Below are 112281 nucleotides of genomic sequence, written 5' to 3'. Positions count from 1 at the left end.
GGCCAGCAGCCTGGACGAGGACGAGGCGACCCGGGTGATGACGGCCCTGCGCGACGCGTTCGACCTCGGCACGGTCGCCGAGGCCACCATCGAGTGCAGTCCCGACACCGTGGACGAACGCAAGCTCGAGTTCTTCCGCGGCCTCGGCTTCAACCGGGTCTCCAGCGGCGTGCAGTCCTTCGACGACGACCGCCTCAAGCGCCTCGGCCGGCGCCACAACGCCGCGCAGGCGATCCGGATCGCCCACGCGGCCCGCGCCGCCGGGTTCGACGACGTGTCCATCGACATCATGTCCGGTTTCCCGGACCAGAGCTCCGACGAGTTGCGCCGCACCATCGACCAGGCGCTCGAACTGCCGATCAACCACCTGTCGCTGTACTCGTTCCGGCCCACCCCCGGCACGTTCATGCGCCGCAAGATGGACCGCGACGAGAAGAGCGCGTACGTCCGCGACCAGAAGCACCTGTTCACCGAGGCCCGCCGGCAGATCACCGCGGGCGGGCTCAGCGAGTACGCGTCCGGGTACTTCGGCAAGGTCTCCCCGTTCGCGGCGATGTACTTCCAGCTGCGCGCCGACACCGTCGGGCTGGGCTCCGGGGCGATCTCCCTGGTGAACCAGGAGTTCCTGTCGCACCGCAAGGGCCAGCTGCACGGCTACGTGCAGGACCCGACCGGTTTCGACATCGCCGTGCCGGCCGGCTCGGACCGGGTGCTGATCTCCTTCCTGCAGGCGGGCCTGGCGATGTTCGACGGCATTCTGCGCGACGAGTGGCTGGTGGCGACCGGCACCGAGCTCGACGAGGTGCTGACCCGTCCCGCGATCGCCCCGCTGGTCGACTTCCTGCGTGGACGCGGGCTGATCAGCGACGAGCGGGGCATCCGGCTGCCGGTGCGCAACGTCGGCGTGACCCTCATCGAGCTGGCGTTCGAGATGGCGATGTCGCAGCCGGAGCTGGGATGACCGGATGACCTGGTGGGAGCTGGAGATCGCGGTGCCGGCCGAGCGGTGGTGCGCCACCGTGGCCACCCTCGCGGGCCGGTTGCCGCACCCCGGGACCGGGGCTCTGCTGGTACGTGACGTCACCGCCCGCGGCGAGCCGGCGCTGTACGTCCAGGCCCGGACGCACGACGGTGCGGAGTTGACGCGGTGGTACAGCGCGGCCGTCTCCCCCACCCCACCGGGCGGTCCAGCGGCGACGGCCGGCGTCGCGGTCGTGCGGCCCGCCCGGCTGGTGCCGCTGGCCGGGCCGGTCTTCGGCGGGCCCGCCCTGCCCTCGCTCACCCGGGGCCTGCTGCACCGCGCCGCCCCGGCGGTGGCGCAGCTGGCCGGCCTCGGTGCCGGCCGGCGCTCCACCCTGCTGCACGCGGCGCTGGCCGTGCTGACGGCCCATCTGGCCACGCAGGGCCCGTCGGCCGCGCCGGGTGCGGCGGCGGTGCGGCTGCACGGGGTGCCGCTCGGTTTCCTCAGTCTCCGGTCCCATGCCGAGGCGTACTTCGCCACCTGCCGGGATCCGGGCGCCGCCCGCGCGGACATGGACGCCAGATACCACGCCGCGAAGGCGGGCATCGACGCGACCGTCGCCCGGGTGCTCGACCAGGCCCGGGCCGGCACACTGCCCGACGGACCCGCCCGCCACTGGCACACCGCGGTCACCGTGACGCGCCCGGACTTCCTCGACGCGTTCCGCGGTGGGGAGGTGACGGTGGCGGCACCGCCGGACCCGCGCACGCACGCCGACGATCTGGCGGCCAGCGGATTCCACCGTAAGGCCGGGGCGTCCGGGGCGCTGCAGGACTATCTGCGCGGCGATCCGGCGTTCCTGGCGGTACGCCTGACCACCAGCCTGTTGTACCTGGTGCTGCACACCGCCGGGATGTCGCTGGCGGAGCGGTATTTCGCCTGCCACCTGGTGAGCCGGGCCTGCGAGGCGCTCAGCGGCACGGACGCCATGACCGTCCTGGACACCCTGGCCTGATCATCGGCTGGGACCGGCCGGGCGGAAACTGTCGAAGGAAATGACCGGCGCGCCCTGCGGAATGTATTCCTGCGGTCGGGCGTGCACCGGTGCATCCGGGCCTTGAAATGCCAGTCCCAGCCCGGGAATCAAAGCACCGACCGTGCTGACGCCCTCGACCGTGGCCTCGACGCCGAAATACTGCCGGCTGGTCGGCATGTACCCGATCAGGCGACCCACCTGGGAGGCGGCGGGCGGGCGCCCGTACAACGCCTGCGCGTTGTCCCACAGATACACCGCGCCCCACGTCTCGCCCTCCGGGCCCGTCGACGAGATCCACGTCTTCTGCCGCAGCCCCGGGACCTGCGCATACGCGTCGACGGCGCTGTCGCGCAGGTAGGCCCGCAGCGATGCCACCGTCTGGCCCGAACGGGACAGGTCCCACAGGATGATCGAGCAGTACAGCGCGTCGTCGTTCGCCATTTCGCCATGCTATCCCGGTTCCGGGAATTCATTCTTCAGCATCACTGCAGGACCACTACAGCGCCATTACATCGGCTTGCGACGATGCCGCGCCCGGCCTTACTTTTCCGATATGAGCACCGAAAACGCCGCACCGGCGTACCCGTTCGCCGCCGTCTGCCCTTTCCAGCAGGCACCCGAGCTGGCCCGGCTGCGCCGTGACGCCCCGGTGGCGCGGGTCCGGCTGCCCGGCGGGGCGACCGGCTTCCTGGTCAGCGGCCACGAGCAGGTACGCGCGGTGCTCGGCGACGACCGCTTCAGCCGCCGGCCCGTACGCGAGCGGGCCGCCGATCCCGGCGCCGCTTTCGACTTCGGACTGTTCATCGCGGACCCGCGCGACCACGCCCGCTGGCGGCGGGTCACGCAGCAGGTGTTCACCGCGCGGCAGGCCGAGGCGCTGCGCCCGGCGGTCGGCCGGATCGCCGGTGAGCTGCTCGACGGTTGCCCGGTCGCGCCCGCGCCGGTCGACCTCATCGGCCGCTACTGTTTCCAGCTGCCGTTGCGGGTGCTGTTCCTGCTGTTCGATGTGCCCGCCGACCTGCGCCCGGCGTTCGAGGCGTGGGCCCGCGCGCTGCGTGGCAGTGGAGCGTCGATGACCGCCTTCGCCACGGCGATGTCCGGTCTGCACACCGCGGCGCTGACACTCGTCGAGCGTCGCCGGGCCCGGCCCGGCGACGACGCGGTGTCCCGGCTGATCACCGCCGCGGGGACCGGATTCCGCGACCGTGACCTCGCGTCGACGGTTCTGCTGACCACCGTCGCCGGGTTCGAGACCGTGGCTACCCAGCTCGGCAACGGGCTGCTCGCCCTGTTCCAGCACCCGGCCGAGCTGGCCCGGCTGCGCCGTGGTGAGATCGGCATCGCGGCCACCGTCGAGGAGATCCTGCGCTACGCCCAGGCGGGCACCGGCTTCGCGGGCATGCTGCACGCCACCACCGACGTGGTGCTCGACGGCGTGCCGATCCCGGCCGGTTCACCGGTGTTCGCCTCGACGGAGGCCGCCGGGCGTGACGAGCGGCGGGTGCCCGGCCCGGAGCGGTTCGACCCCGGGCGGGGCGCGGCGGGCGAGCACCTCGCGTTCGGGGCGGGCGCGCATTACTGCCTCGGTGCACCCCTCGCGCGCGTGGAGCTGCAGGAGGGGCTGGGCCGGCTGCTGCATCGCTTCCCGCGGCTGGCCCTGGTGCCCGCGGTTGCCGACGTCGCGATCACCGGCAACCGCTTCAGCCGCCTGCCGGCCGCGCTGCCGGTGACGCTGCGCGGCCCGGCCGCCCTCTGACGCCGGGCAGCGGCACCCCGCGACCCGGTGTCAGGCTGCCCGGATTCAGGCCTGGGGTGCCACGGACCACGGCATCGCGGCTGCCTCCACCGGGATGCGGGCCTGTGGCGCGGTCCGGCGCGCCGGACCGTGGGTGGCCTGCCAGGTCTCGGTCAGATCGGTCGTCGCCTGGTCGGCGTTGAGCATGGACCGGTGCAGCCGGCCCAGCGCCGGTGCCGGTTCCAGGCCCTGCTCCGCGACGAGTGCGGCACGCAGCCGCTGATAGGCGTCCAACGCCTCGCACCGGCGTCCCGAGCGGTACAGCGCCAGCATCAGATGCGCCACCAGGCCCTCGTGCGTGGGGTGCTGCGCGGTCACCGTGGACAGTTCGCCGAGCAGCTCGTGATGCCGGCCGAGCCGCAGGTCGGCCTCGATGCGGCAGTCGAGCACGTTGAGCCGGATCTCGGTGAGCCGCTGGGCGTACACCCGCAGCTTGCGGCCGGCCTGCACGTCCATGAAGGCCGGTCCGCGCCACCAGCTCAGCGCCTCCGCGAAGGCGCGCGCGGCCCCCTGGTGGTCCTGGCGTTCCCGGGCGCGGTGCCCGACGTTGGCCAACCGCTCGAGGTGCCCGGCGTCCACCGAGCTGGGCGGCACCCGCAGCAGATAGCCGACGGGCGTGGTGACCAGCACCTGCTTGGCGTCCGGCACGGCGCCGACCGCCTCGGCGGCGGCATGGATGAGCTTCCGCAGGCCCAGGATGTAGGTCTGGGTGGTGGTCCGGGCGTTACGCGGTGGCGCGTCGGGCCACAGTTCGGCGATCAACGTCTCCACCGGAACCACGTCGTTGGCGTACGCGGCGAGCAACCCCAGCACCGTGCGGGGCTTGGCGGCCGTCGGAGCGACCGGCCGCCCGTGATGCGTAGCGGCGAGTGGCCCGAGAATTGCGATGCGCAAACGTACCTCCCCGTTACAGTGCCCCGTTGCCGGAAGGCGGAGTCACCGGAAACCCCGGCACCGGCCGAACGCTCTGGAAATTGTAACCGACGCATAACATTCCGTTGCCGACCACCGACCCCACAGTCGTCCGCCCCCGAGCTCCCGGCCCGGCACATCGCGTGTTTGCGCAGTTCACAGCGGCGAGTGGAGACTCGCAGGGATCTCAATAGACAGCCCGACATGATCATTGGAATTGATCATCAGGGCTCATCCCACTGTGGCAGGTCCGCCCGTGTCCGACACCACCGGAATTGGGCTCGCTACCCCGATAGGCGGCATATAAATGCACACGGCGTACCACCTGAGTTACGGACCTTCACGCGAGTTATTGACCTGCACCTTCTGGTGTTATAGCCTGTAACTAATGCAAGATGGTTTAACATCAAGGAGATGTCATGTCGATCGTCAAGAGCCGGGCCGTCATCATCTCCGCCTGGTCGGTGCCCGTGCTCGTCATCGGTCAGTTCGCGATGCTGGCCATCGTCCCGGTCACCGTCGTGCTGGTCGCCGTCCTGCGCAACCCCGGACTCCGGGCCCTGCGCGGGTGGGCGTTCGCTCTCGCCGGGTCCTACCTCACCGGACTACTCCTCTGGGCCGCCGGACCGGACCGCGCCCCGAGCCTGTCCAAGGACCTGCACCCCGTCGTCGCCGCCGTCATCGTCACCGCGGGTGCCGCCACCGCGATCGCCTACCACGTCCTGCGCCGCCGCTCCCCCGGCAAGGTCACCGCCTGACAGTCACCGCTTGACAGGAAACCAGACGGAAACATCATGAGGTGACATCCCACCGACCTCAGTGGAGCATCCATGATCCAGTCCCGTGCCCGGCACGGTTCCGTCCTGCGCGTGACGACCGCCGTCACCGCCATGCTCGCGCTGGCCGGCGGCCTGCTCACCGCGACGGCCACCCCGTCGGCGGCCGTCGCGTCCGGCCCGGTCATCGACCAGAACTTCGCCGATCCGGACGTCATGAAGGTCGGCCGCACGTACTACGCCTACGCCACCAACAGCGACGGCCGCAATATCAAGTGGGCCACCTCCACCGACCTGGTCACCTGGCGGGTGCAGGCCACCGACGCGCTGCCCACCCTGGGCGCGTGGGCCGACCCGGACTGGTCGTTCCCGTCCGGCGGGTCCGGCGACCACGGCGTCTGGGCACCCGAGGTGTTCGCGACCGGGCCGCGCAGCTTCGTCATGTGGTACACCGCGCACGACCGCGCCTCCGGCAAGCAGTGCATCGGAGCGGCCACCGCCACCGCACCCGGCGGCCCGTTCGTGCCCCGCGACACCAGCCTGATCTGTACGCCGGAGACCGGCGGGGTGATCGACGCCTCCTCGTTCACCGAGAACGGGCGCCGTTACCTTCTGTGGAAGAACGACGGCAACTGCTGCGCCCAGGACACCTGGCTGCACCTTCAGCAGGTCAGCGCCGACGGGCTGCGCCGCACCGGCACCACGACCGAGCTGATCAAGCAGAACAAGCCGTACGAGGGCACGCTCGTCGAGGCGCCGACACTGTGGAAGCACGGCGGCACGTACGTGCTGTTCTACTCCGCCAACTTCTTCGGCAACGGCAGCTACCTCAGCGGATACGCCACGGCGACGAGCCTGCGCGGTCCGTACACCAAGGCCACGGCACCGCTGATGACCACCGACGCGTTCGCCGGCTCGGTGCGCGGCCCCGGCGGCCAGGACATCGTGACCGGGCCGGACGGCAGGGACCGGATCATCTTCCACGGCTGGAACCCGGACTACACCTACCGCGCGGTGTACTCCCAGCGTCTCGACTGGCAGGGCAGCCGGCCCATCGTGGAGGGTGCCAAGATCCGCTACGAGGCCGAGGACGCCTCCTTCACCCGGGCCAACGCCCGCTACGCGACCGGCGGCGCCAGCAACGGCACCGTGGTCGGCGGCATCGACTTCGAGGACAGCCGGGTCACCTTCACGGTGTACGTCCCCCGGGCCGGCACCTACCGTCTGTCCACCCGATACGCCAACGGATCCGACGCGGGCGCGGCCGGCCACGCCCTGTGGGTCAACAACACCGCCGCCGGCACCGTGGACTACCCGTACACCGGCTGGGACAACTGGCAGTTCAGCGAACGCACCGTGACCCTCAAAGCAGGCGACAACACGATCGCGTACGGCAAGGGCGCCAACTTCGCCGAGATCGACGCCATCGACGTCGCCTGAACCTGGGCTCGAGCAGCGGCGCGGCCAGATCCGGACGGTCGCGCCGCAGCGAGGACTCCCGCCGCCGGATCGCCCGCCGTTCCCCCGGAGGGGCCGTCGGTGGTCGAGGGCACCATGCCGGTCTTCGCCGAGCAGCTCAAGGCGGAACTCGACTTCCCACTGTCCTAGGCCAACAGCCACGGCCCGTTCGGCGCATGGAAGCGGCGGGCCCGGGCCCAGGTGCGGGAACTGTTGTGGCAACCCGAGGACCGGACACCGTACGACGTGGAGCTCGTCGACTAGCAGCCGCGTGACGGCTATCGGCAACGGCGGATCCGTTTCAATGTCACCCGTACCAGCCGGGTCCGGGCCCCGCTGCTGGTGCCGGACGGTATTTCGGGGGTCGTTTCGTGGGCAACGAGCTTGCCGCCCGGGGGTACGTCGTGCTCGCCGTGGACGCTCTCGGCTGGGGTGACCGCGGTGGCCTGGACTACGCGGGGCAGCAGGCGCTGGCGAGCAACATGTTCCATCTGGGCTCGTCGCTGGCCGGGCTGCTGGCGTTCGAGGACACGCGAGCCGCCGGTCTGCTCGCGGCGCTGCCGGTGGTGGACCGGCACCGGATCGCGGCGGTCGGCTTCTCGATGGGTTCCTACCGTGCCTGGCAGGTCGCCGCGCTGTCGGACCACATCGCCGCGACCGTCGCCGTCTGCTGGATGACCGGCCTGAAGGAGATGATGGTCGCGGGCAACAACACGCTGCGGGGCGGGTCGGCGTTCCACATGGTGCATCCCGGTCTCAGCCGGTTCCTGGACATCCCCGACGTGGCCTCGATCGCCGCGCCACGGCCGATGCTGGTCTTCAACGGCGCGCTCGACACGTTGTTCACCGGGGCCGGGGTCGACGTCGCGTACGCGAAGATGCGGGCGGTGTGGGCGTCGCAGCGGGCCGGTGACCGCCTCGTCACCAAGCTCCGGCCGGGGCTGGGCCACGTCTTCGATCCGGCGATGCAGGACGAGGCTTTCGCCTGGCTGGATCGCCGGCTGCTCCCGGGGCGGTGGTAGCTTCCTGGCGTGACAGAGACCGGGTTCGTCCTTGCCGGCTTCAAGGAGCGCTTCCGCGAGGTGGCGGCCGGGCGGCAGATCCCCGGGGCCATGGCCGAGACGTTCCTGGCCACCCTGCGTCCCCGGGTCGCGTTGCACGAGCGGGCCAACGACGGTGGGGTCGTCTTCCGCTACGGCGGCCTGCCCCGCCTGCCGGCGGACGTCGGCTGGCCCGCCGAGCTCACCTTCCTCGGCGCGCTGGACTGTGCGGCGATCCCCCGCGATCAGCTGGACCTGCCCTATCCGGAGTCCGGCGAGCTGCTGTTCTTCTGGGACGGCTCGGAGGCCATCTTCTCCGAGCAGTGCCGGGTGATCCACGTCCCGGACCCGTCGATCGCGTCGGAGCACCAGCCGCCGGCGGAACACATCGACGTCCACGAGCGGGCCGACTACTACGCCACGCCGGAGGTCGAGGCACCGGGCAACAGCGGTTACTACGCCTACGACGCGCTCTGCGACATCGCCATGGCCGTGGGGGACGAGCTGGCGACGGTGCACAGTGTTTTCGCCCTGGGTGGCTACCCCAACGGTGAGGACGCGCCCGAGTGGTGGATGGCCCAGGAACCCGGGCGGGCCGGGACCGACGAGGAGCGGGAACAGCTCTTCGACCGGCTCCGCGACCAGTGCCGGGTGCTGCTGTCCACCGGCAGCGACCCCGCCGAGGACTCCCGGCTGCGTTACCTGGCCCTCACCCCGGACCTCGCCGCCGGCCGGTTCGAGACCGTCACGATGACCGCCCACGTGAACGACTGAGCCATGACGTACCTGCGGATCAACGGTGTCGACCTGTACTCGGAAGTGGCCGGGGCGGGTGAGCCCGTCCTGCTGTTGCACGGCGGTTTCTGTTCCCTGGAGTCGTTGCGGGCCCCCTCCGACGCGCTGGTGCCGGATCATCGGGTGTTCGCGTTCGAGCGTCCCGGGCACGGCCGTTCGGCCGACATCGACGAGGAGTACGGGTACGCGCGCGGGCTCGCCGACACCCTGGCGTACATGGACGCGGCCGGGATCGGGCCGGCGCACGTCGTGGGTTACAGCGACGGGGCGATCATCGGTCTGCTGCTCGCCCTCGAGCACCCGGAGCGGGTGCGCTCACTGACCGCCATCAGCGCGAACCTGGATCCGTCGGTGTTCACGCAGGAGGCCGGTGACGGCCCGGTGCTGGACGCGATCGAGCGGGCGGAGGGCCCGGACGTCGAGCGGATGCACTACGAGCGGCTGTCGCCGGACGGGCCGGGGCACGCGGACGTCGTCCTGGCCAAGTTGTTCCGGCTGTGGACCAGTGAACCGCACATCGATCCGGCACAGCTGTCCCGGATCGGGGCGCCGGTGCTGATCATGTCGGGTGACCGCGACACGATCCGGCCGGGCCACAGCCTGCGCATTGCCGCGTCCATCCCCGGCGCGCGGTTGTGCGTCGTGCCGGGGACCTCGCATCACCTCGTGGCCGAGCGCCCCGCGCTGATCAGTGCGCTCATCAGGGATTTCATCACTGGCGTGAGCGGCGCAGGAGCCAGATGAAGTAGGGGGCCCCGATCAGCGCCATCATGAGCCCGGCGGGGATCTGCGCGGGGGCGATGACGGTGCGCCCGAGGGTGTCGGCGGCGCCGACGAGCAGGCCGCCGATCAGCATGGCGACCGGGATGATCCGGGCGTGCCGGACGCCGATGAGGCTGCGGGCGATGTGCGGGGCGACGAGTCCGACGAAGCCGACGACACCGACCGCGACCACGCTGACCGCCGCGACGACCGCCGCGATGGTGAGCAGCGACAGGCGCGCGCCGTCACGGCGTACCCCGAAGATCCTGGGGGTGTCCTCGTCGATTGCCGGCAGGTCGAGCTGGCGGCGCAGGCCCAGGACCACCGGAGTGGCGACCACCAGCACGAGTGCGACCGGCAGGACGTCGGCGAAGGTGCGCCCGTACGTGGTGCCGGAGAGCCAGGTGAGGATGCGCGGGGTGTCCCACGGGTCGGCGCGCAGCAGCAGGAACGTGCTGATGTCGCTGAGGGCGTAGCCGCACCCGATGCCGATGAGCAGGAACCGGTCCGGCAGCAGTCCCCCGCGCCAGGCCAGCACGGCGATGAGGGCGAACGTGCCCAGGCCCAGGGCGACGGCGGTGACGACGAGCGTGGTGCGCCCGCCGGCCAGGCCGGAGGTCACCACGATCACCGCGCCGAGGCCGGCGCCGGCGGTGATGCCGAGTACGCCCGGTTCGGCCAGCGGGTTGCGCACGGTGCCCTGCACGACGGTGCCGGCCAGCGCGAGGGCCGCGCCGGCGGCGACGGCCGCGGCGACCCGCGGGGCCCGGTCGTCGAGGGCGCGGGCGATCAGGTCGGGTGCGGTGCCCTGCAGCCAGAGCAGGATGTCGCCGGTGCGCAGCCACAGGCTGCCGGCGAGCAGGCCGGTCAGGGCGGTCGCGGCGAGCAGGACGGCGGCGACGGCCACGACGGTGAGGAACCGGCGGCGGGAACGGATGGCGACGTGCGTGCGGGGTGCGTCGCGGGCCGCCCCGGCGTCGCGGAGCCGCAGCGCGAGGATGACGATGACCACGGCGCCGAGCAGCGAGGTCGGGACGCCGGTGGGGATGGACGCGGCGGCCTGCGGGCCGAGGGCCGCCCGCAGGACGCTGTCGGCGAGGAGCACCAGCAGGGCCCCGGCGAGGCCGCAGGCGGGGATGAGGAAGACGTGCCGGCTGAGCGCACCGACGCGGTGGGCGACGAGGCGTACGGCGACCGGTGCGGCGAGCCCGACGAAGGCGATCGGCCCGGCGAGGGTGACCGAGATGCTGGTCAGCAGCACCGCGCAGAGCACGGTGGCGATCCGGGTGGAGCGGATGGGTACGCCGAGGGAGGCGGCCGCGTCGTCGCCGAGGCCGAGCACGTCGAGTCGCCGGGACAGCAGCAGGGCGGCGGCGAGCACGACCACGATGACGGGGGCGGCGCGGGTGGCGGCGTCGAGGTTCAGCTGGGCGAGCGAGCCGCTGCCCCACGCGTACAGGCCGGTGGTGCTCTCCTTGAACAGGATGAGCAGCATGGCGGTGGCCGCGTCGAGGGCCATGGCGACGGCGGATCCGGCCAGGATGAGGCGGGTCGACGCGGTGCCCGAGGCGGTGCCGACGAGGCCGAGGACGAGTCCTGCGGCGATCAGGCCGCCGGCGAAGGCGACGGCGCCGGAGGCCCAGATGGGTACGGCGAGGCCGAACGCGGCGACGGCGCTCAGGGCGAAGTAGGAGCCGGCGGTGACGGCGAGGGTGTCCGGGGCGGCCAGCATGTTGCGGGTGATCGACTGGAGCAGGGCGCCGGCCGAGCCGAGGGCGACGCCGACCGCGATGCCGGCGAGCACGCGCGGCAGGCGGGAGCCGGTGAGCACGTCGGTGACGGGTACGCCGCCGACGTCCTCGCGGGCGCCGAGCAGGTAGCGCAGCAGGTCCCAGGATCCGATGCCGGAGGTGCCCTGGGTGATGTGCCACAGCCCGGCCGCGACGACCGCGAGGAGCAGGGCGGCCAGGACGGCCGCCCCGCTCACCCGGCGGCCGTCGTTGACGCTGGTGCTCACTACTTGGTCAGGATCTCGGTGTACGCGTCGATCGCCTGCTCGTTCGACAGGGGTCCACCGGCTCCCCAGACGCCGGCGGGGAAGGCGTACGCGCGGCCTTCCTTGACGGCCGGCAGGGCGGTCCAGATGCTGCTCTTGCGCAGTTCGGGGACGTAGCTCTCCGGGGTCTGGTCGTCGGAGTAGAACAGGGTGGCGCCGCCGACGGCGGTGAGGCCCTCGATGTCGGTCTGGGCGAGGCCGTACGACGGGTCGACGCCGCCGCTGCCGTAGGCCTTGTTGACGGCGTCGGTCCAGGCCGGGGTCAGGCCGAGCTGTTCGCCGAGCTCGGTGAACAGGGCGCCCTTGCCGTAGGGGCGGATGACGACGTTGCCGCCCTCGATCCAGCCGTCGAAGAACAGGAAGTCCTTGGCGGTCACGTTCGCGGCGGCGACCTTCGTCTTGGCCTGGGCGAGGTGCTCGTCGAATTGGCGCAGGACCGCGTCGGCGCGTTCGGTGCGGCCGGTGGCCGTACCGATCATCGAGAAGACCTTCTTCATGTTCGCGATCTGACCGGTGGCGTCGGCGCCGACGGTGGCGAGGACCGGGACGCCGCGCTTCTCGAGCTTGGTGATGATCTCGTCGTCGGCCTTGAACGCCTCGACGATGATCAGGTCGGGGTTCGTGGCGTAGAGCGCGTCGAGGTCGGGTTCGCCGCGTTCGCCGGTGTCGACGACGTCGGCGGGCAGCGTCTCGGCCTTGACGTAGGTACCGTAGCCCTTGGCGTCGGCGACCGCGACCGGGGTGAGGCACAGGGTGAGGACGTCCTCGGTCTGCTGCCATTCCAGGACGGCGACCCGCTGGGCGGGCTTGGTGAGTTCGACCTTGCGACCGAGGCCGTCGGTCATCGAGACCGGGCCGGTGGCGGTCGTGGTGGTGTCGTCGGCGCAGGTCTGCGACGCGGGGGCGGACGGGGCGCCGGCCTGGGGTTCCTCGACGTCCGTGGTGCCGCAGGCCGTGAGTGTCACGGCGAGGGCCGCGGTGGCCGCCATGCGGGTGAGACTGATCATGCGGATTTCTCTCCTGGGGTGGTGCGAGTGCGGGCGGGGTGCCGCCCGACGGGGTCGATGCGCAGGCGGCCGGTGCGCGGGTCGGTCTCGACCTCGACGCGCAGGTCGTACACCTCGCTGAGGTTCTCGGCGGTGAGCACGTCGTGGGGGTGACCCGCGGCGTGGACGCGGCCGGCGTCGAGCAGCAGGAGCGTGTCCGCGACCCGGGCGGCGTGGTCCAGGTCGTGCAGCACGATGCCGACGGCGACGCCGTGGTCGTCGGCGAGGTCGCGGACCAGGTCGAGGGTCTCGATCTGGTAGCGCAGGTCGAGGTGGTTGGTCGGTTCGTCGAGCAGGACGACGCCGGTCTGCTGGGCCAGGCAGGCGGCGAGCCAGACGCGTTGCATCTCGCCGCCGGAGAGTTCGCCGACCGGCCGGGCGGCCATGTCGTGCACACCGGTGACCCGCATCGCGTCGGTGATCGCGGTGCGGTCGGCGGCGGACGGCCCGGCGAAGCGGCGCCGGTGCGGGTGGCGGCCGAACGCGACGACCTCGGTCACGGTGAGGCCGTGCGGGGCCTGGCGGGACTGGGCGAACAGGGTGACCTCGCGGGCGAACTGGCGCACGTTGAGCAGCGACACCGGGCGTTGTGCGGCGCCGAGCGTGATGTCGCCGCCGTCGGCGCGGTGCAGCCGGGCCAGGGCGCGCAGGAGCGTGGACTTCCCGCTGCCGTTCGGGCCGATCAGTGCGGTGACCTGGCCGGACGTCAGGGTGACGGAGACGCCGTGCACGACGGTGGTCCGGCCGTAACGCAGATCGAGGTGTGTTCCGCGCAACACGGGTGCCGCTGACGGCCCGGTGGCCCCTCGCCGGCCGGCGAGGGGCTCAGAAGTCGTGGGCATGGGTCGGGCTCCGAATCACGGGGGCAGCAGGCCCTCGCTGAGTAAGGGTTGCCTTGCCTTACGGAGGCTAGGTGACCGGCCGCTTGACGGCAATCCCGGACTCAGGACAGGTGATACGGGATTCCGGACAGCCGGCCGGGTGTCACCTGCACCACGCGCCGGAACGCATCGATGAACGTGCTCGGCTGTGAATACCCGAGCCGCTCGGACACCTCGCGGACGTCGACACCCTCGGACAGCAGCGCCAGCGCCTCGTGCACCCGCAGCGCCTGACGCCACTGGGCGAACGACAGCCCGGTCGCCCCGCGGAACGCCCGGGTGATGGTCCGGTCGCTGAGACCCAGCTGCGCCGCCCAATCCTGCAGGCCACGGTCATCGGCGGGATCGGCGAGCAGGGCCTCGGCGATCGGGTCGATCCGGGGATCACCCGGCAGCTCCAGCGCGAACTGCCGCTCGGTGGGATCGAGCACGTCGAACACGACCGCCTCGGTCCGCGCCCTCGCGGCGGCGTCGAGATCCTTGCGCGCCAGGCGCAGCAGCAACGACTCCAGCAGCGGGGTCACCGCGATCGAGGTCGGCCCGGCGAACGCGACCGGGGTCCGTTCCGGGGCGAAGAACGCGTCGTGCAGCTCCGCGCCGGCGGTCAGCCGGCCCCCGTGCGTGACACCGGCGGGCAGCCACAGCCCCCAGCCGGGCGGCACGGTGAAGATCCGGTTCCCGACCCGGGAGGTGAGCGTCCCGCCGCGCACCCACACCAGCTCGTGCATCGGGTGCGCGTGCGGCGGCCACTCCGTCGCCACCCCGGTCACCTCGGACCCGGCGACGATCGTGAGCGACTCCGGGCCCTGCGCAGGCATCGGCACGGCCTGCCGGACGACCGTGCCCGGGTCCCGCCGCCACGTGCCCAGACTGAGGTCAACACGGGCCGGCGCATCCATGCCGACGAGCGTACGCGCAGGTCCGCACCCATCAGTCGACCGTGACGTGGAGATCACGCAGCACCACCGTGACCGCGGGACCGCCGCCGCCGACGGAGGCGCCGAGCGCCACCCGGCCGCTGGTGTGCCGCGCACCGGAGGCCTCGCCCCGGGACAGGTCGCCGGTCAGGATCGTCCTGCCGTCCACGGACACCTGCGCCATGCTCCTGACCACGTCCACGCCGATCCGGTGCGGCCCGGATTCGCACTGTAGGGAGAACGTCGTCTCGATGACCAGGCCGTCGTCGAAGGCGCAGCCCTTGCCCTCCGCGCCGAAGGGCGACCACAACCGTGCCGTGGTCAGCGGGTCGAAGAGCTCCTTCGCCGACTGCCGGACCGCGGTCGACGACGCTGCGGCGGCGACCGTCGTCCCGTCCTGCTTCTCGCCCCGCTTCTCGTCCCGCGCCAGTCGCGTTCCCACCCAGGCCCCGCCGACGGCGAGGAGCACCACGACGGCCGCCGCCGGGTACCACCGGCGCCGGCTCCGGCCGATCCCCCGGGCACCCTCGACCGCCCGGTGCACCTCGACCGGGACCGTCGCGTCGTCGTCGCGCCCGGCGGTCAGCTCGAGGAGCAGCTCCCACCCGGTCGGCCGCTGCCCCGGATCCTTGGCCAGCGCCCGCCCGACGATCCCCACCAGCCCGGCCGGCACCCCGGCCAGCAGCGGCGGCTGGGTCCGGATCCGGCCCGCGGTCGCCACCGGGCTGTCCCCGGCGAACGGATTGCGGCCGGTGGCGGCATAGGCCACCAGCGCACCCCACGCGAAGATGTCAGCGGCCGGCGACAACGCCAGATCCACCTCCGGAGACATGTACGCGAGCGTGCCGACCATCTCCTGGGTCTGCGTGTGATGGCTGGTCGCCTCGACGGCCTTGGCAATCCCGAAGTCGATGACCTTCGGCGCAACCAGCGCGAACAGCACGTTCGCCGGTTTCAGATCCCGGTGCACGATCCCGGCACTGTGGATCGCCACCAGCGCCGACGCGACACCGACCGCGACGCTGTGCAGGTTGCCGCCGCGCAACGGGCCCCGGTCCTGGATGACCTCGGGCAGGCTCGGCCCGTCGACGAACTCCACCACCAGGTACGGCGTCGCGTGCTCGGGATTGGCGTCCAGGACCTCCGCGGTGCAGAACGCGGGCACTTCGCGGGCCCGGTTGACCTCGCTGCGAAACCGCGCCCGGAAGTTCTCGGCCCGCGCGTACTCCGCCCTGATGACCTTCACGGCCACCAGCCGCTCCAGCGGATCCCGCCCCAGGAAGACGGAACCCACCCCGCCCTCACCGAGCCGGCCGATCAGCTCATAACGGCCCAGAACACGCGGATCCTCGGGACGCAGCGGTGAAGTCACGCGGGCACTGTAATACCCCGGATCCGCTATGGACGGAGCGGCGGCGGCCATCCTCCGCGACGGGCGCGGCTGTTACCAAGCGGCCCCGGACACAGAATGGCACGGAACATGACGACTTCTCGGAATCGCCGGATCATGCCGTCCACCTGGTCTTTCCATTTTCTGATCATGACCCGATAAGCACCGATGGGCGGCGCGGAAAATCATCTCCTCGCACAGTAGGATTTCCGACATATCTGGGTGGCGAACAGTCTTCGTAGACTTCACACTGATGTTTCCCACACAACGGAATGCGCATCTTGCTAACGGCACGGTCGAGCCGCCGCCGCGGCCCGCCTTTGCCCCGCGACCGAACCACGTTAGCAGGCATCGTGGTCCGCTCACCCCCGACTCAACACCATGACCGAACGGCCGCCCGAGAACGGGAGTCCCAACGGCGACGGGCCCCGGAATCCCTTCCGCCGACACGGTCTTGCCATCCTGGCCATTGGCGGCGCGGTCTCCAGCGCCATTCAAATCGTCACCACTGGCAGACCAACGACACAGGGTCTGATCATCGCCGGCGTCATCCTTGGCGCAGGCTTCGCCCCTTTGACATATCAGATCGGCAGGAATCGACGACGGAACGACGGAACAGGAGTTCCGATAATCGACTATCTCATGCTCGAACAGGAGCGGGATGCCCTCATGGATCGCGTGGAGAGCTACGAACTGGAACTACAGAACATTCGGAGCGCCCTCGAGGCGGCTTTCGGTTCGACCAGGCCGTACAGCGACGAAATGCAGATCATTTTTGATATAGGCACCCGGCCGAGCAGCGATCACGTCGAAGAAAGCCACATCACCATGGCTCGCGAGGGGGAGGTCGTCCACTGGTACGCACTAGAGGCGTTCAGCAGAGGTAGAGAGCAGGCAATGCACTGGCGTGAGGTAGTCACGCACCTCACACGCGTACGCGCCATCGGCCACGAGCAGGTGACCGCCGTCGAGCTCACCAGCGCCCTGACACCACGCGCCCTGATCACGTTCGCGCCACCGCAGCGGAGCGTGCGCTGGGAGGTCCGCTACCGCTGCCCAGGATACTGGGACAAACTTCGCCAGGGCGGACAGCGCTTCGAGTGGATGCCTCCACCCGCCAGCCCGGGTGAGGATAACGGCCGACGCAGCTCCGCACGCGCGGTCACGTTCATCTTCCGCATCCCGACCACGCTCGGCACCCTCAAGGCTTACGACCTACCGAAAGGGGTGGCCTTTGAACAGGCCGCCGCCGACGCACACGATCGCACCTACCGGATCGGTATAGCAGATCTCTCCGCGCTCCTCGAGCCACCCGGAACTGGCATCGATCCGATCAAATGGTATCTGGAACTGAGCCCAGAGGGTGCGCTATGAAATGGCCGAGCACCGCACTGCGCCGAACGCTCCGACGGCTGTCCAGGGCCGCCTCACCAGGAATGTGGGCCGCCGTCGCCGCCGTCGCCGGACTGAACCTGGCCCTCGCCCTGAGCTCCAGCGCACGATGGATCTCGCCTATTGTCGCCCTCGCCGCCCTCTTGGCCGGAATCACCTTCCTGTTATGCCCAAGAAACAACGCGCCCCCGGCCGAGAATGATCACGCGGCCTCTCCGGTCACGCCCCCCGGCGGATGGGCACCGGAGCGCGCGGCCGACGACACCGACTTCGACGAGGATCTGGAACTGACGGTCTGGGTCGGGAAGGACGCTGACGGCGACCACGTCCTGGAAAGGCGCCTCACCCGGCCCCACCACGCCATTGAGGGACGCACCCTCACCCTCATCTCGCCCTATGTGGAATCCCACGCGAGGGCCACCCCCGTAGCGCCTCACCTGACGGTCGACACCGGGGCCGTGACGGCGCATTGGCAGAGTGGCACGACACCGGGCCGCGGGATTGTCCTCTTCGACACCCCAGCACGGGAGGTGCCGCTGCGCTGGAACATGTCGTACCGCATCCCCGGCGGGCTCTGGAACCCACTGAGGTCGATCGGATTCGACGTGCTGCGCTATGACGTCCGCAATTTCCCGATCGGCAGGTTCTCCGTCAGGTTCGTCGTCGACCGCAGCGCCCACGACATCTTCGTCCGGGAGCGCAGCGGGCGCGGGACCATCAGTGAGTCCGCGAGGGACGCGGAGGGTAATGTCATCCGGGTCTGGACCAGCCATCCCGCCGCCCCGGTCGAATACGAGTGGGACCTGAGTATCGAGTGGAACGACAACCGGCCAGACGGGCCCGCATGGCGCTGAGCCGAGGGTGACGTACCCGAAGTCCGGCGTTTCAGTCGCCGCATAAGATGGCATATGTCAGAATTGCCCCGCAATGCCTGTGAGCAGGCGCAGTCACCTCGGGACAGCGGTCGGTGCAGCTCTGACCGCCCCATCACGCTGCGAGGGTAACGATGACCGATATTCGCACAGCACCACGGAACCACGGCGGAGAAGGCTCCGCAGGCTGATTCACCCGTGGCCGGGAGCAGACAGCAGCCACCGCGGCCACGTCTGCTCCCCCACCGCCTACCGCCGGGTGTTCGGCCTCAGCCGACGGTGATGCGGGCATCGGTGAAGATGACCTTCACCTTGGTGTCGCCGCCGGCGGAGGCGCCGAAAGTGACCCGGCCGTCGGCCCGGCGCGGGCCCGAGGTCCTGCCCCCGGACAGGTCGCTGGTCAGGACTACCTTGCCGTCCACCGACAGCTTGGCGGCGTTCTTGAGCACGTCGATCGCGATCAGGTGCCGGCCCGATTTCTCGATCGGGAGTTCCTTGAGCGTGCCCGACTGCCGGCTACGGAAGTCGGAGTGACCGACCGCGTCGTCCTCCAGGAAGTGGTTGGCGACATAGTCGGCACAGATCTGCGCGTAGTAGCCGTCAACGACGTGGTCCGCCCGACAAGGCCGTCGTCGAAGGCGCAGCCGTCGTCGCCGTCACCGACGACGATCGACCAGAATTCGGCCGCGGTCAGCGGGTCGAAGAGCTCCGTGGCGGACTGCCGGGTCGTATCCGTCGGCGCGGTGGTGGGCGTGGCCGTGGCCGTGCGGGACGACGACGCTCTGGGGACGACGGCGGCCGCGGCGACCCCGGCGAGGCGCCACCGGCGACGGCTCCTGCCGAAGCCGCGTGCCGCCTCGACCGCGCGGTGCACCTCGGCCGGACCGGGGCAACCTGGTCCGGTCCGGCGGTCAGGTCCAGGAGGAGTTCCTGCGCGGTCGGGCGGTGGGCGGGCTCCTTGACCAGTGCCCGGCCGACGATCCCGGCCAGAGCTGGGGAACGCATGTACGCGAGAGTGCCGACCATCTCCTCCGCGCGCGTGTGGTGACTCGTCGCCTCCACGGCTTTCGCGATGCCGAGGTCGATGACTTTCGGCGAGCCCAGCGCGAACAGCACGTTCGCCGGTTTCAGGTCCCGGTGCACGATCCCGGCACTGTGGATCGCGACCAGGGCCGACGCGACACCGACCGCGAGGCTGTGCAGGCTGCCGCCGCGCAACGGGCCCTGATCCCGGATGACCTCGGTCAGGCTCGGCCCGTCGACGTACTCCACCACCAGGACGCAGCGGTGAAGTCACGCGGGCACTCTAGGCGGTCAGCGCACCTGCTCGGCACTGAACTGCATCCGTGGCGTCGCGTAGAACTCCTGGGCCTGCACCAGCTGGAGCTCGCGTTCGCCGGAGCGGTAGGTGGTCTCGATCAGATCGAAGACGCTCGAAGCGGTGCGTTCCAGCGACACCGCCGCGTCCCCGGTTGTCGCGTAGTGGGCGGTGAACAGGGCGGCGGTGACGTCACCGGACCCGTTGGCCTTGAACGGCAGGTGCGGGGTGTTCACGATCCAGGCCCCGGCGGCGTCCACGACGAGCATCTCGATCGTGCCCTCCTCGCGGTCCGGGCGTTCCACGCTGGTGACCAGCACGGTCGAGGGGCCCATGGCGCGGGCGAGGTCGGCCGAGGCGAGGGTCGACGCGATGCTCGCCGGTTCGGTGCCGGTGAGGAAGCCCAGTTCGAACTGGTTCGGGGTGATGATGTCGGCCACCGGCACGACCCGGTCGCGCAGCAGGACCGGGATCTCGGGGGCGACGAAGCAGCCGGACCTGGCGTTGCCCATGACCGGGTCGCAGGCGTAGACCGCCGCGGGGTTCGCGGCCTTGACCCGGCGCACGGCGTCGACGATGACGTCGGCGATGCCGGCCCCGCCCTGGTATCCGGACAGCACCGCGTCGATCCTCGGGAACACGCCGCGTTCCTCGACGCCGAGGAGGACCTCGGCCACGTCCGGCGGCGGGATGAGCGGGCCCCGCCAGGCGCCGTAGCCCGTGTGGTTGGAGAAGTTCACCGTGTGGACCGGGATGACCTCGACGCCGAGGCGCTGCAGCGGGAACACGGCCGCGGAGTTGCCGACATGGCCGTAGGCGACCGCTGACTGGATGGACAGAACCTTCATCCGCCCAGCTTAGAGACCCGTCCCCGGCCGCGGGACGCGACCGTCGGACAGCACCCATCGATCGGCGCGGTTTTGTCGGGGCGGCGGCAGGGTAGGATCTGCGGACATCCACCGGGCCGGCGGGCAGAGCTGCGGCGTGGTTCTTGCGGTGGGTGATGGCGCCGGTGTCGGGGGAGTTCGCGGTGCAGGAATTGGCAGGACGTTACCGGGTCGGCAAGGCCGTCGGCAGCGGCGGCAGTGCGGTGGTCCATCGAGGCTTCGACCGTACGCTGCGGCGCCACGTCGCGATCAAGTTGTTCTTCCCGTACGGATCGTATGCCGCCGGTGCCGCGGACGCCGTGCTGCAGGAGGCGCGCACCGCGGCGGGGCTCAACCACCCGAACATCGCCCAGGTCTACGACTTCGGTGAGGTCACCGACGGCGGCGAGCGCACCCCGTACATGATCATGGAGTTTCTGGCCGGCGAGACGCTGGCCGACCGGATCGCGGGCACCGGCGCCCTGCCGTGGCGCCGGGCCGCCGAGATCTGCGCGGACATCGCCACCGCGCTGGCCGTCGCCCACGAGCAGAACCTGGTGCATCGCGACGTCAAGCCGCGCAATGTGATGCTCACCCCGGACGGGACGAAGGTCCTCGACTTCGGGATCGCGGCCGCGGCGGGCAAGAACGCCGTCGACACCCAGGGCCGGCTGTGGGGCACCCCGGCGACGCTCGCGCCGGAGCAGCTGCGCGGTGAGGCGACGTTCCCGGCCGCCGACGTGTACGCGCTCGGCCTGCTGTTGTTCGAGTGCCTCACCGCTTCGCGGGCGTGGCCGGGCACCAGCATCATGGAGATCATCGCCGCCCGGCACAACCGTCCGGCGCCGCGGTTGCCGCGGATCCCCGAGCTGCCCCGCGAGATCATCCGCCTGTACGAGGCGTGCACGGCGGACGATCCGGCCCGGCGCCCGACCGCGGCGGCGGCCGCCGAGATCCTGCGCCGGTGCTCGGAGCCGCTCACCGCGTTGATCCCGGCGGTCCGGACGACGCGTTCCGGGCGGCGCACCGTCGTGACGGTGACGCTGGGTGCCGTCACCGTGGCGCTGAGCGTGCTGGGTCTGCAGCTCGCCAACGGGGCCGAGACCCCGGGTGGTCATCCGGCCGACGCCGCGGTCGGCGAGACCCCGCCGGCCGCGTCGGCGCCGGCCCTGGTGGTCTCGTCGGCCCCGCCGTCGGCCGCACCCGAGCCCGCGGCCACCACGGTCGTGCCGGTGACCGTGCGCACGAGTGCACCCGTGTGGCGCACCACGTCGCCGAAGCCGTCGGTCAGTGCCTCCTCGCCCAGCCCGTCGCCGTCGACGCCGTCCGCGTCACCGTCGGACTCCCCGTCGCCGGAACCGTCGACGACACCGGAGTCGCCGGACGTCAGCTCGCCGCCGGTCGAGCCGGAGGAGCCGGGCACCGATCCGGAGCCGTCGACGCCGCCGGAGGAGCCGCCGGTGGTGGTGCCGCCCACCGGCGAGGCCCAAGGGCTGGTCTGATCACCAGGCGTACGCCTCCGGGGCGGGCTTGGCGCCGTTGGTCCCCGGCGGCGGGAACAGCTCGTCGAGCCGGGCCAGGGTGGGTTCGTCCAGCTTGATCCGCAGGGCGTGCAGGGCGCCGTCGAGCTGGGCGGCGGTGCGCGGGCCGATGATGGGCCCGGTCACGCCGGGCTGAGCCAGCAACCAGGCCAGCCCCACGTTCGCCGGGTCCTCGCCGAGGTCCGCGCACAGTTTTTCGTACCCGTCGATGGCGTCCCGGTGTTTGGCCAGCGTGGCGGCCGAGCGTTCCGAGGTGCTGCGGGAGGCGCCGCCCTCGCGTTGTTTGCGCAGGACCCCGCCGAGCAGGCCGCTGTGCAACGGTGACCAGGGGATCACGCCGATGCCGTACTCGCGGGCGGCGGGCAGCACCTCGAGCTCGACCCAGCGGGTCAGCAGGTTGTAGATGGACTGTTCGCTGACCAGGCCGAGGAAGTGCCGGGTCCGGGCGGCTTCCTGGGCCTGGGCGAGGTGCCAGCCGGCGAAGTTCGACGAGCCGAAGTAGAGGACCTTGCCCTGCTGGCGCAGGACGCTGAACGCTTCCCAGATCTCGTCCCACGGGGTGGTCCGGTCGATGTGGTGCATCTGATACAGGTCGATGTAGTCGGTCCGCAGCCGTTTGAGTGACGCGTCGCAGGCCCGGCGGATGTTGAGCGCGGAGGACAGGTCGTCGTTGGGCCAGTCCCCCATGCTGCCGTAGTACTTGGTGGCCAGCACGGTCTTCTCGCGGCGGTTGCCACCGCCGGCGAACCAGCGGCCGATGATGTTCTCGGTGACGCCTTCGCCCTGCTTCCAGCCGTACACGTTGGCGGTGTCGAAGAAGTTGATGCCGTGCTCGTGGGCGCGGTCCATGATCGCGTGACTGTCGTCCTCGGACGTCTCCGGGCCGAAGTTCATGGTGCCGAGCACGAGCCGGGACACGGACAGGCCACTACGACCCAGGCGGGTGTATTCCATCCTGCGAACCTACGCCGGATCAGGCGGCGCCGCCGTTGGCGTAGAGGATCTGGCCGTTGACCCAGCGGGCGGGTCCGGCGAGGAACGCGGCCACCTCGGCGATGTCCTCGGGGATGCCGAGGCGTTCCATCGGGTTGAGGCTCGCGATGTGGTTGATGACCTGTTCGCTCTTGCCCTCGAAGAACAGCGGGGTGGCGGTGGGTCCGGGGGCGATGGTGTTGACCGTGACGTCGCGGCCGCGCAGCTCCCGGGCGAGGATGAGCGTCATCGCCTCGACGGCACCCTTGGACGCGGCGTAGGCGCCGTAGGTGGGCATCTGCAGCCGGGTGATCGACGTCGAGAAATTGATGATCGCCCCGCCGGCTCGGACCTGCCGGGCGGCGAGCCGGCTGATGACGAAACTGCCGCGGACGTTCGTACGCTGGATCCGGTCGAAGGTTTCGAGGTCCATCTCGGCGATCGGGGCGAGCGGCATGATGCCGGCGGTGTTCGCGATGACGTCGATGCCGCCGAAGGTGTCGGTGGCGTGCTGGAACAGGCCGGCCATGGCCTCGGGGTCGGCGACGTCGCCGCCGAACGCGGTGGCCTGTCCCCCGGCGGCGGTGACGGCCTTCACGGTGTCCTGGGCCTTGGCCTCGTTGCCGCTGTAGTGCACCACCACCGCGGTGCCGTCCTGGGCGAGGCGTTCGGCGACGGCGCGGCCGATACCGCCGGAACCGCCGGTGACGATGGCGACACAGCACAGCGGCGCGGGCGCGGCCGGCGCCCTGGCCGCCGAGGCCTACTTCGCCCACAGCGAGCACCAGCTGGAATTCCCCGACACCGGCGACATCCGGGCCGACCTCACCGTCCAGCTGTGCGCGTTCGTGCGGCTGCTCACCCACGACGGCACCGGCACGGTCCTCGCCGGGCTGATCGGCCTGGCCCAGACCGACCCGGAACTGTCCGCGGCGTTCTCCGAGCACTACGCCGCGCCCCGCCGCGCGCTGGCCCTGACCGCGTTCGAGAAGGCCCGCGACCGGGGACAACTGCGCGACGACATCGACCTCGGCATCCTCGTCGACCAGCTCTGGGGCGCCTGCTACCACCGCCTGCTCATCCCCGACGCACCCCTGAGCGAGGCCTACGCCACCGCCCTCGTGAACAACGTCCTCGACGGCGCGTCGCCCCCGGTAGTGGTTAGGTGAAGACTCGCTCTCCGACTGAGATGAGGACCTCGTGGAACTGGGTTTGCACATCGCCGACTTCACCTGGGACGGCGGCCCCAAAGCCCTGGCCCCGGCCCTGGCCCGGCACGTACGCGACGGTGAGAGTGCCGGCGTCACCCGGATCACGGTCATGGACCACTTCTGGCAGATCAACGGCGTCGGCCCGGCCGAGACCGACATGCTGGAGGCCTACACGCTGCTCGGCTACCTCGCCGCGCACACCAGCACCGCCCGCCTGCACACGCTGGTGACCGGTGTCATCTATCGCGAACCGGCGCTGCTGGCCAAGGCCATCAGCACCCTCGACGTGCTGTCCGGTGGCCGGGCCGGCCTCGGCATCGGCGCGGCCTGGAACGAGGACGAGTCCGTGGGGCTGGGCTTCCGCTTCCCGCCGACCAAGGAACGCATGGACCGCCTCGAGGAGGCCATCCGCATCTGCCTGCAGATGTGGTCACCCTCCGAGGAGGGCTTCGACGGCGAGTACTACCAGCTCGGACGGACCCTCAACACTCCGCAGCCGCTGCAGGGCGACCGGCCGTACCTGATGATCGGTGGCGGCGGCGAACAGCGCACCCTCAAGCTCGTCGCGCAGTACGCCGACGCGTGCAACATCTTCGCCGGGCCGGAGGCGGCCCACAAACTCGACGTGCTGCGCGCGCACTGCGACAAGCTCGACCGGGACTACGACACCATCGAGAAGACCGCGATCACCCGCATGGACCCGGCCACGACCGCCGACGACATCGTGCGCACCGGCCACGAGCTGGCCGGGCTCGGCTACACGGCGCTCTACGTGTACGCCACCGGGATCACCGATCCCACCGCCATCATCGACGTGATGGGCTCGGCGGTGTCCCAGCTGGCCTGAATCCCGCGCGTACGGCACGTTCCCGTCACCGATCGCACGGCGCGCCCCGGTGCGGGGTGTACCGGGCTTCGACGGTGAACGTGCCGGCCGCCGGGGTGACCAGCTCGGTCCATTCACCACGGCGCGCCAGGCAGGCCCCCTCGACGGTCAGCCACGGTGACCAGGCCACCCGCAGCACGGTCGATCCCGGGCCGGGCATCCGGACGGTGACGGACGCCGGGTCGACGCGGGTGACGGTCGCGGGTGCGCCGGCCAGCCCGGTGGCGGCCTCGACCCGGTAGACCCGCCAGTCCGGGTTCTGCCACACCGGCGACAGCCACGACGGGCCGGCCGCGACGATCCTGGCCTCGGCGATCCCGGCACCGTCCAGTTTCGCGCTCGGCAGCACCACATAACCGACGCCCCATGTCCTCAGCCAGTCCCGGTAGGTGGCCGCGGTCAGGGTGCCGTCGTAGAACAGCGGGTTGCGTCCGGCGTCGGCCTGCCGGTTCCAGCCCCGGGCCAGGTTGACGTGCGGTGCGACGCCGAACGCCTCCCCGTGCGTCCGCAGCGGCACCACCTCGACGCGTCCCCGCTCGGCGCCGAGCTGCCGGAGCTCGGCGAGCAGCGGCCGGGCGTCGGCGACCGCGTCCATCCGGGTGTAGTCGTTGACCGGTTGCACCACGGTCCAGACCACCAGCCCGGCTGTGGCCACGTAGGTCGCCACCATCCACCGGCCGGTGCGTTCCCGCAGGACGGCGGCACCGATGAGGATCGCCGCGGCTCCCAGCAGGGCGAGTCGTTGCACGTTGCTGCCGATCGGGGTGGGCAGCAACCAGCACAACGCGGCACCGGCGCAGTACACCCACGCGCCGGCCCGTACCGTCCGCCATGACCGTGGGGTCAGCACCGCGACGGAGGCCGCGGCGGCGCAGGTCAGCAGCGCGGAACCCAGCGGGAACGGCTGGACGCCGGAGAACGGGAACAGCAGCGTGGTCGCCCCGATCACCAGCGGTGGCCCGGGAGCGAGCCACAGGGCGGGCCGGCGGCGGCCGGTCAGGAACAGTGCCGCGGCCAGCACCGCGACGAAGAGTCCGGCGACCGGGCTGCACAGGGTGGCCACCGTGCCGAACAGCGCCGCGAGCACCGGCCGGGGCGCGCGGCGGCCGGTCCCGGGAAGCACGGTCCCGGGAAGCACGGGACCGGGCAGCACGGCGATGGCGGCGGCCAGGACGAACACCATGCCGAGCAGGTAGGTGACCCGGCCGGTGGCGAGGTTTCCCCAGACGGCGAGCGCCAGCCAGAGCGCCGGCACCAGCGGCCGGCCGATCCCGGAACGGCTCACCAGCAGACCACCGAGCACGGCCGAGGCGATACAGGCCAGCACGCCGGTGGTCCGGACCCCGATCAAGGCCATCAGGTACGGCGAGACGGCGCTGTACGACATCGGATGCATCCCGCCGTACCAGGAGAAGTTGTACGCCGATCCGGGATGGCGCCGGACGAAGTCGGTCCAGGCGTACTGGGCGGTGAGATCGCCCGAGTTACGGGCCAGCCACCCGGCCCACACCACACCGAGCGCGCCGGCGAGCAGGCCGGCGGCAACGGCGGGGTAATCCCAGCGGCGTATCTCGGTTGTGTTCCTCATCGTCCCGGCACGCTAGTCGTGGCGCCGGTACTTGCGCGAGACCTGACGTGAATGCGCGGCTCCTACTCGGGGTACAGCGTCAGCATGAGTTCATCGATCGATGAGGACGCGCCCGCACTGGCGACCGTGGCGGCTGAAGCGGTCGGGTTGCTGAACGACGCAACCGGGCCGGAGGTCGGGTACCCGGGCCTGGCCGGCTCGGACGACGTCGAGGACGTGCTCGCCGCGCTGAACCGGATGGCCGGGGACCTGCGCCAGACCGTGGCCCAGCTCACGCGCTACCTCAACGACGAGGTCACCACGGAGCTCTCGGCATCCGGCACGACCGGCCGGCACGGCAGCACCGTCGCGGCCGCCAGGCGTGCCCTGCAGGAGGTCCAGGAGAACACCCGGACGCTGGCCGAGGCGCTGACCACTGCCGAGACCGCGATATCCGCGCTGCGCCCGTCAGCTGACCGGAGAGGGTGATCGCGCGAGGAAACCATGACTTCGGTAATCCTGGTCATCTCCCTCAACGACGGCCGCACCATCCCCAACTGGGCTTCGGTGTCTTCCAGGTTCCGCCGGAAGAAACCCGTGCGGCGGTCGAGGCGGCCGTCGAGGCCGGCTGCGCGCCGAGACCCAGGTGATCACCCAGATCGCTCGTGAGGCGGTGCGCCAGGAGCTGACCTCCGCCCACCCGGGCCCTGGCCATGGATGACATGGCCAGGGCCCGGGGCCGCCGGAACCCTCAGGCCGCCGCGGTGACGTTCGCCGAGACCGGTTCCAGGGCTGTTTCCAGGATCTCGCGGACGTCGGAGACGGTGTGTACGGTCAGTGCGGTCAGGACGTCGGCCGGGACGTCGTCGAGGTCGGGGGCGTTGCGCTGCGGCAGGTAGACCTCGGTGAGGCCGGCCCGCTGGGCGGCGAGCAGTTTCTGCTTGACCCCGCCGATCGGCAGCACCCGGCCGGTCAATGAGACCTCACCGGTCATGCCGACGTCCGCGCGGACGTTGCGGCCCAGCAGCAGCGAGACCAGCGCGGTCGTCATCGTGACGCCCGCCGAGGGGCCGTCCTTGGGCACCGCTCCCGCCGGCACGTGCAGGTGGATCGGGTGGTCCAGTTGTTCCGGTGAGACGCCGAGTTCGTCGGCGTGGGCCCGGACGTAGGACAGCGCGATCTGCGCCGATTCTTTCATCACGTCGCCGAGCTGGCCGGTGACCGACAGGCCGCCCTTGTCGCCGGGCAGCAGGGATGCCTCGATGTAGAGGACGTCGCCGCCCATCCCGGTCACGGCCAGGCCGGTCGACACCCCGGGCACGGCCGTACGCTCGGACGACTCCGGTGTGAAGCGGGGGCGGCCGATCAGGTCCTTGAGGTCCTCGGCCGCGACCGTGGCCGGCAGCTCGCGCAGGGCGACCTTGCGGAACGCCTTGGCCAGCAGCCGCTCGAACGAGCGGACACCGGCCTCGCGGGTGTAGTTCGCGGCGATCTCGCGCAACGCGTCGTCGGTGACGGTGACCTCGTCGGCGGACAGGGCCGCGCGTTCGAGCTGGCGGGGCAGCAGGAAATCGCGGGCGATGGCGACCTTGTCGTTCTCGGTGTAACCGTCGATGGAGATGAGCTCCATCCGGTCGAACAGCGCCTGCGGGATGGAGTCCAGCACGTTCGCGGTCGCGATGAACAGGACGTCGGACAGGTCCAGGTCGAGGTCGAGGTAGTGGTCGCGGAACGTGTGGTTCTGTGCCGGGTCGAGCACCTCGAGCAGCGCCGCCGCCGGGTCGCCGCGGTAGTCGCTGCCGACCTTGTCGACCTCGTCGAGCAGCACGACCGGGTTCATCGAGCCGGCCTCGCGGATGGCGCGCACGATGCGGCCGGGAAGGGCACCCACGTACGTACGGCGATGTCCGCGGATCTCCGCCTCGTCCCGGACGCCGCCGAGCGCGACCCGGACGAACTTGCGGCCCAGGGTGCGCGCGACCGATTCGCCGAGGGAGGTCTTGCCGACCCCGGGCGGGCCGGCGAGCAGGATCACCGCGCCGGATCCGCGGCCGCCGACGTTGGCCGTGCCCCGCGACTCGCGGCGGGCGCGGACGCCGAGGTATTCGACGATGCGGTCCTTGACCTCGTCGAGGCCGTGGTGGTCGGCGTCGAGCACCGCGCGGGCGGCGGCCAGGTCGGTGTTGTCGGTGGTGCGCTCGCTCCAGGGCAGGGCGAGCACGGTGTCCAGCCAGGTCCGCAGGTAGCCCGCCTCGGGGTTCTGGTCGCCGGCGCGTTCGAGCTTGTCGACCTCGCGCAGCGCGGCCTCGCGTACGGAATCGGGCAGGTCGGCCCCCTCGACGCGGGCGCGGTAGTCGTCGGTGCCGGCGGCGTCGCCTTCGCCGAGTTCCTTGCGGATGGCCTTGAGCTGCTCGCGCAGCAGGTATTCGCGGTTGCGCTTCTCGACCGACTCGCGGACGTCGGTGTCGATCTTGTCGCTGACCTCGGACTCGGCCAGGAAGTCCCGGGTCCAGTCGATGAGCAGCGTCAGCCGGGCCTCGACGTCGGGGGTCTCCAGCAGTTCGCGCTTGCGGTCGTTGGACAGGTATGGCGCCCAGCCCGCGGTGTCGGCCAGGTCACCGGGGTCGTCGATGGCGCTGACCGAGTCGATGACCTGCCAGGCCTCGCGGCGCTGCAGCACGGAGACGACCAGCTGCTTGTATTCGGCGGCGAGTTCGCGGGCGTGCTCACCGGGCCTGCCGGCCTCGACCGGTTCGGCCTCGACCCACAGGGCCGCGCCGGGACCGGTCACACCGCTGCCGATACGGGCGCGGGTGCCGGTGCGCAGCATCGCGGCGGGCGAGCCGCCCCGGGACTTGCCGATCTGCCGCACGGTGGCCACGACGCCGTGCGAGGCGTAGCGGTCCTCGAGGCGCGGGGCGATGAGCAGTTCGGAGCCGGACGAGGTGCGGGCCGCGTCGACGGCGGCCTGCGCCGCCTCGTCCATCTCGACCTGCACGACCATGCCCGGGAGCAGGACGATGTCGTCGAGGAACAGTACGGGGAGTCGTTTGCTGGTCACCGGGTACCTCCGAAAAAGTTGAGTACATGCTGCTCAACTTCGGGCGGCGGCTATGTCTTCCGGCGTTCACTGCCAGCGAAATCCCGGGGGGCCGCGGCGCCGACCGCGACAACCGGATTGGTCAGCGTCCCGAGCGCCGGGGAGGTGATCTCGATCGTGTCGCCGGGCCGCGTGGTGAAGCCGGCGTCCGGGACCATGCCGGTGCCGGTCAGCAGCACCGCACCGGCCGGGAAGCTCAGCGCCCGGAACAACCAGCCGGCCAGTTCCCCGAAGCCGCGGGCCATCGCCGCGGTGGAGGTCGTCGCCGCATAGATCTCGCGGCCCGCCCGATGCACCCGCAACCCGATCGGGAAGGGTCCGGGACCGGCCGTCCAGCTCGGCACGATCGCCGGCCCCAGGGCGCAGGAGCGGTCGTAGATCTTGGCCTGCGGCAGGTAGAGCGGGTTCTCGCCCTCGATCGACCGGCTGCTCATGTCGTTGGCCAGGGTGTACCCGAAGATCTCGCCGGACGCGCCGAGCACCAGGGCGACCTCGGCCTCGGGGACGTCCCAGCCGGAGTCGGCGCGGATGCCGACGGCGTCCCGGTCGCCGACGACCCGCCACGGGCTGGACTTGAAGAAGATCTCGGGCCGGTCGCTGTCGTACACGTGGTCGTAGAGGGCGCCGTGCCCGGACTCCTCCTTGCGGCCGTCGCGACTGCGCAGGTACGTCACCCCGGCCGCCCACACCTCCTGCCGGTCCACGGGTGGCAGCACCGTGTCGCCGGGCATGGTGCCGCCGGCGGCGTCCGCGGCGGCGTCGACCACCGCCCGGGCCTCGTCGAGCGGCAGGGCGAGCAGGTCGCCGAGGGTACGGTCGAGCGCACCCCACCGGCCGTCGCGGCATACCGCCCAGCGCGTCGTGTCACCGGCGCGCAGGTGGTGGATAGTGATCGACATCTGACCGTCCTCGGTGTGTTGATATAGGTCGAGACCGACGAAGGGATTCACCCGACATGCCCCGTGTGGTTCCGGCGGTCACCCGCGCACTCGACATTCTCGAACTGTTCCTGGACCGCCCCCAGTTGTCGGCCCGCGATGTGGCCGAACGGCTGGACCTGCCCCGCACCACCGTCCACGAGTTGCTCGTCACGCTGGTGGCCCGTTCGTACCTGATCGCCGTCCCGGGTCAGCCGGTGCGTTACCGGCTCGGCATGCCGCTGTTCCAGCTGGGCTCGGCGTTCGCCGGCCGGCTCGACCTGGTCCGGGAGGCGCGGGGGGTGACCCACGAGATCGCCGCGGCCTGCGACGAGGCGGTCCACGTGGCCGTGCTCGACGGCGCCGACGTGGTCTACCTGGTCAAGGTCGACAGCACGCATCCCGTACGGATGGTCTCCGGGGTCGGATTGCGGTTGCCGGCGCATTGCACGGCGGTGGGCAAGGTGCTGCTGGCGGATCTCGATCGGGCCGGCCTGGACGCGGTGCTGCCGGCGGGCGACCTGCCGGGCATGACGCCGGACAGCATCACCGACCCGGACCGGCTGCGGGATCATCTCGCCCGGGTGCGGGACGAGGGTGTCGCGTTCGACGACGGTGAGTCCGACAGTGCCATGCGGTGCGTCGCCGCGGCGGTCCGCGACCACACCGGCAGTGCCGTCGCCGCCATGAGCATCTCCGCGCCGATCATCCGCTGGACGCCGGGGACGCACGAGCAGTGGACCGGCCTGGTTCGCGAGGGCGCGGCCACGCTGTCCGCCCGGATGGGGCACCAGACCCCGTCCCGATAGCGAACTCAGCGTTCCCCGCCGGAAACCGCATCGAAACATTGACACCTCTCACGGTGCTCGTTTAGCGTCGCGCCTACATCGTACGGTATATCGAACGCTGTTCGAGATTTCGAACGAAAAGGCGGTCAGTCATGAGTGACAGGTCTTTGTGGTCCCGGCGCACCTTTCTGGCGACCGGCGCGGGCGTGCTGGGTGCGGCCGGTCTGGCCGCGTGCGGCGGCACGTCCGATACACCCTCCACAGTGCAGGCCGAGGTGCCGAAGGAATTGCTCGACGCCGCGGCGTCGATGAAGGGCACCTCGATGGGGGTGCTGTCGCAGAAGCTGTACTCGACCAAAGCCAACGAGATGCTCGACCGGTCGATCGGCGCGTTCGCCGGGGCCACCGGGACGACGATCGAGAACAGCCTGGTCCAGGCCGACGCCGGCGACGTGGTCGCCAAGATCGACGCCGAGGTCAAGGGTGGCGTGGCCCGCGACCTGGCGTTCATGACCGACTCGCGGTTCATCGCCCAGTTCCACGCGCTGGGCGACCTCGAGGACGTGACGGACGTCGTCAGGACGCTGACGGCCGTCTACGGCGAACCCTGCGCCGAGGCCAAGAACTTCTGCGTGTTCGACGGCAAGTGGTTCGCGATCCCCTACCACTTCATCGGGATCGGGTCGTTCCTGCGCAAGGACTGGATGCAGGACAAGGGCATCGCCCCCAAGGACGTCTACAGCTGGGAGGAGCTGCGCGACCTGTGCCTGGCCATCTCCGATCCGGCCAGACGCCGCTTCGGCTGGGGCATGACGGTCAACCGCTCCGGCGACGGCAACGGCATGATCGAGGCGCTGATCAACTCGTACGGCGGGGCGATCGCCTCCAACGACGGCCGCAAGGTCACGTTCAACTCCCCCGAGACGGTGCAGGCGGTCACGTTCCTCGGCGACATCTACACCAACCCGAGATACCAGCCGATGCTGCCGCCGGGCGTCGCCAGCTGGACCGACACCAGCAACAACGAGAACTGGCTGGCCGGGATCCTCGGCTACACCCGCAACAGCTTCAGCGTCTACGCCGATTCCAAGACCAAGAAGAATCCGGTGTACGACAGGACCCACGTCTTCTCCGACTGCATCGGCCCGGCGACCGACAAGTCCCTGCTGCTCGGCCAGTCCCAGGGCTTCGTCGTCTTCAAGGGCGCCAAGAACCCCGGGCTGGCCAAGCTCCTGGCGCAATACCTGGTCAGCGCGCCCGCCCTGGTCGGGGTGGCGAAAGAGGCGCCCGGCCTCGCGATGCCGGCCTGGGCGAAGGTCTGGGACGCCGACCCGTTCTTCGCCGGCGGCGACCCGGCGTTCCCCATCCTGCGGGAGATGTCGCAGCAGCCGCTGCCGCTGTCCACCAAGAACGGCCTGAGCTTCCCGCAGCAGGCCAGCGCCGGCCAGCAGGCCGTCGTCGCGGCCTACGTCCTCACCGACATGATGCAACAGGTCGCCCAGGGCGCGGCACCGGCGCAGGCGGTACGCGACGCCCACACGAAAATGGTGCAGATCTTCGCCCAGCAGGGGCTGCCACAATGAAATCCGGCCCGGTGAGATCGGGCTCGCTCACGACGACCCAGCGGCGGCTGGGCCGGGACTGGCGCCTGGCGGCGCTGTTCCTGACCCCCGCGGCCGTGCTGGTCGGGGTGCTCGTGCTGGTGCCGATCGTCCAGTCGATCGTCACCAGCACCACGGAACGGCACGGAGCCGACACCGTGTTCGTCGGGCTGGGCAACTACCTCGCCCTCACCGACGACGACCAGTTCCGTACGGGCGTGCGGAACTCGTTCGTCTTCACCGCGTACGCCGAGGTCTTCAAGGTCGTCCTGGGCCTGGCCGCGGCCCTGCTGCTGCATCGTCTGCGCCGGGGGCGGGCGCTGGTGACCGGGCTGCTGCTGGTGCCGTGGGTGGTGCCGACGGTGGTGACCGCGTTCAGCTGGCGCGCGCTGCTCGACCCGATCTTCGGCAGCGTCAACACCCTGCTCAGCGGTTCGGGGATCGGGCCGCTGCTGGCCACCGCGCACCTGATCGACAGCTGGCCGGCGGGCTGGCTGTCCGACACGTCGCTGGCCATGCCGTCGGTGATCCTCGTCAACGTGTGGAAGGGGGTGCCGTTCTTCACCATCTGCTTCCTCGCCGGACTGAAGGCCATCCCGGCGGACCAGTACGAGGCGGCGACCATCGACGGAGCCTCGGCGTGGCAGCGGTTCGCGTACGTGACGCTGCCCGGCCTGCGCCACGTGATCACCGTGACGGTGACCCTGTCGTCGATCTGGACGTTCAACAACTTCGACCTCATCTGGCTGCTGACGCAGGGCGGCCCGGGCGACGTGACCGCCCCGTACGTGCTCATCGCCTATTCGAAGGCGATCCTGCAACTGCAGTACGGCGCGGGGGCCGCGGTCACCCTCGTCATGCTCCCGGTCATCGCCGGTCTGGTTTTCTTCCTGGTCAGATTGCTGCGCCAGGACGGTGACAGCGGGACACCGGGGCGGATCCGGGCGGCCCTGCCGTGGGTGGTCACCGCGGCGGTGACCGGTCTGCTGCTGTGGGCCTCGCCGCGGATCTTCTGGAAGGCGGCCGTGCTCCTGGGCGTGATCCTGCTGATCGCGGCGGCGGTCGGCCGGGGGGTCTCGGCGCTGCAGAACCGTGGCGGCCGCCGGGCGCCGGCGCTGGTGTCGGGGGTGGGGACCGGTGTCGCGCTGGCCGGGCTGCTCGCCTTCGTGCTGGGCCCGGTCTACTGGATCGCGGTCACCGCCTTCAAGTCCGACGGTCAGGTCGTCACCCGCGAGCACGACCTGTGGCCGACGCCGTGGACGCTGGAGCAGTTCGGCGCCCTGTTCGCCAACCAGCCGTTCGGCCGCTGGTATCTCAACACCGTGCTGGTGTCCGCGGCCTCCACCACGGTCGCGCTGATCTGCGCCGCCCTGGCCGGCTACGCGCTGGCCCGGCTGCGGTTCCGCGGGGCGCAGGGCTTCACGGTCACCGTGCTGCTCACGTACGTGATGCCGGGCGCGCTGCTGTTCATCCCGCTGTACCAGCTGCTCATCGGGGCCCGGCTCACCGACTCGCTGTGGTCGCTGGTGCTGACGTACCCGACGTTCACCCTGCCGTTCGCCACCTGGCTGCTGACCGGGTACTTCGCGTCGATCCCGGTCGAGCTGGAGGAGGCCGCCCTGGTCGACGGCAGCACCCGGGTCCAGGCGTTCCTGCGGGTGGTGCTCCCGCTGGCCAAACCGGGACTGCTGGCGGTCGCGCTGTTCACCCTGACCAACGCCTGGAACGAGTTCCTGTTCGCGTTCGTGTTCATCACGAAGGACGACTACAAGACGCTCCCGGTCGGCATGCAGTCGATGATCGCCGGGGACGTCGTGCCGCAGGGGCAGCTGGCCGCGGCGTCCCTGCTCGTCAGCATCCCCGTGGTGGTCATGTACGCGTTCGGGCAGCGCTTCCTCGCCGAGGGACTGACGGCGGGCGCGGTCAAGGGCTGACCGTTCGGTACGCGACACGGTGGCGGCAGCACCTAGAATTGCCGATCATGCGGCTGCTGGTGGTGGAGGACGACCCCGAGCTCGGCCCGATCATCATCGCGGGGCTGCGGGCCGCCGGGTTCGCGGTGGACCACGCGACCGCACTGGCCGAGGCCGACGAGAAGGTGTCGGTCAACAGCTACGACTGTGTGATCGCCGACCGGGGCCTGCCCGACGGGGACGCGCTGGTGCTGATCAAAGCGTGGCGCGCGGCCGGCCGTACCGTTCCGGTGCTGGTCCTGACCGCCCTCGGGGCCGTCGGCGACCGGGTGTCGGGTTTCGAGCACGGCGCCGACGACTACCTGGTCAAGCCGTTCGCCATGGCCGAGCTGGTGGTACGGGCGCGGGCGCTGGGCCGGCGGGACCAGCCCCCGCGGCTGCCGGAGCTCACCGTCGCCGACCTGACCCTGGACGTGCCGAGTCACCGGGTCCGGCGGGCCGGTGTCCTGCTCACGTTCACCGCCAAGGAGTTCGCGGTGCTCGAGGTGCTGATGGCTCGGGCGGGGCAGGCGGTCACCCGTGGCGAGTTGCTCGAGCACTGCTGGGACGAGATGGCCGACCCCTCGTCCAACGTCGTCGACGTGGTGATCCGGCAGCTGCGCCGCAAGCTCGGCCCGCCCGACCTCATCGAGTCGCTCCGGGGCGTCGGGTACCGCATCCGCGGCTCGGCGTGACGACCGGCCGTCCCACCACCGGCCGCCCCGCCGTCGCGCGGCTGCGCCGGATGCGGTGGGCGCTGACCCTGCTGTACGCGGCGCTGAGCACGGTGTCACTGGTCACCCTCGTCGTCATCGCCGCCTCCATCGACGCCCGCTCCGGGTCCCAGGACCTGGACGCGCAGCTCAGGGGCCGGGCCGAGGGGTTGTCCCGCGCCGTCTGGATCGACGAGGGCGTCCTGCACCTCGAACCGCTGTCCGAGGACGACCTGGCGACGGTCTCCGACGTGACCGCGGTCCTGCAGCGCACCGGATCGCAGCCCGCGCAGGTCCGCTGGCTGTGGCCGGAGCGCGACGACGCGCTGCCCCCGGCCGGCCGGCTGGACGAGCTGTGGGCGGCGACGGTCGAGGCGCAGGAACCGGTGCTCACCACGATCGTGGCGTCCGACGGCCGCACGCTGCGCTGGGCCACCGCACCGGTCTGGGGCACCGACGAGATCGGCGCCGTCCTGCTCGTCGCGATCGACCCGGCACCACAGGAACGCGGTCACACCGAGCTGGTGCTCGGGCTGGCCGCGGGCTGCGCCGTGCTGGTGCTCGCCTCGGCCGGCGCCGGACATCTGCTGTCCGGCCAGAGCATGCGCCGGTCGATGCGGGTGCTGGACCAGCAGGAACAGTTCCTGGCCGAGGCGGCCCACGAACTGCGGACGCCGCTGGCCACGCTCCGCCTGGCGATGGAGGGCGGCATGAGCGCGGCGGCGCCGGAACCCGCCGTGCTGCGCGACGCGGTGCGGCTGGTCGACCACCTGGACCGGCTGGTCGCCGGGCTGCTCACCCGGGCCCGGATCGACGCCGGGACCCGCCCGCTGGAGCTGACGCCGCTGCGACTGGACCTGCTGGTCGAGCAGGTGGTGGACGACATGGCACCGGCTGGCGCGCCGGTGGCGGTGCGCACCGAGCCGACGGTCGTGCGCGGCGACCCGGACCTGCTGGCGCAGGCGATCCGCAACCTGGTCGAGAACGCGCTGCGCCACGGTGCCCCGGACGGCGGGGCGGCCGTCGTCGAGGTGTCCGTCGCGGCCGGCACGGTCGGCGTCCGCGACCACGGCCCGGGGATCGCCGCCCCGGACCGGGAGCGGATCTTCAGTGACCGCGTCACCGGTGGCCGGGCCGGGATCGGCGTCGGTCTCGCCATCGTCCGGTGGGTCGCCGACCTGCACGGCGGGCGGGCCCGGGTGGTACCCGTCGACGGCTCCGGCGCGCTGGTCGAGCTGGAACTGCCCGTCTTCATCGTCCGCTAATGGTTCGGTTGTCACGATGTGGTCATGAACAACAATCGTGACCGGCGGCCCGCCCGGCGCGCCATGGTCGGACTGGTGCTGGCCGCGGCGGTCGTGGCGGCGCTGACCCAGGTCGACGCGTTCGCCTCGACGACCGCGTCCAAGCCGGCCAGGACCGCGCCCACCGTTGGCCTGGTGCCCGCGCAGGGTGCGCTGCTCGGGCACTACTACGGCAACGGCACGATCGCGCAGACCGACAAGCGGATCGGGCGCAAGCCCGCCGTGCACCTCACGTACTACGACTTCGCGTCCGACGACTGGATCAACTCGCCGGTCAGCACCGCGGACTTCGCCGGCGGACGGATCCCGCTGGTCAACGTCGAACCCAACGACATCGCGTTCGACGACATCATCAACGGCAGGTACGACACGCTGCTGAGGAAGCGGGCCGACGCCGCCGGAGCGCTCGGCAAGCAGTTCTTCCTCGACTTCGCGGCGGAGATGAACGGCGACGAGGGGTGGGGCGGTCACAACCCCGCGAAGTACATCGCCGCCTGGCGCCACATCCACGACATCTTCGTCGCGCGCGGCGCCACCAACGTGGTGTGGGTGTGGTGCCCGAACAACGAGGACGCCCCGGGATCCCCGCCGGCGATGAAGTACTACCCCGGCGATCAGTACGTCGACTGGACCGGGATCGACGGCTACAACTGGGGCACCTCGGACCCGGACTTCGTCTGGCAGAGCTTCCGCGACGACTTCGCCTACCTGTACCCCAAACTGGCCGCGAAGGGTAAGCCGATCATCATCGCCGAGACGGCCTCCGACGAGGCCGGGGGCAGCAAGGCCGCCTGGATCGACGGTGTCGTCCCGACGCTGAGGACCACCTACCCGCTGATCAAGGCGGTCGTCTGGTTCGACGTCGACAAGGAACGGCACTGGCAGATCACCTCCTCCTCGTCAGCGCAGGCGGCGTACCAGCGGATGGCGAAGAACGCGTACATGAACCCGTGACGTGATCCGGTCGTCCTGGCGGCGGTGGCCGGCGCTCAATGTCGGCGGCCCGGTGCCGATAGGTGGGGCATGACGCGTACGCGGGGCCTGCTGTCATGGGTCGTGATCGCGGGATCCCTGGTGCTGGCCCTGCCCTCGTTCGTGCGGCCGGACAGCGGCCTGGCGGACGGTTGCTATCTGGCCGGCGTGGTGCTGCTCGCGGTCGCGGGCGTGGCCGGCGCCCGGTCGCTGCGGCCCGCCGAACGCCCGGTCTGGCTGCCCTGGTGCGCCGGGCTGGGGTGTGCCCTCGCCGGGTCGATGGCGTGGCAGCTGGGTGACCGGCTCGCCCTGCCCTGGCTGACGAGCGCCGTTCCCCTGTTCTGGATGGCTTTCTACGTCCCGATCACGCTCACCACCGTACGCATCATGCGGCGCCGGGTTCCCGCGTCCCGCAGCCGCCGGACGGTGCTGCAGGACGTCGCCGTCGTGACGGCGGCCGCCACGGTGTTCGCGTGGCAGGTCCTCATCCAGCCCGCGCTCGCCGCCGGCCCGGCTTCCGACCGGTGGACCCTGTTCCAGGTGTTCTTCTTCCCGCTCGGCGACGTCGTACTGCTGGCCCTCGGCCTGACGTTGCTGCTCGTGCCCGGCCACCGGTCGGTCGCGGAGCTGTTGATGCTGGCCGCCCTCGGCACCGCTCTCATCGTCGACCTGGTGAACGTGCCGGCGTTCTCCTCATCCTCGATGAGCAGCTGGTACATGGCCGCCTACCTGGTCATCAACGCCACGGTGGCCGCGGCTGCGCTGCACCCCAGCCGCGCCGCGGCGACGGCACCCGACCCGGGGGCCACCGGCACGGCCGGGATCCGTGGGTGGCGGACGCTCATGCTCGGCGGCGCGCTCTGCAGTGTGGGCGTGGGTTCGACCCTCACGTCCCGGCATGGCTGGCAGGGGGCGCCCGCGGCGGCCGCGATGGTGGTCATGGTGGCGTTGATCCTGCTGCGGCTGCACCGGGCCGCCGCCGAGGCGGAGGCCGCTCACCAGCGCATGCGGCACGAGGCCACCCACGACCTCCTGACCGGGGTGGCCAACCGGACGCAGCTCTTCGAGGACATGCGGCACGCCGTCACCCGCTCCCCCACGCTGTTCTTCGTCGACCTCGACGGCTTCAAGGCGGTCAACGACTCGCGCGGTCACCACTGCGGCGACGCCGTGCTCAAGACCGTGGCCCACCGCCTCACCGGCATCGTGCGGCACTCCGACACCGTGGCCCGGCTGGGCGGCGACGAGTTCGTGATCGTCTGCACCGACCTGACCCCGGCGGCCACCACCATGCTGGCGGCCCGGATCGAGCAGGCCATCATCGAGCCCATCGACACCGACACCGGCCCGGTGTCCGTCGGCGCCTCGATCGGCATCACGTCCATGGACCGGGTCACCACCGACGAGACCCTGGCCGACGCACTCGTCACCGAACTCCTGCGCGCCGCCGACGCCGCCATGTACGAGGCCAAACGCGACGGCGGCGGCACCCGCCAGGTCGGCTACGTCCCGGTCGCCTGACCACCTGCGACAGACCTGGGAGTCGATGGAGGTGAGCTCAGGTGTCCTCGGGGGCGGCCGCCGAGCGGAGCAGGGCGTCGACGTGCAGGATGTCGCCCGGATGGACCCGGACGGCGGCGCGGTCGGTGGCCGCGAAAAGAATGGCCGCCGTGCTGGCATCGCATGATTTATCGGGTGCGAAGAGTCCGTCGCGAAACAACAAAACGCATCCTTTACGGCATCGGATAAAGCGCAACAAGAAATGCTAGACCACACCGCCCGAACACTTTGTCATCCCTTGGGGTGAACAATTGTGGATCACTATTCTGAGGCGTTGAATGATGCATGAGCCATCATTGGCCTTGCCAACGCCATACCCGGTATGCATACTCGGTATCCATGAGCATCCGTCACAGCCTCCTCGCCCTGCTGGGCCGCGGTCCCGCCTACGGCTACCAGCTGCGCAGCGCCTTCGAGGACGCCACCCGGGCGACCTGGCCGCTCAACATCGGGCAGGTCTACACCACCCTGGCCCGCCTCGAACGCGACGGGCTCGTGCGCGCCCTGCCGGAGGGCGAGGGCAGCCAGCGGCCGTACGAGATCACCGACGTCGGCCGCGCCGACCTGGCCGAGTGGTTCACCACCCCGGTCGAGCACGCCGGCCGGCCCCGCGACGAGCTCGCCATCAAACTGTCGCTGGCCCTGTCCACACCGGGGGTGGACATCCGGGCCGTGGTGCAGCGCCAGCGCACCGCCACCATGCGCCACCTGCAGGACTGCGTCCGGCTGAAGCGGCAGGACGAGAATCCGCGGGATCTGCCGTGGCTGCTCGTGATCGACGCGCTGATCTTCCAGGCCGAGGCGGAGATCCGCTGGCTGGACCACTGCGAGACCACTCTCGTACGGCATGCCGGCACGCCTCCACCGCTGCCCGCGACCCTGCCCGCCGCCGCCACCCGGGCCGTTTCCGAGCGGACCACGTCATGACCGTGCTGCAGCTGCGCGGGGTGCACCGCGTCCATGGTTCCGGCGAGACCGCCGTGCACGCCCTGCGGGGCATCGACCTCACCGTCGCCCCCGGAGAACTCGTGGCGGTCATGGGCTCCTCCGGGTCCGGCAAGTCCACGCTGCTCACCCTGGCCGGCGGGCTGGACGCACCGACCCGCGGCGAGGTGCTGGTGGAAGGCCGCGCACTGGCCGGGATGAACCGCGCGCAGCTCGCCGAGCTGCGCCGCCGCAGCATCGGCTACGTCTTCCAGAACTTCAACCTGCTGCCCAGCCTGACCGCCGCCGAGAACATCGCGCTGCCCCTGGAACTCGACGGCCTGCCGGTGCGCCGCGCCCGCCGGCTCGCCCTCGACGCGCTGGCCCGGGTGGAGCTGACCGACCTGGCCGCCCGGTTCCCCGACCAGATGTCCGGCGGGCAGCAGCAGCGCGTCGCCATCGCCCGGGCCCTGGTCGGGCAGCGCCGGCTCGTGCTGGCCGACGAGCCCACCGGCGCTCTGGACTCGCAGACCGCCGAGACGGTGCTGCGGTTGTTGCGCCGGCAGATCGACGACGGCGCGGCCGGGGTGCTGGTCACCCACGAGGCCCGGCACGCCGGCTGGGCGGACCGGGTGGTGTTCCTGCGCGACGGTGTCGTGGTGGACTCCACCGGTTCCAGCCGGGCCGAGGACCTGCTGGAGGTCACCCCGTGAGGTCCTGGCGCACCGCACTGCGCATCGCCTGGCGCGAGGCCCGCCGCGCCCGGGGGCGTACCGCCCTGACCGTCGCGCTGATCGCCACGCCGGTGCTGTGGCTGAGCTTCGCCGTCATGACCGTCGACCTGTTCCGGCTCAGCCCGGCGCAGGCGGCGACCCGGGCGATGGGCCAGGCCGACGTCACGCTGTCCGCCACCGCGCCGATGACGGTGGACGCGGTGGCCGAGCTACTGCCGGCCGGATCACACGTCGCCGTCCAGGAGACGACCCGGGTCACCCTGCACAGCGCGGGGCGCACGCGGCTGCTCGACGGGCTGGCGCTGGACCTCACCGACCCGGTCAACAACGGCCTCGCCGAGGTGCTGACCGGCACCGCCGCCACCACCGGCGATCAGATCCTGATCAACGAGAAGGCCCGGGACACGTACGGCCTGACGGTCGGTGACCAGCTGAGCGTCGGTGACGACGCCGACCGGGGCGTACGCACGTACACCGTGGCCGGTGTGGTCGACCGGCCGCAGAACATCTGGGCGGAACTGCTGTTCCGCCCGGCGCAGCTGCCCGGCGCCGGCGGGAAGTTCACCACGTTCGGTGTGGACACCGCGGGGGACCTCGACGATTCGCGACTGGCCGGACTGAACGACGCCGGCATGCAGGTCACCCAGCGCGGCGATCAGTTCGACCGGAGTGCCGGGCTGAACGCCGCCGGGGCCGGCATCGGCGGCCTGATCCTGTTCGAGGTCGTCCTGCTCGCGGTGCCGGCGTTCGCCGTCGGCGCCCGGCGCCGGCAACGCGAACTCGGCCTGATCGCCGCGACCGGCGGCACCCCCGCCCAGCTGCGCCGCGTCGTGCTCGCCGACGGCGTCCTCGCCGGTGCCGCGGCGGCCGTCACCGGCCTGATCGGTGGCATCGTCCTGGCCTTCGCCGCGGCGCCGCTGGCCGAGCAGCACATCTTCCAGTACGCGCCCGGCGGGTTCACCGGTGTCCCCGTCGAGCTGCTCGCCGTGACCGCCACCGCGGTGGCCGCCGGGATGCTCGCCGCCCTGATGCCCGCGCTCGCCGCCGCCCGGCAGAGCGTGGTCGCCGCCCTCGGCGCCCGGCGCGGCGAGACCCGCTCCCCGCGCCGGTGGTGGCTGCTGGGTGCGGGCCTGCTGACCGCCGGGGTGGCCGGCGCCTTCGGCGCCGCCTGGTACGGCAACCGGCCCGCCGTCTTCGCCGGCATCGCCCTGGCCGAGGCCGGGTTCGTGCTGTGCACCCCGGCACTGATCGGCGTCCTCGCCCGCGCCGGTGGCGTCATGCCGCTGAGCCTGCGCATCGCGCTGCGCGATCTCGGGCGCAACCGGGCGTCCGGTGCACCCGCCGTGGCCGCCATCATGGCCACCGTCGCGGGCACCGTGGCGATGGGCGTCTTCACCGTCAACGACGGGCTGCGGCTGCGCGAGGCCTACCTGCCGTCGCTGCCGGCCGGGTACGCCACCGTGACCATGCAGAGCTCCCGCCCCGAGGCCCTCGATGCGGTCCGCGCCGCCGTGACGGACATGCTGCCCACGACCACGGTGGCCACGTACGGCACGATCGTCTGCCCGGACGGCAAGCCGGCGACGCCGGGCTCGGGCACCTGTGGGCTCTCCCTCGCCTGGGACGAGGACGCCGCGTGCCCGATCGGGACCAGTGCGGCGACCCTCACCCGGGCGGCGGTCGACGCGGCGCTGCGGGATCCGCGGTGCAGCACCGAGAGCCATGCGAACGGTTACGCCGTTGAGCCGATGGTCGTCGACGACGGCACGGCGATCGCCGCACTGTTCGGCGCCGACCGCGCCGGGGTGGAACGGGCGACCGCGGTGCTGCGCCGCGGCGGTGTGGTGGTCACCAAGCCCTATCTGGTCCACGACGACACCGTCACCCTGTCGCTGGACACGGTTTCGTCGAGCTGCGGCGCCCTGTGCAGCAACCTCGACTCCGAGCTGGTCACCGTGCCGGCGTACGCGATCACCACCGACACCACGTACTTCGAGTCCTTCGTGTCGCCGGCCGTGGTCAGGAAACTCAAGCTGGGCGTGCGAGACACCGGGCTGATCGCCGCGACCTCGCGAACCCCCACCGAGGCCGAGGCGAACGCCGTGAAGGCCACGGTGAGCGGGCTCGGCGCCGGGTACACACTGGTCGAGCGAGGCAGCAACGAACAGCCCGACCGTTACCTCTACCTGCTGCTCGGCGTCGCCGCGGCACTGACATTGACGGCGACGGCGGTGTCCACGGCCCTGGCCGCGGCCGACAGCCGCCCCACCCTGACGACGCTGGCCACGGTGGGCGCCCCGCCCCACGTACGGAGAATGTTGTCGCTGAGCCAGGCCGGAGCCACCGCGGGCCTCGGCACCCTGCTCGGCATCGGCAGCGGTGTAGCCCTGAGCACCGCGGCGATGCTGGCGCAGAACAACGCCGCCCGCCCCGTTTGGCCGCCGTCGCTGCCGTATCCCGTCGACGTCCCCTGGACGATGGTGGCCCTGGTGCTCGTGGTGCCCCTGGTAGCCATGGCCGGCGCCGGCCTCCTCACCCGCTCCCGCCTGCCGATCGAGCACCGGTGACGCTCGTCAGGCGGCGACGAGGTCCTTGATGCTGACGGCGGCGGCGCCGCGGGCCCATTCCTCGAACGGGAGCGGGCGGATCGTGAGCGGGCAGTTGGCCCGGATGTGTGGTTCGAACAGGTCGTCGGCGGACAGTCCTTCGCCGGAGACGACGATCCGGGACGGCCGACGGCCCGGACGATGCCGTCGGCGCCGGCGATGGCCTCGACGCAGCCGCGGCTGCCGCAGTGGCAGGTTGGCCCGGTGGCGTCGACGCTGATGTGGCCGATCTCGCCGTCGACGCCATGGGAGCCGGAGACCAGCTTGCCGCCGACGACCAGGCCGCAGCCGATGCCGGCGCCGACGGTCACGAGGGCGAACGAGTCGGCGCCGACGCCCTCGCCGAACCATTGTTCGGCGGTGGTGAGCGCCTTGACGTCGTTTCGACGGTGACGGTGAGGACGTGGTCGACGCCGGTGGCGGCCAGCCGCCGGTGGGCCGAGGCCCGGACCTGCGCGCCGAGGTCGCAGACCACGCCGATGAGCTCGTCACTGGTGATCTTCACGCCGATGAGGAACTCGCGGTCCGCGCGGATGGTGAGCGGGCTGTACGAGGCCCGGATCCAGGCCACCAAGGCTGCCCAGGCCCGGGTCCGCTACCGGGACACCGTCACCGAGGCCACCTGGGCGGCGGGTGCGGAGTTCGGACTCCGGTGATCACCAGGGCTCGGTGGTGACGCCGTCGAGCTCGCGGATCGCGTTGCGGTTCTCGGTGGCCAGGATCGTGAGCATGCGCTCGGCCTCGTCGAGGCGGGCGTACTTGCCGACCGAGGCGGACTCGGCCACGAACGGCGACTCCAGCCAGAGCTGTCCGTCCTCCCAGCGCATCTGCACGATGCCGGCCACGTGGATGGCGCACAGCCAGGATTTCGGCCGGCCGGGCAGGCGCCGCACGACGGCGAGGATCTCGGGCAGGCTCATCGGCCGGGCGGCGCTCTGGTGCGGGCCGTTCGGCATGCACTGGTAGGTGACCTCGATCAGCCCCGGCTCGTCGGGAACCTGACCGCCGTCGGCGCGGTCGAGCAGTCGCAGGCCCTCGAAGCGGCCCGCTTCCCGGCCGTCGTCGCTGATCAGGCGGTGCATCTCCCGCCGGATCGTCACCGTCCGCTGCCCGTCGTCGACCGTCACGCTCGTGTCGGCGGGCAGCCAGGGCAGTTCGAGCGCGGCGAGCGCGGCCGCTGACATCGGCGGCAGGACCAGGTGCCGGTCCGGATCGAACCGCATTTCCACGGTACGGCCGGGCTCGGCGCTCACCGGGACGGCGGCCATCCGGCCGTACCGGCGTTTCGCCCAGCGCAGCCGGACATGCAGGCGCTGGCCGGCGTCACCGGTCCAGTCCACCTCCAGGCCCTCGGCACGCAGGGCGGCCGCGATCTCCTCGCCGATCTGGGCGTCGTCAGCCTGGGCGTCGTCAGCCTGGGCGTCGAAGGAGCCGTAGGCCAGCCACAGGGTCCCGCCCTGAGCGGCCCGTTCGGCGTCCTGCATGTGATAGAAGACGTATCCGCGGGCCACTGTCTCCTTGCCGGCCTCGGCGCCGATCTCATTGGTCCCGCACGACTGGCAGCAGGCGAAATCCTCCCGGGCCACGATCCCGGCCAGGTCAAGGGCGTTGAACGCGTCGGTGAGCCGGTCGCTGTCGGTCCGCGCCGGCCACTCCTGCTGGGCGGCGAGGTGCGCGGCGAGTTCACGCGGCACGATCTCCCACGCCAGCGCGTACAGGTCGGTGTGCTCGCCCTGCCCGTGCAGGTACTCCGCCGTGCCGGACACGATCATCGCGCACGTCAGGAGGCCACGGGCGACCTCGGTACGCGCGTACTCGGTCGCGGACTGCCGCAGCTCATCGGGTTGCATCGCGGCAAGATACCAACATCCCCCGGACCGGGCGCCGGTCGTCACTTGCCGGTCTTGTACCTATCGTAGGCCTGCTGGTTGAGCTCGAGGTACCGCTTCATGCCGATGCCGTCGAGACCCTGCACCCAGGAGTCCCAGTCGGTGCCGATGTTCTTCGTGCCGGTGATGACCGACGGGTCTGCCCAGATCGCGGCCTCCGGGAACACCTGCACCTTGTCGACGTGGCTCTCGTACTGCTGGGTGGCCTGGAACAACCGCCGTTCGAGGGCGACGTCGCCGGCGGCCGGTTTTTCCCAGCCGAAGCCTTCCGGGCCGCCGTTGACGATGAGCTATCCCTCGTCGGTGTAGCTGTAGTCGATCATCTTGAGGGCGGCGATCCGGGCCTCTACCTCGACGGCCAGTTCGTGGAGACCGTGAATACCGGCCGTGAGCAGGGCCAGCCCCGCCCGTCCCAGCAGACTGTCTTCACGGTGGCCGACCTGCCCAACGGCAGCCACACCCTGATGGTCGTCAAGAAGTCCGGCCTGTACATGCTGCTCGACCGCATCGACGCCCTGCGGCCCAGCCTGCCGGGCGGGGCGATGGCGTCCAGGATCTCCTCCGCATGCTCGATCGTCGGCGCAGCCGGAACGACGACGGACGGCAGTCCTCCGCCGGCCCACATGACAGCCACCCGGCCATTCGTGGCCTGCACCGACGACATCATGTCCGCGAACGTCCCGGGCCAGCCGTGTTCGTGTTCGAACCAGAGGATGCGCGAGCGAGGCGAAGCACGTTCCCAGTCGATCTCCTGGCTGTTGACGGCCGGAAACCTGCTCAACGTCGCCGACTCCAGCGCCCGGCTCTCCGCTGCCGTGAGTACGGATACCGTGCCGTCGGCCAGCGGCTTCCGGTCCAGCATGAACCGCGGGAGGTCACGGTGACCGCTCCCGTACCCATCCTCTGCCCTCAAACCGTGCTCCCCGGAAATGGGACGTCAGCTCGCCCGTGCGGGACTAGCCTCCGTCGAATGCGCGAAAAGATCAGCAACCTTACGTGGCGGCCGCTCTCCCGCGGGGACGCGAAGGTGTCCGCGGATCTGCTCAACGCGATGGAGAGCGTTGACAAGGTCGGCGAATACTACGACGAGCAGGACACCCTCCAGGAGCTGATCGACCCGTACACGGATCTGGAACGCGGGAGCCTTGCCGCTTTCGACGGTGACGTGATGGTCGGCTTCATGAAGACCAGATACCAGCCGAGGGCGGAGGACGTCCATCGGGTTGCCATGGACGGCGGGGTGGCCCCCGGGTACCGGCGCCAAGGCATCGGCACCAGGCTGCTGGAGGCCGGGGTGGCGGCGGCGAAGGAGTTGCACGCGCTGCATTACCCGGCGCTGAAACTCGCCGTCGACATCCACAAACCCGAGAGCATGGCCGGTCTGGAGCAACTTCTGCGCTCCCACGGTTTCACGCCGGTCACCTACCTGCAGCACATGGAACATTCCCTCGGCGACGCGATCCCCGAGGCGGCGATCCCCGCCGGGCTACGCCTCGAGCCGTGGTCGGAGCACAATGACGAGGAGTTCCGGCTGATCCGCAACGAGGCGTTCAAGGACGACCCGCTGCGGGCACCGATGCCCGTGGACTCCTGGAAGAGCAAGATCACCAACCAGACGTTCCGGCCCACGGTCAGCTTCCTGCTCCGCGACGGGGCCGACGGGACCCCTGTGGGCATGCTGGTGACGATGTCCTGGGACGCCGACTCGGCGGCCACCGGCATCCGCGACGCCCGCTTCATGTTCGTCGCGACCCAGCCGGGTCACCGCAAGCGTGGCGTCGCCGGCGCACTGATCCGGACCGCGCTGCGGACCGCGGCCGACGAGGGTTACGACCGCGCCATCGTGGAGGCCGACTCGCAGTATCCCGTCGGAGCGTTCGGCATCTACGAGAGGGCCGGTTTCACGCCGACGCTGCGCTTCGTGAGCTGGGCACTCGAGGTCTGAGTGGGTGGTGTCAGGGTTTCCGGCGGATCGTGTAGTGCAGGACCATGAACGGCAGCCCGTACAGCGTGAAGGCATGCTCGGCCCGCAGTTCGCCGTTGTCGGTGAAGACGTCGAGGCGTTCGGCGAAGCCGGGCACCGCGAGCGTGGTCAGTTCGCGGGTCTCCGGGTCGATGTAGGTCAGATAGTGGCCGGGGTGCTCGAGTTCGCTGTGGCTGGTCAGCACCAGACCGCCATCGGGGCGGGGCAGCGGCAGCAGCGTCGCGGTGAAGCTTCCATGCGGCACCGGGAAACCGACGCTCACATAGCCGTTCCCCTCATGCCGGTAGGTCGTGTAGATGCCCACATAGATCGGCTCGTCGGTGTCGGCGAAGGAACGGATCCAGCCCCGTACGCCGATCGGGCCGGTGCCGTCCGGGGTGATCGTGTCGATCCGGCTGCGCACGCCGCGCAGGGTCTCCCGCTGGTTCATCGGCACGTTGGCCTGCCCGACCGGGCGGGCTACCAGCGTCCGGTAGAGCAGATAGCCCGGCCGCACCCAGAGCCGCCACTCGGGCACGATGTCGAGCTGGAACCGGGTGGTCCGCTCGTAGAATTCACGCACCAGCGGTTCCACCCCGGCCGGGTCGAACCGCGGACCGGCCAGATCGTCGAGCGAGCCGACGATGCCCACGTCCTGCGCGTCCGCCTGGTAGCTGCCGCCGAGCACCTCGGCCAGCGCCTGTACATAGTCGACGCCGACGTAGCGGTTGCGCGCCTCCAGCGGGACCACGAACGGCAGGCTCTCGGCCGTTACCCGCTCGGCCAGCAGGCTCACCTGCGGATCACGGAACAGCACCGCCGACAGCAACCGGAACCCGACCACCGCGGTGGCCGCCACGGCAGCCGGCGCCGCTTCCCGACCGGCCGCCAGCCGCCACATCACCCCGACGGCAGCACCGACAGCCGGCCCGAGCGCCACTTTCTGCGGCCGCAACCCGAGCGCCCCGGCCACGGCCCCGGCGGTCAGCCCCACGGTCACCGGATCGGCCTTCTTGCCCATCCGGCCACCGAGCCACCCGGCCGGCGCCGCGATCGCACCGCTCATCGCGACCCGCGACCACCACGCCGGGATCTCCCCCGGCCGCTGCCGGCGCCGCGCCACAGCCTCGACCACCGCCAGCCCCGCCGCCCCGGCCACCGCCCCCATCATCGCCGCCCGTGAGCCCCGGCGCCCGGCGATCGCCGCCCCGGCCGCCGCCCCGACGATCCCGGCGAACACCAGCCCACCGGCCCGCTGACCCGCCGACCTCTCCGTCATGGCCGCACGCTAACAGGCCCGCGACGGCTACCGACATCCCCGCCCAGCACCGAACCCATGGGGTGAAACAGCTCCCGTCCGTTCAGCGGACAGGAGCTGGAGTCGCGCGAACGGACCGAGCCATCATGCGACCATGATCAACTCGAGCAACGCTGGTATCGCCGCCAAGCTTCTCCGGCTGACCGGCAGAGTCATCTGGCTCGTCTATGCGAGATGGGTGCCCCGGCCCTGAACGACGCGGCTGGGGGCCGCTTCGACCAGCTGAACGCAGCGGGCGAGAGCGGCGACCATGTAGCGGCGCCACAGGGGTGTGAACGGGCCGGCGAGGATCCAGCGGCGTCCTGGCAGGGGCTTGAACTCGTACGTCCAGCGGATGAGCGTGCCGTCGCCGTCGGGGTTGAAGTTCCATTCTCCGCGGACGCCGGTGGCGAGGCGGGAAAGGATGTTCGTGAAGCCGGTCAGCTGGTAGGCGAAGCTCGAGCCCTCGACGTATTCGGTCAACTGTTCGTCGGCCTGGGAGCCGTCGTCGAACCGGGGGTTCCGGGTGGGACCGACGTGATCCCATTGTTCGGTCTGGTTCGCCACACTCGCGACGCCGGGGAATGGCGCCACCCGGTGGAAGACGGCCGTCAGGTCGATCGGGACGATTGTCCGGAAAGCTTCGCCGGGGGTCGCCGCGCTGCGCTGCTGCACCGTTATCGAGACGGTGTCGTCGGTTGCGGTGATGAGTGCCGGTGTTCTCATGGCGAAATCCTTCTGGTCGGCGGCGAGGCGGACGCGGGTGTGGTCGTCGTGAGTTCGTTGTGGTTGCGCGACGTGTCGACGAAGGTGGGGGCGGTCCACGACGACGCCACCGCGCAGCGTCCAGACGAGGTCCGGGCGGTGCGTGGCGCACGCCTCGACGACCTCACCGTCGGCCAGCACGACGGCTCGGGCGGTGAACGCCCCGGCCGGTGCCGCACTCTGGACGGAGGCGGTCGCCTCCGTGTAGGCCGCGGTGCCGGGCGGGCTGAACACGGTGCCGGTCATGCCGGGACGATGACGACCTTGCCACCGGGCAGCGTGCCGGCGGCGGCCCGGGCGTGGACCGCGCCGAGCTCCGCCAGGGGCACCCGCTGGGCGACGTCGACGTGCAGCTCACCGGCGTCGACGAGCGCCACCAGCCGGGACAGCTGGCCGGCGTCGCTGCGCACGAACAGGTCGATGCCGCGTACGTTGCGCTGCTGGTCGGAAGGGGCGGGCATCCACACCGTCGTGTTCACCAGGACCCCGCCGGTACGGACCAGGCCGAGCAGCGCGGTCAGCTGTGCCGGTTCGACCGGTGCCAGGTTGAGCACCACGTCGACCGGGGGCACCGCTGTCGTCACGGCGGTGCTGGTGTGGTCGACGATCTCGTCGGCGCCCGCTTCCTTGACGCGTACCTCGCTGCCCGGGCTCGCGGTGGCGATCACGTACGCACCGGCGTTCTTGGCCAGCTGTACGGCGTATCCGCCGACCGCGCCGCCCGCGCCGTTGATCAGTACCCGCTGTCCCGCCGTCAGCTCGGCGTGGTCGAACAGTGCCTGCCACGCGGTGAGGCCCACCAGGGGCAGGGCGGCGGCATCGGCCAACGGGATGCCGGTGGGCGCCGCCGTCAGGATCCCGGCCGGAGCCACGACATACTCCGCGGCCGCTCCGTCTCCGGTCATCGGCAGGAACCCGATGACGTGGTCGCCGACCTCGACGCCGGTCACGCCGGCGCCCAGCGCTTCGACCGTGCCGGAGACGTCGATGCCGGGGGTGTGCGGCAGTGTCACCGGGATGGGGCCCTGCATGAAGCCGGCCCGGATGTTGCCGTCGACGCCGTTGAACGACGTCGCGGCGACGCGGATCAGCACCTCGCCGGCACCGGGGACCGGCTGCTCGACCTCTTCGTGACGCAGGACGCCCGGGTCGCCGTACTCATGGAAACGCACTGCCTTCATCGGAACTCCTCGACCTTGCCACCGGAACGTGCTTTGTTCGACCGGCAAAGGATGGCGCCGGCCGGACCCCCGGAGGAAGGGATGCTCTTGTCCACGGACGACGAGTCCCTGGACAAGGGACTACCGGAGCAGGCGCTGGAGCTTCTCGTGGCTCGGCGTGCCGGACGGGGCGGAGAAGATCAGCAGCTCCTGGGCGTGGTCGGGGTCCACCAGCCGCTGGCAGTACAGCTCCAGCTCACCCAGGTCGGCGTGCAGGTACCGCTTGAGGTCCTCGTGATGGGTCACGTCCACCTCGTGCCGCCGCCAGACCTCGGCGAACTCGGGACTGACCGCCAGCAGCGCGGTGACGATCTCGCCGGCCGTACCCGTGGGGTCCGCGGTGTATGCCGCCCGGAGGTCGACGGTGAACACCCGGCCCCGCACGTCGTGGTCCTCGGCGGGATAGAGCGCGCGCTGCGCCGGGTCGGTGAACCAGCGGTAGGCCAGGTAGCGGGACATGCCGCTGAACCGGGTGTAGTCGCCGAGCAGGGCAACCGCCGGGCGGGTCTGCAACAGCGCCTCGTTGAACCGGGACATCACCAGTGCGGGCGTGTCCGACAGACGCTCGACGACGCGCATCATGGTGGGGCTGACCCGGTCGTCCAGCGGTTGCCGGCGCGGCGGCGCGTGCCCGCCGAGGTCGAAGAGATGATCCCGCTCGCTCAGGCTGAGGTTCAGCGCCCGGGCCAGCGCGGACAGCATCTGCTCCGACGGCTGGGGACCGCGTCGCTGCTCGATGCGGGTGTAGTAGTCCGCCGACATCCCGGCCAGCGCGGCGACCTCCTCGCGGCGCAGACCACCGGCGCGGCGCCGGGAGCCGCGGGGAAGCCCGACGTCCTCCGGCTGCAGCGTCTCGCGGCGCGCGCGGAGGAAGTCGGCCAGCAGCACCCGGTTCATCTGTTTCCCAGCCCCCACCCGTCCGTTCGGCGAGATCAACCGTATCGGAGGCGTCATCCCGCCGATCCGGACGTGAAACGCTGGAAGAACTGCCACATGAGGGCGTTGGCGTTGATCTCCGTGGTCACGGTGCCGTTGCCGTTGTCGATCGGGGTGCCCGGCCACGTGTGACCGCCGTCGGCGACGGTGTGGAGCACGACGTCCGCACCGTCACGGCAGGCGGTGTACGTGGTCCGGGTGACGTGTGTGCTGATGGTCGTGGTCCGCGGGCCGCTCGTGCAGCCGTTGAGCCAGGCCCAGCGCCGCTGGGCCGCCGGGGTCGAGTAAACCCAGTACCGCGAGCCACCACCGGCGTACGGATTGGTGGCGTCCTGCCGGCCGTGGAACGTGATCACCGGTACGGGCCGGGCCGGGGCACAGGAGGCGGGGTCGGGGCGGCCGGCGCGCAGCCCCGCCACGGCGGCGATCGCGGCCACCCGGTTCGCTCGCCGGCAGGCGTATGCCGACATCATCCGGCCGCCGCCGGAGTAGCCGGCGCCGTAGATCCGTGCGGGGTCGAGGCACAGCGACGTGGTCGCCGTGGTGATCACCCGATCCAGGAACGCGATGTCGTCGCGGGCCCCGGGCGGTGGTGTCCCGACGCCGGGCACGTTCCAGGCGAATCCGGAGGCGGCGGGGATGGCGGCGCTGGGCGCGAGGACCAGGAAGGAGTTGATGTCGGCGGCTTTCTTCATGTCGCTGTACCGCAGCTGCGCGCTGCCGGTGCTCTGCGAGCCGTGCAGGTTGACGATCGCGGGGAGCGGAAGCGTGGGCTGCGCGCCGGCGGGGATGTAGACCGTCACCGCGTACTGGTCGCCGGCGAAGCTGACCGGGAGGGTGCGCTCCCCGGTGGCCGGCGGTGTGGGCTGGGCTGGCACGAACACCATCAACCCCTATCCTTAAATTAATTACTTTACTATTGACAGCACCGTAACACGGGATTCACCCTCAACGGGATCCCTCATCTCCTATCCCCATCCCCCAGGAGAATCCCCATGCGGAACCCCCGGTCCCGTCGCAGAATCGCGATGGCCACCACCGCCGTCGCGGCGCTCGTCCTCGGCGCCGCGATGCTCAAGCTGCCCGGAACAGCGGACGCATTCGCCGCGACCCCGAAAAGCACCGTGATCAACTATCTGAAGTCGATCACCGGCACGAGCGTCGTCTCCGGCCAGCACAACAAGGAGCCCGCGAGCGCACCCCTGCGGTACTCGCAGATCGCCAACGCCATCACCGGTCAGTGGCCCGGCCTGTGGGGCGGCGACATGATGTTCAACCCCGCCGACGTCGCCAACCGCCAGAACGTGATCAACCAGGCCAAGGCCCAGTGGTCCGCCGGGTCGCTGGTCGCGCTGACCTGGCATGCCTGCTCGCCGACCGTGGGCAGCACCTGCGCCTTCGACGGCGGCGTCAAGACGACGATCACCAACGCCCAGTTCCAGGACATCGTCACCGGCGGCACCGCGCTCAACACCACCTGGCGCAACCGGATGGCCGAGGTCGTCCCCTACCTCAAGCAGCTCAAGGACGCCGGGGTGCCGGTGCTGTGGCGCCCGTTCCACGAGATGAACGAGAGCTGGAACTGGTGGGGCAACCGCCCCGGCACCAACGGCGGCGCCAAGATCTACCAGCAGATGCGCGACTACTTCGACAGCCAGGGCCTGGACAACCTGATCTGGGTGTGGAACGTGCAGGACAACCCGAATGCCAACTGGGCCCAGTACTACCCCGGCAGCTCGTACGCGGACGTGGTGTCGCTCGACGCCTGGTACAAGAACTATCCGTCGGCGGCGGACTACGCGCAGATCCAGACCATCGCCGCGGGCAAGCCGATCGCGATCGCCGAGATGGGCAAGGTGCCGACGGCGGCGTTCCTGAGCAGTCAGCCGAAATGGGCCTACTTCATGATCTGGTCGGAGCAGCTGCAGGGCAGCAACACCAACGCGGAGATCCAGGCCTCGTACTTCCTGCCCCGGGTGCTCAACCAGGGTGAGATCAATGTCAGCGGTACGCCGACCACGACGCCTCCCGCCGCCGGGGCCGGAAAGATCAAGGGCGTGGCCAGCGGCAGGTGTGCCGACGTCGCCGGCGCGAACACCACCAACGGTACGGCCGTGCAGCTCTACACCTGCGACGCCGGCGGCAACGCTCAGCAATGGACCCGGCCGTCCGACGGTACGCTGCGCGCACTGGGCAAATGCCTCGATGTGGCCGGCGGGGTCAACGCCGACGGCACCAAGGCGCAGATCTGGGACTGCACCGCCGGCAGCGCCAACCAGCAGTGGACGTACAACACCACCGCGCAGACCGTGACCAACCCGGCGACCGGCAAGTGCCTGGACGCCAGCGGGCAGGGCACCGCTGACGGCACCCGCCTGCAGATCTGGACCTGCAACGGCCAGAGCAACCAGCGCTGGACCCTCGGCTGACGATGGCCGCCCCGCCGGTCTGCCCCGCCGGTCTGCCCCGCCGGTCCGGCCCGGCGGGGCGGCCATCGGTGCCGCGGAGCCGATGGTTCAATATCTCTGACGATGCGGAGAGATTCAGTGACCAAGGCACCACGGCGGATCGGCCTCGTGCTGGCACGAGCCTCCCAGGTCCTCGGCGAGGAGCCCTACTACCACGAGTTCCTCGAGGGACTCGAGCGTGTGCTGACCCCCGCCGGGATATCGGTGCTGGTCAAGGTGGTCACCGATCGCGCGGCCGAGATCGCCACGTACGAACAGTGGGCCGGCCGGCACCTGGTCGACGGGGTCGTCCTGGTCGATCTGCAGCCGGGCGACGAGCGCGTGGAGCTGGTGGGCGAGCTCGGCATCCCGGCCGCGGTGATCGGCGACCCGTCGACCGCGCCCGGACTGCCCACGGTATGGACCGACGACGCGGGATTCGCCCGGGAGGCGGTGCGGTTCCTCGCCGGCCGGGGACACACCGTGCTCGGACACGTCAGTGGGCCCCCGCTGCTGGCGCACACGCAGATGCGCCGCAGTGGCTTCGAGAATGAAGCCGCCGACCGCGGCCTCACCGTGACCACCGTCGCGGGTGACTACTCGCTGGAGTCCGGCCGGGCGCTCACCGAGCAGCTGCTGGCCACGGCCCCGGCGGCGCCCACCGCGATCGTCTACGACAACGACGTCATGGCCCTCGGTGGGCTGCTCACCCTCAAGGAGCGGGGCCTGGCGGTTCCCGCCGACGTGTCCGTCGTCGCCTGGGACGACTCCGCGCAGTGCCAGCTCGCCGTCCCGGCGCTGTCGGCGATGAGTCACGACGTGGGGCGGATCGGGGAGCTGGCCGCGCACGCCGTCCTGAAGGCGATGGACGGTGCCGCCGCCGGCGACGTCTACGAGGCACCGAAGGCTCATATAGTCGTGCGCGACAGCACCCGCTGACGGCCGGACGGGTACGGTACCGCCATGGCACGTCGTGAAGCACCCGCGGCCGGTCCGGGAAGCCGCGCCCTCGTGGTGGACGTCGTCCGCTCCACCGTCGGCATCAGCCGGGTCGAACTGGCCGAGATGACCGGCCTGACGCAACCGTCGATCTCGAACATCGTGCGTGACCTCATCGCCGACGGCATCGTGCACGAGACCGGCTCGACCGACTCGGCCCGCGGCAAGCCCCGCAAGCTGCTCGCCATCAACCCGGCCAACCGCTTCGGGATCGGCTTCCAGCTCGGCACCGCGTCGCTGACCTGTGTGGCCGTCGACCTCACCGGCGGCGTCATCGGCCGCGAGGTGGTGCCGCTCGGCGGCGACGACCTGACCGGCTCGCTCACGACCCGCTTCGAGGACTTCACGGCCGCCCTCGACCTGCCGCCGTCGCGCATCGAGGGCCTGGCCATCGTGTCGCCGACCGCCAACCCCGCGCTCGAGGGGTCGTTCCCCGAGTGGGACGCGGTGCGGGCCGAGCTCGCCGACCGGCTCCGGGTCCCGGTCCTGGTCGAGAACGACGCGGCGGCCGCGGCGCTGGGCGAGTTCTGGAGCCGCCGGGTCAGCCGCGAGCAGTCGTTCGGCAGCGTCTACCTGTCCGCCGGGATCGGTGCCGGCCTGGTCTTCGGCGGCGCGCTCTTCCGCGGTGCCAGCTTCGACGCGGGCGAGCTGGGCCACCTGTCGATCGCGTTCGACGGCCGGGAGTGCCCGTGCGGCAACCGGGGCTGCGTGGAGCGGTACGCGTCGACGACGGCCACCGTCGACGCGGCCCGGGCACATCCCGGCCTGGCGGCGCGGCTGGAGCTGGGCGGCAACGTCGCCACCGCGTACGACGCCGTGGCCCTCGCCGCGGTCAGCGGTGACCCGGACGCGTACGCGGTGATCGACACCGCGGCCGGGCTGCTCAACGTGGCGGTGACCTCGATGGTGAACCTGCTCGACCTGGAACGGCTCATCCTGACCGGGCCGGGCATGGCCGTGGCCGGTTCCATCTACGCGCGCAGTCTGCGCGAGCACCTGGCCCGGGCGGCTCATGCCCGGCATCGTCACGAGGTCGTCGTGGAACTGTCCGCCCAGCCCCGCGACGCCGCGAGCATCGGCGCCGCGGCGCTGATCGTGCAGGCCTCGATCGCTCCCGGCCACACCGCGAACTTCGCCCGGCCATGAAACCCGGCTAGCCGCGCAGCACCGAGGCCAGGTCGGTGAGCACCCACGGCGCCTTGACCAGGGCGGCGTCCAGTTCGACGGGTGCGCGTACCGCGAAGGTGGTGGATTCTCCGGGCAGCAGGGTGACGAAACCGCGGTCGACGACCGCCGACGGGTGCACCCGGTCGCCCTGCAGCAGGATGTCCCGGGCCAGGCCGGCCGCCCGCACGTGGACGTCGAGCCCGCCGGGGACGGTTTCGACCTCGACGGTGAGCTCCGCGTCGTCGCTCGTGACGTCCTCGAACCACAGTGCGCGCGCGTCATCGAGCCGGGCGACCACGAGGTCGCCGGACCCCGCGGGCACCAGGATCACCGACCGGCCGGGCACCGACACCCGCTCGGTGGCGGTGGAGAGCAGCGCGCCGGCGGTGTCGCGGCGTTCGATGAGCAGATCGCCGGTCCACTCGCCCGGCTGGTCGTTGAGGACGGCCACCACCAGAGCGCCGTCGCGGGGCTGGATCGTCAGCGCGCGCTGCGCGTACAGCTCGCGCAACGCGAAGTACAGCGGCTTGTACCGCCCGGCGCCGTCGATCGCCGCCCACGAGGTGACCGGCCACAGGTCGTTGAGCTGCCAGACGATCGTCCCACCGGTGTGCGGCCAGTACGAGCGCCAGTGCTCGATGCCGGTGGCCACCGCCCGTACCTGATTGAGCTGGGTCAGGTAGTGCCAGGCCTCGGTGCTCGCGGGCTCGCCGAAGTGGGGGGCGAGACCGCGGGCGAGCTTGCCGTTGCCGTCCTCGGCCTTCTGGTGGTGCAGCACGCCCGGCGAGGTGGGTGTCATCGGCTCGTCGGAGACCGCGTCACGCAGCGTGGTCCACGCCGGCGGTGCCTGCCAGCCGAACTCGGCCACGAACCGCGGTGTCGTGTTGCGGTAGTTCAGGTAATCCTCGCGGTTCCACACCTCCCACGAGTGGTGAGTGCGGTGTTCGGTGTCGTTGGGCTCGTGCTCCCATGAACCGGACCACGGGCTGCCCGCCTGGTAGGGCCGTGACGGGTCGAGCTCGGCGACGATCGCCGGCAACGTCTCCAGGTAGAAGCCCTCGCCCCAGCTCTGCTCCCCGTGCCGCGCGTCCGCGAACAGCCACAGGTTCTCGTTGTTGCCGCACCAGGTGATCAGGCTCGGGTGTACGGCCAGCCGGGTCACGTTGTCGCGGGCCTCGGCGACCACCTCGGAGCGAAGTGGCTCCTCCTCGGGATAGCAGGCGCAGGCGAACAGGAAGTCCTGCCAGACCATCAGCCCGAGCTCGTCGCACAGCTCGTAGAAGGCGCGGTCCTCGTAGATGCCGCCGCCCCACACCCGGATCAGGTTCACCCCGATCGCGGCGGCCTCGCGCAGCCGCAACTCGTACCGTGCCCGGGTCATCCGGGACGGGAAGATGTCGTCGGGGATCCAGTTGACGCCCTTGGCCGGCACGGGCTCGCCGTTGACGTGGATGACGAAGCCGTCGCCGGCCAGGTCGATCGCGGCGCCGCGGAAGCCGGTGCGCCGCTGCCACCGGTCCAGCTCCAGACCGTCGGCGGTCAGCAGCACCACGGTCAGGTCGTACAGCGGCTGGTCGCCGTAGCCACGCGGGGACCACCTCTCGATGTCCGGCAGGTCGATCGTCACGCGGGCGTCCGGGTCGGCGACGGTGATCTCCCGGCCGTCCAGCAGGACCCTGGCCCGTAGCTCGCGGCCCTCGCCGGAGGCCGCACGTTCCACCTCGACGGTGAGATCCAGGTGGCCACCCGCGGCGTCCCAGGTCGCCAGTGGACGGACTGCGGCGAGCCGGGCGACGCTCCAGCCCTCCAGCCGCACGGGTCGCCAGATGCCCGCCGTGACCAGCGTGGGCCCCCAGTCCCAGCCGAACGAGCAGGCCATCTTGCGGATGAAGTTGAACGGCTCCGGGTAGGCGTTGGGGCGCTCGCCCAGCTCGGCGCGGAGGCGTTCGGCCTCGGTGTAGGCGGAGGTGAACCGCACGGTCAGTGGCCGGGGTGTGGCGTCGACCCGGCCGGTCACGTCGAAGCGGTAGGTGCGGTGCATGTTGCGGGTCGAGCCGACCGGGGTGCCGTCCAGGTCGATGTCCGCCACCGTGTCGAGGCCCTCGAACACCAGGTCGAGCCGCTCCGGGGGCATCCCGGTCCAGGCGATGTCGCGCTGGTAGGCCCAGTCGGTGCGGCCCACCCAGGCGACGGACTTCTCGTTGTCGTCGAAGAACGGGTCCTCGAGCCGGCCGGCGGCCATCAGGTCGGTGTGCACGCATCCCGGCACGAGCGCGGGCACGGGTGGGTCGGCCTGCAGCGTCCAGGTCCCGCCGAGGTCTTCGGCAAAGGTCATCGGTTTCTCATTTCGTGGCGCCGGCGGTGATGCCGTTGTAGATGAAGCGCTGCAGCAGCAGGAAGATCACGACGGTCGGCAGGATGACGATAATGGTGCAGGCGGCGATCGTCTCCCACTGCGCCCCGTACGGGCCCTTGAAGCGGAACAGCGCGGTGGAGATGACGTTGAGGTCGGGTGAGCGCAGGTACAGGAACGGGATGTAGAACTCGTTGTAGACCGCGATGCCCTTGATGATCACCACGGTGGCGATGGCCGGCTTCATCAGCGGCAGGATGATCCGGCGGTAGATCGTGAACCGGCCGGCGCCGTCGAGCATCGCGGCCTGGTCCAGGCTTTTCGGGATCGACTGCATGAACTGGATGAAGATGTAGATGGACACGATGTCGGTGCCCAGGAACAGGATGATGGCCGACCAGAGGCTGTTGACCAGTCCCATCGACTTGACGATCTGGAACGTCGCCACCTGGGTCGTGACGCCGGGCACCAGCGCGGCGACGAGGAAGAGACCGAGGACCACGCGTTTGAAGGGAAACACCAGACGATCGATCGCGTACGCGGAGAGCGTGCCGACCGCCACCGTGCCGGCCAGTGACACCACGAGGATGATCGTGGTGTTGAAGAACCCGCGCAGCATGTTCCCGCCGGTCCAGGCGGTGACGAAGTTGTCGACGTTGAACCAGTTCCGCGGCGGGGTGAGCGGACCGGTGGTGCTGTACTCGGTGTGCGTCTTGAACGCGGCGAACAGGACGACCACCAGCGGAACCAGCACCACCAGCGACGCCAGCACCAGTGCGGCGTACGTCGCGGAACGCGCCACGTGTCTCACGACAGACTCACCTCGTCGTCGGGCAGGATCCGGCGCTGGATCCAGGTGACGACGAGCACCATCGTGAGCAGCACCACCGCCATGGCCGAGGCCAGGCCGATCTGCCGGAACTGGAACGCCGTCTCGTACGCCTGGACCACGAACGTGCGGGTGCCGTTCGCGCCGCCGGTCATGATGAACGGGATCTCGAAGACCGCGAGGCTGCCGGAGATCGCCAGGATGAACGACAGGCTGATGATCCGGCGGATGCCCGGCACGATGATGTGCCGGAACTGGTGCCACCGGTTCGCCCCGTCGATCTCGGCGGCCTCGTAGATCTCGCCCGGGATCGACTGGATCGCGCCGAGGAACAACACGAAGCTGAGCCCGGTGAACCGCCACATCGAGGTGCCGGCCAGCGAGAAGTTCGCGAGGTCCGGGTCGCCGAGCCAGAGCTCGGTGTGCCCACCCAGCCCGAACGCCGTCAGGACGGTGTCGAGCGTGCCGCCGGGCTGGAACAGGTAGAGGAAGACGAAGCCGACCGCGACCCCGTTCAACAGGTACGGGAAGAACAGGATGCCCTTGAACAGGTTGCGGAACCGCACGCTGAACGAGAGCACGGTGGCGAAGTACAGGGCGACCGCGATCTGGGCGAACGACGCGACGACGTAGTAGCCGCTGACCAGGAACACCCGCCAGTACTGCTCGTCGGTGAAGACCCGGACGTAGTTGGCCCAGCCGACCGGGTCCATGGTGACGTCCAGGCCGTCCCACGTGTGGAAGCTGTACCAGATCATGTTGCCGACCGGGACGTACGTGAAGACGATCAGCAGTGCGAGCGCGGGCAGGACGTACAGCCAGGGTGACTGCCGGCGCCACCACCCGCCGGTCACTTCATGACCTGGGCTCGGGCCTTGCTCCACCGCTCGTTGAGGTCGGCGAACGAGGAGTCCTTGGTGCCCCTGGCCGCGCCCCGGGCAACGTCGACGAGTTTCTGCCGGTAGATGTCACCCTTCAGGTCGATCTCGGACTCCCGGATGATGTCGTCCTCCTTGCCCGCGTTCGTGGTCGCCGCGGGGACCTCGACCAGGTCGACACCGGTCGCGGTGAACGCCTGCAGCCCGGCCGGCAACGGCCGGCTGATCGCGGGCGGGATGGCCTGCTGGTCGGCGGCGAACCCGGAGTCGTTGGCGAACCAGTCCAGCCACGCTTTCGCGGTGGCCTTGTTCTTCGAGTTCCTGCTGACGGCGGCGAGTTTGTCGCCGTCGATCGCGGCGTGGAACTTTCCGCCGGTCTGGTACGGGAACGGCCAGAACCCGACGTCGTCCGGGGTCGTCCCCGCGGCCTGGATCTGCGGCACCGCCCACGACCCCAGCAGCATCGACGCGATCTTCCCCGTCGCCAGCATCGGCTTCGAGGACTCCCAGTTCGTGGTCAGCGGGTCCTTCTCCGACAGCTTCTGGTGGACGATGTCGAACAACAGGCTGTCGGTGAGGTACTGGATCTTGCCCGGCTGCCAGGGGTTCGGATCCGCCGGGAACGTGTCGTTGATGCTCGGATCCGACAGCACCGCCCGGTGGTTGTTCCACTCGCTCAGCGGCCACCCGTCCTTGTAGTTCGTGTAATACGGCACCGCGGACGTCGTGGCCGCCACCGCCTTCAGCGCCGCCACGAACGCCTCAGGGGTGGTCGGCGGGGCGGTGATCCCGGCCTGCGCGAAGATCCGCTTGTTGACCACGAGACCCTTCGCGATGCCACCCGGCGACAGGCCGTACGCCGTGCCGTCGTAGGCGCCCTGGTCGACGAACCGGTACGTCGCCTTCAACTCGTCCACGGTGCCCAGTGGCTCGAAGAACTGGCCGTACTGACCGATCGCCACCGTGGCCGGGATCATCAGCACGTCGCCGTAGTCACCACCGCTGAGTTGCGTGGTGACGTCGTCGTCGTAATTCGTCACGCCCTGGAAGGTGACCTTCGTACCCGGGTACTTCGCCTCGAACGTCTTCGCGTACGCCGGCAGCGCCGTGTCCACCAGATCCGTGCGGTTCGTCAGCACCGTGATCGAACCTGAGACGTCTCCGGCGAACCCGCTGCCACCGTCGTCGTCACCCGCGCCGCCCGTGCAGCCGGCCACCACGCTCACGGCCACCGCCGCCCCGAGACCGATGAAGTTCCTTCTATTGATCATGCCGGTGTCCGTCCTGATGACTGGTTACGGGCGGCAACCAGACCGCCTCGGTGGAGCGCCCAGCATGAGACGGGCGTTACACGGCTGTCAAGATTAGATTACTAATTTAATTCAGACCGGGATGCCCTCCGGGCCGCGGACGGGTCTGCCCCTCCCCTCGCGCGGCCAAGTACGTAATTAATTAATCTAACCTTGACCCGCCGGTTGGTCGCGACGCATGCTGACGGCAGCACCGCGACCCTGAAGGAGCACCGTTGAGGCCTCCGGCCGCACCACCCGTACCCGCCGGCTGGCTCGATCGCGAGATGACGCGCCTGTTCGAGTTCGGCCGCCTATTCCCGCACCCACTCGGCGGCGCGGCCTGGCTGGGGCCGGACGGAACACCGGACCTCGACAAGCCGGTGCACACGTGGATCACCGCGCGGATGACACACGTCTACAGCCTCGCCGACCTGCTCGGCGTACCCGGTGCGGGATCCCTGGCCGACGCCGGACTGGCCGGGCTCACCGGTGTCCTGCACGACGCCCGCCACGGCGGCTGGTATCCGTCCGTCTCGGCGGCCGGGCAACCGGCGGCCGGGCAACCGGCGGCCGGCAAATCGTGCTACGACCACGCGTTCGTCGTGCTCGCCGCCTCGTCCGCGGCCATCGCCGGACGCCCCGGTGCACGCGACCTGCTCGCCACGGCGCTCGACACCCTGCTGACCCGCTTCTGGGATGACGACCACGGGATGTTCATCGACCGGTGGGACACCGAGTGGCTGCACGCCGACGACTACCGGGGCCTCAACGCCAACATGCACGCGGTCGAAGCGATGCTCGCCGCCTACGACGCCACCGCCGACCCGGACTGCCTGCGCCGGGCGCTGACCATCACCGCGAACGCCGTACGGTGGGCGCGCGATGGCGGGTGGCGCATGCCGGAGCATTTCGACGCGGCCTGGCGCCCACGGCTCGATCATCACCGGGACCGCCCGCTGGATCCGTTCAAACCGTTCGGCGCCACCGTCGGCCACGCCCTGGAGTGGTCCCGGCTCGTCCTGCACCTCGAAGCAGCCCTCGGCACCGGGGCCGACGACTGGATGCTCCCCGCCGCGGCCGCCCTCTTCGACCGGGCCGCCGCCGACGGGTGGGCCGTCGACGGAGCACCCGGTTTCGTCTACACGACCGACTGGGACGGCAGACCCGTCAGCCGGCAACGCATGCACTGGGTCGCCGCGGAAGCGGTCGGCGCGGCGGCCGTCCTGCACGCCCGCACGGGCGACGATCGGTACCAGGTTCGATACGCGCGGTGGTGGGACTACATCCGGCACCACGTCGTCGACCGCGAGCACGGCTCCTGGCACCACGAACTGGACAGCGGCAACCAGCCGGCCGCGTCGACGTGGCCGGGCAAACCCGATCTCTACCACGCCGTGCAGGCGACCCTGATCCCCCGCGCTCCCCTGGCCCCCGGCCTCGCCGCGGCCTGCGCGGCAGGAGCGATCCGGTGAAGCGGTTCCCGGTCACGGTCGCACGCCCCGGAGCTGACCCGCCCACCCGAGCGGAACCCCATCCCCTCCCCCGCGACAGGCGTTCCCATGATGTCCACACACCGGAGAACGCTCGCTCTGACAACCGCGGCCGCGCTCCTGACGTCCGGCCTGAGCTCGAGCCGGGAATCCCGCGCCGCATCCCGGTGCTAGCGTGCCGTGAGCAAGCGATGGGAGTACCGATGCCGTCAGACTGGCCGAGCCTCAAGGTCTCGGACTGGACCGCCACCCGCGACACCCTGCACATGTGGACCCAGATCGTGGGCAAGATCCGCATGGCGCACGCTCCCCTGGTCAACCACTGGTGGCAGGTCACCCTGTACGTCAGCTCGCGCGGGCTGACGACGTCGGCCATCCCGTACCGCACGGGTTGCTTCGAGATCGAGTTCGACTTCGTCGGCCACCGGCTCGAGATCCGCGACAGCGACGGCGGCACCCGCGGTTTCGCGCTGCGGCCGATGCCGGTCGCCGTGTTCTACGCCCAGATCATGGACCTGCTGGGCGAGCTCGGGATCGAGGCGCCGATCCGGCCCTACCCCAACGAGGTCGAGCCGGCCATCCCCTTCGCCGAGGATGATGAGCACGCATCGTACGACGGCCCGGCGGTGACCCTGTTCTGGCGGCAACTGCTGCAGGCGAACCGGGTGGTCGGCGAGTTCCGGTCGCACTTCGCCGGCAAGGTCAGCCCGGTGCATTTCTTCTGGGGATCGATGGACCTCGCCTGCACCAGGTTCTCCGGGCGGTCGGCCCCGCCGCACCCCGGCGGTGCCCCCAACTGCGGTGACTGGGTCATGGTCGAGGGCTACTCCCATGAACTGTCGAGCTGCGGTTTCTGGCCCGGCGGCGGTGCGGAGGGCGCTTTCTATTCGTACGCCTATCCCGCCCCCGACGGTTTCGCCGATCAGCCGGTCGGCCCGGAGGGTGCGTACTTCAGCACCGAGTTCCAGCAGTTCCTGCTCCCGTACGAGGTGGCGCGCGCCGCACCGGATCCCGACCGGGCGGTCGCCGAGTTCCTCCGCACCACCTACGAGGCCGCCGCGAACCTCGGGAAGTGGGACCGCCCCGCGCTGGAGGACGATCCCTTGCGCTGGCAGCAACGGACCACGGGCGGTCAGTGACCGCTCTGAGGCGCCCCGGTCGCGGTTGTCCTGGCGGCCTCGATCGCCGACGCGAAATCGGGGGTGGCCCCGGTCTGGGCGAGCAGCACATTCGCCGCGTTGTAACAGTTGAATCGTTCGATTTTCCCGTCCCGAAGATACCAGAGATCCGCCGTCGGTACGTCGATCCGGTTTCCGGTCGGAGGGATGTCGCCGATCGGCGTCGGGAACGCGCCGAGATGCGTTCCCTGAATGCGCAGTTCGACGGCGACGACATCACCGGCCGCGTGCACGCCGAGCAGTTCCCGGTGGACGTCGGGGAAAACGCCGGCGAAGCCCGAGAGCGCGTACGGGATCTGGTCCCCGCGGAAGGTCAGCGCATTCGGCATGTCGTTGAACGTTCCGTCCTCGGTGAACAGGGCGCGAAACCCCGGTCCGTCGAGGACGTCGCCTTCCGCCAGCCGGTAGCTCGGCCGCGCCGGCGTCGGCCGTGGCGTGCTCACCGCGGTCGCACTCGACGCGCTACGCGTGCTCCACGGTCAACGGATGGATTAGGCCGACTCGGCTGGACCGCAGCTCTTCCGCTCAGCTGAAGGCCAGGCTCGACGACGGCAGTGCCACGGTCCGCGGATCGTTGCTGTGCGCGGCATTCAGTGCACCGCGGCCGATCGGGCCTGGAGCCAGGCGGGGGTCAGGACGGTGTCGAAGGCGAGTTCGGCCGCCCCGCGCAGCGGGCCCGTCTCCCCCACGGTGCCCGCCAGGATGCGCGGTGGTTCGGCCCGGCGGAACCGCATCAGCTTCTCCGCGCAGGACCGCTCGATCAGGTCACGGCGCAGCCGGATCAGCTCCACGCCGAGCCCGGACAGCGTGATCACCTCGGGGTCCAGGGCGTTGGCCAGCGCGCCGAGGCCGTGTCCCAGGGCGACCGCGTTGTCGTCGACCGCCCGGCCGGCCCGGGCGTCGCCGGCCTCGGCGCGGGCCAGGATCTCGAGCCCCGCCGCCCGTCCGCGGCCGTAACCGGCTTCCTGCCCGACGTGACGCAGCAATGCGTTCGTGCCCACGTGCAGGCTCCAGCACCCCTGGACACCGCACCGGCACCACAGCCCGGAGCCGGTCAGCGGCATGTGCCCGAACTCGCCGGCGATGTTGGCGGCACCGCGCTGGGGGTCCCCGCCCAGCAGCAGGGTCCCGCCGATGTCGAAGTCGATGTGGAAGTGCAGCGCGGTACCGACCCCGCGCAGGGCACCGCGCCGGGCCTCGGCGAGCCCGGCGAGCCGGGCGTCGTTGTCGACCGTGGTGGGCCACTCGTCGCCGAGGTGCTCGGTGAGGTCGACGTCGTCCCAGCCCAGGTGGGAGATGTGCAGGTGGCGGCCGTGGCGGACCGGTCCGGCGACAGCGATGCCGAGCGCGGCGAGCCGGTCGTCGGCGTGGCGCCGGGTGACCGCACGGATCTCGGCGAACACCGCCGGGGTGCGGTCGTGCTCACCGGACGCCAGTTCGGTGAGCCGCCCGCCCAGGTCGATCCGCGCCAGGGTCCAGGTGTCCTCGCGGAGGTCGGCGGCGAAAGCGACCGGGCCGGCAGGGTGCGGCAGCAGCGAGGTGGTCGGCCGCCCGCGTCCCGTGGCGCCGGCGGGGACCTCGTGCAGCAGCGCGGCCGCCTCGAGCTCGGCGGCGAGTGCGCCGGCGGTGTTGCGGCCGATGCCCAGCAGCCGGGCCGCGTCGGCGCGGGTGAGCGGCTCGCCGGCGTCGTGCACCGCCCGCAACAGCCGCACCAGGTTGTGAACGCGCAGGTCGGCGCTGGTCGTCGATACCACGACCACGATTATGGCAGATTTTGTCCTCGGCAAAAACAAAGTCTTGACCGGCGAACCTTCCCGCGTTTATGTTCGAGGCAAGAACATAACTGTGAGCCAAGGAAAGACATGCTTCCTGACAACGCCGCCCTGCGCCGTGCCCGTACCGGCGTCTTCGGCACCTTCGCCACCTCGGGCTTCGTGATGGGCGCGTGGGCGGCCGCGCTGCCGTCCGTCGACCGCCGCCTCGACCTCGGCGAGGCGCGCCTGGGCACCGTGCTGCTGCTCATCCAGATCGTCGGGCTGGTGACCATGCTGGCCGCCGGGAAGATCGCCGACCGGATCACCAGCCGGAGCCTGCTGCGCTGGACCGGACCGGCCACCCAGCTGGTCCTCGTCGCCCCCGCCCTCGCCCCGAGCTACGAGACCCTGCTGGTCTGCGGCGCGATCTACGGGATCGGCGTCGGCTTCGTCGAGGTCGGCCTCAACGCCCACTCCGTCGAGCTCGAGCGCTACTACCGGCGGCCGATCATCTCGTCGTTCCACGGATTCTGGAGCCTGGGCGGCGCGGCGGCGGGTGCGCTCACCTCGCTCGGCCTCACCCTCGGGCTGGGCAACCAGGCCATGCTGGTCATCGCCGCCCTCGCCAGTGCCGTGGTCTTCGCGGCCTTCACCCGCCCACTGCTGCCGCCACCCGGACAGACGACCGTCGACAGCACCGGCACACCGGTCCGCCCGGTCCGGATCGGCGCACTCGTCCTCGGCGCGATGTTCATCCTGGGTCTCGGCGGACACCTCGTCGAATCCGGCGCGATCGACTGGGCCAACCTGCACGCCGCCCGGGTCCTGAACGCCGACGACGCACTCGCGCCACTGTCGTACACGGTCTTCGCCGTCGCCATGACGATCTTCCGCCTGCTGGGCGACCCGATCCGGGCCCGGCTCGGCCCCGCCCGCACCCTGCTCGCCGCGGGCACCCTCGCCGCCATCGGCTACGCCCTCGTCCTGTCCTCGGCCGCCACCGGCGGACTGCCCCTCGCCTGGACCGGCTGGATCCTCGCCGGCTCCGGCATCGCGGTGATCGTGCCCGTCCTGTTCAGCGCCATCGGCGAAGCGGGCGGCCCACCCTCGAACGTCGCCCTGATCTCCATCTCCGGCTCCGCGGGCCTGCTGGCCGGCCCGGCCACGATCGGCTACCTCGCCGGAGCGACGAACCTGACCGCCGGCCTCCTGGTGCCCGCCACGCTGGCGGTGTTCATCGCCCTGGCCGGGCCGGTGACCATGCGCCGGCTGCTCAAGTCACGGGCTCCGGAAGCCGAGAATCCCGACCCGGCGCTCAGCACGACGAGATGACAACCCTTTCCGGGTACGGGCTGCGGGCCGGAGGTCGTCCCTTCCGGGCCCAAGGCTGAGCATCCTCCGCGGACGACGGCAGATCAGCGCGTTGGAGTACGACAACGAGGCGGATGCTGCTTACCTCGAGCTGGAGAAAATTGCCGGAGCGGCGGTTGTCGAGAACGTCGTTGTTGAACGTCCGGGAAGAGGCGACATCGTTCTCGACTTCGATACCGGCGGGCGCCTGCTGGGGGTGGAGGTTATCGGCGCGACCGCACTTCTTCGCCCAACGGCTCTCGATGCTGCGGAACGGCTCTGACCCCGCGGGTCCGGCATCGCCTGAAGCGCGCTGTCGGCGGCAGACCGCCAGGCGCGGATGCCCGGTGGGACACACAACAACCACCGATTCGCGGATCCCGGCCACCGCCGTCATCGATAGCTTCGCTTCATGCCCTCGCCAGCCCGCCTCGCCGTCGCAGTTACAGTTCCCGTCATCCTCGCCGTAGCAGCGGCAACAGCTGTCATCGCCTGGTATGTCCAAAAAGACGAGCGGCTACCCATCAACCTGCCGGGACTCACCGCAACGTGGAGCGCCGGCATCACTTCAGACACCCTCCACGCAGGCCAGGGCCCCACCTTCCCTGACAAGCTTGACGGTTGGCAGCAACAACGTGACTGGACCGAAATCACGCGCGCTTTTACTGACCAATGGACGTCGGTGTGCGGAAGCGACACTTGCAGCGATCCCTATCCAGCGACGATGAACGGGTGCACCAACCAGCGATTTCTCGTTCGTTGGCGCTCTCTGAACGATCCTGTTCTCTTCGCTTACGGTGAAGTCACCGGCGACATCGGAACCATCGCGGAAAAACAGCTCGCCGAACCAACAAAACAAGGATGGGCCGAGCTGACCGGATGCTCCTGGCCCCTATGGCAATACACAGACGGACACCCCAGCACCCTCGGCGACATCACGGTTGCCGTACAGCAATGGACTCCGACGCCATAACGAACCCTTGAGAGGGGCGTTACCTACGCTTGGCAGGGAGCTCAGCCGTGGAGATGCAGTACGTGACGTCCTTTCCGGCGTTTACGGCTAGCCGTGCGCCGGTTTCCGTCAGCGAGGCGGGCGCAGGCTCCGGGGCTCGTAACCGTGCAGGAAGGCATGCACCCCAGCCGTGATCATCGCTTCGGTCTCGTCCCGGCTTTGCAGGTCGTTATCCGGGTCGATGAGGTTGTCGGCGGAGATGAGCAGTATCAGATGCCCGGCCGCACGGGTGGGGTCCTCGATCGCTAGGTCACCGCGCTCGGCGATGCGACGCAGGCGTTGGGCCAGCTCGTGGCGGGTGCGTTCGGGGCCGGTTTGCCGCCAGAGCCGCAGGGCGGCGGCGGGGACATGTTCCCTTTCGGCGTTGATCTGGCGGATGAGCGCGAAATGCGGGGCCAGGTCGGAGGTCAGCACGCCGAGCCAGGCCATCCCGAAGTCGATCAGGTCCGATTCGAGGTCGACAATCTTGCTGAGATGACGATCGATGATGTCGACCATCGTGTTCGCGACACGTTCAGTGCTGTCGTGGATCACCGCCTGGAACAGGTCGGCCTTGTCGGCGAAGTGGTTGTAGATGGTGCGGTTGGAAACACCCGCCTCGGCGGCGATCGCGTCCAGGGAGGCGCGGCTGTAGCCGTCGCGGGCGAAGAGTCTCAGGGCTCCGGCCACGATCGCCCGATGCTTGTCAGGCTGGCCGACAATTTTCTTTCCACCGGTCACGACGACCAACTCTAGTCGGTTGCACCGATGCTTGCATTAACTACACCGATCGCAGTAGCTTCTACACCGACCGGTGTAAAGCTACTCCCGAGGAGTGCCATGGTCCAGATCGCCATCATCGTCGGCAGCACGCGTCCCGGCCGGGGAGGTCGCATCGTTGCCGAATGGGTCGCTGCGCAGGCAGCACAGGAACAGCCCGGAGCCGGATTCGACATCGTCGACCTGGCCGACTTCGCGCCACCGATGCTCGACGAGCCGCAACCGGCCCTGTTCGGCCGATACCGTAACGCGCACACCGTCCGCTGGGCCGAGACTGTCGCCCGCTTCGACGGCTTCGTGTTCGTGACGCCGGAGTACAACTATTCGATCCCAGCCGCGCTGAACAACGCTCTGGACTTTCTGCACCTGCGGCTGATCCTGGCCGAACTGCACCAGGACTTCACGTTCTCCGAGGCCACCGAGCCCGGCGAGTTCGGACCCGGCCCGCACCAGCATCAGGCCCTCGCGGCCATGCTGGACGAGGTGGTGGTCCGGTCACGTGCTTTGACTCAGGTTCGCGTCGGGGCCTGCGCATGACCAGGTTGTCCGAGCCGCTGTCCGGCGCGGCGCTCGATCAGTTGGCGGAGGCGATCGGCGTCGGTGCGACGATCGCCGGGCTCGGCGAGTCCACCAGATTCGCCCACCAGACCTTCGCAGTACGCGAGCAGCTCTTCCGTCGTCTGGTCTCGCGCCATGGCTTCCAAGCGCTCGCCGTGCAGGACGACGCCCGCGCCGCCGCGGGGCTCGACAGGTATGTCAACGGCGGCGCCGGAACCGCCGCGGCGGCACTGGCCGATGCCTGGCACCCGTGGCGGACCGCGGAGATGGCCGCGGCACTGGACTGGATCCGCTCCTTCAACCACGATCATCCGGACCGCTCGATCCGGATTTTCGGCGTGAAGCCGGCGCAGGCGCGACCCGCGGACTACGACACCGTGCTCGACCACGTCCGCGACGTCACCCCGCACCGGGTGGCCGTGCTCGCCGCCCACCTGGAACCCATCCGTACCGCGCACCAGACCGACGAACACATACAGCGCGCGCGTGGCATCCACCCGGGCCGGCCCTTCGCCCAACACGCCCGCGACGCGCTCGCCATCGTCGAACAGCTGCCTGACCAGGTCGTCTTGACGCTGATGCGCCGGATCGTCGACTTCCACGAACGCAGCGTCGCAGGACGCGACGACTACGCGGGAGACGCTCGCACCTGGGCCGCAGCGATCGCCGGGCATCAGCGGCGCACCGGCGTCCGCACGGCCTATTGGGACACCATCGCGCACACCACGGCAACGCCGGTGACCCTCGGCATAGCACCCGCGCGCGGCCCTCAGCCCACCGTCGGCACCATGCTGCGCGAACAGTACGGCCCCGGATACGTCGCCGTGGCAATCGGCTTCCACCACGGCGACCTCGGCATCGCCAACGTCCCCCCACCGCCCCCGGACTGGCTCGACGCCCAACTCGGCACGGCAGCCCAGCCAGCGCTCTGGCTCGATCTGCGTACCCCCGACCTCCACCACCGGTGGAACGCAACCGCGACAGTCCGAGTGATCAGCGGCATCTACGAGCCCACCCGAGACGCCCTCGAGCACCTCGCCGTCGACAACCTACCCGCAGCCCTCGACATACTCGTCCACCTGCGGCAGGTATCACCCGTGCACCCGTTGCCCCGACGCCCAGCTTGATCGGGTGCACGGACATACCGCCGTCCATGCACGCCAGCCCTCACGGGGCACGTCACGCGCTGTGGCGGGCTCCATGGTGGCTGGCAGCCGGCTTTGCTGAGAGCCGAGTCGCTCAGTCGGTGTCGGTGGCGGCCAGCACGGCCAGACGGCGCCGGTCCGGCGAGAGGACCGCCAGGCCGATGTCCCACGCGACGCTTTCGAACCAGTTGGTGGTGCCGGCGAACGAATACCATGAGCAGCGGTGTGCCAGCGCTTCGACCTCGCTGGCTGGCGCGTCTAGTCGGGCACCCGCCAGCGTCTTGAGCGAGCGCCACGCGAAGAGTCTTCCGTACGCTCCGAACTCGCCGCTGTTGTAGGCGCCCCAGCCGAGGCTGCCGCGAACAACTGCTGCCAGGCCTGCGTTGCCGAGCAGGCACCGGCCCCCGTCTTGATGCCTCGACACGGCCATTGGATTCCTTGGTCTAGTTGTCCACCGCGGCGGTAAGCATCGCCGTCTCGTCAGCCGTGGTCGTTTCCCGCCACCGAGGAGTTAGCCCGTGCCCGGGCACGGGCTTCGCCGACAAGCCCGGGACGTCCTTCGACCGACGTCAACGACAACGGCAACCAGCCGAGCGGATGAAAGCGCGACTGTGTCGAGACAGCCCACCGGTGACGAACCTCGGTCCCGCGCAGCACCAATTCCTGCGTGAGACAAGCCCGCAGTTCCTCCGACCCGCCGGCATCGAACACACGGTCCAGCTCCGCGACGGTGTGGGCCGAAGCCAGTAAGGACGCCGCATACTGTATTTTGCGGCGATCCGGCAGTACTGACGCCACAATGCGATGCCGAGATCCGCGACGAAGCTTGCGTCGCCGGCACGCAGACGACTCTCGGCGAGGTCCCAGACTCCCGTTACAAGATCGGATGTACGGATCTGCTGCGATCCGCGCGTGTGGGCCCGAGTCGTCTTACTTCACCATGCGGAAAAGTGGATGCCGAGGCCCGACTCCAACGCCGGCAGAACGGAGACGCCTTCTGGCGGAGGCACGGGGAATCAGGCACGCCGCCGCATCGGGGTCCTCACCCGCATAAGCATTGGCTCGATGAGCGTCGGCCCGGTCTGCAGCGGGCTCTCCGTGCATCGGCTGCCGATCGTGCGCGAAGACCCACTCGATGCGGTCGCGTGCCTCGGTTGTCGCTCTGCCGTACGACGTCCGGGCTGGTCTCAGCCGTATCGCTCGACGAGTGCGTTGCCGATCGAGGCGAGTTGGTCTCGCACACCCGCTGGGCCGGTCACCTCGATCCATGCGGCCAGCCCGGCAAGCTCGCCGGCGAGTACGGATTCGTCGTTGCCGCGGATCACGACTTCGATGCGGCCGTCGGTCATGGACCCGCCCACCTCGAGACGAGTGCCGAATCCCATCCGGAGCACGCCTATCCCGTGGGGCATGCACACCGCCCGGGCCTCGAGGGGTGTTCGCTTGCGGTCGACCTCGGCCGCGATCGCGCGCCAGCTCTCGCCGAGGTCGAAGTCCACGGGCCGGTGCACGGGATCGCCGCTCGGGTCGACGGACGACACCCGGTCGATCCGGAAGGTCCGCCGGCCGGCCTCGGTGTCGGCGACGAGGTACCACGACGGTCCTTTGGCGACGATGCCCAGCGGGTGGACGGTTCGCTCGGTTTCGGCGTGTTCGCGGTCGACGTAGCCGAGCCGGATCTGGACGCCGCGGATCACCGCGTCCTGGAGTTCGTCGAGGAAGCGAGGCGGTCGGGGCTCGACCCGGCTCGACCCCCATCGCTGCGGGTCCATGACGAGCGACGACGCGGCCGCCTCGGCTTGCACCCGGAACGGCTCCGGCAGGGCGTGGACGAGCTTGCGCAGCGCCGCTTTCACAGCCGGCGTCACAGACGAGGCCGGGCCGGCGACCAGGAACAGGGCACGGGCCTCACCCGCGGTCAACCCGGACAGGTCGGTGCGGGCACCACCCACGAGGCGCCAGCCGCCGCCCCGGCCCTGCACGGAGTACACCGGCACCCCGGCCATGCTCAGGGCGTCGAGGTCGCGGCGCGCGGTGCGCTCGGAGACCTCCAATTCCCGGGCAACCTCCGCTGCGGTCACCTGCTCGCGCCGTTGCAGCAGAAGGAGGATGGCCATCAACCGGTCGGCTCGCACTCCGGCAACACTTCCACGAAAACCGGCCAGGAGGTGACCGGTATCGGCCCGCAAGATGCCGGCATGACAACCGATTTTCCGGAGCCCACCCGCATTTCCGTCAACGGTGTGGAACTCGAGGTCTTCGAAGCCGGCCGGCAGAACACCGGGAACCCCATCGTGCTCTGCCACGGCTGGCCGGAGCACGCCTTCTCCTGGCGCCATCAGATGCCCGCCCTCGCGGCAGCGGGCTACCACGTCATCGTCCCGAACCAGCGGGGTTACGGCAACTCGTCCCGCCCGGCCGAGGTCACCGACTACGACATCGCACACCTGTCGGGTGACCTCATCGCACTGCTCGATCACTACGGATACGACAATGCCACTTTCGTCGGTCATGACTGGGGTGCAGCCGTCGTCTGGGGCCTGACCCTGTTGCACCCGAACCGGGTCAACAAGGTGATCAACCTGAGCCTGCCATACCTCGAGCGCGGAGAAAGGCCCTGGATCGAGGCCATGGAAGCCGTGCTCGGCGGCGACTTCTACTTCGTCCACTTCAACCGGCAGCCGGGCGCCGCGGCAGCTGTGTTCGAGCAGAACACGTTCCAATTCCTTCGGAACCTGTACCGCAAGAACGTGCCCCTCGCAGAGCCTCAGCCGGGCAACGCGTTGATTAGCCTCGCCAGAGCGGAGACCCCTCTCGGTGAGCCCGTCATGAGCGACACCGAACTGGCCGTCTTCGTCTCCGCCTTCGCATCAACAGGGTTCACGGGCGGCATCAACTGGTACCGAAACCTGGACCGCAACTGGCACCTGCTGGCGGACGTGGACCCGATCATCCGGCAGCCCACCCTCATGATCTACGGCGACCGCGACACGGTCGCGAGGTCTGAAAGACTGACAGAATTCGTGCCGAACGCCGAAGTGATCAGTCTTGACTGCGGACATTGGATCCAACAGGAAAAGCCGGAGGAATCGACCGAGGCCATTCTGAAGTGGCTGGACCAACGGGATGCCGCTTAGCATTCCTGAAGGAGATCCGCTTCGCGGTCCACTGAGGGCTCGCGGACTGTAGTCGCTGGTCATGCCCCCTACGCTGCGGGTTGGTGGCGTCAGCCACCAACCCGTCAGGTAAGCCGTCCGGCGGGCCCACGGTAAGCGTCGCGGGCGAACATGCACAGCTGCCGCGTGCTGCGCCAAATAGGGCCTGGGATGCAGGCGTCACACTGACATGCGCTCGAGGGTCACGTGCACGGATCTGCCGCGATCCGGGCGCGTGGGGCCCGAGTCGTTTACTTCACCATGCAGAAAAGTGGATGCCGCAACCACAAGGCGAGCAGGTCGGCATCAACGACATGGGACACCGCGATTTCGTCGCCCACTGTGCGGTACGGGATCTCGTGCCGACGGCCGGCGAGGGTCGCGATCGTCGCCCTCGAGAGGTCTTGCCATTGTTGCAGGCCAATGCCCGACTCCAACGCTGCCAGAGCGGAGACACCTTGCGGCAGAGGCACCGGGAGTAGGCCGCCAAGGTCGATCAGGCCCCCGTACCGTCGGGCCATCGCTACCGCGAGGTGGGCGAGGAAGCGATGGTCGTCCTTGCCGTTGACAGCTGCAGCCAAGACCACCTCGATGCCTGGCGGGGAACCGAGGGCACGGTCCAGGCATGCCGCCTCATCGGGGTCCTCACCTTCGTAAGCAATCGGCTCGATGAGCATTGGCCCGGTCTGCAGCGGGCTCTCCATGCCTAGGCGGCGAGGCTCCCGGAGCAACCACGAGTCGCCATCAGTATCGGGAGTGAGTGACTCTGCAAGCCAACTTCGAAACTCGCCGACGCGGCTCGTAGTGAGTAGGCCAGGTGCGAGAACTGCAGCAGTAGGGCCGGCCATGGGGCGATGATAGGGGCTACGGCGGCGACCATCGGGGCGGCATTCGGATCTGCCGCTGATCGGGCACGTCCGTCGGCGAACGTCGTCACTTCGGGTGAGTGGCTAGTGTCGATGCTGAGCCCGGACAAAGGACTTTCGTACCTGCAGGCTGGTAGCTCATAACCGCAGCTGCGCCTCGACCGGATTCTGGGAGACCGGCCCTTCGCCGAGATCGGCGAGCCTGTTCTGGCGGTCATGGCCGAAGGCCGCCTGGCGGTCGCGCTGGCGTTCCATCCGACGCTGCCGCTGCTGGCGGTCGGTAGCGGCAGCTATGACGGCGGCTACTTCTTCGAAGGCGAACTGCTTCTGCTCGACCTGGAGACGAGCGCGGCGGTGTCGCTGTTCGAGCACGAGCTGGGTCGCCAGGTGCTCGGCCTGGAATGGCTCAACGACTATGAGTTGCGCCTGCTGCTGGCGCCGCCGGACGATTGGCAGGACCGAGCCGCATGGGCAGAAGGGCACGTGGCGGTGGTGCGCCGCGACGACTGGCGTGCCGTTGCCCCCGCCTCGATCGAATCTGAGGAATTGGCGGGGCCTCGGATTTCGATGCCCCGGTACGCGGGCGGTGGTGCCTCCCCGGAATCTTCCCGACGGCTTTGACCGTGGCAGGAGCCGATCGACTCCTTGTCGGGACCAGCGACGGGCGGATCCTCGACTGCCGGATCACCCCGAGCTGAGTCAGCCATCCCCGGAGATCCCCGTTCGACCTTTCGAGGGGTCTGTTGTTACTCGTTGGTGGCCGGGGAAAATCCGAGCCGACGCCGATCCTGGACGGCATACTGCTGCCATGAAACTTGCCGAAGCTCTCGCGCTGCGCGCAGATGCGTCGCGCCGTACCGAACAGCTCCGCTCCCGTATCACCAGCAGTGCTCGTTTCCAGGAAGGTGAGAACCCCGCCGAGGACGCAGCTTCTCTGCTGACCGAGGCGGGCGAGGTGCTCACCGAGCTCGAGTCGTTGATCAGGCGGATCAATCGCACCAACGCCGTGACCCCGGTCGAAGGCGGCACCCTGACAGACGCGCTCGCCCGGCGAGATGTCCTGCGCCTGCGCCATAGCCTGGTCACGTCCGCGGCTGACGCGGCGGCCGGTGAGGGTCAGCGCGGATACCGGCAGCTGCGGTCCGAGTTGACGATGATCCCGGCGCTACCGGTCGCGGAGCTACGGCGCCAGGCCGACGATCTGGCCCGGCAGGTCCGAGAGGTGGACACGCTGATCCAGCGGGTCAACTGGGAGGTCGACGTGCTCGGCTGACCGACGCGGAGCAGGTAACCGACGTGGAGGTGTGCGCAAACCCGGGAGCCGGCGGGTAATCCGGCTCACTCCTGGCGCGCCGGGGGCAGGCGTGGGGGTTCGATTCCCCGGCATACATCGCATGCCCAGCACGCGGCACAGGTGACGGCCCACAGGGCACAGCACACCACCGAGCGCAGATCCACGACGGCGAGGGCGGGATCGGGGAACTCCGCGTCGCTCATGAACGGAACGGTCCATACATTCCCCCGAAGCTCAACAAAATGGGAGCGGTCGCCGTGATCAAGGTCGCCCTGGCCCACTGAGGGGTGTGGCGCGGTGTCGCGGGGATCGCCACACTGTCGTGGTGATCCCCGCCGCCGTTCCGACCGACCCGGCCGCGCGTATGCGCCGGGGCATCCTCGTCGCGGTCGCGCTGACCGCCCTCAATCTGCGCACCGCCGTCACCGGTTTCAGCGTGCTGACCTCGCAGGCCGGTGCGGAGTTGCGCTTCGGGCCGGTGGTGGCGGGCGCCATCGGGACCATCGTGACGGCGTGCTTCGCGGCGGCCGCGTTCGCCGCTCCCCCGCTGGCCCGCCGGCTCGGCCTGGAACGTACCGCCGCGATCGCGGTGAGCGCCGCGACCGCCGGCATCGTGCTGCGGGCGCTGTCCTGGTCACCACTGGTCATGATCATCGCCACCGTCGTCGCGTTCGCGGGCGTGGGCGCCGCGAACGTGGTCCTCATCCCGATCGTGAAGGAGCATTTCCCGGAGCGGCTCCGGGCGGTCACCACCATGTACATGGTGCTGTTGCAGGTCGGGCAGCTGGTGGCACCGCTGATCGCCCTCCCGCTGACGAACGCCTACGGATGGCGTACGGCCGCGGGGGCCTGGGCCGGTGTCACCGCGGTCGCCGCCGTGCTGTGGTTCGCCTCGATCCGCGGGGTGCGGCGGCCCGGGGACACGCGGGCTCCGGTGCCGCATCGCATTCCGTGGCGCAGCCCGCTGCTCCGGGGGCTGATCGGCCTGATGGCGATGACGGCCCTGCACGTGTACACGCTGGTGACCTGGTTCCCGACCATGCTCGTCGACGCGGGGCTCAGCTCCACGTCCAGCGCGCTGCTGCTGTCCTGGTTCGCCGGGCTCGGTCTCATCGCGGCGTTCGTGGTGCCGCCGCTGACCACGCGGCTGCGGAACCCGTACCCCATCGTGGTGGTCTGTGTGGTGTTGATGGCCACCGGTTATGTGGGCATGCTGCTCGCGCCGAGGGCCGGCGCCTTCGGGTGGGCCACCGCTTTCGGTCTCGGGGTGAGCACTTTCCCGCTCTGCCTCACGCTCATCGGTGTGCGGGCGGCCGACACCCAGAACGCCTCGGTGCTGTCGGGCGTCGTGCAGGGCACGGGATACGGCATCGGTTGTATCGGCCCACTGCTGCTCGGTGTCCTGCATCAGAGCACCGGCGGCTGGGGCTGGATCCACGGGGTACTGGCCGTGACCCTGCTGATCACCCTGGTCACCGGCTGGGTGGCCTGCCGCCGTCCGGGCGACGGGGAGGGCGTGACCGACATCGCCGGCCCGGTCGATCGCTGAGCACCCGCCCCGGCCCGGCCCGCGGGTCAGGCCGGGGCGAGGACCCGCGCTACGGCGGCCTCGACGTGGATGCGCGTGGTCGCGAAGACGGGCACCGGGCTGTCGTCCGCGCCGACGAGGAGCTCGATCTCGGTGCAGCCCAGGATGACGCCCTGCGCCCCGCGCGCGACGAGCCGCTGGATGACCTCGCGGTAGGCGGCCCGGGACTCGGCCCGGACGACGCCGCGGACCAGTTCGTCGTAGATGACGCGGTGAACGGTCGCACGGTCCTGCGCCTCGGGGACGATCGTCTCGATCCCGTGCGCTGTGAGCCGGTCGCGGTAGAAATCCTGTTCCATCGTGAACGCGGTGCCGAGCAGTCCCGTACGCGTCAGCCCGGCATCGCGTACGGCGGTGGCGGTGGTGTCGGCGATGTGCAGCAGCGGGACGGACACCGCCGCCTCGATGATGCCCGCGACCTTGTGCATGGTGTTGGTGCACAGCACCAGGATGTCGGCGCCGGCCACCTCCAGGGCGCGGGCCCGGGCGGCGAGCAGATCGCCGGCCTGGTTCCACTGCCCGGCCACCTGGAGCGCTTCGATCTCGGCGAAGTCCACGGAGTCGAGCAGGATGCGCGCGGAATGCACCCCGCCGAGCCGCTCCCGCACCAGTTCGTTCGCGAGCCGGTAATACTCGGCCGTCGACTCCCAGCTCATGCCGCCCAGCATCCCGATCGTGCGCATCGCTACCTTCCCACCCCATTGTTCCGGTACGGCCATTGTCCGGCAGGTGCAACCTCAGCCCTCCCCCCGCCGGGGTCATGGTGAACGTGAGACAACGAAGAGGCTCGGGTGGACCCGAGCGCGACGCAGAGTTCCACGCCTTCGTGGCCGCGAAGCGGGGCGCCATGCTCTACCCCGCGCGGCTGCTGGCCGCCGGCGACCCGCATCTGGCCGAGGACCTCGGTGGACCGGTCGAGGCGGCATCGGAGGACGCCATCGTGGCCGACCTCGCCCGGGGCCGCCGCGCGGTCCGGCGCCGGCGGACCGCCCAGGCGACCGCCGGCTCGGCGTTCGGTGTCGCGGCGATCGTGGCGGCCTTCTCCTTCGCCGGCCCCGGCACCGCCCCGGTCGGCAACCCCAACGCGGCGCCGCCCCCGGTCGTGACCGCGAGCGCGTCCGGCCGCCTGAAACTCGTCGACTACCGGGGCACCCAGTCCCGCTGGTTCGAGATCGACACGGTGCCCGAGGGCTTCTTCATCCAGCGCGACAACGTCGCCGGCCTCACCCTCGCCCCCGAGGCGGCCCGGCACCGCCCGCCGGGCATCAAGCCGTCGACGCCGGCGGACGAGCTCTACGACCCGGAGGTCATGACCGGCAAGATCGCCATCTACCTGGAGCTGAAGGAGTACCGCGGCGAGCTCTCCGGCGACACGCTCACTGTCGCCGGCAAGCCGGCCGTCCTGCACCCCCTCGAAGGCGGAGCACAGCAGCTCATCCTGCAGGTGACCCCCCAGGTGTACGCGACGATCCAGGTCGACGTGCCGCTGAGCCGCGAGCAGGTCCTCGAGATCGGCGCGGGCCTGCACGTCCGCCAGGACGCGGTCGACCGGATGTCCGTCGCGGCCGGCATCATCCCGGAGAAGATCAGGAAGTAACCACCGCTGCTGCCCGCCCACGACATCGTGGGCGGGTATCCGGGACCGGTCCTGCTGTTTTCTCAGCTCAGCAGATCTGCGACCAGTTCCGCCGCGACGTCGCGTGGTTGGGCGAGGCAACGCCAGACCGGCACCCTGAGGACCGATGCGGGGCCACCGGTGACGTCCAGGCGAGCGAGGACCTTGCGGAACGCCCGGCCGTCGGGATCGCCGGCGGGATCGTCGACCAGCACCGCGAGTTCGCGGTCCGGACCGCTCACGACGAGGTCATGGACCGAGCCCTGTACGGAGACGTCGCGTCGCACCGTGAGGCCACTCCCCCGGAGCGCCGCGTGCAGCTGGTCGGCGGCATCCACCGGTCGCCCGTGGTCTGACGCGCCGCGTCCCGCACCTTGCGCCACCGAGGCGAGGAGACCGCGCTGGCCCGACCACCAGGACTGATCACCGACGATGACGAGTTGCGACTGAGCCCGGGTGATCGCCACGTTCCAGAGATTCGTCTGATGCACGAGCCAGTTCCGGGTCGGCCCCTGGATGCCGTCCGCACCGACCGCCGAGATCACCATGATGTCGCGTTCACTGCCCTGGAACTTGTGGATGGTCCCGCAGGTGACCTCAGCGGTGGCGAACCCCGCCCGGCGCAGGGCCAGCTGCAGGGCCCGTTCCTGCGGGGCCAGAGGTGTGACAACGCCGATCTTCGCGTCCGGGAACATCGCACAACTCTCGGCGACCTGCCGTACGACCTCGTCGACCTCGGTGGGATTGCTACCCGACCCGCTGTAACCACGCTCGAACGTGCCGGCGACGTGCCGCCATCGCAGTGCCGGGTCCGCCTCGGCGTTGAGGCGGCGTGGATCCGTGAGCACGGTCAGCCGCCCCTGGTAGACCTGCCGGTTCGCGGGCTCGATGATGTCCGGGTGACACCGGTAGTGCTCATCGAGCAGGTAGGCGAACCCGGCGCTCTGCGCGAAGGCGTCGTACGTCGAATGACGGGTGAACGTCAGGCCGCGGTCGTTGAGCCAACGGCGGGACAGGCCCGCGCGGTCCTGAAGGTCGAGATCCTCGCGTTCCGAGAGCGTGACAACCGGCTGCAACTGACGGGGATCCCCGATGATCAGAGCCCGATCGGCGCGGAACAGCATCGGAAGGATCGCCGGGATGGTGCACTGGGCCGCCTCGTCGATCACGACCAGGTTGAACAGAGCCGGTGTGGGCCGGAACTGACGCGCTGACATCGCGGTCGTCGCCCACCCGGGCAGTGGTGTCAGCAGCTCGGGAAAGCAGGCGTATTTGTCCGGGCGGTCCTTGGAAAGCTCCTCGATCCGCTTGCGCAGCAGCGCCGATCCCGCCGCGACCCGGCGGATCACCTGTGCCCTGAGGAGATCCACGCTGTGTCGCGGACGTTCGGTCCCGGTCAGCTCGGTGAGCCGCCGCCAGTCCTTCTCCAGCTCGGGCAGCCGGCTGAGCCCGGCGCGCCGGTCGCGCCACCGGGCCTCGATACAGGCGTGCCGGCCGAGATCCTCGACGGCGGCTCGATCGCGCACACCGTACCGGCGGCGCAGCGACCATCGGTACCACCAGCCGAGCAGGCGGCTGGTCGACGCCCGATCGGTGAGTTCGACGAGCCGGGCCAGGTCCTCGTCGGCGTCGGGGAGGGCTAGTTCCGGCGGCTTCGCCGACCGTTCCGGCGCGAGGTCCGCGAGATCGCGCTCCAGCAACCGCCGCTGATCGAGGTGCGCGCGGAGCGAGGTGATCTCGGTGGAGACGATCCTCAGTTCGCCGGCCGGTGTCCGCTCGTCCGGCGCCGCACGCCCGGCGGCACGGGCCGTACTCAGCAGACCGGCGAGCAGCTCCGGCTCGGCGGCCCGGACGGCTTTGTTTCCCGTACGGACGAGCAGGCCCTCCCCCACCAGAGCGATCGCCTTGTCGGACACCGAACTGACCGCCTGATTGCCGGTGGAACCGACGAGGACCCGCTCGTTCGCGGCGGTGGCGGTGGCCAGCAGGGCGGTGACCAGCTGGCTCTTGCCGGTGCCGGGCGGGCCCTGCGCCACGGTGATCCGGCGGGACATGGCCGCGGCGATGATCTCTTCCTGCGCTTCGTTCAGCCGGTCAGGAGCCACCACCGTGACATCTCGTCCCGGGGTGTCAGCAGGAGGTTCGGCGAGTGCGCCCAGGGCCGTACCGCTGATCGCGGTGGGATTTTTGATCATGTCTTCGAGGTCTTGCAGCAGTGCCCGCTGCGGACCGCCGGCATCCTCGGTGAACTGCAGGATCGCGGCGTTCTGAACCCCGTCGACCGGAGCCGGCCGAACGGTGCCGGTGAGCTCGGCGGGGTCCATCGCGCCGACCTGCTTGAGGCCGAGGGCATTCATGAGCAACTCGATCGACGCCACCAGGGACGCCGGGTCACCGGGGGTGAAGACCTGAGCCACCCGCTCGGTGAGCTGCTCGGTCTCGATGTCCGACAGCTTGCGGGCGTCGGCGAGAGCGAGGTGGGGCCGCGGCGGGAAGACGGCGTGCAGCGCCCCGTCGGGGCTGACATTCACGTCGCAGACCAGCAACGGTGCCAGCACGGGTGACGCCCACGGCTGGGGTTTGACGGCCGTGACCCCGTACCCGTAGATCAGGCTCTTGCCGTTCGCGGAGGCCTGCCGCGCGAGCTTCGCGATCTGGGCGGGCAACTGGACCGGACCGGCAGCGGTGAAGACCCGCTCGGGGCCGCCGGGAAACACCACGTAGGAATTCGAAGCCCTCGGATCGATGAACGACTGAAGGACCGCCGAACGCCGCAGGCAGGCGACGTAATATCTGAGCAGCTTGCGCCACTGGTCGGCGTCGAACGCGGCATTGTCGTCGCCCCCGCCACCCACCGCGGGATCGGCAGCGTTGCCGGCCTCTACGGTGCGGACCAGCTTTGCCGCCTCGGTGACCCCTTCGCTGGACTCGACAGGATGGTGCCGGCGGCGCCGGGCCATCTCCGCCATGGCGTACCGCGACAGCTCGCTCGTGGTGAGCCAGCCGTCCTCGCCGCCCTCGGCACGTCCCCGCAGACCGTCCAGCAGCACTTCGGTGAAGACGGACGGCTCGTCCGGCCCCTGGACCTTGGACGCCTCCAGATGGGTACTGGACGTGAGAATGAACGTGCCCCGCTCATGCTTTCCACGCCGGGGTTCCGCACGCATTCCCCCGCTGAGGCGCGCCCGGGCGCTGAAGGAGCCTGAGAAACAGCAATCGAGAAGAACCACCTTGTGTGTGGCCTGGGTGTGATTGAGCAGGTGCCGCAGCTGGCCGTCGGTGTCGAACGCGGTGGCATGCAGGCCGCTGGTCACCGTGTCGCTCGCGGCGAGAAAGACCGACTGGTTGTCCGCGTGCTTGACCCCGTGCCCGGAATAGTAGAAGAGCGCCAGGTCACCCTTCCGACGAGCACCGTAGAAATCCTCGACGGTCTGCACAAAGGCTTTCGCCGGCAGGTCGAGATGCGCCGACACGTCGTCAAACCGTCCCGCTTGATCCAGGACAGCCTTCAGCTGGTGCACGTCATGCCGGACCGAAGGCAGCGCTTTCAGCTGCGGATCGGCATCGTAGTCGGCAGTCCCGATGAGGAGCGCGTAACGCCCCATCAGCGCGGAAGTCGCTCGATCGCCGCCCGCGCGATCCGTATCACTTCTGCGGCCTCAGCCCGCGTGGGCTGCTCCAGGGTGAGGTCGACATCCGCGACCCGGAGCCGCACGGTACGGCCCTTGTTGCGACTCAGGAAACCGACCAGCAGGTCGACAATGCTCTGCACGATGGCCGGATCGGTGCCCGCCAGCAGGCTCAGCGACCCGAGCGCGAGCTCCAGCGTCCCTTTGCTGCCCGGAGCCGCGGACATGGTGCTCCGTTCGACCTCACCCACGCTCCGCAGATCGTCGGCGAGCTCCTCGGTGACCCGGTCCAACTCGAAATCGTCATCGTCCGGAAGAGACCCGAAGTCCACCCGGAAGACCGCCTGCAGCATTCGATCTCCTCCATACGCAGCGACCAGCAGCGTAGGTCGAAGCGAACCCACTCGACAGGAGGTGTCGGATATCTGCATCGATGTCACGGCTTCCTCTGCCCGAGCAGAGCTACGCCAGGCTGCACGTGCATGATCATTTGATGTCTGGAGTCTCGCTACGGGATGTCGAGCTGCGGTGAGCAAACTGACTCTCGCCAGCCATCCGAGCCTCGGCGTGCCCTCGGCGCGGCCCGTCACCGAGTCGGACCTTCGTCTGAGCATTGCTAGCATTCCCGCACCCGAAGCCAGGAGCAGGTCATGCCATCGCTAGTCACCCGGCAGGGTCGCGCTCTCCCGTTTTGGGCTTGGTGTGCCGTTGCGCTGTTCGTCACGGGTTTGTACACCGTCACGGTTCCGCTCACGAGCGCTGTGTATCAGCTGGATCTCGCTGTCGCCTTTTCCGTCGCCACGGTCCAGTGCGGTTCGCTGGTCCTCGCGGTTTTCAGGGCCCGGACGGCAGCGGTGGTGCACCTGGCATCGATCGCAGTCCTGGTGGTCGCGATTCGTGATTCGGCCGGCGAGCCCTGGCCGTTGCCGGTCACCGGGCTGCTGTCGCTGGGTGGGCTCACCGTGCTGCTGGGCGTCCGGGAGCGATGGACAGTTTCGGTGAGCACGTGGTGGTCGAGCATCGCCCTGCTGGTGGCGCTCATCGTCATGTCGCCGCAGCGGTACGCCGACCCCGACCACTGGGGGACTAACCTGACGATCTACGCCAGCTACACGGCCACCGTGCTGGTGGCGGCGATCGCCGCTGGTCAGCGGGGCAGGATCCGGGCCGATCTGGCGGCGGCCCGGCGCGATGTCGCGCTGGAGCAGGCCCAGCGGCTGCATGTGGAGGAACGGGCCCGCATCGCGCGGGAGCTGCACGACGTGGTCGCCCACAGCATGTCGCTGGTGCACATGCAGGCGATGTCGGCGCCGATCCGGTTGAAGGGTGCGAGCACGTCGGTGGTCGACGGCGAGTTTCAGGACATCGCCCGGTCTGCCCGCACGGCACTGGCGGAGATGCGTCAGCTGCTGGGCGTGCTGCGGTCCGACGACGCCGACCTGCTGCCGCAGCCGCAGCTGGGTGACATCGAGGATCTCGTCGCCACTGTCTCGCGGGCGGAGGTGCCGATCCGGGCGAGCATCGACGCCGACGCGCACCAGGTGAGCCCCCTGGTCCAGTTGACGACCTACCGCATCGTGCAGGAGGCGCTCAGCAACGTGGTCCGCCACGCACCCACTGCCGCCACCGACGTGACCATCACCGCCGACGGCGCCGCACTGCACGTGTCCGTCCGCAACGAGCCTCCCGCCACCCGACCCGGCCCGGCCGCCACCAGCCCCGATCAGGGCGGGCAGGGACTGCGCGGCATGCGCGAGCGCGTCACCGCGCTCGGCGGCCGGCTCGCCACCGGACCGACCGACGACGGGGGCTTCCTCATCGACGCGACGATCCCCGCCGCGATCGACCACCAACCGGAGAAATCATGACCATTCGTGTCCTCATCGTCGACGACCAGCCCATGTACCGTGCCGGTCTGTCCGCGGTCCTCGGGGCCGAGGACGACATCACCGTGGTCGGCGAGGCCGCCGACGGGGAGGAGGCCCTCGCCCGCAACCGGTCCCTGCGTCCGGACGTCGTCCTGATGGACGTACGGATGCCGAAGCTCAACGGCATCGACGCGACCCGCAGGCTGCTCGGCGCCGACGGTCCCGGTGCTGTCCCGCGAGTCATCATGATCACCACCTTTGACATCGACGACTACGTGTACGCCGCGCTGGAGGCAGGTGCCAGCGGTTTCCTGCTCAAGGACGCGGACGCCCAGCAGCTCGCGACCGCGGTCCGGGTCGTCGCGCAAGGCGATTCCCTGCTCGCTCCCCAGGTGACCCGGCGGCTCATCGAGAACTTCGTCAGCAGCAAGCCGGTCGGCCTGCAGCCGACCACGGTCTTCAACAGCCTCACCGACCGCGAACGGGAGGTCTTCGGGCTGATCGCCGCCGGACGGTCGAACGCCGAGATCGGCAAAGAGCTGTTCATGGCCGAACAGACCGCCAAGAGCCACGTCAGCCGGATCCTCACCAAACTGCACCTCCGCGACCGCGTGCACGCGGTCCTGCTCGCCTACGAGACCGGACTGGTCACCCCGGGGCACATACGCCGGTAGGGGGTGCCAGCACTTCGAGGGTGATGCCCTGACCCTGATCACGTTCGTACGTTTCTTCCTGTCACCGCGACGGGCGGCGGCGGGAACGCATCAGGGGAGAAGGACATGACCAGCAGCAACTCGAATCGTCGGCGCAAGGCTCTCGCCCTCACCGGTATCGTCGCGGCCGGTCTGGCGGTGGCGGGCCTTGGATCGTACGGGGTCGTACGCACCGTTCCGGCGAAGTTCCCGGTCGTCTACTCCGAGCAGATCCCGCCGGGCACCACCGAGCGGGTCGCCATTGCCGACCCCGCCACAGCGCTCACCTTCGCCCGGGTCGACTCCGGCTCAGGCTCCCGGGTCCTCGCGGTCACGGCGTACGAGAAGGGGGCCATCCGCGGTGTCGAGCTCGGTGCCTCCTTCACCGAACCGATCGCCGCCTTCAACAAGCTCGGCTACCAGGCCATCCAGGCCATCGCCGGTGACCCGGCCCGGCCGCAGGTCACGGTGCCGGCCACCGACACGCTGACCTCGCTGGACACCCACTCCCACCACGTCGGCACCGGCACCAACTACAAGGAGCACCAGGCCGAGGCGTCCATCGAGGAGCCGTTCGTCTTCCCCAAGATCGCCACGCTCACCGACTCCCACAGCCTGCTCCCGGCGGGAAGCCACGGCCTGCTCGACTACGAGGTCGAGCTCGGCATCGTCGCCCTGAACGACATCACCGCCGCCACCGGCACACCGCAGCACGTCGGCCTGGTCCTGTCCAACGACTGGACCGACCGCGAGCTGCTCACCGAACAGATCGAGCCGGACAACCTCACCGGCGGCGCCGGTTTCACCAACGCCAAGAGCCAGCCCGGCTTCCTCAGCACCGGGGACCTGTTCGTCATCCCCGCCGACTGGCAGACGTACTACAAGAGCCTGCAGCTGGACCTGTTCGTCAACGACGACCTGCGCCAGCGCGCCAACCCGGCCGACCTGATCTGGGACGTACCCACGATGATCGACAAGACGATCGCCGCCGGGGACCGATCCTGGGACAGCGACGGCGTGCCCACCACACTGACGGCGAAGCCCGGGATGATCCCGCAGGGCACGATCCTGCAGACCGGCACTCCTGAGGGCGTGGTCTACCGGGCCCCGGACACCCGGCAGCGGTTCCTCGGCTTCATGGAATGGGCCGGCAGCCTCGGCACCAACGCCGACTCGGTCGTCGACTCGGCCCTGAAGGTCTACGTCCGCGACGCCAAGAACGCCGACGTCTACCTCAAGCCCGGCGACACCATCGTCACCCGCGCCGACGGCCTCGGACAGATCTTCACCACCATCACCGCCGGGCAGCGCGCCGAAACCGAATAACTCCTCACCGCCACCACCCGCCCGCCCCCTTCGCCACACCGGTGGAGGGGGCGATGTCGTCTTTCGCCATCAGCGGCGGGCGAGCACGCCCAGGAAAGTCACGGTCAGCGCCTGCTTCAGATAGTCGCGGGGGTCCAAGCGGGAGCGGGCAAGGTCGGGTTCGGTGTGGTAGGCAGCCTCGAGGCTGGGTGGTGGTGTTCTGTACGGCGCCAGCGCGCCGGCCGTCAGCATGGTCTGCAGGCAGCAGAACGCCGCGTCATCCCCGAGCTCCGGCAGACACTTCTGCACCAGGGCGGCCATGGTCGACAGCCGGGCCAGGGAGGCGCGCTTGTAGCGCGCGACGATCTCGACGGAAACGTTGTGCTCCAGGACGCCGGCCTGCGCGCCGAAGAGTTCGCACAGCACGACCCGGCCGGACAGCGATCGGCTGAGGGTCTCCGCTACCGCCACCGCCCGTTCGGCCGGTGGCAGGGTGTCGTCGACGCCGGTCGCCAGCTCGCTTGCCAGCTGCGTCAACCACTCCTGCAGGAAGCGGTCCAGCAGATCCAGCAGCACCGCCTCCCGCGACTCGAAGTAGCGCAGCACGTTCGGCTTCGCGAGGCCGACCCGGCGGCTGAGTTCGTTCAGGGTGACCGCGGCGACCGGCATCTCGTCGAGCATCGCCGATGCCCCGTCGAGGATGGCCCGGCGGCGGATCTCCCGCTGCTCCTCGGTGCGCGCCCGCTGAAACGTCATGACCACCACCCTAACTTAAATACCTCCGGTACGTTGACAACGAACCGGCGGTACTTTAATGTCGTCGGCACAAGATACTTCCGGTACTTAAAGCGAGGGGCACGACATGAGCGACACGTGGACGACGGCGAACATCCCCGACCAGCGCGGCCGGGTGGCCGTGGTGACCGGCGCCAACACCGGGCTGGGGTACGAAACCGCCAAAGCACTCGCCGAGCACGGGGCAATCGTCGTGCTCGCCGTGCGCAACGTCGAGAAGGGCAAGCAGGCCGCGGCCCGCATGACCGGCGACGTGAGCGTTCAGGCACTCGACCTGACCTCGCTCGACTCCGTCCGCACGGCGGCGGCTGAGCTGCGGTCCCGGCTCGACCGCATCGACCTGCTGATCAACAACGCCGGCGTGATGTACACCCCGAAGCAGACCACCCGCGACGGCTACGAGATGCAGTTCGGCACCAACCACCTCGGCCACTTCGCGCTCACTGGACTGCTGCTGGACCGGCTGCTGCCTGTGCCCGGCTCCCGGGTGGTCACGGTCAGCAGCACCGGCCACCGCATCCGAGCCGCGATCCACTTCGACGACCTGCAGTGGGAGCGCACGTACAGCCGGGCCGGCGCCTACGGCCAGTCCAAACTGGCCAACCTCATGTTCACCTACGAGCTGCAACGCCGGCTCGCCCGGCACGGCACCACCGTCGCGGTCGCCGCGCACCCCGGACTGTCCAGCACCGAACTCACCCGCAACAGCCCCGCCCTCTTCCGGCTCCCGATCACCCTGGTCGCACCGCTGGCCACCCAGACACCCGCCATGGGCGCCCTGCCGAGCTTGCGCGCCGCCACCGACCCCGCCGCACTCGGCGGCCAGTACTACGGCCCCGGCGGAAACTTCGAGATCAAGGGCCACCCCCGGCTGGTCACCTCCAGCCCGCAGTCCTACGAGGTAGCCATCCAGCAGCGGCTGTGGACCGTCTCCGAAAACCTCACCGGGGTGCGGTTCCCCGTCATGGCCGCCAGCATCCAGAACTAGTCCCTCAGGATCGCCCATCCCGGAACGCCGGCCCACGGCCCGCATCCCGCGGCTCCGGCGCTCTGCAGCGGCGGCGATGGCGCGCAGAGCGCAGCCCTGGCCTGCATCGAACCAACGGCTTCATTCTCAACCCGGAACGCACCGCAGATCGCGGTCAGCATCGCCGGCCGACATTGCGGCACCGCACTCGGGCGGGGAACGACCAGCGGCCGGCCGTCACCGCAGAGCCACGGCGCCGGCCATCAGCTGTCGCGATGGGGCCCGGCCGGACACACACCAAGCGGATCACTCCCCGGCTCAACGCCTTCTCCTGAGCCTGCAGATCAATCGGGCTCCGGTCGGCTGCCCCACCCCGCACCTCACCCAGCCCTGGCCCTCATCAAGATCAAGCCGACGACACGCCCTTGAAGCACAAAATCGCCTATGAAGGGGAACAGACATGAATGTGATTATTTTCGGCGCGACCGGCATGGTCGGCCAAAGCGTGCTGCACGCGAGCTTGCAGGATCCGGACGTCGAACAAGTGCTCGCCGTGGTGCGCACGCCGACCGAGGTCAGGCACCCAAAAGTACGCGAGGTACTCCTGGACGACTTTGCCGAGCTGACACCGATTGAGGACGAGCTGGTCGGGTACGACGCCTGTTTCTACTGCCTCGGGGTGTCCTCGGTCGGCCTGGACGAAGCCGCTTATACCAAGGTCAACTACGAATACCCGGTCGCCGCCGCGCGCACGCTCGTCAGGATCAACCCTGACATGACCTTCGTGTACGTCTCGGGAGGTGGCACCAACCCCGACGGCCGACAGATGTGGGCCCGGGTCAAGGGCCGAACCGAGAACGCCGTCATCAAAACCTTCAGGAACGGCTACGCCTTCCGTCCCGGTATGGTCCAGCCCACGTTCCGCGCCACCTCGAAGACCAACTGGTTCCGCACCCTGTACGCGTTCACCGCCCCCGCATTTCCGCTGCTCGAGAGAGTCGCCCCGCAGTACGCGATCACCACCGGGCGGCTCGGCCGCGCCATGCTGCGCGCCGCCCGCACCGGGTTTCCTCACCACATTCTGGAGAACCGCGACCTCCGCTAGTCTGACCAGCTCACGCACGGGCCATCCGCACCGCGCTGGCCACTACCAACGGCCCGCTCGCCACCGACGACCCTGACCGGACGGCTCGACCGGACGGGGCTGTACCCGAAGCGGTGTTTCTGGCCCGACGCTGCGCCGACACCGCCTGCCCGTAGTTTCCAGCCCAAAAACAACGGTAGGAACTGAGGGTTGATCAAGCTCTGTCCCGAGCCCTAGCGTGCCGTCCGTTTGGTGATGGTAGATGCTCAGGCGGTAGGTTTGTGGCAACTCAGGATGTGTTCTCGGCGGAGGAACTGGCGCGGCTTCGGGGCTTCCCAGAGATCAACCGGGCCGAGCTGATCCGGTACTTCACGTTGACCGGTGCGGACGAGGCGTTCGTGCGCCAGTTCCGCACGGGCCGCAACGTGCTGGGCGTGGCGGTCCAGCTGTGCACGCTGCCGTGGCTCGGGTTCAGATGCCGCTGGGTGCGGGCGGCGGCCATGGCGCGCCGACCGGCGTGACGGCCGGCATCTGCCCGGCGTCGATCAGCGTGGATGACAGCGTGGTCAGGAACTGATGGATCGGGGCGATACGGTCCTCGCCGATCCGCCTCCGTGGGTCGGCGGCCGCCTTGTCGGTAACCTGTTCGACCCAGTTGCGCAGGGCTGGTGCTTCAGCGGTGATCTCGCCCTCGGCGTCGACCAGGCCCCGGTCGAAGAGTCTTGTACTAGCGGCTCGCCAGCTGTCGTCGTCGATGGAGCGGGTGGCGCGCAGCATGGCACTGTCGGTGTGTTTGCCGGCCCAGGCGGCCATCAGCACTTCGCTGTCGTGGACGGCAAGGCCGGCGGCGATCAGAGCGGCGACGTCTCCGTCACCGCGGTGTTCGCGCAGGGTGTTGAGGGCCCGCCACAGCCGGGCCCATGGCTCGGCCTGAGCCGGAACGCTCTGGTTGGCTGCAGCGAGGGCGCGGCCGCTGGTGTCGAGATGCTCCACTGCTTCGGTGAGCAGGTCCGCCATATCGCCCAGGTCGGCCGGCGGGTCACCGATCTGCGGGCTGGCGGCCCGAAGCACGGCTTCGTGGTTGGCGTCGATCGCAGCCTGCGGGGTCAGCCGCTGCCAGGCGTTATCCAGCACCGCGAACACGGGCGCGGGGAAGCTGCGGAACGCCGACGCGGCGACGGCCGGTGGCACCGCGCCCAGGGGTGCTGAGCGAAGCACAACGTACGCGGCACGGCCTGGTAGACCGGCGCGTTCGGTGATCGACGCGGCCTCCGGGGTGAAGAACATGCTGACGGTGAACGGCTCGGACGCCGCCCAGAAGGCACGTGCCCACTGAGCGGACATCTGCGAGCGTGTGCTGCTCGCTGGCATGGACACGCTCAGCGCTGGGCGTAGAGGTGCTTGACGATCTGGGTGGGCTGGGAGCCGAAAAGCACCCGCAGCGGCGGGTTCTCGGCGTCGACGATCTGCAGCAGGGCAGGGCCGGCGGCGTCCGGGTCGCCGTAGGAGGCGCTACCAGCACGGGCGGCCATGGCGTCGCGCAGCGGCTGGTAGGCCGGCTGGGGCTCGGCGTGAACCGCCGACGCCGCCGATGGTGGAGATCTGGATGATGTGGCCCCTTCCCTGCTCCCGCAGGATCGGCAGAACGGCCTGGGTGACGTAGAAGACGCCGAACAGGTTGGTCTCGATCTGGTCGCGTAGCTGCTGCTCGCTGATCTCCTCAACCGCGCCGAACAGGCCGTAGCCGGCGTTGTTGACCACGACGTCGAGCCGCCCGAACTTCTCGTAGGCGGCGGTGACTGCGGTTTGCACGGCTGTCTTGTCGGTGACGTCGAGGGCCAGCGGCAGCACCTGCTTGCCGCTACGCGGGCGGCCAGGACGTCTTCCGTTACTACCGCGAGTATCTGCGGCCGAGGACCCCCGCGACCTGCTCGGCATCGACCGTTTCTTCGGCCAGTTCGACTGGGGTGGCATGCCCGCACCATCGTCGAGGACTCGGTGCACCGCTACGCCGAGCAGATCCCCCGGCGGTCCGTGCCGCCACCGGCACTCGAGGATCGATCAGCTGATCGCGGCGCGGATCTTCGCCGCCGCGGCGGCGACGTCGGGGGCGCTGTAGATCGCGCTGCCGGCCACCGCCACGCGGGCGCCGGCCGCCTGCACCGAGGCGACCGAGGTGGCGCTGACGCCACCGGCGACCGAGAACGGCACGCCTGACGCCTTGCCGTCGTCGAGCAGGGTCTGGAACGTGAAGCCGGGCTCGGCCTGCTCGTCCAGACCCGCGTGCATCTCGACGAACCGGGCGCCGAGGGCGACGGCCTGCCGGGCCCGGGCGGGCTTGTCGGCCACTCCGATCAGGTCGACGACGATGCCCTTGCCATGCTTCTCGGCGGCCTTGACCGCGCCGGCGATCGTGCTGTTCCCGGCCGATCCGAGCACGGTGACGAGGTCCGCGCCGGCGGTGAACGCGATGTCGGCCTCGAGTTCACCGGCGTCCATGGTCTTGAGGTCGGCGAACACGATCTTGTCCGGGTGCGCCTTCTTCACCGCGGTGATGGCGGCGAGGCCCTCGCTCTTGATGAGCGGGGTGCCGAGTTCGAGGATGTCGACGTGCGGTGCCGCAGCGGCGGCAAGCTCGAGGGCGGCGTCGATGGAGAGGGTGTCCATGGCGAATTGGAGCTGCATTTTTCTGGTTCCTTGTCCTTGAGGGAGGGTCATTCGAGGTTGGCGTGGGTCGGCCACAGGTCGTCCGCGGTGCGGCCGCTGCGCTGCCAGAGGGTGTGGAACAGGGCGTCCCCGAGCAGGACGACGCCCTGTTCGAAGAGGCTGCCGGCGTACTGCGCCGAGCTGGTGCCGCTGCGGTCCGTCTTGGTCGCGGCGGGGAGAAGCACCGTCGCCGTGGCGAGCCCGGTCAGTGGTGACCCGGCGGCCGTGGTGACGGCGACGATCGTGGCGCCGGTCCGGACGGCGGTCTCGGCGGCGCGTACCACGGTCGGTGTGGTGCCGGAGCCGCTCGCGAGCAGCAGCACGTCGCCGGCACGGATGGCGGGGGTGGTGGTCTCGCCGACGACGTGGGTGGTGATGCCGAGGTGCATGAGGGCTGGACGTGCAGTTCGTGGAGCCGCCCGCGAGCGGGCGGGCGCTGCCCGGCGATGTGGCGCAGGCGGCCCGCACGATCGTGCGGACCGCCGTGCTGGCGCTGGTCGACGCCGGGACCGCCGCCCGGGTCCGGATCCAATGGGACTGCGACGGCCGTAACCTGCTGGTGGAGATCCGCGACGACGGGGCAGGCACGCTCGACGCCCACGACGACGCGGTCCGGCCCATCGCCGAACGGGTCGCCGCCCTCGACGGCCAGCTCCGGGTCGAGTCGACCCCGTCGTGGGGCTCGCTGATCGCCATCACGATCCCCTTGGACCCGCCCGCCGCCAGCAATGCCATCGACGGCCAGCAGGACCTCACCCAGCGCGAGCGTGACGTGCTGCGGCTGGTGCTGACCGGTGCCGGTAATCAGGAGATCGCGAAGACCCTGGAGATCAGCGTCAACACGGCGAAGTACCACGTGGCGAACCTGTTGAAGAAGTTCGGTGCGCGGTCGCGTACGGAGCTGGCCGTGCTGTCGCGCTGAAAGGCGTGGCCACCGGTTGTTGTCAGGACGGTGGTCACGGGAGCACCGTCAGTACGATCTTGCCCTGGATGTGGCCCCGCGCGGCGCGCGCGTGCGCACCCGCCGCGTCGGACAACGGGTAGGTGCTGTCCACCCCGACCTGGAGTTTGCCCTCGTCGAACAGGCGCCCGATCGTCGCGAGCTGGGGGCCGTCGGACCGCACCTGGATGTTCGACACCGCGATGCCCAGCCGGGCTGTCTCCTCCGGGTCGTACTCGGCGAAGAACACCGGGAGGATGGTGCCGCCGCGTTTGACGACGGTGAGGAACCGTGCGGCACCCGGGCCGCCGACCGCGTCGATCACCACGTCGACGTCGCGGGTCACCTCGGTGGCGTCGGTCGTGGTGTAGTCGATGACCTCGTCGGCCCCGAGCTTGCGCAGGAACTGCTCGTGGCGGCCCGAGGCCACCGCGATCACGTGCGCGCCCTTCCACGTGGCCAGCTGCACCGCGAAGTGGCCCACTCCACCGGCGGCCCCGTTGACCAGCACGGTCATGCCCGGTGCGAGCGGCACCGGGGAGTGCACCCGGCCGGTGAACGGCGACGGCACCTCGTGGCCGAGATCGATCAGATACTGCCAGGCGGTGAGTACGGCCATCGGGGCCCCGGCGGCCTGCACGTGATCGAGGGCGGCCGGCTTGCGGGCCAGGTCCGAAACCGGCGCGGCGACGTACTCGGCGTAGGTGCGGCCGTCGAAGCCGGGGAAGCGCAGCATGCCGAAGACCTCGTCACCGACGGCGAATTCCCGCACGTCCGGAGCCACCGCTTCGACGACGCCCGACAGGTCCGTACCGGGGGTCAGAGGGAATTCCAGCGCGGGCCGCATCTCGGGCGGCATGACCGTCAGGCCCTCGCGCAGATACCAGTCCGGTGGGTTGATGCCCGCGGCGTGCACCCGTACGAGCACCTCACCGGGTCCGATCTCGGGTACCGGCACGTCGTCGTACCGCAGCACGTCCGGGCCGCCTGCTTCGTGGAACTGGATCGCCTTCATCACGCCTGTCGCTCTCCTCGGGAAATGGTGCTCCCCCAGTCAAGGCCCGCGACGGCATCGCCGTCCAAGACCGGTCCGGCAACCGATCATTCCGAAACGGCATGACGGGTACGCTGGGCCGGGTGAACGATCTCGGACAGGACCTGGAACTGCGGCTGGTGCGCTACTTCACCGCGGTGGCCGAGCACCAGAACTTCGGCCGGGCCGCCGCCGACCTGCACGTGGCCCAGCCGGCGCTGAGCCGTCAGATCCAGCGGCTCGAGAAGCATCTCGGCGCGCGACTGCTGGACCGGATTCCCCAGGGCACCCGGCTCACCCCGGCCGGGCAGGCTTTCCTGCCCCGGGCCCGGGCCCTGCTGCAGGCCGCCCGCCAGGCCGAGCTGGCCGTCCGCGAGCAGGCCGGGACCGAACGGATCACCATCGGCTACGTCGAGGACCTGGTGATCACCGCCGCGGTCCGGGAGCTGCGCGACCGCCACCCGGACGCCGAGATCACCACCCGGCACCTGAACTGCCGCGACGTGGGGGCACTGGCCGGCAAGGACGTCGACGCCCTGATCGCCCGGTCGCCGCTGCCGCTGGCCACCGACGACGTGCGCACCACGCCGCTGTACGAGGAGGCGCGGATGCTCGTGGTCCCGCGCGGGCATCCCTGGGCCGGGCGCGCGTCGGTGACCTCCGCGGACCTGGCCGGCGAACAGGTGGCACCGTGTGCGTTCGAGACCACGGACTGGACGTCGTACCAGCTCCTCGGGACCGACGTACCGCCGACCGAGAACTACGAGGACAAGCTCGAACTGGTCGCGAACGGCCGGGCGCTCGCCGTGCTCCCGGTCGGCGACCGGCGCAGCTCCCTGCACCCCGACCTGGTCACCGTCCCGATCGAGGACGCCGCCCCCAGCCAGGTCGTCCTGGTCAGCCGCAAGGGCGACCCGAACCCGATGATCAGGAGTCTGCGGCAGGCGGCCCGCGCCGTCCTGCCCGCCTGACCGGCATCACGCGAACGCCCGCCGAGCGTCGGTTATCAACCTCGTTCGGTGCCGGCTGCCGATGATGACACAATGCGGAAGTGGATGTCCGGGTACGCAGCAATATCACCTTCACGGGCCGTGACGAGGGCCCGGTGGTCATGCTTGCTCACGGCTTCGGATGTGATCAGAACATGTGGCGGCAGATCACCGCTCGGCTCGGTGAGCAGTCGCGGGTGCTGCTCTTCGACCATGTCGGGGCGGGGCGCTCCGATCCGTCGGCGTGGGATCCGGACCGGTATTCGACGCTCGACGGCTACGCCCAGGACGTCCTGGAGATCTGCCGGGACCTCGACCTGCGTGACGTGATCTTCGTCGGGCACTCCGTCAGCGCGATGATCGGTGTGCTCGCGGTGGCCGAGGAGCCCGATCGTTTCGCCGGGCTGGTCCTGGTCACCCCCTCGCCGTGTTACATCGACCAGGACGGCTACCGGGGCGGTTTCAGCCGCGACGACATCGACGAGTTGCTGGACTCGCTGGACAGCAACTACCTCGGATGGTCCGCCACCATGGCACCGGTGATCATGGGCAATCCCGACCGGCCGGAGCTGGGCGAGGAACTGACCGCCAGTTTCTGCCGCACCGACCCCACCATCGCGAAGGCCTTCGCCAAGGTCACGTTCCTGTCCGATCAACGCGCCGACCTGCCCCGGGTGACCGTGCCCACCCTGGTGCTGCAGTCGGCGCACGATGCGATCGCGCCGCCCGAGGTGGGTGCTTACGTCAATGCCCATATACCGGGCAGCCGGCTGGTCACCCTGGACGCCACCGGGCACTGCCCGCAGCTGAGCGCACCGCAGGCGACCGCGCAGGCCATCACGTCGTTCGTGGCCGAATGCCGGTGAGTGAGCCACCGCCGGGCGCCGGATCGCGCTGCGAACCGGCGCAGGAGTCGGCATTTCCGGCCATGCTGGAGGACAACATCGACGATCTTTACGACACCGCACCGTGCGGCAACCTGTCGACCCTGCTGGACGGCACGATCGCCAAGGTCAATGCGACGCTGCTCGGCTGGCTGGGCTACCGCCGCGAAGACCTCGTCGGTCGTAAGCGCTTCAGTGACCTGCTCACCGTCGGTGGCCGGCTCTACCACGAGACCCACTTCGCGCCGCTGCTGCAGATGCGGGGGGAGATCAACGGCATCGCCCTCGAGCTCCGGTGCGCGGACGGTTCCCGGCTCCCGGTGCTGGTCACCTCGACGGTCAAGACCGGCGGCGACGGCCAGGCCCTGCTGATCCGCACCACCATCTTCGACGCCAGGGAACGCCGCGCGTACGAGAACGAGCTCCTGCATGCCCGGCAGGAGGCCGACGCCGACCGGGAACGCCTGCGGGGCCTGGTCGCCGGGCTGCAGCACAGCTTGCTGCCGGACACGCTGCCGGCACCACCGCACATGCTGGTCAGCGCGTATTACCACATGGCCTCCACCGATCGGATCGGCGGCGACTTCTACGACCTGTTCCCGCTGGCCGGCAACCGGTGGGGCTTCTTCCTCGGCGACGTGTGCGGCAAAGGCCTCGCCGCCGCTGCCACCACCGCGGCCGCCCGCTACACCCTGCGCACCGCCGCGGCGTACGAACCCGATCCCGGCGCGGTGCTGACCCACCTCAACACCGCTCTGTTCCAGAACTATCACAGCCCCTCCCACCGCCACTGCACGGTCGTCTTCGGCGTGCTGACCCCCACGGCGGCCGGCTGTTCCATCACCATCGCCGGCGGCGGCCACCCCGCACCCATGCTGCTGCGCGCCGACAACACCGTCGAGGCGCAGGTCGTGGGCGGCACCCTCATCGGGAGTCTCCGGGCACCTGCTATCGCGACGCGAACCTTCTCCCTCGCGGCCGGCGACACGTTGATTCTCTACAGTGACGGCCTCCTCGAGGCCCGCGCCGGCCCCGGGGCCGGCCGCTACGGCGAGGACGCACTGGAAGCTTTCCTGGCCCGGTCGGCGGTCAGCACCGCCCCTGCGGCCGTCGATGCGCTGACCGGTCTCCTCGCCACTTTCGAGCGGCTCGATGACGACGTGGCGCTCATGGCGATGTCGTTGAACAGGCTGCCACCGGGACCCTGAGCGCCGGCTCACGGACCCACGGCTGCCGGCTGCCGTACGCCGTCGTCCTGCTCGCTCAGCCACCCCCGTTTCGCAGCCAGCAGGGCGAGCTGGAAGCGGGTCCGGGCGCCGAGCACCGTGCCCGCGTCGCTGATGTGCTGCTGAACGGTGCGGCGGCTCAGGTCGAGGATCCGGGCGATCGTCTCGTCCTTCATGCCGGCCGCCATCATGCGCAGGATCTCCCGGGTGCGCAGGTCGCGTCCCGAGGCCGGCAGGTCGTGCCGTCTCGTCAGTGATACCGGTTCGGCCCGCTCCCACACGCTCTCGAACAGGGCGACGAGTGTCGTCACCAGGGCCGGCGAGTGCACCACCAGCGACCCCGAGGACGGGCGGTCTCCCCGGATCGGCAGCAGGGCGGCCGTACGGTCGAAGATCACCAGCTTCACCGGGATCTGCGAGGTCAACCGCAGCTTTCCGCCCTGCCCGGTCCCGCGCAGAGCCGTCCGCAGCGACACCGCGTCGGTGAAGCCGTCCGTCTCGTACACCGACCGCATCCGCACGCCGGGCCGCACGCCCACCGCCCCGGCGGACGACGCACCGGTCACGTAGGGCGGCTTCGCCAGATGCAGCACTTCGGACGAGCTTGTCATCAGCAGCTGGCGGTAACGGGCGGGCACCTCGTCCTCACTCTTGAGCACCTCCACCACGTCCGTGGCGCTCGGCCCGGACACCGCTTCGTGTGCCTCGGAGAGCCGTTCCACGAGATCCTCGACCCGGGCCAGTTCGGCCCGCCGCCGGGCCAGCAGCGCCCCGACGGACAGTCGCGGGGGCGCGGCCGTCCATCGTGGTGTCGCACCGTCGATCTGCGACGCCAGGGCCGAGTCCGCGAGGTGCCGCAGCGCGCGCTCCGCCTCCGGGGGTGACACGCCGAACGCGGTCGCCACCTCGTCGCGGCCGGCCGATCGTACGGCCACCAGGTGTTCCAGCACGCGGCCGGCCAGTGGGTCAAGGCCGGTCGCCGACCAGGGTGTATCCGTCTCGTCCATACGTCTGTCCGCCCCTCCGATCCGAGGATGCCCGGGCCGGCTCCCGCTGCGATGAATCGGGGGTTACGAATATGTAAGAGGGTGCCCGCGGTGGCCCTGCTCAAGTGCGCAGATGCGCAAGGTCGTCCTTGTGGCGGCAGTCGGCACCGGGGTGAGCTAGGCGGCAGCTGGAGCCTGTTCACAACCTCGCGGGAGCACCCATTGCGTAGAGCCAAGGCACTACCCACGATCGCCGTGCTGGCGACGGCGGCCCTGCTGGGAACCACCGCCCAGGCCGCGAACGCGGCGACCCCGGCGCCGGCCGACGCGGCCGTCCCGGTCACCGTGGCACCCGCCACGGACACCCCGGCGCTCGTGGACGAGGTGGCCGACCCGGTCGACGCCACGATCGCACCGGACCGGGCCGCCAAGGCTCACCTCGCGGGCCACAAGGACCGCTACAAGATCGGCGACCCGGCGGGCACGCTCACCACGGCGAGCGTCGAGACCGAAGGCGAGCGGGAGACGGTACGGCTTAACCAGAAGTACAAGGGCCTGCCCGTGTTCGGTGCCCAGTACGTGGTGCGGACGGAGAAGTCCGCCGGAAAGCGTACGGTGACCGGCACGTCGGGCAGCTACTTCACGAACCTGGACGTCGACACGAGCGTCACCCCGATCCCCGCCGCGGTCGCGGTGTCCCGGGCGGTCGAGGAGGTCCGCAAGAGCCTGCACCCCGGCTCGGCGGTCGTGGCCTCGGCCCCGCGTCCCGGCACCACCGGCGCGGCCGACCTCACCGGCACCGACCAGGGGCTCATGGTCATGCCGACCGGCACCGGTGTGCTCGCCCGGCGCGTGCTCGTCCAGGGCAGGGACGTCGTCACGGGTCAGCCCGTGCTCCGCGACGTGTACGTGGGTGCGACGAACGGGGTGGCGCTGCTCAGCGTCAGCCGGATCAAGTCGTTCGTCTCCGGCCGGCAGGCCGGCGCCCTGGCCGCCGGCAGCACCGCCACCGCACCGCGGGCCGGCGCGCCGTCGCGCGCGGCGGGCAGCGGGACGACGTCGGTCACCGGGCAGGGCACCACGCTGCACGGCGCGACCGTGCCGCTCCCGCTCGTGCGGTCCGACGCCGGCTCGTACCTGCTGCAGGACCTGACCCGGACGGTGCCGATCGCCACCTGGGACGCCCGGGGCCGCGACTACTACGACCTGATGGACGGCGCGTGGCCGGAGGATCTGGCCCCGTTCGCCTCCGCGTCGACGACGCTCGGCGCCGACCTGACCGCCGCCGGTGCGGTGGACGCCGCCTGGGACGCCGCGAAGGTGTTCGAGTGGTACAAGACGAAGCTCGGGCGCAACAGCCTCGACGACAACGGCATGCCGATCGACTCCATCGTGGGCATCACGTACGGCGGCAACCCGTGGGTGAACGCGTACTGGGACGGCACCCGCATGGTGTACGGCAGCGGCAACGACGAGTACCTGCCGCTGTCCGCGGACCCGGACGTCGTCGGCCATGAGATGACGCACGGCGTGGTCGAGAACACCGCGAGCCTCGTCTACGCCGGACAGTCCGGCGCGCTCAACGAGGCGATCGCCGACTACTTCGGCAACGCCATCGACGTCGACGCGTCGGGCACCTCGATGTCCGACCCGCGGGCGAGCCTGCTCGGTGGTGACCTCTGCCGCACGCTGGCCCCCGCCGACTGCGCCCTGCGCGACCTCGACGACGGCGCCACCACGGCGGACTTCCAGCACCTCATCGACACTCCCTCGATGGACGACGGCGGCGTGCACCTCAACTCGACGATCGTGTCCGGTGCGCTCTGGGACCTGCGCCAGAAGCTCGGCACGACGATCGCCGACAAGATCATCTACCGTGCGCTGACCGACTACCTGACGCCCATGTCCGACTTCGTCGACGCCCGCGAGGCGGTGCTCGCCTCCGCGAAGTCGTTCCACCTGAACAAGAAGGACCTCACGGTGGTACGGGCGGCGTTCGACTCCCGCGGCATCACCGCGAAGTGGAAGGCGACCCTGTACGGCAAGGGCACCCAGGTCCTGATCGACCGGCTCAACACCGGCATGTACGCCGACATGAAGGCGAGCACGGCGGGTGGCTGGTTCGCCGTACCGCGATCGGACGCGAACCGCACCGCACCGACCGCGATCTGGGTGGGCCGCACCAGCGGCAAGGGCGAGCCGTACCGGATCTCCCCGGACGACGGCAGCGTCAACAGCTTCCCGCACACCGACGGCAAGCGGGTCGTGTGGTTGTCGATCGCCCTGGACCCCGCATCACCGACGTACGAGACCAACCGCATCCTGTCGGCGCCGATCGGTGGCGGCCGCGTCAAGGAGCTCTACCGCTCTCCGGAACGCATCAACGGCCTCGGCTTCGACGGCGACCTCGTCGCGTGGAGCCAGTACGACCCGGCGCAGGGGTATCTCGACGTCGTGCGTTACCTGCGCGGCAGTTCGCCGACCGTGCACACCCTCACGCATCCCGACTGGTTCGGCCCCGCGACGGCGCCGAGTGTCAAGAACGGGAAGATCTCCTACGTACGGTACGAGATCTTCCAGCAACCCGACGCGAACGGCATCTACTGGTCGCTGGGCGCCGAGGTCCACGACGTCGCGACCGGCCGGACGTCCTACGCCGGTGGCGATGTCGGCGCCGAGCGGATGAGCTACCCCGACCTGTCCAGGACGGCGGTCGCCTGGATGACCGACCGTGACTACGGCACGATCGTCGACGGCGAATGGAGCAAGGGGGCGTACCACGACTCCGTGCGGTTGTTCGACCTCGCCTCCCGTACCAGCCATCTGCTGTTCGAGGAGAACTCACCGCAGGCGATCCGCGCCGACACCGTCGCGTTGTCCGACACGACCCTCACCGTCACCGAGGAAGCGCCGGTGGAGGCCTGGATGGCGACCGGCGGCTACCCGGACAACTCGCTGAACCCGAAACTCAAGCAGTACACACTGCGGGGCACGTACGTCGGCCCGGCGTCGTGCAGCCCGGGCGCGCAGATGTTCGCGACCGCCGGGGTAGGACGCGAGGTGGTCTTCATGGACTCGTCAGCGTCCGGTTTCGGTCTCGCGTACGCAACGGGAGCGAAGTCCTGCAAGTGACATCCCGCTAGAAAGTCGCGGCGCGCCGGGAACTCTCACCCGAGAGTCCCGGCGCGCTGCTGCGGCCGGTCCCCGGGCATGCGGGTCAGTTTTCGACGGCGATGTCGATGCGGAGGGCGACCGGGAGGCCGGCGGCATCGATTTGCCGGGTGTCATCGAACACGCGCTGATCCCCACCAGCCAGCGGTCAGCGCAGCACCAGCAGGTCGAGAACATCGATCTGCGGTCCGGTTGCGCTCTCCGCGGCGGCGCGGAGCCGTTCGAGACCGTTCTCGTACGCGTCATCGCTGATCAGCTTCAGCAACGTGTGCGCCTCGCGGCGGAGCCCGGCGGCCGCCTCGTGCAGGGAACGCGTGGAGACCTGCGCCACCGGTTCCAGACCGGCAACGGTGAATCCCGCGGCGGCGAAGGCGGCCTCGACGGTCGCCACCTCCGGGTAGTTCTCCCTCAGGGCGGTGATCGTCTCCGGCCAGAAGCGGCACAGGGTGATGCCCTCGTGGCGACCCGGAAAGGCGGACCGGATCAGAACCGGCGCATCCGGCTTGAGGACGCGGCGGATCTCACGGGCCGCAGCGGGGAGGTCAGCGATGTGGTGCACGACGGTGGAGAGCCAGACCGCGTCGATGCTCGCGTCGCCGGCCGGGATGCCGGCGGCGTGACCGGTGAGAACCGACGGGATCACGGCCCGCTCACGCATCGCGGCGGACGGCTCGACCGCGAGGACCTCGGCGGTGGGCCACCACGTACGGAAAGCCTGTGACCAGCTTCCGGTGCCGCAACCGAGGTCGAGCAGACGCATCCCGGGCCGGGGATCCAGGTGCCGGGTGATCGCGTCACGCCACACGCCCAGCGCGTCGTCGTCCAGATGACGTGTCGCCTCGAACGCGGCTGCGTCGGATTCGTCGTACGCGATGAGCGCCATCTCCCGAGCAAACCTGACAGCCGGACCCAGGGGCAACAGCACAGTGGATCTGTTCACATCACAGTCGCGCCCGGCCTCCTCCGGCCTACCGTGAGATTCATGAGCTTCGACAGCGCGGCGCGGGACTTCCTGCGTGACCACGGTGCTGCATCCATCGAGCATCCCGGCGGCACTCTCTGCAGTCACCTGTGCCGGGTCGAGCAACGGCTCGCCGATCTCGGCGCCGGGCACGACGTACAGCTGGCCGGCCTGACTCACGCGGCCTACGGCACCGACGGGTTCGCCACCAGCCTGCTCGCCTGGTCCGACAGGGAGCCGCTGCGGTCGGTGATCGGCGAGGACGCCGAGGCCCTGGTCTATCTGTACGGCGCGTGCGACCGGAAGAACACCTGGCCGACGCTGGCCGGCACCGCCACGGTGCACGACCGTTTCACCGGGCAGCCGCAGCGCCTGACCGCGTCCCAGCTCGTCCCGTTCGTGGATCTGAGCATCGTCAACGAACTCGACGTCATCGACCACAACCCGGCGCTTCTCGAGAGACACGGCGCCTATTTCAGCGATCTGTTCACCCGGTGGGCCCCGGTGACCTCGCCGTCGGTGACCGACGAGATCCGCCATGTCCTCGCCGGCCGCGCGTAACGGTGACTCCCGGCCGGGCAGGGCGGCGTATCCGGGCACCTTCGATCCGTTCACACCCGGTCACTTCGACATCGCGGACCGGGCGCGTCGCTTGTTCGACCAGCTCACCATCGTCGTCGCCGTCAATGACAGCAAACGACCTACCCGGACGACCACCGCCCGGGCGAACCGCGTCCGTGCCGCCCTCCCCGCGGAGTGGGAGAACGTCACGGTGGCCGCCTGGCACGGGCTGACCGTCGATTACTGCCACCGGCACGGCTGCGGCGTCATCGTCCGCGGAGTCAGGAACTCCACCGACTTCCTCCACGAGTACCAACTCGCCGCCATGAACGAGACCATGGGCGTCACGACCCTGCTTCTCCCGGCCCGGCCACAGCTGACGACGATGTCCTCCACAGCAGTGCGAACCCTGCAGACCTGAGCGGGGCGGCGCCTACACCTCCGGCTCCCACGCGAAGAGCTGGTCGAAGATGCCCCGGTCGCCCTCGACCCGCAGGGAATCCGTCAGGATCCGGCCGTAGAAGAACATGACCAGTTCGCTGGCGGTGCCCCAGGCGGTGACGTCGGCCGCCTCCGGGCTCTCGCCGCCGTGCGGGAGCCGGGCGACGCGAGCGCCGTCGGCGGACAGCCAGACACGCCAGGACTGGCCCTCGGCGGCGTGGTAATCCACGACCGCCGGCTTGTGCGGCCACGGGGCCGTTGTCGCGCAGCAGGTGGTCAGGAACTCGTCGACCCCGTCGAGCGCCACCTCACTGGACAGCGGCTGCGGGGCGCCCACCGTGACCTGGGCGTCGTAGGTGTGCACGGCGAGCTGCTGGAGCTGGTGCCGAGCGACGGCACCGCTGGTCTGCGGCGACTGCGACTGGCCCCACCACGTCCAGCAGCCACGGTCCGGTCCGGCCTCCCGCAGCGCGTCCAACAGCTCCCGCACCGAGGCGGCGTACCAGGCCATCAGGGCCTCGCGGTCCCGGGGCACCGCCGGGGCGGACCCGGCCGCGGGTGCGTCGGCCGGCCCCGCCGCGACGTTGGCGGCCCACTTGTGGCGCCCCTCCCCCAGGTGCTGCACCAGGTCGAACAGCGTCCACTCGGGGCACGTCGGCACCCGCACGTCGAGGCTGGGCGCGGCGGCGACCGCGGCCTGGAAGGCGGTCGATCGTTCGTCCATCAGGCGTAGCCGGTCGGCGAACTCCAATGTCATTTCCACGGTGGCTTTGTACCACTGCAGTTCGACAAGCGACAACGAGTTTCGCCGCCGCCCGTGATCCGCCACCGGGCCCGGCGGTCAGAGGCCCAGAGCGCGGAAGCGGTCCTGGTTGGCGACCGCCCAGTCGGAGAAGGGCTGCAGATCCGCGCCGAGACGGTGGAGCAGGTCGAAGTCGACGCTTGCCACCAGATCCTTCTCCGCGTTGATGAAGAACTGGAACATGTTGGCCACCTCCTGCGAGTCGGGCATGCCGGACGAGAGAAGTACGGCAGGGTCGAGCGGAACATATCGGACGGGCTCACCGAGTGCTGCGGCGATCCCTTGGGCGAACTGCTCTCCGGTGGTCGCAGCGGAGGCGATCGGTACGGTCCGGCCGATCATCGCGTCGCCGGCGGTGAAGATTCCGTACGCGACGCGGCCGACGTTCTCGACGGTGCCGCTGACCACCTGGGCCGACCCGATCGGCAGTGCCAGGACGACATCGCCGTTCCCGGCCCGTCGTGGTGGGGTCAACGTCAACGGCATCTCGTAGTACATCGGCGCGTGGACGAACGTTGTCGGCACCCCCGCGTCCCGGAAGAACGCGTCCGCGTCCGCCTTGCCGTCGGCGTGCGGCACCGGGTAGCCACCCTCCGACGGCGGAGCATCCGGCAGGTACCGCCGCGTGTCCTCGAGCGTGGACCAGATGACGTGCTGGAGTCCCGTTGCCGCGGCGGCGCCGGCTGCGTTCCTGACCTGCGTCCGTTCGCGTTCGGTACGGGTTGTCGCGAGCGCCCGGGCACCCAGCGGCTCCCAGAAGTTCGTCACCACGAACGCACCGTGGGCGCCGTCGAACGCGCGCCGGAGGCCGGCCTCGTCGTCGAGATCGGCTTCGACGACCTCGATGCCCAGATCGCCGAGTTCCTTCGCCTTCGCACTGTCCTTGTCACGAGTCACGGCTCGGGCGATGAATCCGCTGTCCGGATCGGCTGCGATCGCCCGCACCACGCTGCCGCCCTGCCGGCCGGTGGCTCCGAGCACTGTGATCACTCGTCTGTCGCTCATCCGTGAGCCCTTCGCTAGTTTGACGTGTCAAGCTACGGTAGGCCCGCTCAGATTGATACGTCAAGCTAAGCGGTAGGATCATTCACCATGGCGGAAGAACAGTGGCTCGACGACAGCCAGCAGCAGACCTGGCGCACCTACCTGACGATGGTCCGCGAGCTCGATCGCCATCTGCAGCAGCATCTCCAGCGCGCCAGCGGCATGTCGGTGACGGAATTCGAACTACTCGCCCGGTTGTCGGAGGCGCCGGGACACCGCCTTCCGGTCGCCACCCTGGCCGAGGTCACCGGATGGGAGCCGAGCCGGCTCTCCCACCAACTCTCCCGGACGGGCAAACGCGGCCTGATCGACCGCGTGGCCTCGGACAAGGCGCGCTACCCCGACGCTGTCCTGACCGAGGACGGGCTCGCGGTCATCACCCGGGCAGCACCCCAGCACGCGGCCGCCGTGCACGCCCTGTTCATCGAACCCCTCGGGCCGGACGGTCTCGGTGCTCTCGCCACGATCGCCCGGACCGTCCTGAACGGCCTCGAAGCCCACCAGAGCCACGCCTGCTCACTGCACCCGCACGAGGAGTAGCCGTTTACCCGGCATGTGCTCAGGGCATAGCGGCCACGTGGTGCACACACAACTGGTCGGGGAACGCTACCTGTTGCGGGAACCGCTGGGCCGCGGCGGCATGTCCGTCGTCTGGCGGGCCGAGGACACCCTTCTCGGCCGGGAAGTGGCGGTCAAGGTGCTCTCCGCCGACGTGTCCGCCGACCCCGCCGCGCTGGGCCGGATGTACGCGGAGGCGCGCGCTGCCGCGAGCCTGCGCCACGACAACGTCGTCGAGGTGTACGACTACGGCGAGACCCAGATCGACGGTGTCGCCATGCCGTACGTGGTGATGGAACTCGTCAACGGGCGGGCGCTGAGTGACATGCTGCGCGCGGGCGCCCTGAGCTGGGAACTCGCCGTGCTGATCGGTGCCCAGGTCGCTGCGGCACTGGCGGCGGCGCACGATCGCGGGGTGGTGCACCGCGACGTCAAACCGGCCAACATCATGATCCATTCCGGGGGCGTCAAGCTCGTCGACTTCGGCATCTCGGCCGCGGTCGGGGAGCTGGAACACGTCTCCGACCAGATCCTCGGCACGCCCGCCTACCTGGCCCCCGAGCGCCTGGCCGGCGGAATGGTCCGGCCCGCGACCGATGTGTACGCCCTGGGCCTGCTGCTCTACCTGATGCTCGCCGGACGGATGCCGTGGCACGTGTCCACGACCACGCAGATGCTCAAGGCGCACCGTTACCGTCTGCCGGGACCCCTGCCTCCCATCGCCGGCCTGCCGGACGGGACAGCAGATCTCGTACGGCGTTGTCTGGCGAAAGCCCCCTCGGACCGCCCGGCCGCGGTCACCGCCGCCCGCCTGCTTCGCCAGGCCGCCGGCCTCGCACCGCTGATGATGTTCGCCGGGCTGGACGACCGGGACCCCGCCGCGGCGGACACCCCGACCGAAGCGGCCACCGTGGCGCCGACCTCCTCGACCGTCACCCGCACGGTGACCAGCCGGATCGCGAGCCTGCCGGTGCGCCACCGGATGGCCCTCGGTGGCGCGCTGCTCGCCGCCGGGACAACGGTCGCCTTCCTCTCCTGGCCCGGCCCGCCGGAGGCACAACCGGCCGCCGCGACCACCACGCCGTCCGGCTGCCACGTGACCGCCACGACACGCATCACCTCGACCACCACGGCCGTGACCGCGGTGACCGTGACCACCACCGGATCCGAGCCGGCAGGCGCCCGGTCCCTGTCGTTCCGCCTCCCGGGTGAACAACGGCTCGTACGGGGTTCCGGGCTCACGTGGAGCCAGCACGGTGATCTCGTCGAGGCCGGCGGCGGCACCCTCACGTCCGGCACGTCCACCCGGGCCTCCTTCGACACCACGTATCGCGGGACGGTCATGCTGCCCCAGACCTTCACCGTCGGCGACGTCGTCTGCGGCACCGAGATATCGGTTCAGGCCCCCGACACGGCAGTCCCGGCAAAACCCACGACATCACCATCCACGACAACCGCTTCGCGTACGGGCGCCGCCCACGCCCGGCCGGCGAGGAAGGAACCGCGGCAAGCCCCGGCCGCTCCCCCGGAGCCCAGGCACGCCGCACCGCCCGCAAAGCACCCCGCACCGGCACCGCCCGCACCGAAGCCCCGGTGAGCGCCGCGACGGTGACATCGAGGTCGCCTGCAACCCGGGCATCTACACCTCGGTGGCGGCCTACCTGGCATGGATCAAGGCCACCGTCCGGCACGGCTGGCCCGCCCTCCCGGCATCCCCCCGCGGCGAGTCGTGACGGGTGTTTGCCGGTCGTCCGGGCGGGTGGCCGCGCCACGGCGCAGCCACCCCACATGACGGCGAAGGTTCACATCATGAACAACAACCGTGATGCCCGACCTGATGAGGACAAAATCACGTCGAACACCTCGGAGACCGGCATCTTCACAGCTGGCCACACGCCCACTGCGGACCCGCCGGCCGGCTGCAGCAGCAACGCCGGCGTCTCAGCCGGACATCGTGACCCGGCTTTCGTATGCTTCAGGTGTGGATCACGCCGAAGACGCCGTCCTGGCCGGCCTGCTGGACGCCGCGGAGAACGCCTCACCCGTCGAGGCGGTGGAAGCGGTGACGCGGGAACTCGGCGCGGCACTGGGTGCGCGCACCGTCTCGTTCCTCATCGCCGATCTCAGCGGCCGGGCGCTGGTCAGGCTGGCCCATACGTCGTTGGCCCAGCCGGGCGCCGACCGCCGGGACGGGCGGGAGGTCGCCACGGTGCTGCCGTTCGGCGACGGTCCCGCCGAGCTGGCGCTGCGCACCCAGACGACACAGGTGACCGAGGCGGACGACGAATGGACGGTGCTGGCACCGGTGACCGATCGCGGTGAGGTGATCGGTCTGCTGGAGATGACCTTACCGGCCGAACCGTCCCCCCGGACCCTCGCCGAGATCTCCCGCACCGCGCACACGCTGGCGTTCGTGGTGATCGCCAACCGGCGGCACACCGACCTGTTCGAATGGGGGCAGCGGACCACCCCGTTCACCCTGTCGGCGGAGATCCAGCGACGTCTGCTGCCGGCGTCGTTCACCTGTGAGGCCGGCGCGTTCACCCTGTCCGGTTGGCTGGAACCGGCCGCGAGCGTCGGCGGTGACACGTTCGACTACAGCCTCGCCCGTGACGTGCTGCATTTCAGCGTCACCGACGCCATGGGTCACGGGGTCGCCAGCGCGCTGACGGCCACCCTCGGTGTCGGCAGTCTGCGCAACACCCGCCGGCAGGGGGCGACAATCGTGCATCAGGCGGCCACCGCGAACACCGCGGTGGCGGAACACGCCGGCCGGCGCGGCAGCTACGTCACGGCGATCGTCGGGCGCCTGGACCTGCGTACCGGGGAATGCGATCTGCTCAACGCCGGTCATGTGCCGCCGCTGCTGGTCCGGGACGGCAGCAGCCGAGCGGTGGACCTCCCGCGCAACTTTCCGCTGGGCATGTTCGCCGAGGCTGATTTCACCGCCGGTCAGGTGGTGCTGCAACCCGGCGATCGCCTTGTGGTCGTCACCGACGGCATGCGGGAGCGTAAGGCCGCCGCCCTGGACATGCCCGCTCTGCTGGCCTCGCTCACCGATCTGCACCCCCGGGAGGCCGTCCGCGCCCTGGCTGATGCCGTCCTCGAGGTGACCGGGCCGACCCTGGCCGATGATGCCACTCTGCTGATGCTGGACTGGTACGGCGAGCACGACCGCCCCCGGCGTACCAACGCCGGAGCTGATGTCGTTCGCGCCAGCCAGGCGTTATCCGAGTGACGCCTGCTCCGTCGCCGTGCCATCACCGGAGCGCATGCTGTCCTCCGCCGCTTGCACCGTGGCGTAGAGGTCGATGACCTGGTCCACCGAGGTGACGGCCAGCACGGTCCGCACCGCTGGCTGCACCTGAGCCAGGCACAACCGGCCTCCGGCCGCACGAATCTCCTTGAACATGACCACCAGCGTGCCCAGCGCGCTGGAGTCCATGAATCCCACCCCGGCCAGGTCGATCACCACTTGCCCGGGGCCGATCAGGGCCTGCAGGACGTCGTGCAGCTGCGGCTGGGTCGCCATGTCGAGCTCGCCGTGCACCTCGACCACGGTGCAACCGGCACCCGGCCGGGTCGCCACCACCAAATCCACAACGACCTCCTGAGATGGGTGCTCGATGCCTACCCTAAGCCGCCGACGGTGACCCGGGCGGGTACGGCACCGATGGATTGATCGTTTCGCCCCACCGTCGCCGGGTAAACAAACCATCACACCATGGTTGAGAAGGAGCCGAGGCATGCACCTCAGTATGACATTGTCGCTGCCTCGGCAACCGTCGTCGGTCTCCGGCGCCCGTCGGGTCCTGACCACCCTGATGAGTCTCACGGAGGCCGGCGAGGAGACCCGCGACCATCTTGCCGTGCTGATCAGCGAGGCGTGCGCCAACGCCGTCCGGCACGCGGAACCGGACAGCACCGTCGACATCTCCATCGACCTCGACGACCACGACTGCGTGTTGCAGGTCGGCAACCGCGGCACCAGCCCGGACGGCGCCGGACTGCGTGCCGCGCTGCCCGCCCCGCTGACCATCGGTGGTCGCGGGCTGCCCCTGATCACGGCGCTCGCCGACACCGCCACCTTCGTGCCGGGGCCGCCCGGCCAGGTGCTGCTCCGCATGACGAAGCGTCTCTGACGCGTCAGTCCGGTTTCGTCGACCCGGTGGAGTCCAGCGTCTCGAGGAAGTCCCGCGCCCACTTGTCGATGTCGTTCTGCTGGACCTGCGTGCGCATCGGCCGCATCCGCCCGGCCTGCTCACCGTCGTCCGCGTGCAAAGCCTCGGTGATGACCCGTTTCAGGTCCTCGACATCGTGCGGGTTGACCAGGAACGCGGTTTCGAGTTCGGCCGCGGCACCCGCGAACTCGCTCAGTACAAGAGCACCCCGGTCGTCCCCACGGGCGACCACATATTCCTTGGCCACCAGGTTCATGCCGTCGCGCAGCGGGGTGATGACCATGACGTCGGCGGCGAGGTAGAGCGCGACGAGCTCGGCGCGGTTCATCGACTGGAAAAGGTAGTGCACGGGGGCCTGGCCGACCGCGCCGAATTCACCGTTGATCCGGCCCACTTCCCGTTCCACGCGGGCCCGCAGCTCCTGGTACTCCTGAACGCGCATGCGGCTGGGGGTGGCGACCTGGACCAGGACGACGTCGTCGTTCGACACGGTGCCGTCGGCGAGCAGTTCTCCGTACGCCTCCAGTCTCTGTTCGATGCCCTTGGTGTAGTCGAGGCGGTCGACACCGAGCAGCAGGCGCCGGTCCCCGCCCAGCTCGGCACGCATCCTCCGGGCCTCGGCCTGCACCTCGGGGTCGGTCGCGAGCTCCTCGACCTCGCCGACGTCGATCGAGATCGGGAAAGCGCGGGCGACGACGGTACGGCCTTCGTGCTCGACGTGCTCGTCCTGCGGCTCCAGGCCCAGCAACCGAGCGGTGAGCTGCAGGAAGTTCTGCGCGGCGAGCGGTCGCTGGAAGCCGACCAGGTCGGCGCCGAGCAGACCACGGAGCAACTCGGCCCGGCGGGGCAGTTGCATGAACAGTTCGACCGGCGGGAACGGGATGTGCAGGAAGAACCCGATCTGCAGGTCGGGCCGTAGATCCCGCAGCATGGCCGGCACCAGCATCAGCTGGTAGTCGTGCACCCACACCGTGCCGCCGGGTGCGGCGAGCTGCGCCGCCGCTTCCGCGAACCGCCGGTTCACGGCGTCGTACGCATGGCGCCATGGCCGGCGATGGGCCGGCTGTTCGACCGCATCGTGGAACAACGGCCAGATGGTGCTGTTCGACTGACCCTCGTAGTACCGCTCCACGTCCTGCGCACTCAAAGCGACCGGATGCAGATGCATGCCGTCGGCGTCGAACGGCTCCGGCGCCTCACCCGGCTGGCCGGTCCAGCCCACCCAGGCACCACCCTGTCGACGCACGATCGGCTGCAACGCGCTGACCAGGCCGCCGGGGCTCCGCGCCCACGTGCGGCCACCGTCGTCGGCGACCACCTCGTCGACGGGAAGGCGGTTGGCGACCACCACGAACTCGTACGATTCACTCACTTCGTTGTCCTCACCGCACTCATATACCGTCGCCCGCGCCGGCCAAACACCGCCTCGGCCTTCGCACCCCTGGATCTGACACGCATGAGCGTCATTTTCGCGGGTACCCGCGCGCTCGCCGGCTCGCGAGTTGAAATAGGTGGATGATGAGGATCTGGCCCGGGAACCCGTACCCGCTGGGTGCCGCTTATGACGGCGGCGGCACGAACTTCGCTGTTTTCTCCGAGGTCGCCGAGCGGGTCGAGCTGTGCCTGTTCGACGACGACGGCACCGAGACGAGGATCGACCTGCCCGAGCGCGAGGCGATGGTGTGGCACGGCTACCTGCCCCGGGTCGTGCCGGGACAGCGGTACGGCTACCGCGTGCACGGCCCCTACGACCCGGCGAACGGGCTGCGCTGCAACCCGGCCAAGCTGCTGCTGGATCCGTACGCCAAAGCGATCGACGGGCACAACGACTGGAACGAGTCGTTGTACTCCTACCGGTTCGACGAGCCGGCATCGTTCAACGACACGGACTCGGCGCCGTACGCGATGAAGTCCGTGGTGATCAACCCGTTCTTCGACTGGGCCAACGACCGGCCGCTGCGGGTGCCGTGGCACCAGACGGTGATCTACGAGGCGCACGTCAAGGGCATGACCGCGCGCCACGCGAAGGTCCCCGAGG

At 70.2% G+C, this 112281-nt stretch carries 107 protein-coding genes and 3 pseudogenes (1 of these 110 only partly in view); 59 read left to right on the top strand and 51 right to left on the bottom strand.

Translation table 11 applies throughout. The features are described 5' to 3' along the window. On the top strand, nt 1-961 hold the 3' portion of the coding sequence (locus tag ACIA6A_RS07385; RefSeq protein ID WP_396096595.1) for a coproporphyrinogen-III oxidase family protein. Its footprint begins 278 nt before the window's first position; only the last 961 of its 1239 coding nucleotides appear in the window; its start codon lies beyond the left edge, outside the window; the stop codon is at nt 959-961. Between the two features lie 4 nt (nt 962-965). Beyond that, entirely contained in the window at nt 966-1976 is a 1011-nt protein-coding gene (locus tag ACIA6A_RS07380; RefSeq protein WP_396096594.1) for a hypothetical protein, read from the top strand. Here ACIA6A_RS07380 and ACIA6A_RS07375 read toward each other — a convergent pair whose 3' ends face one another. Further along, nucleotides 1977-2438 carry a hypothetical protein gene (locus ACIA6A_RS07375; protein ID WP_396096593.1) on the bottom strand — a complete coding sequence of 154 codons (462 nt, stop codon included), beginning with the start codon at nt 2436-2438 and terminating at the stop codon, nt 1977-1979. It abuts the gene before it with no gap. Nucleotides 2439-2550: 112 nt separating this feature from the next. Here ACIA6A_RS07375 and ACIA6A_RS07370 point away from each other — a divergent pair, with 112 nt between their 5' ends. Further along, nucleotides 2551-3753 (top strand): cytochrome P450, encoded by a 1203-nt coding sequence (locus ACIA6A_RS07370; protein WP_396096592.1) that lies wholly within the window; start codon nt 2551-2553, stop codon nt 3751-3753. Nucleotides 3754-3798: 45 nt separating this feature from the next. On the opposite strand, the gene ACIA6A_RS07365 is transcribed toward ACIA6A_RS07370, so the two are convergent. Next, on the bottom strand, nt 3799-4686 hold the full coding sequence (locus ACIA6A_RS07365; RefSeq protein ID WP_396096591.1) for a BTAD domain-containing putative transcriptional regulator: 888 nt from the start codon (nt 4684-4686) through the stop codon (nt 3799-3801). 437 nt (nt 4687-5123) lie between these two features. On the opposite strand from ACIA6A_RS07365, the gene ACIA6A_RS07360 reads away from it, so the two are divergent. The 5 genes from ACIA6A_RS07360 (at nt 5124) to ACIA6A_RS07340 (ending at nt 9517) form a co-directional block, all read left to right on the top strand. After that, nucleotides 5124-5462 carry a hypothetical protein gene (locus tag ACIA6A_RS07360; protein ID WP_396096590.1) on the top strand — a complete coding sequence of 113 codons (339 nt, stop codon included), beginning with the start codon at nt 5124-5126 and terminating at the stop codon, nt 5460-5462. Nucleotides 5463-5534: 72 nt separating this feature from the next. After that, nucleotides 5535-6920 (top strand): family 43 glycosylhydrolase, encoded by a 1386-nt coding sequence (locus ACIA6A_RS07355; RefSeq protein WP_396096588.1) that lies wholly within the window; start codon nt 5535-5537, stop codon nt 6918-6920. A 389-nt stretch (nt 6921-7309) separates the two neighbouring features. Further along, complete coding sequence (locus ACIA6A_RS07350) at nt 7310-7960, top strand: dienelactone hydrolase family protein (protein ID WP_396096587.1); 651 nt, start codon at nt 7310-7312, stop codon at nt 7958-7960. Nucleotides 7961-7969: 9 nt separating this feature from the next. Then, nucleotides 7970-8752: a DUF1963 domain-containing protein gene (locus ACIA6A_RS07345; RefSeq protein ID WP_396096586.1), complete on the top strand. Its 783-nt coding sequence runs from the start codon at nt 7970-7972 to the stop codon at nt 8750-8752. Between the two features lie 3 nt (nt 8753-8755). Further along, nucleotides 8756-9517: an alpha/beta fold hydrolase gene (locus ACIA6A_RS07340; RefSeq protein ID WP_396096585.1), complete on the top strand. Its 762-nt coding sequence runs from the start codon at nt 8756-8758 to the stop codon at nt 9515-9517. Here the strand turns inward: ACIA6A_RS07340 and ACIA6A_RS07335 are convergent. The 5 genes from ACIA6A_RS07335 to ACIA6A_RS07315 all read right to left on the bottom strand — a co-directional run bounded on the left by ACIA6A_RS07335 (nt 9486) and on the right by ACIA6A_RS07315 (nt 15807). After that, complete coding sequence (locus ACIA6A_RS07335) at nt 9486-11552, bottom strand: iron ABC transporter permease (protein ID WP_396096584.1); 2067 nt, start codon at nt 11550-11552, stop codon at nt 9486-9488. The genes ACIA6A_RS07340 and ACIA6A_RS07335 overlap by 32 nt on opposite strands. Continuing rightward, nucleotides 11552-12598 carry an iron-siderophore ABC transporter substrate-binding protein gene (locus tag ACIA6A_RS07330; RefSeq protein ID WP_396096583.1) on the bottom strand — a complete coding sequence of 349 codons (1047 nt, stop codon included), beginning with the start codon at nt 12596-12598 and terminating at the stop codon, nt 11552-11554. Before ACIA6A_RS07330 ends, ACIA6A_RS07335 begins: the two co-directional genes overlap by 1 nt. After that, a complete protein-coding gene (locus ACIA6A_RS07325; RefSeq protein WP_396096582.1) occupies nt 12595-13479 on the bottom strand; it encodes an ABC transporter ATP-binding protein in 885 nt (294 codons plus the stop codon). The genes ACIA6A_RS07330 and ACIA6A_RS07325 overlap by 4 nt, the downstream gene beginning before the upstream one ends. Before the next feature lie 101 nt (nt 13480-13580). Next, nucleotides 13581-14417, bottom strand: a complete 837-nt coding sequence (locus tag ACIA6A_RS07320; protein ID WP_396096581.1) for a helix-turn-helix domain-containing protein — start codon at nt 14415-14417, stop codon at nt 13581-13583. A 31-nt stretch (nt 14418-14448) separates the two neighbouring features. After that, a complete protein-coding gene (locus ACIA6A_RS07315) occupies nt 14449-15807 on the bottom strand; it encodes a serine/threonine-protein kinase (protein WP_396096580.1) in 1359 nt (452 codons plus the stop codon). Between the two features lie 399 nt (nt 15808-16206). On the opposite strand from ACIA6A_RS07315, the gene ACIA6A_RS07310 reads away from it, so the two are divergent. Together ACIA6A_RS07310 and ACIA6A_RS07305 are read left to right on the top strand one after the other, a co-directional pair. After that, entirely contained in the window at nt 16207-17199 is a 993-nt protein-coding gene (locus tag ACIA6A_RS07310; RefSeq protein WP_396096579.1) for a hypothetical protein, read from the top strand. A 62-nt stretch (nt 17200-17261) separates the two neighbouring features. Then, nucleotides 17262-18071, top strand: coding sequence for a hypothetical protein (locus tag ACIA6A_RS07305; RefSeq protein ID WP_396096578.1), 810 nt, complete (start codon nt 17262-17264; stop codon nt 18069-18071). 287 nt (nt 18072-18358) lie between these two features. Here the strand turns inward: ACIA6A_RS07305 and ACIA6A_RS07300 are convergent, their stop codons facing one another. The 3 genes from ACIA6A_RS07300 to pdxY all read right to left on the bottom strand — a co-directional run bounded on the left by ACIA6A_RS07300 (nt 18359) and on the right by pdxY (nt 20255). Further along, nucleotides 18359-18538 (bottom strand): hypothetical protein, encoded by a 180-nt coding sequence (locus ACIA6A_RS07300; RefSeq protein ID WP_396096576.1) that lies wholly within the window; start codon nt 18536-18538, stop codon nt 18359-18361. A 241-nt stretch (nt 18539-18779) separates the two neighbouring features. Next, nucleotides 18780-19361, bottom strand: a complete 582-nt coding sequence (locus tag ACIA6A_RS07295) for a protein kinase (RefSeq protein ID WP_396096575.1) — start codon at nt 19359-19361, stop codon at nt 18780-18782. Between the two features lie 42 nt (nt 19362-19403). Beyond that, a complete protein-coding gene (gene pdxY / locus ACIA6A_RS07290) occupies nt 19404-20255 on the bottom strand; it encodes a pyridoxal kinase PdxY (protein ID WP_396096574.1) in 852 nt (283 codons plus the stop codon). A gap of 182 nt (nt 20256-20437) precedes the next feature. Between pdxY and ACIA6A_RS07285 the strand changes: the two genes are divergently transcribed. Next, nucleotides 20438-21775: a serine/threonine-protein kinase gene (locus tag ACIA6A_RS07285; protein WP_396096572.1), complete on the top strand. Its 1338-nt coding sequence runs from the start codon at nt 20438-20440 to the stop codon at nt 21773-21775. Here the strand turns inward: ACIA6A_RS07285 and ACIA6A_RS07280 are convergent, their stop codons facing one another. Beyond that, on the bottom strand, nt 21776-22768 hold the full coding sequence (locus ACIA6A_RS07280; protein WP_396096571.1) for an aldo/keto reductase: 993 nt from the start codon (nt 22766-22768) through the stop codon (nt 21776-21778). It lies immediately after the preceding gene. A gap of 19 nt (nt 22769-22787) precedes the next feature. Next, entirely contained in the window at nt 22788-23513 is a 726-nt protein-coding gene (locus tag ACIA6A_RS07275) for an SDR family oxidoreductase (protein WP_396097607.1), read from the bottom strand. On the opposite strand from ACIA6A_RS07275, the gene ACIA6A_RS07270 reads away from it, so the two are divergent. Together ACIA6A_RS07270 and ACIA6A_RS07265 are read left to right on the top strand one after the other, a co-directional pair. After that, nucleotides 23497-23955, top strand: coding sequence for a TetR-like C-terminal domain-containing protein (locus tag ACIA6A_RS07270; protein WP_396097606.1), 459 nt, complete (start codon nt 23497-23499; stop codon nt 23953-23955). The two genes, ACIA6A_RS07275 and ACIA6A_RS07270, sit on opposite strands and share 17 nt — an antisense overlap. Before the next feature lie 31 nt (nt 23956-23986). Further along, nucleotides 23987-24844: an LLM class F420-dependent oxidoreductase gene (locus tag ACIA6A_RS07265; protein WP_396096570.1), complete on the top strand. Its 858-nt coding sequence runs from the start codon at nt 23987-23989 to the stop codon at nt 24842-24844. 25 nt (nt 24845-24869) lie between these two features. Here the strand turns inward: ACIA6A_RS07265 and ACIA6A_RS07260 are convergent, their stop codons facing one another. After that, nucleotides 24870-26471 (bottom strand): MFS transporter, encoded by a 1602-nt coding sequence (locus ACIA6A_RS07260; RefSeq protein WP_396096569.1) that lies wholly within the window; start codon nt 26469-26471, stop codon nt 24870-24872. Between the two features lie 84 nt (nt 26472-26555). Here ACIA6A_RS07260 and ACIA6A_RS07255 point away from each other — a divergent pair, with 84 nt between their 5' ends. Further along, nucleotides 26556-26939 carry a hypothetical protein gene (locus tag ACIA6A_RS07255; RefSeq protein WP_396096568.1) on the top strand — a complete coding sequence of 128 codons (384 nt, stop codon included), beginning with the start codon at nt 26556-26558 and terminating at the stop codon, nt 26937-26939. A 262-nt stretch (nt 26940-27201) separates the two neighbouring features. On the opposite strand, the gene lon is transcribed toward ACIA6A_RS07255, so the two are convergent. Beyond that, nucleotides 27202-29511, bottom strand: coding sequence for an endopeptidase La (gene lon, locus ACIA6A_RS07250; protein WP_396096567.1), 2310 nt, complete (start codon nt 29509-29511; stop codon nt 27202-27204). Between the two features lie 50 nt (nt 29512-29561). After that, the gene (locus ACIA6A_RS07245; protein WP_396096566.1) at nt 29562-30449 is read right to left on the bottom strand and encodes a fumarylacetoacetate hydrolase family protein; all 888 of its coding nucleotides are present in this window, start codon (nt 30447-30449) and stop codon (nt 29562-29564) included. Between the two features lie 56 nt (nt 30450-30505). Between ACIA6A_RS07245 and ACIA6A_RS07240 the strand changes: the two genes are divergently transcribed. The 7 genes from ACIA6A_RS07240 to ACIA6A_RS07210 all read left to right on the top strand — a co-directional run bounded on the left by ACIA6A_RS07240 (nt 30506) and on the right by ACIA6A_RS07210 (nt 39318). Further along, nucleotides 30506-31276, top strand: a complete 771-nt coding sequence (locus ACIA6A_RS07240) for an IclR family transcriptional regulator (RefSeq protein WP_396096565.1) — start codon at nt 30506-30508, stop codon at nt 31274-31276. A 131-nt stretch (nt 31277-31407) separates the two neighbouring features. After that, nucleotides 31408-32838, top strand: a complete 1431-nt coding sequence (locus tag ACIA6A_RS07235) for an extracellular solute-binding protein (RefSeq protein WP_396096564.1) — start codon at nt 31408-31410, stop codon at nt 32836-32838. Nucleotides 32839-32849: 11 nt separating this feature from the next. Further along, on the top strand, nt 32850-34790 hold the full coding sequence (locus tag ACIA6A_RS07230; protein ID WP_396096563.1) for an ABC transporter permease subunit: 1941 nt from the start codon (nt 32850-32852) through the stop codon (nt 34788-34790). Nucleotides 34791-34837: 47 nt separating this feature from the next. Continuing rightward, nucleotides 34838-35503, top strand: a complete 666-nt coding sequence (locus ACIA6A_RS07225) for a winged helix-turn-helix domain-containing protein (RefSeq protein ID WP_396096561.1) — start codon at nt 34838-34840, stop codon at nt 35501-35503. Beyond that, the gene (locus ACIA6A_RS07220; protein ID WP_396096559.1) at nt 35500-36786 is read left to right on the top strand and encodes a sensor histidine kinase; all 1287 of its coding nucleotides are present in this window, start codon (nt 35500-35502) and stop codon (nt 36784-36786) included. The genes ACIA6A_RS07225 and ACIA6A_RS07220 overlap by 4 nt, the downstream gene beginning before the upstream one ends. A gap of 24 nt (nt 36787-36810) precedes the next feature. After that, nucleotides 36811-37779 carry a glycoside hydrolase family 26 protein gene (locus tag ACIA6A_RS07215; RefSeq protein ID WP_396096557.1) on the top strand — a complete coding sequence of 323 codons (969 nt, stop codon included), beginning with the start codon at nt 36811-36813 and terminating at the stop codon, nt 37777-37779. A gap of 69 nt (nt 37780-37848) precedes the next feature. Beyond that, nucleotides 37849-39318, top strand: coding sequence for a diguanylate cyclase domain-containing protein (locus ACIA6A_RS07210; RefSeq protein ID WP_396096556.1), 1470 nt, complete (start codon nt 37849-37851; stop codon nt 39316-39318). Between the two features lie 37 nt (nt 39319-39355). Here ACIA6A_RS07210 and ACIA6A_RS07205 read toward each other — a convergent pair whose 3' ends face one another. After that, a complete protein-coding gene (locus ACIA6A_RS07205; RefSeq protein ID WP_396096555.1) occupies nt 39356-39520 on the bottom strand; it encodes a hypothetical protein in 165 nt (54 codons plus the stop codon). A 176-nt stretch (nt 39521-39696) separates the two neighbouring features. Here ACIA6A_RS07205 and ACIA6A_RS07200 point away from each other — a divergent pair, with 176 nt between their 5' ends. From ACIA6A_RS07200 to ACIA6A_RS07190, 3 genes are read left to right on the top strand one after another with little or no spacing between them, the layout of a single operon-like run. Continuing rightward, entirely contained in the window at nt 39697-40284 is a 588-nt protein-coding gene (locus ACIA6A_RS07200; protein WP_396096554.1) for a PadR family transcriptional regulator, read from the top strand. Then, nucleotides 40281-40994 (top strand): ABC transporter ATP-binding protein, encoded by a 714-nt coding sequence (locus tag ACIA6A_RS07195; protein ID WP_396096553.1) that lies wholly within the window; start codon nt 40281-40283, stop codon nt 40992-40994. Before ACIA6A_RS07200 ends, ACIA6A_RS07195 begins: the two co-directional genes overlap by 4 nt. Then, nucleotides 40991-43582 (top strand): FtsX-like permease family protein, encoded by a 2592-nt coding sequence (locus ACIA6A_RS07190; RefSeq protein ID WP_396096552.1) that lies wholly within the window; start codon nt 40991-40993, stop codon nt 43580-43582. The genes ACIA6A_RS07195 and ACIA6A_RS07190 overlap by 4 nt, the downstream gene beginning before the upstream one ends. Nucleotides 43583-43776: 194 nt before the next feature. Here ACIA6A_RS07190 and ACIA6A_RS07185 read toward each other — a convergent pair. From ACIA6A_RS07185 to ACIA6A_RS07175, 3 genes and pseudogenes are all read right to left on the bottom strand, one after another. After that, a pseudogene (locus ACIA6A_RS07185) lies at nt 43777-44091 on the bottom strand (ROK family protein); the annotation flags it as partial. Between the two features lie 186 nt (nt 44092-44277). Further along, a complete protein-coding gene (locus ACIA6A_RS07180; RefSeq protein WP_396096551.1) occupies nt 44278-45471 on the bottom strand; it encodes a DUF6891 domain-containing protein in 1194 nt (397 codons plus the stop codon). A gap of 41 nt (nt 45472-45512) precedes the next feature. After that, nucleotides 45513-45683 (bottom strand): hypothetical protein, encoded by a 171-nt coding sequence (locus tag ACIA6A_RS07175; RefSeq protein WP_396096550.1) that lies wholly within the window; start codon nt 45681-45683, stop codon nt 45513-45515. A 9-nt stretch (nt 45684-45692) separates the two neighbouring features. On the opposite strand from ACIA6A_RS07175, the gene ACIA6A_RS07170 reads away from it, so the two are divergent. Both ACIA6A_RS07170 and ACIA6A_RS07165 read left to right on the top strand, forming a co-directional pair. After that, nucleotides 45693-46394, top strand: coding sequence for a hypothetical protein (locus ACIA6A_RS07170; RefSeq protein WP_396096548.1), 702 nt, complete (start codon nt 45693-45695; stop codon nt 46392-46394). An 86-nt stretch (nt 46395-46480) separates the two neighbouring features. Further along, a complete protein-coding gene (locus ACIA6A_RS07165; protein ID WP_396096547.1) occupies nt 46481-47455 on the top strand; it encodes a GNAT family N-acetyltransferase in 975 nt (324 codons plus the stop codon). A 10-nt stretch (nt 47456-47465) separates the two neighbouring features. Here the strand turns inward: ACIA6A_RS07165 and ACIA6A_RS07160 are convergent, their stop codons facing one another. From ACIA6A_RS07160 to ACIA6A_RS07140, 5 genes are all read right to left on the bottom strand, one after another. Further along, nucleotides 47466-48752 carry a hypothetical protein gene (locus tag ACIA6A_RS07160; RefSeq protein ID WP_396096546.1) on the bottom strand — a complete coding sequence of 429 codons (1287 nt, stop codon included), beginning with the start codon at nt 48750-48752 and terminating at the stop codon, nt 47466-47468. Between the two features lie 204 nt (nt 48753-48956). Further along, entirely contained in the window at nt 48957-49781 is an 825-nt protein-coding gene (locus ACIA6A_RS07155; protein ID WP_396096545.1) for an SRPBCC family protein, read from the bottom strand. Then, a complete protein-coding gene (locus tag ACIA6A_RS07150) occupies nt 49778-50716 on the bottom strand; it encodes an NADP-dependent oxidoreductase (RefSeq protein WP_396096544.1) in 939 nt (312 codons plus the stop codon). The genes ACIA6A_RS07155 and ACIA6A_RS07150 overlap by 4 nt, the downstream gene beginning before the upstream one ends. A gap of 120 nt (nt 50717-50836) precedes the next feature. Further along, nucleotides 50837-51652 (bottom strand): helix-turn-helix transcriptional regulator, encoded by an 816-nt coding sequence (locus tag ACIA6A_RS07145; protein ID WP_396096543.1) that lies wholly within the window; start codon nt 51650-51652, stop codon nt 50837-50839. Nucleotides 51653-51705: 53 nt separating this feature from the next. Beyond that, nucleotides 51706-52578: an alpha/beta hydrolase family esterase gene (locus ACIA6A_RS07140; RefSeq protein ID WP_396096542.1), complete on the bottom strand. Its 873-nt coding sequence runs from the start codon at nt 52576-52578 to the stop codon at nt 51706-51708. A gap of 108 nt (nt 52579-52686) precedes the next feature. On the opposite strand from ACIA6A_RS07140, the gene ACIA6A_RS07135 reads away from it, so the two are divergent. The 3 genes from ACIA6A_RS07135 (at nt 52687) to ACIA6A_RS07125 (ending at nt 56283) form a co-directional block, all read left to right on the top strand. Next, nucleotides 52687-54120, top strand: coding sequence for a glycosyl hydrolase (locus ACIA6A_RS07135; protein ID WP_396096540.1), 1434 nt, complete (start codon nt 52687-52689; stop codon nt 54118-54120). 117 nt (nt 54121-54237) lie between these two features. Further along, entirely contained in the window at nt 54238-55077 is an 840-nt protein-coding gene (locus ACIA6A_RS07130; RefSeq protein WP_396096539.1) for a LacI family DNA-binding transcriptional regulator, read from the top strand. Between the two features lie 24 nt (nt 55078-55101). After that, nucleotides 55102-56283 carry an ROK family transcriptional regulator gene (locus ACIA6A_RS07125; protein ID WP_396096538.1) on the top strand — a complete coding sequence of 394 codons (1182 nt, stop codon included), beginning with the start codon at nt 55102-55104 and terminating at the stop codon, nt 56281-56283. A gap of 7 nt (nt 56284-56290) precedes the next feature. Here the strand turns inward: ACIA6A_RS07125 and ACIA6A_RS07120 are convergent, their stop codons facing one another. From ACIA6A_RS07120 to ACIA6A_RS07105, 4 genes are read right to left on the bottom strand one after another with little or no spacing between them, the layout of a single operon-like run. Then, nucleotides 56291-58639, bottom strand: coding sequence for a glycoside hydrolase family 2 protein (locus tag ACIA6A_RS07120; RefSeq protein ID WP_396096537.1), 2349 nt, complete (start codon nt 58637-58639; stop codon nt 56291-56293). A 7-nt stretch (nt 58640-58646) separates the two neighbouring features. Further along, entirely contained in the window at nt 58647-59468 is an 822-nt protein-coding gene (locus ACIA6A_RS07115) for a carbohydrate ABC transporter permease (protein WP_396096536.1), read from the bottom strand. Next, nucleotides 59465-60340, bottom strand: coding sequence for a carbohydrate ABC transporter permease (locus ACIA6A_RS07110; protein WP_396096535.1), 876 nt, complete (start codon nt 60338-60340; stop codon nt 59465-59467). Before ACIA6A_RS07110 ends, ACIA6A_RS07115 begins: the two co-directional genes overlap by 4 nt. After that, nucleotides 60337-61635, bottom strand: a complete 1299-nt coding sequence (locus tag ACIA6A_RS07105; protein ID WP_396096534.1) for an ABC transporter substrate-binding protein — start codon at nt 61633-61635, stop codon at nt 60337-60339. The genes ACIA6A_RS07110 and ACIA6A_RS07105 overlap by 4 nt, the downstream gene beginning before the upstream one ends. Before the next feature lie 254 nt (nt 61636-61889). On the opposite strand from ACIA6A_RS07105, the gene ACIA6A_RS07100 reads away from it, so the two are divergent. Both ACIA6A_RS07100 and ACIA6A_RS07095 read left to right on the top strand, forming a co-directional pair. After that, nucleotides 61890-63128 carry an AGE family epimerase/isomerase gene (locus ACIA6A_RS07100; protein ID WP_396096533.1) on the top strand — a complete coding sequence of 413 codons (1239 nt, stop codon included), beginning with the start codon at nt 61890-61892 and terminating at the stop codon, nt 63126-63128. Nucleotides 63129-63349: 221 nt separating this feature from the next. Beyond that, nucleotides 63350-64285: a DUF5996 family protein gene (locus ACIA6A_RS07095; RefSeq protein ID WP_396096532.1), complete on the top strand. Its 936-nt coding sequence runs from the start codon at nt 63350-63352 to the stop codon at nt 64283-64285. Here the strand turns inward: ACIA6A_RS07095 and ACIA6A_RS07090 are convergent. Both ACIA6A_RS07090 and ACIA6A_RS07085 read right to left on the bottom strand, forming a co-directional pair. After that, complete coding sequence (locus ACIA6A_RS07090) at nt 64279-64767, bottom strand: ester cyclase (RefSeq protein ID WP_396096531.1); 489 nt, start codon at nt 64765-64767, stop codon at nt 64279-64281. The two genes, ACIA6A_RS07095 and ACIA6A_RS07090, sit on opposite strands and share 7 nt — an antisense overlap. Before the next feature lie 147 nt (nt 64768-64914). Then, nucleotides 64915-66078 carry an ROK family protein gene (locus ACIA6A_RS07085; RefSeq protein WP_396096530.1) on the bottom strand — a complete coding sequence of 388 codons (1164 nt, stop codon included), beginning with the start codon at nt 66076-66078 and terminating at the stop codon, nt 64915-64917. A gap of 108 nt (nt 66079-66186) precedes the next feature. Here ACIA6A_RS07085 and ACIA6A_RS07080 point away from each other — a divergent pair, with 108 nt between their 5' ends. The 3 genes from ACIA6A_RS07080 (at nt 66187) to ACIA6A_RS07070 (ending at nt 68401) form a co-directional block, all read left to right on the top strand. Further along, nucleotides 66187-67410, top strand: coding sequence for an MFS transporter (locus tag ACIA6A_RS07080; protein ID WP_396096529.1), 1224 nt, complete (start codon nt 66187-66189; stop codon nt 67408-67410). 91 nt (nt 67411-67501) lie between these two features. Then, nucleotides 67502-67711 carry a DUF2283 domain-containing protein gene (locus tag ACIA6A_RS07075; protein WP_396096528.1) on the top strand — a complete coding sequence of 70 codons (210 nt, stop codon included), beginning with the start codon at nt 67502-67504 and terminating at the stop codon, nt 67709-67711. 129 nt (nt 67712-67840) lie between these two features. Beyond that, nucleotides 67841-68401 (top strand): hypothetical protein, encoded by a 561-nt coding sequence (locus tag ACIA6A_RS07070; protein WP_396096527.1) that lies wholly within the window; start codon nt 67841-67843, stop codon nt 68399-68401. A 108-nt stretch (nt 68402-68509) separates the two neighbouring features. On the opposite strand, the gene ACIA6A_RS07065 is transcribed toward ACIA6A_RS07070, so the two are convergent. Further along, nucleotides 68510-69160, bottom strand: a complete 651-nt coding sequence (locus tag ACIA6A_RS07065) for a TetR/AcrR family transcriptional regulator (RefSeq protein ID WP_396096526.1) — start codon at nt 69158-69160, stop codon at nt 68510-68512. A 99-nt stretch (nt 69161-69259) separates the two neighbouring features. Between ACIA6A_RS07065 and ACIA6A_RS07060 the strand changes: the two genes are divergently transcribed. Together ACIA6A_RS07060 and ACIA6A_RS07055 are read left to right on the top strand one after the other, a co-directional pair. After that, nucleotides 69260-69736: an NADPH-dependent FMN reductase gene (locus ACIA6A_RS07060; RefSeq protein WP_396096525.1), complete on the top strand. Its 477-nt coding sequence runs from the start codon at nt 69260-69262 to the stop codon at nt 69734-69736. After that, nucleotides 69733-70884, top strand: coding sequence for an erythromycin esterase family protein (locus ACIA6A_RS07055; protein WP_396096524.1), 1152 nt, complete (start codon nt 69733-69735; stop codon nt 70882-70884). Before ACIA6A_RS07060 ends, ACIA6A_RS07055 begins: the two co-directional genes overlap by 4 nt. Nucleotides 70885-70996: 112 nt before the next feature. Here ACIA6A_RS07055 and ACIA6A_RS07050 read toward each other — a convergent pair whose 3' ends face one another. From ACIA6A_RS07050 to ACIA6A_RS07040, 3 genes are all read right to left on the bottom strand, one after another. Beyond that, nucleotides 70997-71326 carry a DUF6183 family protein gene (locus ACIA6A_RS07050; RefSeq protein ID WP_396096523.1) on the bottom strand — a complete coding sequence of 110 codons (330 nt, stop codon included), beginning with the start codon at nt 71324-71326 and terminating at the stop codon, nt 70997-70999. A gap of 56 nt (nt 71327-71382) precedes the next feature. After that, a complete protein-coding gene (locus ACIA6A_RS07045; protein ID WP_396096522.1) occupies nt 71383-71700 on the bottom strand; it encodes a DUF6183 family protein in 318 nt (105 codons plus the stop codon). A gap of 389 nt (nt 71701-72089) precedes the next feature. Then, a complete protein-coding gene (locus tag ACIA6A_RS07040) occupies nt 72090-73019 on the bottom strand; it encodes a helix-turn-helix transcriptional regulator (protein ID WP_396096521.1) in 930 nt (309 codons plus the stop codon). Between ACIA6A_RS07040 and ACIA6A_RS07035 the strand changes: the two genes are divergently transcribed. Then, complete coding sequence (locus tag ACIA6A_RS07035) at nt 72996-74039, top strand: alpha/beta fold hydrolase (protein ID WP_396096520.1); 1044 nt, start codon at nt 72996-72998, stop codon at nt 74037-74039. The two genes, ACIA6A_RS07040 and ACIA6A_RS07035, sit on opposite strands and share 24 nt — an antisense overlap. A 269-nt stretch (nt 74040-74308) precedes the next feature. On the opposite strand, the gene ACIA6A_RS07030 is transcribed toward ACIA6A_RS07035, so the two are convergent. Then, complete coding sequence (locus ACIA6A_RS07030) at nt 74309-74905, bottom strand: DUF6368 family protein (protein ID WP_396096519.1); 597 nt, start codon at nt 74903-74905, stop codon at nt 74309-74311. A gap of 234 nt (nt 74906-75139) precedes the next feature. Between ACIA6A_RS07030 and ACIA6A_RS07025 the strand changes: the two genes are divergently transcribed. From ACIA6A_RS07025 to ACIA6A_RS07015, 3 genes are all read left to right on the top strand, one after another. After that, nucleotides 75140-75544 carry a hypothetical protein gene (locus ACIA6A_RS07025; RefSeq protein WP_396096518.1) on the top strand — a complete coding sequence of 135 codons (405 nt, stop codon included), beginning with the start codon at nt 75140-75142 and terminating at the stop codon, nt 75542-75544. 187 nt (nt 75545-75731) lie between these two features. Further along, entirely contained in the window at nt 75732-76196 is a 465-nt protein-coding gene (locus tag ACIA6A_RS07020; RefSeq protein ID WP_396096517.1) for a DIP1984 family protein, read from the top strand. Between the two features lie 346 nt (nt 76197-76542). Beyond that, nucleotides 76543-77766: an MFS transporter gene (locus ACIA6A_RS07015; protein ID WP_396096516.1), complete on the top strand. Its 1224-nt coding sequence runs from the start codon at nt 76543-76545 to the stop codon at nt 77764-77766. A gap of 26 nt (nt 77767-77792) precedes the next feature. Here ACIA6A_RS07015 and ACIA6A_RS07010 read toward each other — a convergent pair whose 3' ends face one another. Next, nucleotides 77793-78488, bottom strand: coding sequence for an aspartate/glutamate racemase family protein (locus ACIA6A_RS07010; protein WP_396096515.1), 696 nt, complete (start codon nt 78486-78488; stop codon nt 77793-77795). An 86-nt stretch (nt 78489-78574) separates the two neighbouring features. Between ACIA6A_RS07010 and ACIA6A_RS07005 the strand changes: the two genes are divergently transcribed. Beyond that, nucleotides 78575-79402 carry a hypothetical protein gene (locus ACIA6A_RS07005; protein WP_396096514.1) on the top strand — a complete coding sequence of 276 codons (828 nt, stop codon included), beginning with the start codon at nt 78575-78577 and terminating at the stop codon, nt 79400-79402. Nucleotides 79403-79464: 62 nt separating this feature from the next. On the opposite strand, the gene ACIA6A_RS07000 is transcribed toward ACIA6A_RS07005, so the two are convergent. Together ACIA6A_RS07000 and ACIA6A_RS06995 are read right to left on the bottom strand one after the other, a co-directional pair. Further along, nucleotides 79465-83025 carry an AAA domain-containing protein gene (locus ACIA6A_RS07000; RefSeq protein ID WP_396096513.1) on the bottom strand — a complete coding sequence of 1187 codons (3561 nt, stop codon included), beginning with the start codon at nt 83023-83025 and terminating at the stop codon, nt 79465-79467. Continuing rightward, nucleotides 83025-83402 carry a hypothetical protein gene (locus ACIA6A_RS06995; RefSeq protein ID WP_396096512.1) on the bottom strand — a complete coding sequence of 126 codons (378 nt, stop codon included), beginning with the start codon at nt 83400-83402 and terminating at the stop codon, nt 83025-83027. Before ACIA6A_RS06995 ends, ACIA6A_RS07000 begins: the two co-directional genes overlap by 1 nt. A 408-nt stretch (nt 83403-83810) precedes the next feature. Between ACIA6A_RS06995 and ACIA6A_RS06990 the strand changes: the two genes are divergently transcribed. The 3 genes from ACIA6A_RS06990 to ACIA6A_RS06980 all read left to right on the top strand — a co-directional run bounded on the left by ACIA6A_RS06990 (nt 83811) and on the right by ACIA6A_RS06980 (nt 86935). Beyond that, nucleotides 83811-84917 carry a sensor histidine kinase gene (locus tag ACIA6A_RS06990; RefSeq protein WP_396096511.1) on the top strand — a complete coding sequence of 369 codons (1107 nt, stop codon included), beginning with the start codon at nt 83811-83813 and terminating at the stop codon, nt 84915-84917. Beyond that, nucleotides 84914-85591 carry a response regulator gene (locus ACIA6A_RS06985; protein WP_396096510.1) on the top strand — a complete coding sequence of 226 codons (678 nt, stop codon included), beginning with the start codon at nt 84914-84916 and terminating at the stop codon, nt 85589-85591. The genes ACIA6A_RS06990 and ACIA6A_RS06985 overlap by 4 nt, the downstream gene beginning before the upstream one ends. Nucleotides 85592-85696: 105 nt before the next feature. Continuing rightward, nucleotides 85697-86935, top strand: coding sequence for a fumarylacetoacetate hydrolase family protein (locus ACIA6A_RS06980; protein WP_396096509.1), 1239 nt, complete (start codon nt 85697-85699; stop codon nt 86933-86935). A gap of 69 nt (nt 86936-87004) precedes the next feature. Here the strand turns inward: ACIA6A_RS06980 and ACIA6A_RS06975 are convergent, their stop codons facing one another. Then, nucleotides 87005-87670 (bottom strand): TetR family transcriptional regulator, encoded by a 666-nt coding sequence (locus tag ACIA6A_RS06975; protein WP_396096508.1) that lies wholly within the window; start codon nt 87668-87670, stop codon nt 87005-87007. 106 nt (nt 87671-87776) lie between these two features. Here ACIA6A_RS06975 and ACIA6A_RS06970 point away from each other — a divergent pair, with 106 nt between their 5' ends. From ACIA6A_RS06970 to ACIA6A_RS06960, 3 genes and pseudogenes are all read left to right on the top strand, one after another. Beyond that, nucleotides 87777-88697 (top strand): SDR family NAD(P)-dependent oxidoreductase, encoded by a 921-nt coding sequence (locus ACIA6A_RS06970; protein ID WP_396096507.1) that lies wholly within the window; start codon nt 87777-87779, stop codon nt 88695-88697. Nucleotides 88698-89136: 439 nt separating this feature from the next. Beyond that, nucleotides 89137-89781, top strand: a complete 645-nt coding sequence (locus tag ACIA6A_RS06965; RefSeq protein WP_396096506.1) for an NAD-dependent epimerase/dehydratase family protein — start codon at nt 89137-89139, stop codon at nt 89779-89781. A gap of 260 nt (nt 89782-90041) precedes the next feature. Next, nucleotides 90042-90233: pseudogene (locus ACIA6A_RS06960) on the top strand (DUF4158 domain-containing protein); the annotation flags it as partial. On the opposite strand, the gene ACIA6A_RS06955 reads toward ACIA6A_RS06960, so the two are convergent. The 5 genes from ACIA6A_RS06955 to hxlB all read right to left on the bottom strand — a co-directional run bounded on the left by ACIA6A_RS06955 (nt 90232) and on the right by hxlB (nt 92855). Then, the gene (locus ACIA6A_RS06955) at nt 90232-91104 is read right to left on the bottom strand and encodes a hypothetical protein (protein WP_396096505.1); all 873 of its coding nucleotides are present in this window, start codon (nt 91102-91104) and stop codon (nt 90232-90234) included. The pseudogene ACIA6A_RS06960 and the gene ACIA6A_RS06955 sit on opposite strands and share 2 nt — an antisense overlap. 35 nt (nt 91105-91139) lie before the next feature. Further along, nucleotides 91140-91292, bottom strand: coding sequence for a hypothetical protein (locus ACIA6A_RS06950; protein WP_396096504.1), 153 nt, complete (start codon nt 91290-91292; stop codon nt 91140-91142). Then, nucleotides 91273-91611, bottom strand: coding sequence for an SDR family NAD(P)-dependent oxidoreductase (locus tag ACIA6A_RS06945; protein ID WP_396096503.1), 339 nt, complete (start codon nt 91609-91611; stop codon nt 91273-91275). The genes ACIA6A_RS06950 and ACIA6A_RS06945 overlap by 20 nt, the downstream gene beginning before the upstream one ends. 210 nt (nt 91612-91821) lie before the next feature. Further along, the gene (gene hxlA, locus ACIA6A_RS06940) at nt 91822-92445 is read right to left on the bottom strand and encodes a 3-hexulose-6-phosphate synthase (protein ID WP_396096502.1); all 624 of its coding nucleotides are present in this window, start codon (nt 92443-92445) and stop codon (nt 91822-91824) included. A gap of 29 nt (nt 92446-92474) precedes the next feature. Beyond that, nucleotides 92475-92855, bottom strand: coding sequence for a 6-phospho-3-hexuloisomerase (gene hxlB, locus ACIA6A_RS06935; protein WP_396096501.1), 381 nt, complete (start codon nt 92853-92855; stop codon nt 92475-92477). A gap of 11 nt (nt 92856-92866) precedes the next feature. On the opposite strand from hxlB, the gene ACIA6A_RS06930 reads away from it, so the two are divergent. Then, nucleotides 92867-93388, top strand: coding sequence for a LuxR C-terminal-related transcriptional regulator (locus ACIA6A_RS06930; protein ID WP_396096500.1), 522 nt, complete (start codon nt 92867-92869; stop codon nt 93386-93388). A gap of 34 nt (nt 93389-93422) precedes the next feature. Here ACIA6A_RS06930 and ACIA6A_RS06925 read toward each other — a convergent pair whose 3' ends face one another. Beyond that, entirely contained in the window at nt 93423-94421 is a 999-nt protein-coding gene (locus ACIA6A_RS06925) for an NADP-dependent oxidoreductase (protein ID WP_396097605.1), read from the bottom strand. A 122-nt stretch (nt 94422-94543) separates the two neighbouring features. On the opposite strand from ACIA6A_RS06925, the gene ACIA6A_RS06920 reads away from it, so the two are divergent. From ACIA6A_RS06920 to ACIA6A_RS06910, 3 genes are all read left to right on the top strand, one after another. Next, nucleotides 94544-95410, top strand: a complete 867-nt coding sequence (locus ACIA6A_RS06920; RefSeq protein WP_396096499.1) for a LysR family transcriptional regulator — start codon at nt 94544-94546, stop codon at nt 95408-95410. Nucleotides 95411-95583: 173 nt separating this feature from the next. Continuing rightward, entirely contained in the window at nt 95584-96294 is a 711-nt protein-coding gene (locus ACIA6A_RS06915) for an alpha/beta fold hydrolase (RefSeq protein ID WP_396096498.1), read from the top strand. Next, entirely contained in the window at nt 96285-97520 is a 1236-nt protein-coding gene (locus ACIA6A_RS06910) for a PP2C family protein-serine/threonine phosphatase (protein ID WP_396096497.1), read from the top strand. Before ACIA6A_RS06915 ends, ACIA6A_RS06910 begins: the two co-directional genes overlap by 10 nt. An 8-nt stretch (nt 97521-97528) precedes the next feature. On the opposite strand, the gene ACIA6A_RS06905 is transcribed toward ACIA6A_RS06910, so the two are convergent. Continuing rightward, nucleotides 97529-98545 carry a LuxR C-terminal-related transcriptional regulator gene (locus ACIA6A_RS06905; protein ID WP_396096496.1) on the bottom strand — a complete coding sequence of 339 codons (1017 nt, stop codon included), beginning with the start codon at nt 98543-98545 and terminating at the stop codon, nt 97529-97531. Nucleotides 98546-98746: 201 nt separating this feature from the next. On the opposite strand from ACIA6A_RS06905, the gene ACIA6A_RS06900 reads away from it, so the two are divergent. Beyond that, nucleotides 98747-101656: a M4 family metallopeptidase gene (locus ACIA6A_RS06900; RefSeq protein ID WP_396096495.1), complete on the top strand. Its 2910-nt coding sequence runs from the start codon at nt 98747-98749 to the stop codon at nt 101654-101656. 187 nt (nt 101657-101843) lie between these two features. Here the strand turns inward: ACIA6A_RS06900 and ACIA6A_RS06895 are convergent, their stop codons facing one another. After that, nucleotides 101844-102578: a class I SAM-dependent methyltransferase gene (locus ACIA6A_RS06895; RefSeq protein ID WP_396096494.1), complete on the bottom strand. Its 735-nt coding sequence runs from the start codon at nt 102576-102578 to the stop codon at nt 101844-101846. Between the two features lie 99 nt (nt 102579-102677). Between ACIA6A_RS06895 and ACIA6A_RS06890 the strand changes: the two genes are divergently transcribed. Next, the gene (locus ACIA6A_RS06890; protein ID WP_396096493.1) at nt 102678-103217 is read left to right on the top strand and encodes a DUF6817 domain-containing protein; all 540 of its coding nucleotides are present in this window, start codon (nt 102678-102680) and stop codon (nt 103215-103217) included. Beyond that, nucleotides 103195-103638 (top strand): pantetheine-phosphate adenylyltransferase, encoded by a 444-nt coding sequence (gene coaD / locus ACIA6A_RS06885; protein ID WP_396096492.1) that lies wholly within the window; start codon nt 103195-103197, stop codon nt 103636-103638. The genes ACIA6A_RS06890 and coaD overlap by 23 nt, the downstream gene beginning before the upstream one ends. 12 nt (nt 103639-103650) lie before the next feature. On the opposite strand, the gene ACIA6A_RS06880 is transcribed toward coaD, so the two are convergent. Next, nucleotides 103651-104415 (bottom strand): maleylpyruvate isomerase family mycothiol-dependent enzyme, encoded by a 765-nt coding sequence (locus ACIA6A_RS06880; RefSeq protein ID WP_396097604.1) that lies wholly within the window; start codon nt 104413-104415, stop codon nt 103651-103653. A gap of 84 nt (nt 104416-104499) precedes the next feature. Further along, nucleotides 104500-105465, bottom strand: a complete 966-nt coding sequence (locus tag ACIA6A_RS06875) for an NmrA/HSCARG family protein (RefSeq protein ID WP_396096491.1) — start codon at nt 105463-105465, stop codon at nt 104500-104502. A gap of 87 nt (nt 105466-105552) precedes the next feature. Between ACIA6A_RS06875 and ACIA6A_RS06870 the strand changes: the two genes are divergently transcribed. The 3 genes from ACIA6A_RS06870 to ACIA6A_RS06860 all read left to right on the top strand — a co-directional run bounded on the left by ACIA6A_RS06870 (nt 105553) and on the right by ACIA6A_RS06860 (nt 109300). Continuing rightward, nucleotides 105553-106044: a MarR family winged helix-turn-helix transcriptional regulator gene (locus tag ACIA6A_RS06870; RefSeq protein WP_396096490.1), complete on the top strand. Its 492-nt coding sequence runs from the start codon at nt 105553-105555 to the stop codon at nt 106042-106044. 37 nt (nt 106045-106081) lie between these two features. After that, nucleotides 106082-107659, top strand: a complete 1578-nt coding sequence (locus tag ACIA6A_RS06865; protein ID WP_396096488.1) for a serine/threonine-protein kinase — start codon at nt 106082-106084, stop codon at nt 107657-107659. Nucleotides 107660-108043: 384 nt separating this feature from the next. Then, nucleotides 108044-109300, top strand: a complete 1257-nt coding sequence (locus ACIA6A_RS06860) for a PP2C family protein-serine/threonine phosphatase (RefSeq protein ID WP_396096487.1) — start codon at nt 108044-108046, stop codon at nt 109298-109300. On the opposite strand, the gene ACIA6A_RS06855 is transcribed toward ACIA6A_RS06860, so the two are convergent. Continuing rightward, nucleotides 109289-109663 (bottom strand): STAS domain-containing protein, encoded by a 375-nt coding sequence (locus ACIA6A_RS06855; protein ID WP_396096486.1) that lies wholly within the window; start codon nt 109661-109663, stop codon nt 109289-109291. The genes ACIA6A_RS06860 and ACIA6A_RS06855 overlap by 12 nt on opposite strands. Before the next feature lie 145 nt (nt 109664-109808). Between ACIA6A_RS06855 and ACIA6A_RS06850 the strand changes: the two genes are divergently transcribed. Further along, the gene (locus tag ACIA6A_RS06850) at nt 109809-110204 is read left to right on the top strand and encodes an ATP-binding protein (protein WP_396096485.1); all 396 of its coding nucleotides are present in this window, start codon (nt 109809-109811) and stop codon (nt 110202-110204) included. Between the two features lie 4 nt (nt 110205-110208). Here the strand turns inward: ACIA6A_RS06850 and ACIA6A_RS06845 are convergent, their stop codons facing one another. Next, nucleotides 110209-111615, bottom strand: a complete 1407-nt coding sequence (locus ACIA6A_RS06845; RefSeq protein WP_396096484.1) for a trehalose-6-phosphate synthase — start codon at nt 111613-111615, stop codon at nt 110209-110211. A 146-nt stretch (nt 111616-111761) separates the two neighbouring features. On the opposite strand from ACIA6A_RS06845, the pseudogene ACIA6A_RS06840 reads away from it, so the two are divergent. Then, nucleotides 111762-112281, top strand: a pseudogene (locus ACIA6A_RS06840) (glycogen debranching enzyme); the annotation flags it as partial.

The sequence above is a fragment of the Actinoplanes sp. NPDC051494 genome, assembly GCF_044454705.1.
Taxonomy (GTDB): Bacteria; Actinomycetota; Actinomycetes; order Mycobacteriales; family Micromonosporaceae; genus Actinoplanes.
The sequence above is the reverse complement of the archived record's forward strand: the minus strand, read 5'-3'. Positions and strand labels throughout refer to the sequence as shown.

Coding starts and splice junctions, on each gene's coding strand:
- ACIA6A_RS07380 (WP_396096594.1), top strand. CDS start 966: ATGACCTGGTGGGAGCTGGAGATCGCGGTGCCGGCCGAGCGGTGGTGC.
- ACIA6A_RS07375 (WP_396096593.1), bottom strand. CDS start 2,438: ATGGCGAACGACGACGCGCTGTACTGCTCGATCATCCTGTGGGACCTG.
- ACIA6A_RS07370 (WP_396096592.1), top strand. CDS start 2,551: ATGAGCACCGAAAACGCCGCACCGGCGTACCCGTTCGCCGCCGTCTGC.
- ACIA6A_RS07360 (WP_396096590.1), top strand. CDS start 5,124: ATGTCGATCGTCAAGAGCCGGGCCGTCATCATCTCCGCCTGGTCGGTG.
- ACIA6A_RS07355 (WP_396096588.1), top strand. CDS start 5,535: ATGATCCAGTCCCGTGCCCGGCACGGTTCCGTCCTGCGCGTGACGACC.
- ACIA6A_RS07340 (WP_396096585.1), top strand. CDS start 8,756: ATGACGTACCTGCGGATCAACGGTGTCGACCTGTACTCGGAAGTGGCC.
- ACIA6A_RS07330 (WP_396096583.1), bottom strand. CDS start 12,598: ATGATCAGTCTCACCCGCATGGCGGCCACCGCGGCCCTCGCCGTGACA.
- ACIA6A_RS07325 (WP_396096582.1), bottom strand. CDS start 13,479: ATGCCCACGACTTCTGAGCCCCTCGCCGGCCGGCGAGGGGCCACCGGG.
- ACIA6A_RS07320 (WP_396096581.1), bottom strand. CDS start 14,417: ATGGATGCGCCGGCCCGTGTTGACCTCAGTCTGGGCACGTGGCGGCGG.
- ACIA6A_RS07310 (WP_396096579.1), top strand. CDS start 16,207: ATGACCGAACGGCCGCCCGAGAACGGGAGTCCCAACGGCGACGGGCCC.
- ACIA6A_RS07305 (WP_396096578.1), top strand. CDS start 17,262: ATGTGGGCCGCCGTCGCCGCCGTCGCCGGACTGAACCTGGCCCTCGCC.
- pdxY (WP_396096574.1), bottom strand. CDS start 20,255: ATGAAGGTTCTGTCCATCCAGTCAGCGGTCGCCTACGGCCATGTCGGC.
- ACIA6A_RS07280 (WP_396096571.1), bottom strand. CDS start 22,768: ATGGAATACACCCGCCTGGGTCGTAGTGGCCTGTCCGTGTCCCGGCTC.
- ACIA6A_RS07270 (WP_396097606.1), top strand. CDS start 23,497: ATGGCGACACAGCACAGCGGCGCGGGCGCGGCCGGCGCCCTGGCCGCC.
- ACIA6A_RS07260 (WP_396096569.1), bottom strand. CDS start 26,471: ATGAGGAACACAACCGAGATACGCCGCTGGGATTACCCCGCCGTTGCC.
- ACIA6A_RS07255 (WP_396096568.1), top strand. CDS start 26,556: ATGAGTTCATCGATCGATGAGGACGCGCCCGCACTGGCGACCGTGGCG.
- ACIA6A_RS07245 (WP_396096566.1), bottom strand. CDS start 30,449: ATGTCGATCACTATCCACCACCTGCGCGCCGGTGACACGACGCGCTGG.
- ACIA6A_RS07240 (WP_396096565.1), top strand. CDS start 30,506: ATGCCCCGTGTGGTTCCGGCGGTCACCCGCGCACTCGACATTCTCGAA.
- ACIA6A_RS07235 (WP_396096564.1), top strand. CDS start 31,408: ATGAGTGACAGGTCTTTGTGGTCCCGGCGCACCTTTCTGGCGACCGGC.
- ACIA6A_RS07225 (WP_396096561.1), top strand. CDS start 34,838: ATGCGGCTGCTGGTGGTGGAGGACGACCCCGAGCTCGGCCCGATCATC.
- ACIA6A_RS07215 (WP_396096557.1), top strand. CDS start 36,811: ATGAACAACAATCGTGACCGGCGGCCCGCCCGGCGCGCCATGGTCGGA.
- ACIA6A_RS07210 (WP_396096556.1), top strand. CDS start 37,849: ATGACGCGTACGCGGGGCCTGCTGTCATGGGTCGTGATCGCGGGATCC.
- ACIA6A_RS07200 (WP_396096554.1), top strand. CDS start 39,697: ATGAGCATCCGTCACAGCCTCCTCGCCCTGCTGGGCCGCGGTCCCGCC.
- ACIA6A_RS07195 (WP_396096553.1), top strand. CDS start 40,281: ATGACCGTGCTGCAGCTGCGCGGGGTGCACCGCGTCCATGGTTCCGGC.
- ACIA6A_RS07180 (WP_396096551.1), bottom strand. CDS start 45,471: ATGCAACCCGATGAGCTGCGGCAGTCCGCGACCGAGTACGCGCGTACC.
- ACIA6A_RS07165 (WP_396096547.1), top strand. CDS start 46,481: ATGCGCGAAAAGATCAGCAACCTTACGTGGCGGCCGCTCTCCCGCGGG.
- ACIA6A_RS07160 (WP_396096546.1), bottom strand. CDS start 48,752: ATGACGGAGAGGTCGGCGGGTCAGCGGGCCGGTGGGCTGGTGTTCGCC.
- ACIA6A_RS07155 (WP_396096545.1), bottom strand. CDS start 49,781: ATGACCGGCACCGTGTTCAGCCCGCCCGGCACCGCGGCCTACACGGAG.
- ACIA6A_RS07150 (WP_396096544.1), bottom strand. CDS start 50,716: ATGAAGGCAGTGCGTTTCCATGAGTACGGCGACCCGGGCGTCCTGCGT.
- ACIA6A_RS07145 (WP_396096543.1), bottom strand. CDS start 51,652: ATGAACCGGGTGCTGCTGGCCGACTTCCTCCGCGCGCGCCGCGAGACG.
- ACIA6A_RS07140 (WP_396096542.1), bottom strand. CDS start 52,578: ATGGTGTTCGTGCCAGCCCAGCCCACACCGCCGGCCACCGGGGAGCGC.
- ACIA6A_RS07135 (WP_396096540.1), top strand. CDS start 52,687: ATGCGGAACCCCCGGTCCCGTCGCAGAATCGCGATGGCCACCACCGCC.
- ACIA6A_RS07125 (WP_396096538.1), top strand. CDS start 55,102: ATGGCACGTCGTGAAGCACCCGCGGCCGGTCCGGGAAGCCGCGCCCTC.
- ACIA6A_RS07120 (WP_396096537.1), bottom strand. CDS start 58,639: ATGACCTTTGCCGAAGACCTCGGCGGGACCTGGACGCTGCAGGCCGAC.
- ACIA6A_RS07105 (WP_396096534.1), bottom strand. CDS start 61,635: ATGATCAATAGAAGGAACTTCATCGGTCTCGGGGCGGCGGTGGCCGTG.
- ACIA6A_RS07095 (WP_396096532.1), top strand. CDS start 63,350: ATGCCGTCAGACTGGCCGAGCCTCAAGGTCTCGGACTGGACCGCCACC.
- ACIA6A_RS07080 (WP_396096529.1), top strand. CDS start 66,187: ATGCTTCCTGACAACGCCGCCCTGCGCCGTGCCCGTACCGGCGTCTTC.
- ACIA6A_RS07070 (WP_396096527.1), top strand. CDS start 67,841: ATGCCCTCGCCAGCCCGCCTCGCCGTCGCAGTTACAGTTCCCGTCATC.
- ACIA6A_RS07060 (WP_396096525.1), top strand. CDS start 69,260: ATGGTCCAGATCGCCATCATCGTCGGCAGCACGCGTCCCGGCCGGGGA.
- ACIA6A_RS07055 (WP_396096524.1), top strand. CDS start 69,733: ATGACCAGGTTGTCCGAGCCGCTGTCCGGCGCGGCGCTCGATCAGTTG.
- ACIA6A_RS07040 (WP_396096521.1), bottom strand. CDS start 73,019: ATGGCCATCCTCCTTCTGCTGCAACGGCGCGAGCAGGTGACCGCAGCG.
- ACIA6A_RS07030 (WP_396096519.1), bottom strand. CDS start 74,905: ATGGCCGGCCCTACTGCTGCAGTTCTCGCACCTGGCCTACTCACTACG.
- ACIA6A_RS07025 (WP_396096518.1), top strand. CDS start 75,140: ATGGCCGAAGGCCGCCTGGCGGTCGCGCTGGCGTTCCATCCGACGCTG.
- ACIA6A_RS07020 (WP_396096517.1), top strand. CDS start 75,732: ATGAAACTTGCCGAAGCTCTCGCGCTGCGCGCAGATGCGTCGCGCCGT.
- ACIA6A_RS07010 (WP_396096515.1), bottom strand. CDS start 78,488: ATGCGCACGATCGGGATGCTGGGCGGCATGAGCTGGGAGTCGACGGCC.
- ACIA6A_RS07000 (WP_396096513.1), bottom strand. CDS start 83,025: ATGGGGCGTTACGCGCTCCTCATCGGGACTGCCGACTACGATGCCGAT.
- ACIA6A_RS06995 (WP_396096512.1), bottom strand. CDS start 83,402: ATGCTGCAGGCGGTCTTCCGGGTGGACTTCGGGTCTCTTCCGGACGAT.
- ACIA6A_RS06985 (WP_396096510.1), top strand. CDS start 84,914: ATGACCATTCGTGTCCTCATCGTCGACGACCAGCCCATGTACCGTGCC.
- ACIA6A_RS06980 (WP_396096509.1), top strand. CDS start 85,697: ATGACCAGCAGCAACTCGAATCGTCGGCGCAAGGCTCTCGCCCTCACC.
- ACIA6A_RS06975 (WP_396096508.1), bottom strand. CDS start 87,670: ATGACGTTTCAGCGGGCGCGCACCGAGGAGCAGCGGGAGATCCGCCGC.
- ACIA6A_RS06970 (WP_396096507.1), top strand. CDS start 87,777: ATGAGCGACACGTGGACGACGGCGAACATCCCCGACCAGCGCGGCCGG.
- ACIA6A_RS06965 (WP_396096506.1), top strand. CDS start 89,137: ATGAATGTGATTATTTTCGGCGCGACCGGCATGGTCGGCCAAAGCGTG.
- ACIA6A_RS06955 (WP_396096505.1), bottom strand. CDS start 91,104: ATGTCCGCTCAGTGGGCACGTGCCTTCTGGGCGGCGTCCGAGCCGTTC.
- ACIA6A_RS06950 (WP_396096504.1), bottom strand. CDS start 91,292: ATGGCCGCCCGTGCTGGTAGCGCCTCCTACGGCGACCCGGACGCCGCC.
- hxlA (WP_396096502.1), bottom strand. CDS start 92,445: ATGCAGCTCCAATTCGCCATGGACACCCTCTCCATCGACGCCGCCCTC.
- hxlB (WP_396096501.1), bottom strand. CDS start 92,855: ATGCACCTCGGCATCACCACCCACGTCGTCGGCGAGACCACCACCCCC.
- ACIA6A_RS06925 (WP_396097605.1), bottom strand. CDS start 94,421: ATGAAGGCGATCCAGTTCCACGAAGCAGGCGGCCCGGACGTGCTGCGG.
- ACIA6A_RS06915 (WP_396096498.1), top strand. CDS start 95,584: ATGTGGCGGCAGATCACCGCTCGGCTCGGTGAGCAGTCGCGGGTGCTG.
- ACIA6A_RS06910 (WP_396096497.1), top strand. CDS start 96,285: ATGCCGGTGAGTGAGCCACCGCCGGGCGCCGGATCGCGCTGCGAACCG.
- ACIA6A_RS06905 (WP_396096496.1), bottom strand. CDS start 98,545: ATGGACGAGACGGATACACCCTGGTCGGCGACCGGCCTTGACCCACTG.
- ACIA6A_RS06895 (WP_396096494.1), bottom strand. CDS start 102,578: ATGGCGCTCATCGCGTACGACGAATCCGACGCAGCCGCGTTCGAGGCG.
- ACIA6A_RS06890 (WP_396096493.1), top strand. CDS start 102,678: ATGAGCTTCGACAGCGCGGCGCGGGACTTCCTGCGTGACCACGGTGCT.
- coaD (WP_396096492.1), top strand. CDS start 103,195: ATGTCCTCGCCGGCCGCGCGTAACGGTGACTCCCGGCCGGGCAGGGCG.
- ACIA6A_RS06880 (WP_396097604.1), bottom strand. CDS start 104,415: ATGACATTGGAGTTCGCCGACCGGCTACGCCTGATGGACGAACGATCG.
- ACIA6A_RS06875 (WP_396096491.1), bottom strand. CDS start 105,465: ATGAGCGACAGACGAGTGATCACAGTGCTCGGAGCCACCGGCCGGCAG.
- ACIA6A_RS06870 (WP_396096490.1), top strand. CDS start 105,553: ATGGCGGAAGAACAGTGGCTCGACGACAGCCAGCAGCAGACCTGGCGC.
- ACIA6A_RS06850 (WP_396096485.1), top strand. CDS start 109,809: ATGCACCTCAGTATGACATTGTCGCTGCCTCGGCAACCGTCGTCGGTC.